Annotated in this window: 96 protein-coding genes and 1 tRNA gene (2 of these 97 cut by a window edge); 49 read left to right on the top strand and 48 right to left on the bottom strand. The window is 58.3% G+C overall.

What is annotated here, in order from left to right:
• Positions 1-452, bottom strand: the 5' portion of a protein-coding gene (gene gph, locus IG617_RS18085) for a phosphoglycolate phosphatase (RefSeq protein ID WP_254170606.1). 244 nt of this gene lie to the left of the window's left edge; only the first 452 of its 696 coding nucleotides appear in the window; the start codon lies at positions 450-452; its stop codon lies beyond the left edge, outside the window.
• Positions 449-1006 (bottom strand): thioredoxin family protein, encoded by a 558-nt coding sequence (locus IG617_RS18080; protein ID WP_192110613.1) that lies wholly within the window; start codon positions 1004-1006, stop codon positions 449-451. The genes gph and IG617_RS18080 overlap by 4 nt, the downstream gene beginning before the upstream one ends.
• A gap of 283 nt (positions 1007-1289) precedes the next feature.
• Here IG617_RS18080 and IG617_RS18075 point away from each other — a divergent pair, with 283 nt between their 5' ends.
• Genes IG617_RS18075 through IG617_RS18060 form a run of 4 tightly spaced genes read left to right on the top strand, consistent with a single transcriptional unit; the run spans position 1290 to position 5791 of the window.
• A complete protein-coding gene (locus tag IG617_RS18075) occupies positions 1290-2642 on the top strand; it encodes an aspartate aminotransferase family protein (RefSeq protein WP_192110612.1) in 1353 nt (450 codons plus the stop codon).
• A gap of 2 nt (positions 2643-2644) precedes the next feature.
• Positions 2645-3712: an anhydro-N-acetylmuramic acid kinase gene (locus IG617_RS18070; protein WP_209008578.1), complete on the top strand. Its 1068-nt coding sequence runs from the start codon at positions 2645-2647 to the stop codon at positions 3710-3712.
• A gap of 39 nt (positions 3713-3751) precedes the next feature.
• The gene (locus IG617_RS18065) at positions 3752-5113 is read left to right on the top strand and encodes an FAD-dependent oxidoreductase (RefSeq protein WP_192110611.1); all 1362 of its coding nucleotides are present in this window, start codon (positions 3752-3754) and stop codon (positions 5111-5113) included.
• A 60-nt stretch (positions 5114-5173) separates the two neighbouring features.
• On the top strand, positions 5174-5791 hold the full coding sequence (locus IG617_RS18060; protein ID WP_153770699.1) for a GntR family transcriptional regulator: 618 nt from the start codon (positions 5174-5176) through the stop codon (positions 5789-5791).
• 19 nt (positions 5792-5810) lie between these two features.
• On the opposite strand, the gene IG617_RS18055 is transcribed toward IG617_RS18060, so the two are convergent.
• From IG617_RS18055 to IG617_RS18045, 3 genes are all read right to left on the bottom strand, one after another.
• Positions 5811-6218 (bottom strand): MAPEG family protein, encoded by a 408-nt coding sequence (locus IG617_RS18055; protein ID WP_192110610.1) that lies wholly within the window; start codon positions 6216-6218, stop codon positions 5811-5813.
• A 6-nt stretch (positions 6219-6224) separates the two neighbouring features.
• Positions 6225-7619 carry an L-serine ammonia-lyase gene (locus tag IG617_RS18050; RefSeq protein ID WP_192110609.1) on the bottom strand — a complete coding sequence of 465 codons (1395 nt, stop codon included), beginning with the start codon at positions 7617-7619 and terminating at the stop codon, positions 6225-6227.
• Positions 7620-7780: 161 nt separating this feature from the next.
• Positions 7781-8509 carry a GntR family transcriptional regulator gene (locus tag IG617_RS18045; protein ID WP_192110608.1) on the bottom strand — a complete coding sequence of 243 codons (729 nt, stop codon included), beginning with the start codon at positions 8507-8509 and terminating at the stop codon, positions 7781-7783.
• 132 nt (positions 8510-8641) lie between these two features.
• Here IG617_RS18045 and kynU point away from each other — a divergent pair, with 132 nt between their 5' ends.
• The 7 genes from kynU to IG617_RS18010 all read left to right on the top strand — a co-directional run bounded on the left by kynU (position 8642) and on the right by IG617_RS18010 (position 15295).
• Positions 8642-9862 (top strand): kynureninase, encoded by a 1221-nt coding sequence (gene kynU / locus IG617_RS18040; RefSeq protein ID WP_192110607.1) that lies wholly within the window; start codon positions 8642-8644, stop codon positions 9860-9862.
• 106 nt (positions 9863-9968) lie between these two features.
• Entirely contained in the window at positions 9969-10613 is a 645-nt protein-coding gene (gene kynB / locus IG617_RS18035) for an arylformamidase (RefSeq protein WP_192110606.1), read from the top strand.
• Between the two features lie 90 nt (positions 10614-10703).
• A complete protein-coding gene (locus tag IG617_RS18030; protein WP_192110605.1) occupies positions 10704-11474 on the top strand; it encodes an ABC transporter ATP-binding protein in 771 nt (256 codons plus the stop codon).
• Positions 11471-12178, top strand: a complete 708-nt coding sequence (locus IG617_RS18025) for an ABC transporter ATP-binding protein (protein ID WP_192110604.1) — start codon at positions 11471-11473, stop codon at positions 12176-12178. Before IG617_RS18030 ends, IG617_RS18025 begins: the two co-directional genes overlap by 4 nt.
• Before the next feature lie 19 nt (positions 12179-12197).
• On the top strand, positions 12198-13070 hold the full coding sequence (locus IG617_RS18020; RefSeq protein WP_192110603.1) for a branched-chain amino acid ABC transporter permease: 873 nt from the start codon (positions 12198-12200) through the stop codon (positions 13068-13070).
• Between the two features lie 15 nt (positions 13071-13085).
• Positions 13086-14045, top strand: coding sequence for a branched-chain amino acid ABC transporter permease (locus IG617_RS18015; protein WP_192110602.1), 960 nt, complete (start codon positions 13086-13088; stop codon positions 14043-14045).
• 47 nt (positions 14046-14092) lie between these two features.
• Complete coding sequence (locus IG617_RS18010) at positions 14093-15295, top strand: ABC transporter substrate-binding protein (protein ID WP_192110601.1); 1203 nt, start codon at positions 14093-14095, stop codon at positions 15293-15295.
• 82 nt (positions 15296-15377) lie between these two features.
• Here the strand turns inward: IG617_RS18010 and IG617_RS18005 are convergent, their stop codons facing one another.
• The 9 genes from IG617_RS18005 to betI form a co-directional block, all read right to left on the bottom strand.
• On the bottom strand, positions 15378-15515 hold the full coding sequence (locus tag IG617_RS18005; protein ID WP_192110600.1) for a hypothetical protein: 138 nt from the start codon (positions 15513-15515) through the stop codon (positions 15378-15380).
• Positions 15516-15531: 16 nt separating this feature from the next.
• Entirely contained in the window at positions 15532-15732 is a 201-nt protein-coding gene (hemP, locus tag IG617_RS18000) for a hemin uptake protein HemP (RefSeq protein ID WP_153770710.1), read from the bottom strand.
• A 416-nt stretch (positions 15733-16148) separates the two neighbouring features.
• The gene (rirA, locus tag IG617_RS17995) at positions 16149-16613 is read right to left on the bottom strand and encodes an iron-responsive transcriptional regulator RirA (RefSeq protein WP_192110599.1); all 465 of its coding nucleotides are present in this window, start codon (positions 16611-16613) and stop codon (positions 16149-16151) included.
• A gap of 113 nt (positions 16614-16726) precedes the next feature.
• Entirely contained in the window at positions 16727-18337 is a 1611-nt protein-coding gene (locus IG617_RS17990) for a glycoside hydrolase family 43 protein (protein WP_192110598.1), read from the bottom strand.
• Between the two features lie 85 nt (positions 18338-18422).
• Positions 18423-19460 (bottom strand): LacI family DNA-binding transcriptional regulator, encoded by a 1038-nt coding sequence (locus tag IG617_RS17985; RefSeq protein ID WP_192110597.1) that lies wholly within the window; start codon positions 19458-19460, stop codon positions 18423-18425.
• 91 nt (positions 19461-19551) lie between these two features.
• A complete protein-coding gene (locus IG617_RS17980; protein ID WP_192110596.1) occupies positions 19552-20730 on the bottom strand; it encodes a BaiN/RdsA family NAD(P)/FAD-dependent oxidoreductase in 1179 nt (392 codons plus the stop codon).
• Between the two features lie 60 nt (positions 20731-20790).
• Positions 20791-22254, bottom strand: coding sequence for a betaine-aldehyde dehydrogenase (gene betB / locus IG617_RS17975; RefSeq protein ID WP_192110679.1), 1464 nt, complete (start codon positions 22252-22254; stop codon positions 20791-20793).
• Between the two features lie 59 nt (positions 22255-22313).
• The gene (gene betA, locus IG617_RS17970) at positions 22314-23972 is read right to left on the bottom strand and encodes a choline dehydrogenase (RefSeq protein WP_192110595.1); all 1659 of its coding nucleotides are present in this window, start codon (positions 23970-23972) and stop codon (positions 22314-22316) included.
• A complete protein-coding gene (gene betI, locus IG617_RS17965) occupies positions 23969-24598 on the bottom strand; it encodes a transcriptional regulator BetI (protein ID WP_192110594.1) in 630 nt (209 codons plus the stop codon). The genes betA and betI overlap by 4 nt, the downstream gene beginning before the upstream one ends.
• Positions 24599-24801: 203 nt before the next feature.
• On the opposite strand from betI, the gene IG617_RS17960 reads away from it, so the two are divergent.
• The 3 genes from IG617_RS17960 (at position 24802) to choV (ending at position 27713) form a co-directional block, all read left to right on the top strand.
• The gene (locus IG617_RS17960; RefSeq protein ID WP_192110593.1) at positions 24802-25746 is read left to right on the top strand and encodes a choline ABC transporter substrate-binding protein; all 945 of its coding nucleotides are present in this window, start codon (positions 24802-24804) and stop codon (positions 25744-25746) included.
• 75 nt (positions 25747-25821) lie between these two features.
• Positions 25822-26667: a choline ABC transporter permease subunit gene (choW, locus tag IG617_RS17955; RefSeq protein WP_192110592.1), complete on the top strand. Its 846-nt coding sequence runs from the start codon at positions 25822-25824 to the stop codon at positions 26665-26667.
• Complete coding sequence (choV, locus tag IG617_RS17950) at positions 26667-27713, top strand: choline ABC transporter ATP-binding protein (protein WP_192110591.1); 1047 nt, start codon at positions 26667-26669, stop codon at positions 27711-27713. Before choW ends, choV begins: the two co-directional genes overlap by 1 nt.
• Before the next feature lie 157 nt (positions 27714-27870).
• Here choV and IG617_RS17945 read toward each other — a convergent pair whose 3' ends face one another.
• The 5 genes from IG617_RS17945 to IG617_RS17930 form a co-directional block, all read right to left on the bottom strand.
• A complete protein-coding gene (locus tag IG617_RS17945; RefSeq protein ID WP_338110025.1) occupies positions 27871-28425 on the bottom strand; it encodes a GNAT family N-acetyltransferase in 555 nt (184 codons plus the stop codon).
• Positions 28426-29538: 1113 nt separating this feature from the next.
• Positions 29539-29805: a hypothetical protein gene (locus IG617_RS17940; RefSeq protein ID WP_192110590.1), complete on the bottom strand. Its 267-nt coding sequence runs from the start codon at positions 29803-29805 to the stop codon at positions 29539-29541.
• Positions 29806-29949: 144 nt separating this feature from the next.
• A complete protein-coding gene (locus tag IG617_RS21840; RefSeq protein WP_276529835.1) occupies positions 29950-30084 on the bottom strand; it encodes a hypothetical protein in 135 nt (44 codons plus the stop codon).
• Between the two features lie 121 nt (positions 30085-30205).
• Positions 30206-31354, bottom strand: coding sequence for a D-alanine--D-alanine ligase family protein (locus IG617_RS17935; protein ID WP_209008577.1), 1149 nt, complete (start codon positions 31352-31354; stop codon positions 30206-30208).
• A 1114-nt stretch (positions 31355-32468) separates the two neighbouring features.
• The gene (locus IG617_RS17930) at positions 32469-32771 is read right to left on the bottom strand and encodes a winged helix-turn-helix transcriptional regulator (protein ID WP_338110024.1); all 303 of its coding nucleotides are present in this window, start codon (positions 32769-32771) and stop codon (positions 32469-32471) included.
• Positions 32772-32929: 158 nt separating this feature from the next.
• Here IG617_RS17930 and IG617_RS17925 point away from each other — a divergent pair, with 158 nt between their 5' ends.
• A complete protein-coding gene (locus IG617_RS17925) occupies positions 32930-33679 on the top strand; it encodes an SDR family NAD(P)-dependent oxidoreductase (protein WP_192110589.1) in 750 nt (249 codons plus the stop codon).
• 85 nt (positions 33680-33764) lie between these two features.
• On the opposite strand, the gene IG617_RS17920 is transcribed toward IG617_RS17925, so the two are convergent.
• From IG617_RS17920 to IG617_RS17910, 3 genes are read right to left on the bottom strand one after another with little or no spacing between them, the layout of a single operon-like run.
• Positions 33765-35477, bottom strand: coding sequence for an adenylate/guanylate cyclase domain-containing protein (locus tag IG617_RS17920; RefSeq protein ID WP_192110588.1), 1713 nt, complete (start codon positions 35475-35477; stop codon positions 33765-33767).
• A 36-nt stretch (positions 35478-35513) separates the two neighbouring features.
• Entirely contained in the window at positions 35514-40418 is a 4905-nt protein-coding gene (locus IG617_RS17915; RefSeq protein WP_192110587.1) for a PKD domain-containing protein, read from the bottom strand.
• A gap of 17 nt (positions 40419-40435) precedes the next feature.
• Positions 40436-42634 carry a FecR domain-containing protein gene (locus tag IG617_RS17910; RefSeq protein WP_192110586.1) on the bottom strand — a complete coding sequence of 733 codons (2199 nt, stop codon included), beginning with the start codon at positions 42632-42634 and terminating at the stop codon, positions 40436-40438.
• Positions 42635-42932: 298 nt separating this feature from the next.
• Here IG617_RS17910 and IG617_RS17905 point away from each other — a divergent pair, with 298 nt between their 5' ends.
• Positions 42933-43691 carry a gamma-glutamylcyclotransferase gene (locus tag IG617_RS17905; RefSeq protein ID WP_192110585.1) on the top strand — a complete coding sequence of 253 codons (759 nt, stop codon included), beginning with the start codon at positions 42933-42935 and terminating at the stop codon, positions 43689-43691.
• A gap of 54 nt (positions 43692-43745) precedes the next feature.
• Here the strand turns inward: IG617_RS17905 and IG617_RS17900 are convergent, their stop codons facing one another.
• The 7 genes from IG617_RS17900 to IG617_RS17870 form a co-directional block, all read right to left on the bottom strand.
• Positions 43746-44909: an iron-containing alcohol dehydrogenase gene (locus IG617_RS17900; RefSeq protein ID WP_192110584.1), complete on the bottom strand. Its 1164-nt coding sequence runs from the start codon at positions 44907-44909 to the stop codon at positions 43746-43748.
• A 39-nt stretch (positions 44910-44948) separates the two neighbouring features.
• Positions 44949-46337, bottom strand: a complete 1389-nt coding sequence (locus IG617_RS17895; RefSeq protein ID WP_192110583.1) for an aldehyde dehydrogenase family protein — start codon at positions 46335-46337, stop codon at positions 44949-44951.
• A 103-nt stretch (positions 46338-46440) separates the two neighbouring features.
• Complete coding sequence (locus IG617_RS17890; protein ID WP_192110582.1) at positions 46441-47808, bottom strand: glutamine synthetase family protein; 1368 nt, start codon at positions 47806-47808, stop codon at positions 46441-46443.
• Between the two features lie 93 nt (positions 47809-47901).
• Positions 47902-48951: a TRAP transporter substrate-binding protein gene (locus tag IG617_RS17885; RefSeq protein WP_192110581.1), complete on the bottom strand. Its 1050-nt coding sequence runs from the start codon at positions 48949-48951 to the stop codon at positions 47902-47904.
• A 123-nt stretch (positions 48952-49074) separates the two neighbouring features.
• Positions 49075-50415: a TRAP transporter large permease gene (locus tag IG617_RS17880; RefSeq protein WP_192110580.1), complete on the bottom strand. Its 1341-nt coding sequence runs from the start codon at positions 50413-50415 to the stop codon at positions 49075-49077.
• A complete protein-coding gene (locus tag IG617_RS17875; RefSeq protein WP_192110579.1) occupies positions 50415-51011 on the bottom strand; it encodes a TRAP transporter small permease subunit in 597 nt (198 codons plus the stop codon). The genes IG617_RS17880 and IG617_RS17875 overlap by 1 nt, the downstream gene beginning before the upstream one ends.
• Entirely contained in the window at positions 51011-51784 is a 774-nt protein-coding gene (locus IG617_RS17870; protein WP_209008576.1) for an N-formylglutamate amidohydrolase, read from the bottom strand. Before IG617_RS17870 ends, IG617_RS17875 begins: the two co-directional genes overlap by 1 nt.
• A 175-nt stretch (positions 51785-51959) precedes the next feature.
• Here IG617_RS17870 and IG617_RS17865 point away from each other — a divergent pair, with 175 nt between their 5' ends.
• The gene (locus tag IG617_RS17865; protein WP_192110674.1) at positions 51960-52826 is read left to right on the top strand and encodes a MurR/RpiR family transcriptional regulator; all 867 of its coding nucleotides are present in this window, start codon (positions 51960-51962) and stop codon (positions 52824-52826) included.
• An 85-nt stretch (positions 52827-52911) separates the two neighbouring features.
• Here the strand turns inward: IG617_RS17865 and IG617_RS17860 are convergent, their stop codons facing one another.
• From IG617_RS17860 to IG617_RS17850, 3 genes are all read right to left on the bottom strand, one after another.
• Positions 52912-53124, bottom strand: coding sequence for a cold-shock protein (locus tag IG617_RS17860; RefSeq protein ID WP_192110578.1), 213 nt, complete (start codon positions 53122-53124; stop codon positions 52912-52914).
• A gap of 494 nt (positions 53125-53618) precedes the next feature.
• The gene (locus IG617_RS17855; protein ID WP_192110577.1) at positions 53619-54077 is read right to left on the bottom strand and encodes a YaiI/YqxD family protein; all 459 of its coding nucleotides are present in this window, start codon (positions 54075-54077) and stop codon (positions 53619-53621) included.
• Positions 54074-55300 (bottom strand): TIGR03862 family flavoprotein, encoded by a 1227-nt coding sequence (locus tag IG617_RS17850; protein WP_192110576.1) that lies wholly within the window; start codon positions 55298-55300, stop codon positions 54074-54076. Before IG617_RS17850 ends, IG617_RS17855 begins: the two co-directional genes overlap by 4 nt.
• A gap of 228 nt (positions 55301-55528) precedes the next feature.
• Between IG617_RS17850 and IG617_RS17845 the strand changes: the two genes are divergently transcribed.
• On the top strand, positions 55529-56731 hold the full coding sequence (locus tag IG617_RS17845) for an HD domain-containing phosphohydrolase (protein WP_192110575.1): 1203 nt from the start codon (positions 55529-55531) through the stop codon (positions 56729-56731).
• 24 nt (positions 56732-56755) lie between these two features.
• Here IG617_RS17845 and IG617_RS17840 read toward each other — a convergent pair whose 3' ends face one another.
• A complete protein-coding gene (locus tag IG617_RS17840) occupies positions 56756-57547 on the bottom strand; it encodes a glycosyltransferase family 2 protein (RefSeq protein WP_192110574.1) in 792 nt (263 codons plus the stop codon).
• A gap of 461 nt (positions 57548-58008) precedes the next feature.
• On the opposite strand from IG617_RS17840, the gene IG617_RS17835 reads away from it, so the two are divergent.
• From IG617_RS17835 to IG617_RS17810, 6 genes are all read left to right on the top strand, one after another.
• Positions 58009-59082, top strand: a complete 1074-nt coding sequence (locus IG617_RS17835; RefSeq protein WP_192110573.1) for a LacI family DNA-binding transcriptional regulator — start codon at positions 58009-58011, stop codon at positions 59080-59082.
• A 35-nt stretch (positions 59083-59117) separates the two neighbouring features.
• A complete protein-coding gene (locus IG617_RS17830; protein WP_192110572.1) occupies positions 59118-60467 on the top strand; it encodes an ABC transporter substrate-binding protein in 1350 nt (449 codons plus the stop codon).
• Between the two features lie 79 nt (positions 60468-60546).
• Entirely contained in the window at positions 60547-61857 is a 1311-nt protein-coding gene (locus IG617_RS17825; protein WP_216859602.1) for a carbohydrate ABC transporter permease, read from the top strand.
• Positions 61857-63083: a carbohydrate ABC transporter permease gene (locus IG617_RS17820; protein WP_192110571.1), complete on the top strand. Its 1227-nt coding sequence runs from the start codon at positions 61857-61859 to the stop codon at positions 63081-63083. Before IG617_RS17825 ends, IG617_RS17820 begins: the two co-directional genes overlap by 1 nt.
• 31 nt (positions 63084-63114) lie before the next feature.
• Positions 63115-64404 carry an MGH1-like glycoside hydrolase domain-containing protein gene (locus IG617_RS17815; protein WP_192110570.1) on the top strand — a complete coding sequence of 430 codons (1290 nt, stop codon included), beginning with the start codon at positions 63115-63117 and terminating at the stop codon, positions 64402-64404.
• A 31-nt stretch (positions 64405-64435) separates the two neighbouring features.
• Entirely contained in the window at positions 64436-65497 is a 1062-nt protein-coding gene (locus IG617_RS17810; RefSeq protein ID WP_192110569.1) for an ABC transporter ATP-binding protein, read from the top strand.
• Positions 65498-65502: 5 nt separating this feature from the next.
• Here the strand turns inward: IG617_RS17810 and IG617_RS17805 are convergent, their stop codons facing one another.
• Positions 65503-67161: an alpha-glucosidase family protein gene (locus tag IG617_RS17805; RefSeq protein WP_192110568.1), complete on the bottom strand. Its 1659-nt coding sequence runs from the start codon at positions 67159-67161 to the stop codon at positions 65503-65505.
• Between the two features lie 518 nt (positions 67162-67679).
• On the opposite strand from IG617_RS17805, the gene IG617_RS17800 reads away from it, so the two are divergent.
• Positions 67680-68846: an acetyl-CoA acetyltransferase gene (locus IG617_RS17800; protein WP_192110567.1), complete on the top strand. Its 1167-nt coding sequence runs from the start codon at positions 67680-67682 to the stop codon at positions 68844-68846.
• Between the two features lie 320 nt (positions 68847-69166).
• Positions 69167-70891 carry a methyl-accepting chemotaxis protein gene (locus IG617_RS17795; RefSeq protein WP_192110566.1) on the top strand — a complete coding sequence of 575 codons (1725 nt, stop codon included), beginning with the start codon at positions 69167-69169 and terminating at the stop codon, positions 70889-70891.
• A 70-nt stretch (positions 70892-70961) separates the two neighbouring features.
• On the opposite strand, the gene IG617_RS17790 is transcribed toward IG617_RS17795, so the two are convergent.
• Complete coding sequence (locus IG617_RS17790) at positions 70962-72035, bottom strand: hypothetical protein (RefSeq protein ID WP_192110565.1); 1074 nt, start codon at positions 72033-72035, stop codon at positions 70962-70964.
• A 265-nt stretch (positions 72036-72300) separates the two neighbouring features.
• Between IG617_RS17790 and cysG the strand changes: the two genes are divergently transcribed.
• The 5 genes from cysG to IG617_RS17765 all read left to right on the top strand — a co-directional run bounded on the left by cysG (position 72301) and on the right by IG617_RS17765 (position 77158).
• Positions 72301-73746, top strand: a complete 1446-nt coding sequence (gene cysG, locus IG617_RS17785) for a siroheme synthase CysG (RefSeq protein ID WP_192110564.1) — start codon at positions 72301-72303, stop codon at positions 73744-73746.
• A gap of 11 nt (positions 73747-73757) precedes the next feature.
• The gene (locus IG617_RS17780) at positions 73758-74057 is read left to right on the top strand and encodes a DUF2849 domain-containing protein (protein ID WP_192110563.1); all 300 of its coding nucleotides are present in this window, start codon (positions 73758-73760) and stop codon (positions 74055-74057) included.
• A gap of 66 nt (positions 74058-74123) precedes the next feature.
• Positions 74124-75782 (top strand): nitrite/sulfite reductase, encoded by a 1659-nt coding sequence (locus tag IG617_RS17775; protein ID WP_192110562.1) that lies wholly within the window; start codon positions 74124-74126, stop codon positions 75780-75782.
• The gene (locus IG617_RS17770; RefSeq protein WP_192110561.1) at positions 75769-76530 is read left to right on the top strand and encodes a phosphoadenylyl-sulfate reductase; all 762 of its coding nucleotides are present in this window, start codon (positions 75769-75771) and stop codon (positions 76528-76530) included. Before IG617_RS17775 ends, IG617_RS17770 begins: the two co-directional genes overlap by 14 nt.
• A complete protein-coding gene (locus IG617_RS17765; RefSeq protein WP_209008575.1) occupies positions 76511-77158 on the top strand; it encodes a DUF934 domain-containing protein in 648 nt (215 codons plus the stop codon). The genes IG617_RS17770 and IG617_RS17765 overlap by 20 nt, the downstream gene beginning before the upstream one ends.
• A 60-nt stretch (positions 77159-77218) precedes the next feature.
• Here the strand turns inward: IG617_RS17765 and bla are convergent, their stop codons facing one another.
• Positions 77219-78127 carry a class A beta-lactamase gene (bla, locus tag IG617_RS17760; protein WP_192110560.1) on the bottom strand — a complete coding sequence of 303 codons (909 nt, stop codon included), beginning with the start codon at positions 78125-78127 and terminating at the stop codon, positions 77219-77221.
• 165 nt (positions 78128-78292) lie between these two features.
• Between bla and IG617_RS17755 the strand changes: the two genes are divergently transcribed.
• A complete protein-coding gene (locus IG617_RS17755; RefSeq protein WP_192110559.1) occupies positions 78293-79180 on the top strand; it encodes a LysR family transcriptional regulator in 888 nt (295 codons plus the stop codon).
• Positions 79181-79227: 47 nt separating this feature from the next.
• Here the strand turns inward: IG617_RS17755 and IG617_RS17750 are convergent, their stop codons facing one another.
• The 3 genes from IG617_RS17750 to IG617_RS17740 all read right to left on the bottom strand — a co-directional run bounded on the left by IG617_RS17750 (position 79228) and on the right by IG617_RS17740 (position 82966).
• Entirely contained in the window at positions 79228-80619 is a 1392-nt protein-coding gene (locus IG617_RS17750; protein WP_192110558.1) for an aspartate aminotransferase family protein, read from the bottom strand.
• Positions 80620-80661: 42 nt separating this feature from the next.
• Positions 80662-82065 (bottom strand): glutamine synthetase family protein, encoded by a 1404-nt coding sequence (locus IG617_RS17745; protein ID WP_420826157.1) that lies wholly within the window; start codon positions 82063-82065, stop codon positions 80662-80664.
• A gap of 190 nt (positions 82066-82255) precedes the next feature.
• Positions 82256-82966 carry a GntR family transcriptional regulator gene (locus IG617_RS17740; RefSeq protein WP_192110557.1) on the bottom strand — a complete coding sequence of 237 codons (711 nt, stop codon included), beginning with the start codon at positions 82964-82966 and terminating at the stop codon, positions 82256-82258.
• A 193-nt stretch (positions 82967-83159) separates the two neighbouring features.
• Between IG617_RS17740 and IG617_RS17735 the strand changes: the two genes are divergently transcribed.
• The 5 genes from IG617_RS17735 to IG617_RS17715 all read left to right on the top strand — a co-directional run bounded on the left by IG617_RS17735 (position 83160) and on the right by IG617_RS17715 (position 88812).
• On the top strand, positions 83160-84545 hold the full coding sequence (locus IG617_RS17735) for a glutamine synthetase family protein (protein ID WP_192110556.1): 1386 nt from the start codon (positions 83160-83162) through the stop codon (positions 84543-84545).
• 166 nt (positions 84546-84711) lie between these two features.
• Positions 84712-85806 carry a polyamine ABC transporter substrate-binding protein gene (locus IG617_RS17730; RefSeq protein ID WP_209008574.1) on the top strand — a complete coding sequence of 365 codons (1095 nt, stop codon included), beginning with the start codon at positions 84712-84714 and terminating at the stop codon, positions 85804-85806.
• Positions 85807-85900: 94 nt separating this feature from the next.
• Positions 85901-87058, top strand: coding sequence for an ABC transporter ATP-binding protein (locus tag IG617_RS17725; RefSeq protein WP_192110555.1), 1158 nt, complete (start codon positions 85901-85903; stop codon positions 87056-87058).
• Between the two features lie 9 nt (positions 87059-87067).
• Entirely contained in the window at positions 87068-87994 is a 927-nt protein-coding gene (locus tag IG617_RS17720) for an ABC transporter permease subunit (RefSeq protein ID WP_192110554.1), read from the top strand.
• Positions 87991-88812 (top strand): ABC transporter permease, encoded by an 822-nt coding sequence (locus IG617_RS17715; protein ID WP_192110553.1) that lies wholly within the window; start codon positions 87991-87993, stop codon positions 88810-88812. Before IG617_RS17720 ends, IG617_RS17715 begins: the two co-directional genes overlap by 4 nt.
• 35 nt (positions 88813-88847) lie before the next feature.
• Here the strand turns inward: IG617_RS17715 and IG617_RS17710 are convergent, their stop codons facing one another.
• A complete protein-coding gene (locus IG617_RS17710) occupies positions 88848-89090 on the bottom strand; it encodes a DUF6460 domain-containing protein (protein WP_192110552.1) in 243 nt (80 codons plus the stop codon).
• 281 nt (positions 89091-89371) lie between these two features.
• Here IG617_RS17710 and IG617_RS17705 point away from each other — a divergent pair, with 281 nt between their 5' ends.
• The 3 genes from IG617_RS17705 (at position 89372) to IG617_RS17695 (ending at position 93252) form a co-directional block, all read left to right on the top strand.
• Positions 89372-90067 (top strand): CoA transferase subunit A, encoded by a 696-nt coding sequence (locus IG617_RS17705; protein WP_192110551.1) that lies wholly within the window; start codon positions 89372-89374, stop codon positions 90065-90067.
• A 20-nt stretch (positions 90068-90087) separates the two neighbouring features.
• Positions 90088-90714: a CoA transferase subunit B gene (locus tag IG617_RS17700; RefSeq protein ID WP_192110550.1), complete on the top strand. Its 627-nt coding sequence runs from the start codon at positions 90088-90090 to the stop codon at positions 90712-90714.
• Positions 90715-91068: 354 nt separating this feature from the next.
• The gene (locus tag IG617_RS17695; RefSeq protein WP_192110549.1) at positions 91069-93252 is read left to right on the top strand and encodes a putative bifunctional diguanylate cyclase/phosphodiesterase; all 2184 of its coding nucleotides are present in this window, start codon (positions 91069-91071) and stop codon (positions 93250-93252) included.
• 11 nt (positions 93253-93263) lie between these two features.
• Here IG617_RS17695 and ftsH read toward each other — a convergent pair whose 3' ends face one another.
• The 4 genes from ftsH to IG617_RS21540 all read right to left on the bottom strand — a co-directional run bounded on the left by ftsH (position 93264) and on the right by IG617_RS21540 (position 102623).
• Entirely contained in the window at positions 93264-95096 is a 1833-nt protein-coding gene (gene ftsH / locus IG617_RS17690; protein ID WP_192110548.1) for an ATP-dependent zinc metalloprotease FtsH, read from the bottom strand.
• Positions 95097-95183: 87 nt separating this feature from the next.
• The gene (locus IG617_RS17685) at positions 95184-96869 is read right to left on the bottom strand and encodes an ABC transporter permease (RefSeq protein ID WP_254170604.1); all 1686 of its coding nucleotides are present in this window, start codon (positions 96867-96869) and stop codon (positions 95184-95186) included.
• A gap of 119 nt (positions 96870-96988) precedes the next feature.
• The gene (locus IG617_RS17680; RefSeq protein WP_209008595.1) at positions 96989-98020 is read right to left on the bottom strand and encodes a Fe(3+) ABC transporter substrate-binding protein; all 1032 of its coding nucleotides are present in this window, start codon (positions 98018-98020) and stop codon (positions 96989-96991) included.
• A 343-nt stretch (positions 98021-98363) separates the two neighbouring features.
• On the bottom strand, positions 98364-102623 hold the full coding sequence (locus IG617_RS21540; protein WP_192110546.1) for a PAS domain-containing sensor histidine kinase: 4260 nt from the start codon (positions 102621-102623) through the stop codon (positions 98364-98366).
• Positions 102624-102883: 260 nt separating this feature from the next.
• On the opposite strand from IG617_RS21540, the gene IG617_RS17670 reads away from it, so the two are divergent.
• The 3 genes from IG617_RS17670 to IG617_RS17660 all read left to right on the top strand — a co-directional run bounded on the left by IG617_RS17670 (position 102884) and on the right by IG617_RS17660 (position 104384).
• Positions 102884-103270 (top strand): phasin, encoded by a 387-nt coding sequence (locus tag IG617_RS17670; RefSeq protein ID WP_153770769.1) that lies wholly within the window; start codon positions 102884-102886, stop codon positions 103268-103270.
• A 259-nt stretch (positions 103271-103529) separates the two neighbouring features.
• On the top strand, positions 103530-104042 hold the full coding sequence (locus tag IG617_RS17665) for a phasin (protein WP_153770770.1): 513 nt from the start codon (positions 103530-103532) through the stop codon (positions 104040-104042).
• A gap of 265 nt (positions 104043-104307) precedes the next feature.
• A tRNA-His gene (locus tag IG617_RS17660) sits at positions 104308-104384 on the top strand.
• Between the two features lie 27 nt (positions 104385-104411).
• Here IG617_RS17660 and IG617_RS17655 read toward each other — a convergent pair.
• The gene (locus tag IG617_RS17655; RefSeq protein ID WP_192110545.1) at positions 104412-104954 is read right to left on the bottom strand and encodes a DUF3291 domain-containing protein; all 543 of its coding nucleotides are present in this window, start codon (positions 104952-104954) and stop codon (positions 104412-104414) included.
• 198 nt (positions 104955-105152) lie between these two features.
• On the opposite strand from IG617_RS17655, the gene IG617_RS17650 reads away from it, so the two are divergent.
• The 3 genes from IG617_RS17650 (at position 105153) to IG617_RS17640 (ending at position 107192) form a co-directional block, all read left to right on the top strand.
• The gene (locus tag IG617_RS17650) at positions 105153-105980 is read left to right on the top strand and encodes a sulfite exporter TauE/SafE family protein (RefSeq protein WP_192110544.1); all 828 of its coding nucleotides are present in this window, start codon (positions 105153-105155) and stop codon (positions 105978-105980) included.
• Positions 105981-106174: 194 nt separating this feature from the next.
• Positions 106175-106879, top strand: coding sequence for an AzlC family ABC transporter permease (locus tag IG617_RS17645; RefSeq protein WP_192110543.1), 705 nt, complete (start codon positions 106175-106177; stop codon positions 106877-106879).
• The gene (locus tag IG617_RS17640) at positions 106872-107192 is read left to right on the top strand and encodes an AzlD family protein (protein ID WP_153770774.1); all 321 of its coding nucleotides are present in this window, start codon (positions 106872-106874) and stop codon (positions 107190-107192) included. Before IG617_RS17645 ends, IG617_RS17640 begins: the two co-directional genes overlap by 8 nt.
• Here the strand turns inward: IG617_RS17640 and IG617_RS17635 are convergent.
• Positions 107180-108766, bottom strand: coding sequence for a bifunctional aminoglycoside phosphotransferase/ATP-binding protein (locus IG617_RS17635; RefSeq protein ID WP_192110542.1), 1587 nt, complete (start codon positions 108764-108766; stop codon positions 107180-107182). The genes IG617_RS17640 and IG617_RS17635 overlap by 13 nt on opposite strands.
• Before the next feature lie 138 nt (positions 108767-108904).
• On the opposite strand from IG617_RS17635, the gene IG617_RS17630 reads away from it, so the two are divergent.
• The 3 genes from IG617_RS17630 (at position 108905) to IG617_RS17620 (ending at position 111891) form a co-directional block, all read left to right on the top strand.
• Positions 108905-109285: a hypothetical protein gene (locus tag IG617_RS17630; RefSeq protein WP_192110541.1), complete on the top strand. Its 381-nt coding sequence runs from the start codon at positions 108905-108907 to the stop codon at positions 109283-109285.
• A gap of 292 nt (positions 109286-109577) precedes the next feature.
• Positions 109578-110015: a peptidoglycan-binding protein LysM gene (gene lysM / locus IG617_RS17625; RefSeq protein ID WP_192110540.1), complete on the top strand. Its 438-nt coding sequence runs from the start codon at positions 109578-109580 to the stop codon at positions 110013-110015.
• 208 nt (positions 110016-110223) lie between these two features.
• Complete coding sequence (locus tag IG617_RS17620; RefSeq protein WP_192110539.1) at positions 110224-111891, top strand: thiamine pyrophosphate-binding protein; 1668 nt, start codon at positions 110224-110226, stop codon at positions 111889-111891.
• Here IG617_RS17620 and IG617_RS17615 read toward each other — a convergent pair.
• Together IG617_RS17615 and IG617_RS17610 are read right to left on the bottom strand one after the other, a co-directional pair.
• Complete coding sequence (locus IG617_RS17615) at positions 111888-114617, bottom strand: GNAT family N-acetyltransferase (protein WP_192110538.1); 2730 nt, start codon at positions 114615-114617, stop codon at positions 111888-111890. The two genes, IG617_RS17620 and IG617_RS17615, sit on opposite strands and share 4 nt — an antisense overlap.
• A gap of 126 nt (positions 114618-114743) precedes the next feature.
• Positions 114744-115343, bottom strand: the 3' portion of a protein-coding gene (locus IG617_RS17610; protein WP_192110537.1) for a universal stress protein. The gene runs 231 nt beyond the window's last position; the window shows 600 of its 831 coding nt (coding positions 232-831); its start codon lies off the right edge, out of view; its stop codon occupies positions 114744-114746.

Raw genomic sequence — 115343 nt, 5'->3', positions numbered from 1 at the left:
CCGGTGTCTCCGCCGACAACGCATTCGATCACCGCATTCAGACCGAAGTGATCGAGGATCTCACGCGAGAAACCTTCAGGCTTGTTGGTGACAACGGCAAGGTGGCATCCGGCGCCATGATAGCGGCGAAGAATGTCTTCCGTGCCGGAGAGAAGGACGGTCTGCTCCGTCAAATGGTTCTTGTAGATGTCCATCATCCTCTCGGTCATCGCAACATGGGGCGCTCCCTCCAGCGCAATGTCCCGCGCCTTGAACGCTCGCTCGACGAGTTTGGCGATGCCGTGGCCGATCATGCTCCTGACCTCATCCACCGTCAGGGGAGCGAGGCTCTCGCTGGCCAGCAAGAGATTCACCGACGTGGCAATGTCGGGAACGGAGTCGATAAGCGTTCCATCGAGATCGAAGAGAATGGCGCGGGGCCAACGATCTGCCTGTTCTATTGCGGAGGTCAATTCTTGTCTTTCCATTTGATGCTGCAGCCCATGGATGGGACCTGGTCCTTTGGTCCGTTGCCTGTCTCGGCGATCTGCACCATGGCGTTGAAAAGGTCACGAGACCCGCCCGTCGGATCCTGGCCCATGCGTGCGGCATCAAGGCGTCCACGATATTGAAGGCCAAGATCGGCATTGAAGCCGAAAAAGTCGGGTGTGCAGACAGCGCCATAGGCGCGTGCCACCGACTGGTCTTCGTCATAAAGGTAGGGAAAGGGGAAGTTCTCGGCCTCGGCCAGCGCGCGCATCTTGTCGAAGCTGTCGGCCGGGTAGGCCGTTGTATCGTTTGAGCTGATGGCGACCACCCCAACACCCTGTTTCAACAGGTCTCCGGCATCGCGAATAATGCGGTCGCGAATTCCGATCACATAGGGACAGTGATTGCAGATGAACATCACCAGCGTTCCCAGCTCGCCCTTGATGTCGGCAAGGCTCAAGGTCCGGCCATCGGTTGCCGGCAAGGTGAAGCCTGGAGCTTCCCAGCCGAAATTGCATACAGGTGGTGTGCCCGCCATGATCCCTGTCTCCCAAAATCCATGATGCCGCAAAAAACGTCATTTTACGGTCTGTCTATATCATGATCATCACACGGGACTTGTGTTTCGGGCCCTGTGGCAAATTTTCTTTGTTTTTCAGCGTGAAAAATCGAAAAAGGAAGCGTAGGCTCATTTCTGATTTGTCGATCGCCAAGCGTCAGACGTGACCCTCGCCAGGATTTCAATCGCGAGCCTCACCGGCCTTGGACCTTCTGTCATGCCCGGCGATCCTGCCGGCACATTCCTGTTTTTGAGGTGTACTATGAACCAGCTGCCGAACTCCATTGAAGCGCGCGATGTAGCCTTTCAGCTTCATTCTTACATGGATGCACGCAAGCACGAGGAAAATGGCCCGCTGGTGATCGAGAAGGGCGACGGCATCTTCGTCGAAGACAACAACGGCAAGCGCTACATCGAAGGCATGGCTGGCCTCTGGAGCGTTGCTGTCGGGTTCGGCGAAAAGCGTTTGGTGGAAGCTGCTGCTCGCCAGATGGAAAAGCTGCCTTATTATCATACGTTTACGGGAAAGACCCACGGTCCTTCGGTCGAACTGGCTGAAAAGCTGGTGGCGATGGCACCCGTGCCCATGTCCAAAGCCTATTTCACCAATTCCGGCTCCGAGGCGAATGACACGGCCATCAAGCTGATCTGGTATCGCTCCAATGCGCTGGGCAAGCCTGAGCGCAAGAAGATCATCTCCCGCGTTCGCGGCTACCATGGTGTGACCATCGCTTCAGCCAGCCTGACCGGCCTGCCTAACAACCACCGGTCCTTTGATCTGCCGATCGAAAACATCCTGCACACCTCCAGCCCGCATTATCGCTCGATGAAGAAGGATGGCGAGAGCGAGCAGGACTTCGCCAAACGCTGTGCCCAGGATCTGGAAGACATGATCCTGGCCGAGGGCCCCGAGACAATCGCAGCGTTTTTCGCTGAGCCGGTCATGGGCGCCGGCGGTGTCGTCGTCCCGCCTGAGGGCTATTGGGAAGCGGTTCAGCCAATCCTGAAGAAATACGATATTCTTTTCGTGGCCGACGAAGTCATCTGCGGCTTTGGCCGAACCGGCAACATGTTTGGCACGGAGACCTTCAAGCTTGAGCCGGACATCATGACCCTGTCCAAGGCCCTGTCCTCTTCTTACCTGCCGATGTCGGCATTGTTGGTGAATGAGAAGGTCTACGGTCCAGTGGCCGACGAAAGTCACAAGATCGGCGTCTGGGGCCACGGCTATACAGCAAGTGGGCATCCGGTTGCCGCAGCCGTCGCGCTGGAAAACCTCAAGATCATTGAGGAACGCGATCTGGTGGGTCATGTGCGTGACATCAGCCCGACGTTCCTGAAGCGCTTGCATGCGCTTTCAGAACATCCGCTGGCCGTTGAAAGCCGCGGCATCGGCCTGATCGGTGCCGTCGAGCTTCATCATGACGAGATGTCGAAAACACCGGGCGTTCTGGGTGCCCGCACGAACATGGCCTTCCACGAAGGCGGCCTGATTTCCCGCAACATGGGGGATTCCATGGCCTTCTGCCCGCCGCTGATCATCTCCGAGAAAGAGGTCAACGACATGTTTGATATCGCGGAAGCAGGCATAGAGACAATCTCGAAGGCACTCTGACCATGTGGTCTGTTGTCGGCACCATCAGCGGAACATCCGCTGATGGCATCGACATGGCCGAGATCGGGACCGACGGCCGCGCGGTCAGCCATTTCGGGCCCGCAGCAACGGTTCCCTATGCCTATGAAACCCGTGCGGCGGTGCTGGACGCCATCGCGAGGGGACCGGTAGACCGTTCCGCCTGGCCGGAAGTCGCGCGGCTGGTGACGCGGGATCATGGTGAGACCATCGGCGCATTTTGTGCAGAGCAGAAGCTGGTCCCTGATCTGGTCACCTTTCACGGGCAGACCGTCTGGCACGATCCTGAACATGGCGAAACCGTCCAGTTGGGCGATCCGCAAGCTCTGGCCACTGAGCTGGGCACTGCGGTTGTCGGTGACTTGCGTCTGGCGGATATGGCAGCCGGGGGCGAGGGTGCTCCTTTGGTGCCGGTCTATCATCAGGCTCTGTCTCTGGGCCTTCCCCACCCCCTTTGTTTTTTGAACATCGGCGGCGTTTCCAACCTGACCTATGTGGACGGTGGTGAGATCCTCGCTTTCGATATCGGGCCAGGCAACGCCCTGCTCGATGACTGGGTTCGGCAGCATCAGGCTGGAGACTTTGATCCGGGTGGCGAGATCTCTGCGAAAGGCGCGGTGAACAGCCCATGGCTTGCCAAGGCGCTGGAACATCCGTTTTTCGCCAAACCAGGTCCCAAATCACTCGACAGGAATGCGTTCGCACCTGATCTGCCAGAAGGAATTTCACTGGAAGACGGCGCAGCCAGTCTTGCGGGTTTTACCGTGGCGGCGGTCGCGCGCGCCGAAAAACTCTGCCCGATGAAGCCGCTGCTTTGGTTGGTGTGCGGCGGTGGGCGACACAATGTGACGCTTATGAAGATGTTGGCGGAGCATCTGGACGGTAAGGTCGTTCCGACGGAAGAGCATGGCTTTGACGGCGACGCACTGGAAGCACAAGCGATGGCTTTCCTGGGTGCTCGGCTCAAGGCTGGCCTGCCGACGAGTTTCCCGGAGACGACAGGTGCCTGTGCGCCGGTTGTCGGCGGCCGGCTCTATCTGCCCCTGCGCTGAGCGCATTTAAATATCATTCCTTGAAAAACGATGGCGTCCATGAAGAGCATCACTGAACCCGCCCGTCAGATTGACGTGATCCACGAGACAGATGTGCTGGTGGTTGGGTCCGGCCCCGGCGGCCTTTCGGCTGCGCTTGGTGCGGCAAGAGCTGGGGTCAATGTTACGCTTGTGGAGCGTTTCGGCTGTCTTGGCGGCAATCTGACCGCCGTCGGCGTCGAGGGCTTTGCCTGGTACCGGCATGAGAAAACCATCGATACCGAAGGAGTGGGCCGCGAGTTCGAGGATCGGGCGCGCGAGGCAGGCGCTGCAACACCCGAGCCCCAGTCCGACAGCTATGCGATCGACGCCGAAGGCTTCAAACTGGTGGCGGACAATCTGGCGGAAGAAGCCGGGATCCACTCCATGATGCACCGGGCTTTTGCCGGACCGATCATGGAAGGTGATGAAATCCGAGGGATCATCACTGAGAGCAAGGCAGGCCGCGAGGCAATCCTGGCGAAGCGGGTGATCGATGCCACTGGAGATGCGGACATCGCTTATCGGGCGGGAGCCCAGACCCACAAGACACCGGTGGAGGAGATGCAGGCGGCCTCCGTCATGTTCTCCATGAATGGTGTCGACAAACGGAAATTCATGGAGGCGGTCAAGGCCGACCCGCATACCTACAAGGATTGGGAGAGCGGCGAATGGACAGTCGAAACCACCGGCAAGGAAGACAAGATGTTCTCGCCGTTCCTGAAGAAGCCATTCAAACAGGCCATTGACGCGGGCATCATTCCAGCCCGGCTTGCGACCATTTCAGGGACGTGGGGCGCGGTCTACGACAGCGGCGATCTCACTTATTTGAATCTTGTGCACCTGCCGGAATGCGACGGCACAGATCCGGACTCCATGACGAAAAACGAGATCGAGGGTCGGCGCCAGGCAATGCTCGCGGTCGAGGCGCTGAAGCGTTTCCATCCGGGCTGCGACACAGCCAAGCTGCGCAACTTCGGCATGACCATCGGCATCCGCGACACACGCAAGATCGTCGCGGCCTATGACATGACGGAAACTGATGTGCGTGAACAAGGCAGGTTCGACGACAGTGTTGGCATCTTCCCCGAATTCATCGATGGCTACGGCATCCTCATTCTGCCCACCACGGGCCGTTATTTTCAGGTCCCTTATCGCACCATGTTGCCAAAGGGCGTCCGCAATCTCCTGGTCGCGGGGCGGGCGACGGGTGGTGACAAGGTCAGCCATGCGGCGACGCGCAACATGATGTGCTGCACGGTTACGGGGCAGGGCGCAGGCGTTGCCGCCGCGCTCTCGGTCAAACACGGTCTGGACCTGGAGCAAATGGACATCGGCCTGCTTCAGCAGGAGCTTCGCCGTCAGGGCGTGCGTCTGCACTAGGTGGCGACCCCTTGGATAAAGAGCTGATAAGTCGCTGAAAATGGGCTATGACCTTTGGCCATGAATGGTTCGGAAATCTATCAACGGCTGATCAGTCTGATCGAGGAGCGGGTGCTCAAGCCCGGCGATCGTCTTCGCGAAGCCGATCTGGCCGAAGAGTTCGGCGTCTCCCGCACGCCGATCCGCGAGGGTCTGAAGCGCCTGGAAGCGCAGGGTCTTGCCGTCCATGAGCCGAACCGCGGCATGGTCATCCCGACGCTCGACCATAGCCAGATCAACGAAGTCTATTTCATGCGTGAAGTTCTTGAGGGAACGGCTGCCGGCCTCGCAGCGAAACACGCCTCGAAGCCCGAAATCGAAATTCTGCAGGATCTCGTAGCAGCCGACCGTCAACGCATTGCCGACGAAGACAGCCTCGTGCGGTCAAACCGGGAATTTCATCGACGTTTGTGTCTTGCCTCGCATAATCGCTATCTCGTTGATCAGATCGATCATCTGCGCCTGTCGCTCATCCTCATGGCTGGCACCACACTGGACACGCCCGAGCGTCGGGAAATCGCAGTTGAGGAGCATTCTGCCATTGTCGACGCGATTGCAGCGGGCGACAGCAAGGCGGCTGACACCGCTGCAAGACAGCACATTTCCCACGCCCACAAGACCCGCCTGCAGCAGGTTTGACGGTTCTGTCTCTGCTTGATTATCCGGCGAAATCAGCCATCAGGATCGCCTGGATGATACTGGCGAGGCCGCCAATGATGAGGACCGCAAAGGTCAGCACCATGCCGATGGTGCGCAGGGTCAGGGACTCCGGCTCACGCCCGATGCCATATGCGTGCAGAACCCGGCCGACGAGCAGCATCACACCCAAGCCGTGTACGAGCCAGACTGGCGCGAGCATCAGCTCAAGGCCGATCATGAGAATGAGGCACATGGGTGCGTATTCGGAGAAGTTGCCATGCACTCTCTGGCGGCGCAAGAGCTGCTGGTTGCCCTTGTCCCCGACACTGATCCAGAGCCGTCGACGCAGCCCGATGACCCTTGCGCTCAAGAACACATAAAACAGCGCGAGGATGCCAGCGTAGATCGGCGTGATTTCAATCGGCATGAGCCTTCAACACTCCACGATATTGACCGCAAGGCCTCCCGTGGAAGTTTCCTTATATTGATCACTCATGTCGAGTCCGGTCTGGCGCATGGTTTCAATGCAGCCATCGAGGGGAACGAAATGGCTGCCGTCTCCGCGTAGTGCAAGGGAGGCGGCCGTGACCGCCTTGACCGCGCCGAGGGCGTTGCGCTCGATACAGGGTACCTGAACGAGGCCGGCAATGGGGTCGCAGGTCATACCGAGGTGATGCTCGAGGGCGATCTCCGCTGCATTCTCCACCTGCTCATTCGTGCCGCCAAGCGCAGCGCACAGGCCCGCGGCAGCCATGGCCGAGGCGGATCCGACTTCACCCTGACAGCCAACTTCAGCGCCAGAGATCGAGGCATTGGTCTTGATGATACCGCCGATGGCGGCGGCCGTGAGCAGGAAGGTGCGGATACCTTCGTCATTCGCATCAGGGCAGTGATCGAGATAGTATCGTGTAACCGCTGGAATGACGCCTGCAGCCCCATTCGTCGGCGCTGTGACAACGCGGCCGCCGCCGGCGTTTTCCTCGTTCACCGCCATGGCGTAGACGCCCAGCCAATCCATCACCGTGTGTTCGAAAGGCGGGTTGCTGCGTCCTTCGCGGATGAGCTTTTGATAAATCTCACCGGCGCGGCGCTTCACCTTCAGTCCGCCAGGCAGGATCCCGCCACCATTGATGCCGCGGTTGATGCAGGAATCCATCGCCGACCAGATGCCGTCGATCCGTGCTTCCACTTCTGCCTGGGAGAGTTCGACGCATTCATTGGCGAGCTTCATCTCGGCGATGCTGCGTTCCTCTTTCCGGCCCATTTCCAACATTTGGGTGGCAGAGGCGAACGGATAAGGCACATCTTGCGTCTTCAGTTCATCCCGCGTGTTTCGCGTGTTGCTCAGCTCTGCTTCGGTGACGACAAAGCCGCCGCCGATCGAGTAATAGACGAACTGATCGACGGCCTTTCCATCGCTGTCTTGCAGCTTGAAGGTCATTGCATTGGAGTGAAGCGGCAGCGGTGGCCCATAGTCGAAGATGACATCATTTTCCGGATCAAAAGCCATGTCCGGCAGGCCATCCGGCGAGAGAGATTTCTCCTGTCTCAACGACGTCATCATGGTGTCGACCGCATCCGGGTCTAGGGTGTCCGGACGCGCGCCCAACAACCCAAGGCAGACGGCCTGGTCGGTCGCGTGGCCCTTTCCGGTGAAGGCGAGGGAGCCATGCAGCGTGACGGAGATGCGGAGGTCTTCACGGCCACTCAATCCGGGGATGCCTTTCAGGCGATCCAGATACTTGGAGACGGCAACCATCGGTCCGACGGTATGCGAGCTTGAGGGGCCGATGCCGATTTTGAAGATATCGAAAACGCTGATGAACATTATGCTCTAACTGGCAGTTTGAACGTTTGAAGCAGCACGTGCCGTGCCATTTATCTCATCATGGCGTGGATTTGGGCTGGCGTCATCCATGCGACGTTCAATATTTCGCAAATGTCGTTTCTGAGAGCCTTGCCGTCGCAGGTTATTTCGGAATGCCGCGGCTAGATGGCTTGCCTGTGGTCGTTGTCCATCTCGGGCCAAAGCATCTCATAGACTGCGAGTGAAAAACCGACATGCTCTTCAAGGAGGGCCACTGCAGCCGAGATGTCCCGCGCAATTGCGGCGTCCATAAGCTGCGTGTGATGTGACAGGCCGAGAGTGCGGGCAAAAGTCTCCCGCAGATTCTGGCCGGAGGCGCCCTTGAAGCGCGCGACCACATCCGGTCCATTCAGCATAAATCGGTGGTGACGGTGAAGCTGGTCCATCGTCTGTCGCGCCAGGCGCTCAAGCCAGGGCGCGTCCGCTGCCGACAACAGCGCCGTGTGAAAACCCTTGTGCCGGGTTTCCCACGCAAGGCTTTCTGGTGTGACTGCACCGGCAGTTGGTGCTGCTGTATGGGCCAGGAGATGATGAGCGCCGACCAGTTCCGCTTCCCAGCTGTCGCCGCCGCGCTCAATCGACCGCACAAACAGTGCCGTCTCGACGGTCGTTCGCGCCACTTGCAAGTCCTTCAGTCCGGTGATGGTCGCGGGAGCGACGCGGTAGCCTTTGTTGGGCTCGAAACGCACAAGCTGTTCCGCTTCCAATCGTGGCAAGGCCTCGCGCAAAGGCGTCCAGCCAAGGCCAAACCGGGCCTTGAGACTGGAGATGACCAGCGGGCTGTCCGGCGCAAACTCGCAATCAAGAATGGCGCGGCGCAAGATGGCGTAGGCATCGTTTGTCTGGGACATGGCCTGTGCGCTATAAAATATCAGATTTGATAGATTATATATAATTGCTTGAGCTTCGTCACGCGCCTTGTTACCGTTTTGGTGGATGTCCCTGATAGCCTTGCGACGAAATCAAGAAAGCTGGAAAACAAGATGTCTCATCTGCACCCGCTCGATGAAAACGATCCTCTTGCGGCCAAACGTGATGCCTTTTGTCTTCCAAATGGCGTGATCTATCTCGACGGCAATTCACTCGGCGTTCTGCCGGCACATGTGCCCGAACGCATGCAGCATGTGGTCGAAAAGCAATGGGGCGAGAGCCTCATCCGGGGCTGGAACGAACATAACTGGATCGATCTTCCTCAGAAGGTGGGAAATCGCATTGGCCGACTGGTCGGTGCGGAGCAGGAAGCCGTCGTTGCCTGCGACAGCACAACGATCAACGTCTTCAAGGTCGTGTCCGCAGCGCTCGCGCTTCGGCCGGGTCGGAAGGTGATCCTGTCTGACAACGGCAACTTTCCGACAGACCTCTATATGGCCCAGGGCCTCGCTGACCTTCTGGCGAAAGATCATGAGCTTCGCATCGTGTCCCCGGAGGATGTGGCCGATGCCATCACCGACGACCTGGCCGTGCTGATGTTGACGGAGGTCGACTACAAGACCGGCCGCCGCCATGACATGAAGGCCTTGACCGAAAAGGCCCATGCCGTCGGCGCGCTCGCCATCTGGGATCTCGCCCATTCGGCAGGTGCGTTCCCGGTCGATCTGAGCGGATCGAACGCGGATTTCGCCATTGGCTGCGGCTACAAGTATTTGAACGGTGGACCAGGAGCGCCGGCATTTGTTTATGTCGCGCCCCGCCATCAGAACGATATTCGGCCCGCGCTGACCGGCTGGATGGGGCATGTCGCGCCGTTTGCATTCGATCTTGATTACCGGCCGGCGGAAGGGATCAACCGGATGCGCGTGGGAACTCCGCCCGTCCTGTCCCTGACTGCGCTTGATGCCGCCCTCGACGTCTTTGAGGACGTCGACATGGAGGTCATCCGCCAAAAATCCATCTCCCTCTGCGAGTATTTCATCGCTCAGGTTGAGGACCGTTGTCCCGAGATGGAACTGGTCAGCCCGCGAGACGCAGAGGTTCGCGGCAGTCAGGTCTCCTTCCGGTTCGCAGAAGGCTATGCGCTGATGCAGGCGCTGATCGCAAATGGTGTCATCGGCGATTTCCGCGCACCGGACACAGTGCGGTTTGGCTTCACACCGCTGTATCTTTCCCACGCCGATGTCGCGCGCGCCGTCGATGTTCTGGAGAAAATTCTGACCACACGCATGTGGGACATGGATGAATTCAGGATGCGGCGGAAAGTGACTTGAGAGAAACCGGGGTGATCCTGTCCTCGAGCCACCGCCGAGCAATCTGTTTGCGTCAGATGCCGGATGTGCTTCTCTGTCGGCGATTGTGGGACTTGAGGGATATCCATTGAGCAAGTTGATTGACATCACACCTCCGGTTCGTGCCGGCATGGCGGTGTTTCCGGGCGATGCGCCGTGCAAGGTCGAGCAGACCTTCGCCATCGGTCCCCAGTGTCCTGTAAATGTGACTGAGATTTCCATCTCCACCCATTGCGGCGCCCATGCGGACGCACCGCTGCACTATGATGCTGATGGCAAGGCGATCGATGAGTTGGATCTGGACGATTTCGTTGGTCCTGCGCGCGTGATCGATGCCCGCGGCAACGGACCTTTATGCCAGCCGGATGAGATTGCCGGCCAGATGGATGGTGTTCCTGCCCGCGTGCTTTTGCGCCTTCAGGATTGCATCGATCCGATGGTTTGGCCTGCTGGTTTCCGCACTCTGGCGCCTGAGACAATGCAGCTTCTGGCTGAGTCTGGGGTGAGGCTCGTGGGTGTCGATGTGCCGTCTGTGGATCCGGACACATCGAAGGATCTTCCCTCTCATCAGGTCGCGCGTAGCAGAGATCTGAGAATTCTGGAGAATTTGGCGCTTTCCGAGGTCGAACCTGGGGATTATGAGTTGATTGCGCTGCCGATGAAGCTAGAAGGTCTCGATGCAGCGCCGGTGCGGGCGGTGCTGAGGTCAAATCGAAATCTCGGCGAAAGCTGATACCAAAGGGAGGCTGGCTGTTGCCGGCCTTGGGGCAAAAACAAGATCGCTGCATCCGGAAACGGGGAACGTCGGCGACGAGGAGCCTAAATGCTGGAACTGGACCAGCTCGTGATGGACTTCAGCGGCTTCAGGGCCGTGAATGGATGTTCCTTCCGGGTCGACGAGGGCAGTATCACTGCGCTGATCGGGCCAAATGGCGCGGGCAAGACGACGCTCTTTAATCTGATCGCGGGCGCTCTCGTGCCCACCAGTGGCACGATCCGCTTTCTGGGCGAGGATGTCACCGGCCTGTCCAGCGACGCACTGTTTCACAAGGGCCTGGTCAGAACCTTTCAAATTCCTCACGAGTTTCACCGTCTGACCGCGCTCGAAAACCTGATGATGGTGCCACCCGCCCAGATTGGCGAAGGATTGTTTGCCAACTGGCTGTCCTGGGGCAAGGTCAGGGCAAGCGAGGCCGAGGTCGAGCAAAAGGCCTATGACACGCTTGAGTTCCTGGAACTGACCCATGTAGCGCACCAGCGCGCGGGCAATTTGTCCGGGGGGCAGAAGAAACTGCTCGAACTCGGCCGCACGATGATGACTGACGCGAAGCTGGTGCTGCTCGATGAACCCGCCGCCGGGGTCAACAGAACACTTCTCAGGAAGCTGGAGGAAAAGATCCAGATCCTCAACAAGGAGCGTGGCTACACGTTCATCCTGATTGAACACGACATGGAAATGATCGAGAAGCTCTGCGATCCGGTCATCTGCATGGCCGAAGGCGCGGTGCTGATCCAGGGGGACTTCCAGACCGTGCGGTCCGATGCGCGCGTTCTGGAGGCCTATCTCGGCGAGACTGCAGGAGAAGTGGCATGAGTGCGCTTCTGACCCTGGATGCCGTGACCGGCGGGTATGGCGATACGAATATCCTTCAAGAGGTGTCCATGCATGTGGATGCTGAGGAAATTGTCGTCATTGTCGGCCCGAACGGTGCGGGCAAATCCACGGCCATGAAGGCGGTCTTTGGGCTCTTGAACGTACGCGGCGGATCAATTGTCTTTGACGGTGACAACATCACCAAGTGGGCGCCGAACCGCATTGTTCAGCGCGGCATCTGCTATGTGCCGCAGGTCGACAATATCTTCCGGGAGATGTCGATCCAAGAAAACCTGGAAATGGGAGCCTTTTTGAAAACGGGTGACCTTTCCGCTGCCTATGACTGCGTTTATGAGCTGTTCCCGGATCTGAAGGAACGCAGAAAAACACTCGCCGGTAGTCTGTCAGGCGGACAGCGTCAGATGGTGGCCATGGGCCGGGCTCTGATGCTCGATCCCAAGCTTTTGCTTCTTGATGAGCCGACGGCTGGTTTGTCGCCGCGTTATATGGAACAGATTTTCCAGATCTGCCGGGATGTGCGCAGCACGGGCGTCGCCATCTTGCTGGTCGAGCAGCATGCAAAGCAGGCGCTGGCCTTCGCCGATCGCGGCTATGTCCTCGCATCCGGTCAGAACCGGCATGATGGTACAGGCGCAGATCTCCTTGCCGACCGCGAGGTCGCCGAGATGTTCCTCGGTGGATGAGGGCGGGTCAGGATTAGACATGGGTTTTCTTGAGCTTATCAATTTCTACGTCATTCCCGGCGTTGTCCTTGGGTCGATCTACGCGCTGGGCGCCGTCGGCATCACGCTCGTCTTTGCCATCTTGCGATACGCCCATCTCGCCCACGGGGATCTGGCCACGCTGGGCGCATTTCTGGCGCTGGCGGTCGTTACCGCGCTTGGCCTGCCGCCTTTGGTAGCGCTGCCGGTCGCGATGATCGGCACGGCCGCTGTAGCGGTTGGCATCGACAAGGCGTTCTACGAGCACCTGCGTGAACGGCCGAAAATCGTCACCGTGATGGCTTCTCTGGGCATAGCGCTGATGGTTCGTTCCGTGGTTCAGGTTGTCTGGGGCGTGGACAGCGAAAGCTATGTCCGTGGGATTGTACGACCTGAAAACTATTTTGGCCTCAGGATCAAGGATCGTGAGATCTACACGGTCGTCTTCATGATCGGCCTCGTCGGCGTGCTTCAACTCTTCCTGGTGAAATCGAAGTGGGGCAAGGCCATGCGGGCCATGTCGGACAATCCCAATCTGGCGCTTCTGTCGGGGATCGACAACAAGAAGGTGGTCATGCTCACCTGGATCATCGCAGGTGGCCTTTGTGCGGCGGCCGGCGTTTTCCTGGGCATCAACACCGAGCTCAAGTCCATGATGGGCTGGCACATGTTGCTGCCGATGTTTGCCGCGGCGATCCTTGGCGGGGTTGGGCGTGTTGAAGGCGCCGTGCTCGGTGGCCTGATCGTGGGCATTGCAGAGGAGCTATCGGTTCTGGTTCTGCCAAGCGAGTACAAAGCGGCCATGGCCTTCGTCATCCTGTTGTTCATGCTGCTTGTGCGCCCGACAGGGCTGCTACGCGGCAAAGTGCTCTGAGGGGAGGGGAGAGACATGGAACTCATCGGTCTTGCCAACTACGCCCTCTTCATGGGCATCTTTATCGGGATCTACGCGCTGCTCGCTCTCGGGCTTAACATCCAGTGGGGTTTTGCCGGTCTCTTCAATGCAGGCATTGCAGGCTTCTTTGCCGTTGGCGCCTATACTTCGGCGATCCTGACAAGCCCCTCGGCAGATGGCCGTCTGGGCGGTTTTGAGTTGCCGTTCTTTGTCGGCTGGTTCGGTGCGATGGTGGCAGCAGCTCTGATCGCCTGGCCGATCGGGAAGATCTGCCTGCGCTTCCGTTCCGACTATCTGGCCATCGCGACCATTGGTGTTGCAGAGATCATCCGTCTGGTCATCAAGTCGGAAGAGGTTTTGACCAACGGCGCGCGCGGGATCACGAACATACCGCGGCCATTTGGTGACTTGCCCTATGTACAATCCCAGCTGGCCTACCTGGCCATTGTCGCAGCGGTTCTGGTCGTGGCCTACCTTATGGTTCAGCGCCAGTTCAACGCGCCATGGGGCCGTATGATGCGTGCCATTCGCGACAATGAACTCGCGGCGCGTGCCATGGGCAAAAACGTTGAGTACCGCCGGCTGGAGGCATTCATCTTCGGTGCGGCTCTCATGGGGCTTGGTGGAGCCTTGTTCGCCCACTTCAATCGTTCAATCACACCAGAGGCCATCGATCCCATGGTCGCGACCTTCCTCGTCTGGATCATGCTGATCCTTGGCGGATCGGGAAACAATAAGGGCGCGATCCTCGGAGCTACGGTGGTCTGGATCATTTGGTCGGTTTCAGAGATTGCAACCGATCAACTTCCGCATGAATATGCGGTTAAGGCGAAGTACATCCGTCTGTTCCTGATTGGTCTGATGCTGCAGCTGGTTCTGCGGTTTCGCCCGGAAGGAATTTTGCCAGAGCCGCTGCGCGGCGACACGCGAACGGATGACAACGCCGTCAAATAAGGGGAATTGCCAGGCAAACGCCTGGTCCTACGTGGAGGTAAGTACCAATGAAGTCGAAGTTCATCGCAATCGCAGGCGGTCTTCTGGCCGCGACAGCCCTGGCTGGCGCTACTGCCAAGGCAGACGTCAAGATTGGCCTGATCGGCGGCGTTTCCGGCCCGATCGCGGCAATGGCACCGTCCATGATCTCGGCAGCTCAGCTTGCTTTCCAGCAGGTCAATGAGCAGGGCGGGATCCTTGACGGCGAGAAGCTTGTTGGCGTGGTTGGCGACAGTGCCTGTAACCCACAGGGTGGCACGGATGCGGCAACCAAGGCAGTCAACATCGAAGGCGTCTCCGCCATCGTCGGCCCGCATTGCTCCGGCGCTGTTCTGGCTGCAGCCGGTTCGGTCACCATCCCGGCCGGTATCACCGTTGTGACGCCGTCGGGCACATCCCCGGAAATCACCGGCCTTGACGATAAGGATACGGTCTTCCGCACGGTGCCGTCCGATGACTACCAGGGTCGCGCGCTTGCCCGTACGCTGAAGGAGAAGGGCTACAACAAGGTCGCAGTTGCCTACATCAACAACGACTACGGCACCGGTCTGGCAGATGCCTTCAAAGCCGAGTTTGAAGCTCAGAGCGGCGAAATCGCCGGCTTTGCGGCTCATGAAGACGGCAAGGCCTCCTACCGTTCCAATCTGGCAGAACTGGCTTCCGGCGGTGCTGATACGCTGGTCATCTTCGACTACGGCGATGGCACTGGCCTTACCATTCTGCGTCAGGCGCTTGAGAATGGCTTCTTCGAAAAGTTCGTTGGCGGCGACGGCATGAAGTCGGACGCTCCGATCAATGAACTGGGCGCAGAAAACCTGGCGACCTTTGTCGCTTCGTCTCCGGTTGGTGAAAAGTCCGACTCTCTGGACGTCTTCAACGAGGCCTACAAGGCGGCTGGTGGCGATCCTGATGCGATCTTTGTGACCACATCCTATGACGCTGCCTTCATGCTGGCTCTCGCCGTGGAAAAGGCCGGCGGCGACAAGGCGGGCGTTTCCGCAGCACTGCGCGAGATCTCAAACGGTGAAGGCGAGGCGATCTTGCCGGGTGAGTGGGAAAAGGCCAAGAAGCTGATCGCAGCAGGGACAGCCATCGACTACAAGGGCGCTGCAGGCGATCACAATTTTGATGCGGCTGGCGACGTTCCCGGCACTTACGCCCTGTTCGAAGTTGGCGCTGACGGCTTCGAAGTCATGGTTGAAATGAAGTAAGCTGCCTTTGCAGCATTGCGAGACATGCGGCGGCGGTCCTGAAAGGGGCCGCCGTTTTGCATTCAGAGCACGTTGCGACCCGTCAGCCGGCGCCGACCATCGCCGGAAAGGCAAAGGCGTAGCCACTGGCAAGGCTGAGGGCCGAGGCAACAGCCAGTCCCGGAATGTGCCGGACTGCGACGAGCATTCGGGGCTGAAGACGGATCGGGAGATGTCTCATGGCGCGCGCCTTCAAGTCACTTGGTCAGAATGAGTTTGCCAAGTTTGGTGATGGTCAGCCTGTAGGTCTCCGAGTTGTGCTGGATTTTCAGCTCACGGGCGCCTTTGAACAGGGTCTTTGTGTCGAGTTGCTGCTCCCGGCGTTCTCCGGACGGGGAGGGAGCCTTCTGCGGAGCTGCGATGGTGAGCTTGTCGCGGCGGATCTTCGAAGTGTGCATTGATACGGCCCGTGATTACAGTAGTTTAGAGGCATTATAAACTTGAGTGGTTGGCTCAAGAAAATTACTTGACACAAATACTCAAGTTTAAGTATCAAGGCAATGCCTGATCTGCAGCGGTTCGGAAATCGCGTCCTTCGAATCTCTGTGTCGGGTAGCTGAAGAGCTAGAATGTCCGGCAAGCCAACCGCCCTCTCCTCTCCCTCAGCGGTGAGCCAGCCAGATATTCCTCTCTTCGCGCATCGATGGAGGTCGATGCACAAGTCGCAGGGACATCCCTCGCGCAAGAAACAAAAAACCCGCCAGAATGGCGGGTTTTTTTATGGGCGAAAGTCAATTTGATCTTGTTCATCGGGCAGGGCTGAGGCGCCTGACAGGCCTCAGCCGGTTTGAGATGCCGAACAAGTTCGCAATGATCAGCTTGCGGCAGCGACTTTCTGATCGATTTCGTCGATCTTGAGAAGATTTCTTAGGCTCGGGCGGTCTTCCGAAAGATCGGCAATTGTTTTTGTGTCCAGCACATCCATGAAGGCTTCCAGAGCTTCGTGAAGAATGCCGTTGAAACCGCAGGAGGTGATCAGCGGGCAGTCCTTGCGGCCAGAGTCGAAGCACTCGGCCAGGAGAAAGCTCTCCTCGGCGGCGCGAACGACTTCGCCGACTGTCATGGTTTCAGGCTCACGGGCCAGCATCACGCCGCCATTGCGTCCGCGGATGGTGCGGATCAGATTGGCGTCGACGAGGACCTTCATGATCTTGAACAGATGGGTTTCGGACATGTCGAAGCTGGCTGCAATATCGGCAACCTTGCTCGGACGCTCTGGGTTCGCTGCACAGTACATCAATGCACGAACCGCATAATTGGTTTGTTGTGTCAGGCGCATGGTTATAGATATGAGGTCTAAGGTATAGGCCGTCAACGATAATAATTGAGTTTTTGTGTCGGGATTTCCGAAAGAAGCTCATGATTTCGGCATGTTGCGGCGCAAACATACCGCTAAGGCATCCCCTTGTATGTGAAAAAGTCAAAGTCGGCTGGATGACCCGTTCCGCCGCCGTCCATGGCCTGCATGCCGACAAATGCACCGGTAAAGTTGCCGTGTTCGCCCCTGCCGGCTTCATCCGACAACAGGCTGGCATCGAAAATCGGGCCGATTCGGCGCCAGCCCGATCCGCCTTCCGCGTAGAAAAATCGCAAGGCGAGGTCCTTTACCTCGATCTTCATGCTGACGGGGCCGTCCTTTTCGAGCAGCACGGGAGCGTCCAGGGGAAATGACAGATTGCCGGAAGGATAGTCGCCCGGGCAGGCCATGATCGTCAGGCAGCGTCCGAGCGTCTCGTCGTGGCAGATCGCCAGCTGAAAGAATTGGTAGCGCCCATAGTAGGCGATCAGCCCGGCACTCTGCTGTGAGGTCTTCGGCTGCAAGTCGACCGAGGTTTCAGCGACATAGTTGAAGTCGGTCTGCCGCCTTGCCACCAGCGCCTGCTCGAAATAGCTGCCGATGGATTCGCGCCCGAACAGGCGCAGATGACCGGGCTGTTCACTCAGCGAAAACAGGCGCTCGGGCCGGGGTGAGCGGAGCCATTGGAACGCCATCGGCAGATCCGGCTCATCGAAGTCGTACCGGTCCGGCTCTGGTTCAACCGGATGGGCAGGCAGGTTGGGGGCTTTCACCGTCTCTTGAGCCAGAAGCGGTTCACTCGCCAGCCGCAGCCAGCCGTCCTCCCCCCATTCACATTTCTGGATCGACGTCTCCCGTCCCATCGGGCAGCGGCTGAGACCTGGAATGGGCCGGCCCATCAGGTGAACCAGGTAGGTTTCTCCATCTTGCGTCTCGACGAAATCGCCATGGCCTGCGCGCTGGAGCGGAGCGTCGGGAAAGGTCAGGGAAGAGACAACATGCTTGTCCGGATGGAGTTCATAGGGCCCGGTGAGCCGCTTCGATCTGGCCAGCGTGACAGCATGCCGGTAGCCAGTGCCGCCTTCTGCCGTCAGCAGATAGTACCAGCCGTCCCGCTTGTAAAGATGTGGCCCCTCGACCAGCCCACGATCCGTGCCCTTGAAGATGTTCTTGATCGGGCCGACCAGCTTGCCTGCCTTTGGATCGAATTCCTGCAGAAGGATCCCTGCAAAGGGCGTCGTGTCCTTGCGGTGATCCCAGATCATGTTGACGAACCACTTGCGGCCATCGTCGTCATGAAAGAGCGAGGGGTCAAAGCCGGAGGAGTTCGCATAGACCGGATCCGACCATGGTCCCGCAATGTCAGGTGCGGTGACAATGTAATTGTGGGCGTCCTTGAAGTTGCCCTCGTTGCGCTTCACATCCGTGTAGACAAGCCAGAACTGTCCATCCGCATGGGTCAGGCAGGGTGCCCAGATACCGCAACTGTCCGGGTTGCCGCGCATGTCCAGCTGGCTTTCGCGGGACAATGGCCGGGCCACGAGCCGCCAGTGCTGCAGATCCCGCGAATGGTGGATCTGGACGCCCGGATACCACTCGAAGGTCGAGGTCGCGATATAGTAGTCGTCGCCAACCCGGCAGATCGACGGGTCCGGATTAAACCCGGGCAAGATCGGATTCTGAATTGTCTGAGGTGCGTTACTCATTTTTGATCTCCTCCCGGCGAGGGCCAGCCCTCCCAAGCCGTATACCCCTCGTCATCATGCATCTTGTGGATGTGTTGATGGAAACCTAGGCCAAATCCGGCAGGTTGTCTTTCAGGAAAATGTCGATGCCGATGCGCTCCTGGCCTTCGACAATCGGCGCACCGTCGCACAGCGCCTTGAGCACGCGGATGGCACTGCGTATTTCGTGGCCGGGGTCCTGGGCGATCAGCGCATCCATGGTGCCCGAGATCAGCGCCTCGCGGGTGTAGGGCGTCAGTTCATGGCCGATGAAGGTCAGCTGCGACCCGCGGCCGTCCTTCTCCAGTGCCGCGATCACGCCGCGGTTGCCGGCACCAATGTTGTAGAGCGCCGAAAGGTCAGGGTGTTCTTCAAGCAGCTTTGCGACGATGTCCCGGGTGCGGGCGTTGTCATCGCGCCCTTCGCGCACCTTGAGTGTTTCAAGATGCGGGAATTCTGCGGACAGAACTTCCGTAAAGCCGGCATATCGGTCCGCATGATCGCGCAGCCCGAGGGAGCCCGCAATCAGGCCGATCTTGCCAGGTTGGCCAGGGAGAAAACGGCCAAGCAGCCGGCCAGAAACCCGGCCCGCGGCGAGGTTGTCGATGCCAACGAAATGCTGGCGGGTGGAAGCAGGGTGGTCCGAGACCAGGGTCACAACATGGACGTCGCGGTCCTGCAGGCGGTCTATGGCCGCGCGCACCTCGGGAAAGGACGGTGCCACGACCGCGACACCGTCACAGACCGACTTGTCCAGGATCGCCAGTGTCCCCGTCACCCTGTGGCCGTCAAAGGCATCGATGGGCTCGATGTGAACGCTGACCCGTTCGCGTTCCAGTGTCGCGGCATGGGCGATGGCCTCACGGGTGAGGTCTTCCATGAAGGCATTGGGACCGTTTGGAATGAGGAAATGCAGACGGTAATTGCGCTTCTTGGCGAGATTGGCCGCAAAGACGTCAGGAGTGTATTTCAGCGTGCGAACCGCGTCCCGGACCTTCTCGATGGTCGCCGCGCGAACCCCCGGCCGGTTGTTCAGAACCCTGTCGACCGTCGCAAGGCTGACGCCGGCCTTTTCGGCCACATCATGAATTGTTACCCGCTGCATGCGTTCTCCCATTTGGGCGCCACTATAGCGCGGTATGAGGGGCGTGCATCAAATTATGTTGCAGGGCAGCGAAAGGTTGCGATGAGCTTGGCTAGACCGCCTGACCGCAGGCATGTCCCGATGACCAGGCCCACTGGAAATTGAAGCCGCCCAGATGACCGGTCACATCGACGACTTCGCCGATGAAATAGAGCCCCGGCACCTTGCTCGCTTCGAAGGTCTTTGAGGACAATTCCTTGGTGTTGACGCCGCCGAGCGTGACCTCGGCCGTGCGGTAGCCCTCGGTGCCCACGGGCGTCAGCTGCCAGCGGTTGATCGCCTCGCCCGCCCGGCGAAGGACCTTGTCGGAGAGGTCGGCCAACCGTCCCTTCAATCCAAATTCCTTGGACAATTCATCTGCAAGGCGGTTCGGCAAAAGTTGACCAAGAACGGTCTTCAGATCCTGCTTGGGGCTCTCCGTACGAGCGGTCCGGAACGCTTCGAACGCATCTTGCGTCGGCGACAGGTCGACGGTGATGGGCTTGCCCTCTTGCCAGTAGGACGAGATCTGTAGGATCGAGGGACCGGACAACCCGCGATGGGTGAACAGCAGTCCCTCGCGAAAGGAGGTCTTTCCGAAGGAGACCAGTGCGTCGACCGAAACCCCGGCAAGTCGTTTGCAGAGGTCCTTGTTGGTGTCCGAGAAGGTCAGGGGCACAAGCGCTGCGCGAGGCGGGACAATGTCCAGGCCGAACTGGCGCGCAACGTCATAGCCAAAGCCGCTCGCCCCCATCTTCGGAATGGAAGGGCCACCGGTCGCGATAACGACGGCCTTTGCGCGGAGCTGCTCATGGTTGGTTTTGACCTGAAATCCGCTATCGGCTTTCTCCAGTGCAGAAACAGATGTCTCCAGCTGCAGCTTGCCGCCTGCTTTGGACAATTCATCAAGCAGCATGTCGATGATGTTCTGGGCGCTGTCATCGCAGAACAGCTGGCCGAGTGTTTTCTCGTGCCAGGGAATGCGATGCCGTTCCACCATCTGCAGGAAGTCCTGCTGCGTGTAGCGCTTCAGGGCAGACACGCAAAAGCGAGGGTTCTGCGACAGGTAGTTCGCCGGCGTACAATGCAGGTTGGTGAAGTTGCAGCGGCCACCGCCGGAAATACGGATCTTCTCCGCCGCCTTGCGCGCATGGTCAATCACCAGCACGCGCCGTCCGCGCTTGGCCGCTTCAATGGCGCACATCAACCCGGCGGCACCGGCACCAACAATCAGAACATCAAGATCACGCATGGGCGACGCTTATAAACGACGGTGCCGCCCACGCGAGCTTTTTATAGAACGGGCAGGAGATCAGAATGCCGCTTCGACGTCGCCCATTTCCACGTAAACACTCTTGATCTGGCTGTAATACTCGATCGCCGCGTGACCGTTTTCACGGCCGATGCCGGATTTCTTGTAGCCACCGAAAGGCATTTCGATGGGCGTCAGATTGTAGGTGTTGATCCAGCATGTGCCCGCTTCAAGCTGGTCGATGACCCGATGTGCGCGCTGAATGTCCTTGGTGAAGACGCCGGCGGCGAGGCCGAACACCGTGTCATTGGCGCGCGCAACGACATCGTCTTCGTCGTCAAAGTCCAGAACGCACATGACTGGCCCGAAGATCTCCTCGCAGGCGATGCGCATGCCATCCTTGACGTCCGCAAAAACCGTGGGCTGAACGAAGAAACCGTCCGGGAGAGCAGCAACGTCGGCACTGCCGCCACCGCAGACAAGCCGCGCGCCTTCCTTCTTTCCGATCTCCATGTAGCTGAGCACCTTGTCGAGCTGCGGTTTTGAGACGAGCGGGCCGATGCTTGTTGCTTCATCCATCGGATCGCCGAGCACTGCATTGACGGTGCGCTCTGCCAGCCGGTCCAGGAACTGTTCCTTGATAGCCGTGTGCACGAAGACGCGTGTTCCGTTCGAACAGATCTGTCCCGTGGAATAGAAGTTGGCGTTGATCGCGGCCGAGACGGCATTGTCGACGTCGGCGTCGTCAAAGACAATCAGGGGCGACTTTCCGCCCAGTTCCAGCGTTGCCTTTTTCAGGTGCTCGCCGGCAAGCGAGGCAACCTTCGCGCCCGTCGGCACGGAACCTGTCAGAGAGACCTTGGCGACCTGCGGATGGGCAATGAGTTGCGCGCCAACTTCGCCAAAGCCTTGGACCACGTTGAAGACGCCGTCCGGAAGACCTGCTTCCGTCAGGATCTCGGCAAACTGAAGAGCGCTGAGCGGGGTCACTTCGGATGGCTTGAATACCATGGCGTTGCCACAGACGAGGGCAGGGGCAGCCTTCCAGCAGGCGATCTGGATCGGGTAGTTCCAGGCACCGATACCGACACAGACACCCAGTGGTTCGCGCTTGGTAAAGGCAAAAGAGCCGCCGAGATCGATGTGCTCGCCGGTCAGCGTTGCAGCCAGTCCGCCATAGTATTCAAGGCAGTCGGCGCCAGAGGCCGCATCGGCCACAAGCGTTTCCTGCAAGGGCTTGCCCGTGTCGAGCGTTTCCAGTTCGGACAGCGCGCGGTTGCGTTCGCGCAGGATGCCAGCCGCCTTGCGCAGAACGCGACCGCGCTCGGCCGGCGGTGTTGCCGCCCAGATCTTCTGTCCCTCAACAGCTGCGGCCACTGCAGCCTCGACGGTCTTCTCATCGGCGCTGTTCAACGAGGCAATTGCTTCGCCGGTCGCCGGGTAGATGGACGGGAACGGATGTCCTTCCGGGCTCTCCACATAGCGGCCGCCGATATAGTGTGAGGCTTTGGGTTGCGCGCGCATCGTGTGTCTTTCGTTCTGACGTCGTCTGTAGGAAACCGGAACATCTGTTCCGGCCATCATTATCTCTGGCTGTTTTCCCAATCGGGATGGATCCAGGGCTGCTGGTTCGACGCAGGAAGAGGATCCTTGCCCAGGAGGTGGTCTGCGGCCTTCTCACCGACCAGGATCGACGGTGCGTTGAGATTTCCGTTTGTGATTTGCGGGAAAATCGAACTGTCCGCAACCCTCAGACCTTCAACGCCAATGACCCGGCAGTGTGGATCGACCACTGCCATTGTGTCGTCGGCTGCCCCCATGCGGCAAGTGCCGCTCGGGTGATAGGCACTTTCCGCGTGCTCACGAATGAAATCGTTCAACTCGTCGTCACTCTGGACGGCATCGCCGGGCTGGATTTCCTTGCCGCGATAGGGGGCGAAAGCCTCCTGGCCAAAGATTTCCCGTGTCAGGCGGATAGCGGTTCTGAAGTCCGCCCAGTCGTCTTCGTGGGACATGTAGTTGAAGAGGATCGACGGCTTGGCCCTGGGGTCTGCGGAGGTAAGCGAAACCCGGCCGCGTGATTTCGACCGCATCGGTCCCACGTGGGCCTGGAAGCCGTGGCCTTCCGCCGCCGCCTTGCCGTCATATCGAACCGCAAATGGCAGGAAGTGATACTGGATGTCCGGATATTTGATCCCGGCCTTTGAGCGGATGAAAGCCGATGCCTCGAAGTGGTTGGAGGCGCCGAGGCCCTTGCCCTGAAGCAGCCATTGCAGGCCGATCATGGCCTTGGAGAAGATGTTCCAGTGCTTGTAGAGCGTGATCGGCTGGATGCAGGCCTGCTGGATATAGAGTTCCAGATGGTCCTGGAGGTTCGCGCCGACCCCGGAACGGTCCGCTATGACCTCGATGCCGTGTTCCGCTAGATGGCTGGCCGCGCCGACGCCTGACTGCATCAGGATCTTGGGAGAGTTGATCGAAGAGGCGGCCAGAACGACTTCGCGCCGGGCCTTGGCGGTCAAAATCTCGCCGCCGATCTCGAATTCCACTCCGGTTGCGCGCTTGCCTTCGAAGAGTACTCTGCGCACCAACGCGCCTTTGATGAGTTCGACGTTGCCGCGCTTCAGCGCAGGCTTGAGGTAGGCATTGGCGGCTGACCAGCGTCGACCCTTGTGGACGGTCATTTCCATGTCGGAAAAACCTTCCTGCCGCTCGCCGTTGTAGTCTGGCGTCACGCCATAGCCGGCCTGTTCGCCGGCAGACTTGAACGCGTCATAGAGCGGGTTCCACTTGGTGCCGCGCGTGACATGCAAGGGACCTGAAGTGCCGCGCCAGCCGGCCTGGCCGCCATGGCTTGTCTCAAGGCGCTGATAGTAGGGCAGGACATGGCGATAGCCCCAGCCTGCCGCGCCCATGTCTTCCCAGGTGTCGAAGTCGCACGCGTGACCGCGCACATAGACCATGCCGTTGATCGACGAGGAACCGCCGATCACTTTGCCGCGCGGGGTGGCGAGGCGGCGGCCACCAAGATGCGGCTCGGGCTCGCTTTCGTAGCCCCAGTCGTAGCGGGACATGTTCATGGGATAGGACAGTGCCGCCGGCATCTGGATGAAGGGGCCGGCATCCGTGCCGCCGAACTCGAGCACGAGAACCCGTGTGTCGGGATTTTCAGACAGGCGGTAAGCCAGCGCGCAGCCAGCCGATCCTGCTCCCACGATGATGAAGTCGAATTCTGGGGTCATTGCAGGGCATTCATTCTTGCGACTTTGCGCAGGGCGCTCATGTCGTGGTGGTACTTGATCTGTGTCTCGACATAGGCTTCGACCATGCCGACGGCCGAAGCGGCATCGCTTGGGCCGTCGCGCAGGGCCTGCCGGATCCACACGCCGTCAATCATGGAGGCAGTGCCTTCGGCGACCTGCCTGGCGTCTTCCCGCGGCATGAAGTGACGCAGGTTGTAGGTCAGGTTTGAGGCCAGACGCCCGGAATAGATTTGCAGCAGCCGCTTGTTGTTCTGGGTGGTGCGCGACTGGACGTAGAAAGCGAGCCAGGCGGCAATCACCGCCTCGCGAAACTGTCCGGGCGCAAAATTGCCTTCGATGATCGCTGAGATTCGCTCACGCGGGTTGCCGGCGTTCGCCAGCCGCTCGCGGATGCCGTCTCCAAGATCCTTGAGAAGATGCCGCATGGTCGCGGCCAGAAGCTGATCCTTGCTGCCGAAATAGTGTAGCGCAAGGCCGCTTGAGACGCCGGCGCGCTTGGCAATCTGGGCCACCGTCACGTCTGAAAAGCCTTTCTCATGGATCGCGTCTACCGTGGCTGCGATCAGCGTTCTGCGGCGCTCGGCTTCCATTCCGATCTTCGGCATTTGCATCTCCAATTCTTATCCTTTTTATTTTTAATTGAACGTTCAATCAATGAAAACTTGCAAAAGTAAATGCATAATGTTTCTTTTGGTCGCATAGGGGATTTTCAGTAGGTGTCATCGAGCGACAATTCAGCCGCAGAACTGTTGTGTCGCGCCGGTTGCCTGCTAATCATGTTGCGAAGTCAATAACGGAGGACATTTCCATGAACCTTTTTGCCAAGCTCGCTGGCGGTGTTGCCATGTCTGTCATGCTGACAGGCGCTGCCGCTGCAGCCGAGCCCGACAGCTGCAAGACGGTCCGCTTCTCGGATGTCGGTTGGACAGACATCACGGCCACCACTGCCGCCACGACGACCGTGCTCGAGGCGCTGGGCTATGAGACCGAAACCAAGATCCTGTCCGTTCCGGTGACCTATGCGTCGCTGAAGAACAAGGACATCGACGTGTTTCTCGGCAACTGGATGCCGACCATGGAAGGCGACATCGCCGCTTACCGTGAAGACGGCTCCGTGGAGACGGTCCGGACCAATCTGGAAGGCGCGAAATACACGCTCGCCGTGCCGAAATACACCTACGACAAGGGCCTCAAGAGCTTCGCCGACATCGCAAAGTTCAAGGACGAACTCGACGGCAAGATCTACGGCATTGAAGCTGGCAACGACGGCAACCGCCTGATCATCGACATGATCGACGCCAACGCCTTCGGCCTCGAGGGTTTTGAAGTTGTGGAATCCTCCGAGCAGGGCATGCTCGCCCAGGTCGCCCGCTCCGAAAAGCGTGACCAGGACGTGGTCTTCCTCGGCTGGGAGCCGCATCCGATGAACGCCAACTTCGAGATGGCCTATCTCGATGGCGGCGATGACTTCTTCGGCCCGAACTACGGCGGTGCCACCGTGCACACCAACGTCCGCGCCGGTTATGTTACCGAATGCCCGAACGTTGGCAAGTTCCTGGAAAACCTTGAGTTCTCACTGGCCATGGAAAACGAGATCATGGGCGCGATCCTCAACGACGGCGAAGAGCCGACGGATGCGGCCAAGGCCTGGCTCAAGACCCATCCGGCCACCTTCGAAGGTTGGCTGAAAGGCGTCAAGACCATCGATGGCGGCGACTCCTTCGCAGCCGTCAAGGGCGCGCTGGGCCTCTAATCACCGACAACATGTTGCGCCGGGGTCCGTCCCCGGCGCAGCTGTATCAGGACCAAACTAAAACGGGGGCTGAATTTGGACTGGCTGACTGACAACAAGATCCCGATCGGAAAATTCGCCAAGACGCTGGTCGACTGGCTCACCGACAATGCCTATTGGCTGTTCGACGGCATATCCCTTGCCCTCGAAACCATGATCGACGGCATTCTCTGGATCCTGCTGGCACCGCACCCCCTGGTCGTTGTGGCCGTTGTCGCCGCTCTCGCCTACGCCGTCCGACGCTCGTTCTCCTTTCCCGTTTTCGTCGCCGTCAGCCTGCTCTTCATTATCAACCAGGGCTACTGGGAAGAGACGATGGAAACGCTGGCCCTGGTCGTGGCCGCCACCTTCGTCTGCGTGGTCATTGGTGTGCCCGTCGGCGTGGCCGCAGCTCACCGCCCCAAGCTTTATCTCTTCATGCGTCCGATCTTGGACATGATGCAGACGATCCCGACCTTCGTGTACCTGATCCCGGCGCTGATCCTCTTCGGTCTCGGCATGGTGCCCGGCCTTGTGGCAACGGTTATCTTCGCCGTTCCAGCGCCGATCCGCTTGACCCAATTGGGCGTGTCCTCGACACCAACCCATCTGCTGGAAGCCGGCCATGCCTTTGGCGCCACCAAGTCGCAGATCCTGTGGAAGATAGAGCTGCCCTATGCCCTGCCGCAGATCATGGCGGGCCTGACCCAGACCATCATGTTGTCCCTGTCGATGGTGGTGATTGCCGGCATGGTCGGCGCGCCGGGTCTTGGCACCGAGATCGTCCGGGCCCTGGGCCGGGCGGACATCGCCAAGGGCTTTGAAGTTGGCGTCGCCATCGTTCTGATCGCCATTATTCTCGACCGCTTCTTCCAGACGCACGATGGCCAGGGGGCAAAGTGATGACGCAGACCAACGTGACCCCCAATCCGATTGTCTCCTTCAAGGACGTCGATATCGTTTTCGGCGACAATCCGGAAAGCGCCCTGCCGCTGATCGATCAGGGCAGGAGCCGCGAAGACATCCAGTCCGAAACCGGCCAGATCCTCGGCGTCGCCGGCGCCACTTTCGACATCAACGAGGGCGAGGTGATCGTTCTCATGGGCCTGTCCGGCTCGGGCAAGTCCACGCTCCTGCGCGCCGTCAATGGCCTCAACCCGGTGATCCGGGGATCTGTCGAGGTGGACGACGGCGACATGATGTGCAATCCGGAAAGCTGTACGCCGGAGGAACTGCGTCAGCTGCGCCGCTCGCGCATCGCCATGGTGTTCCAGCAATTTGCCCTTCTGCCCTGGCGCACGGTGGCTGAAAACGTCGGCTTTGGCCTAGAGCTCTCCGGCGTCACGCCCAGGGAACGCCGCGACCGGGTCAACGATCAGCTCAAGCTTGTCGGCCTCGATGGCTGGGGCGAAAAATTCGTTCATGAACTGTCCGGCGGCATGCAGCAGCGCGTTGGCCTGGCCCGGGCCTTTGCGACGGAAGCGCCGATCCTCCTGATGGACGAGCCGTTCTCCGCCCTCGATCCGCTCATTCGCGACCGGCTTCAGGACGAACTGCTCGACCTGCAAAAGAGCCTCAACCGCACCATCATCTTCGTCAGCCATGACCTCGACGAGGCCGCCAAGATCGGCTCACGCATCGCCATCATGGAAGGCGGCCGCGTCATCCAGCTCGGCACACCGCAGCAGATCGTGCGCAAGCCGGCAACGCCCTATGTGGCGGATTTCGTCGGCCACATGAACCCGCTCAATGTCCTGCGCGCCCGTGACGTCATGGTCGAGCTGAATGGAGAGGTTCCGCCGGCCGGTGCGCCCTCCTGCGCCCCGGGAACGCCCCTGCGCGAGGTCATCCGCATGAAACAGGAAGCCTCCGGCCCGGTCCTCGTCGCCGACGGCAAGGACCCCGTCGGCCTGATCTCCGAGGCCGAACTTCTGGGCTGTCTCGTCTGACAATCTGACGCGCGGCGGGCCGGGAACACAAACGCCCGCCTCTCACCCACGCCGGTCATCCCCGCCTTGTGCGGGGATCCAGTCCACGTTGCGGCAGCGGCCAGAGGGGTGCGGGTCGCACTGCCGACCCCGTAGCTTGCCTCCCGGAAATCGTCCGCTACATCAGCGCGATTTTGAACTCGATCGTCTCATGTCCGCCAAGAGCTTTGTCCGCAGTATAGCGTCGGACAAACGTGCCGCCCGCCTTTTCGATGACACGTACGGATGCCGGATTGTCAGGGCTGGTCGTGATGTCAACGTACTTCAATCCAACCGACTTTGCTTCCGGCAAAACGGCGACGAGCGCAGCGGACGCCAACCCTTCTCCTCTTCGCCAGGGCACGACAGCATAACCGATGTGGCCAGAACACGTAGGCGGCAAGTCTTCGGTCCCTGGCTTCCATCGTAAACTTATGTGGCCGCAAAACTCTTCATCCCATATCCACCTGCGGATACTCGGCAATCGAGGCACTTTCGAGCCGTCTGGCAAGGTAATGGGACCACCCTTTGCATTCGGGTTATCGAGATTTGACACGAACGAAGCAGCATCCTTCGATATGATCGCGACTTGCTCTTGTGCAGCTTCAGGACGCAAGTTGTCTGGAGACCAGCCTCTTCGAAGCGCCGAGACATATGCGGGGAGGTGATCAATATTTGGCGTCAGCAATTTCATCAGCTCGCTCTCACGGCAATAAGTCTCAAGGTCCGACAGTCGTGCGCCGCACGGCAACGGTCAAGTAGGGCTCGAAGCAGTCATCTACCGCGTCATGCACCAACGGCCGCAACGGGCGTGAGGCAAAGCGATCGCCTCCGTCATTGCAGGGCCTGACCCTGCAATCCATGCCGTGACCGAGCCACTCGGGGAGCCCATCCTTTGTCGGAAACGTATCGGCATGGTGTCCCCGAGGTCGAAAGTGATCAAGTCATGGGATGACGGCGGAGGAGAGGCGAGGGGGTGCCACACCCTCGGCGGTCATCCCCGCCTTGTGCGGGGATCCAATCCACCGCATGGCAGCGGCCAGAGGGGCGGTGCGAGGGGGCTGGAGATCGCCGTTCCTTCGCTGCCTTGACCTATATGCTTCGGGTATCAATAGATCCCCGCACAAGACGGGGATGACAGCAGTGGGTGTGGTGGCCTTGCCACAAACACCATGCCTTCCCGGACGAGCGGAGCGAAGATCCGGGACCCAGCACGCCGGAACCACACGGCTCTTGCAGACGTGCCTACGATTACTGGATCCCTGCCTGCGCAGGGAAGGCAGCAGGAGGAAAAGTCGCGAAATCTTTCGACCACCTCGTGATGAATCCAGGGCCAAGGCAAAGCCTCATGCTGCTGAAAACACACTCTCCTCCGTCATTGCAGGGCCTGACCCATTCGGGAAAGCCCTCCATTGGGGAGGTGGAACGGCATGGATCCCATGGTCGAGCCATGGGATGACGGCAGAGGGGAGGCGAAGCGGTTGCCACAATCTCAGCTGTCATCCCCGCCTTGTGCGGGGATCCAATCCACCTTACGGCAGCGGTCAGAGGGGTGCGGGTCGCACTGCGAAACCCCGTAGCTTACTTCACGGAAATCGACCGCTTTGCGCCTCCAAATCGGTTGTTCGACGAGTTGAGACCGCATTCCGAGAGCAGACACTCATTCGAAATGCAGCGAATTCACCGGATGGGCGGAGAGCAGTCATTCGTTGGAGTTTGTTTGTAGGGTCCACTTAGCCAACCAACGGGTCGTTGTGTGGATCGAAATCGATGCCTGCTCTATCCGGAGGTCTGTTGAAAGCACAACTCATAGATCCAAAGGCGGCACGTCCCCGAGACGGACAATGAAGGTTGGGTCACTGTAGTCGCCGAGTTCGACATCAACTTCGATCATGAATGCATCGGCACCAGCATATGAGCCACCGTCAAACATCCGTTGCGCGCGCCTCTCCGCTTCGGCCGAAGACTTGCACTCGATCGCAGATGCTTGGACAAGCACCAGCTGCTTCGCCACCCCTTTGCCACGTTCGACATGTCGGTATGTCTGACATATGTAGCGTTTACTGGGCGTCATCAAGCGATAGCTCCCCTCATTGCCCGCTCGGCAAAGCGTCTCTACCAGGGCATTCACATCGGCTGATGACGACATCAACTACCCCCAAGATCAGCGCGTTTGGTGCTACAAAGCGCCAATCCTGAAGAGCTAGGTCTCGTTGGTTTACTTGGCCTTCTTTTCGCCGAGAACCGGCACCCTCTTACCTTTATTGAAGTCTGCGGTTGCCAGCACCTTTGCCTTGACTTTCTTGGGTTTTTTGGTCTCGCGGTTTCCGCGTGTCTTATCGCCTTTGGACATCCAATTTCCTCTCTGGTGAACCAGTTCGCTCGTCGGCCGTCGGGCGGCAGGATTGTGCAGCCCACTTCGGTTGTTTATCTGAAATTCGCCGGCCAGAGCGGGCCGTCGACGGCATTGACGTTCATCCGATCAGTGTTTGTCCAACCAAATCGCGCTCAGTGTGGTCAGGAGTTTCGCTTCTTGTTGCGAGGCCATTGTCAGCAATTGCCAAAATCATTGCCTCGTAAGTCATGTCGAGGTTAAGCAGACAGGAGCGATAGAAATAACCTCTGCGCAGGCCGGGCATCAGGTTCGCTTCTATGAAATTCGGCACATTTGCGTGGCTCATCTTGATGTCGATACGTCCCAAGGACTTGCCGCCCAGGGCCCGGAATGCCTCCTTGGCAATGGTGCCAAGCTTCAGGCGCGTCGCCGCGTCTGTCACTGGCGCGACGGCTTCGGAATCTTGCTTCTTGACATCATAGTCGAGAATACGGTCCCCGTTGCTGTTCGGCGCGGCGATGATTTCTACAGGCATCGCGCGCAGTTCACCGTTGGAGGCGTCCTCGAGTATGCCGACACTGTATTCCCGGCCAGACAGATAGGTCTCGACCAAAGCCTGGGACATTTGGTTTTCATGGATACCAGACACTTTGCGCCGGAAACTGTCAAAGTCGTGGACAACAGACTTGGCGTCAACGCCTCGGCTGTCTCCACCGGTTACGGGCTTTACAAAGAGTGGAAAGGGAAGAGGGAGGGTGCCGGCGGTCGGGTGTTCGCCCGGTGCAGTGAGGAAAAACTCAGCCGTGGCGACATTGGCAGCGCGAACCAAACTCTTGGCACGAGCCTTGTCGTGTTCGTTGTCCAGTGCAGACCTGTCCGATGCGATATAGGCGATCCCGTGCACTTCGAGAAAGTCGTTCAGCCAAAGGTCTTCACCATCAAAAGTGAAGTATTTCACCCCCGAGAATACGAGGTCGGGCCGCCGGATCGCCAGCCGTTCGAGATCGCGGCGTGTCCGGATCTGGGTGATGGTGACGAGTTGATAACGGTCGGAAAGGATCTTTTGAACCAGCGCTTCGTCGATCTCGATCCCGACATTCCGTCGATGCGCTGCTATGCCGGCGGGCTGGGGTGCGATGACGATTTCGATCGTCTCGTCGCGTTTGCTTGCGAACGCGGACCTTTCGTCGGGAGCAAGAGGCAAGCCACCCAGGCGGTGCCGCGCGTGCTCGGTCCGCGTATGCGCACCGTTCAGCATATCAGTTACGTCCACAATCGAATTTCTCACTGCCGCTCCTTCATGCGCCCATAGGCACTGCAGCCCAGGAGCCGCAAAGAGCTCCGAGGCCAGCTTGTGGTGATCAGTTCGTTTAGAAGATTCGAATTGGCAACGTTGAATTTGAATTCAACTCTAACCAGAACCCTACTGGTACCACACTCGATGAATGATAGATACGACTATCGTCGATGACAGAGATCATGAGTATTCTGCGACCCTCAGCAGATGCCGCACTTGATCTCCAAGACGGCGCAGTCGGTTTAAAGTGTCGGGATGTCATGGGAAGCAATCGGTGTTTGTCACGCCTGAACCAAGGCAATAAAAGAATGTGCCACCGACCGACTTCGGTCACTTTCTGTCTGACAATTTTAGCTTTAAAGCGCGTTGCCACACACCATGCAAATTGTGGCATTCGGTAAAAGTGGCACGTAGTGGACCTTTGCCGTAATCGGGACAATTGTCCGCTCTGGGCCGAATCCGGTCGCGAATCTGATCTGTGCGAATGTGCGCTACAATGACTTTGCGGACGAACCCGCCTGTCCGCTTTCGGCCCCCATCCTCCATCCTTCCGCAAAATAACTTATCCCCACCCCCATGACCCTGTCGTATACTTCAGGTGTGCTCGCTCAACGGGCCCCTGGCGGACCGTCCGCCGGGGAGGGGCGAGCCGGGCGGGGCTGGGAGGCGCAGGTAACGCATGCGTCTTGGCAGGTCCGGTGGAAGTCATCCTCGGGGTCCCGCAGGGTCCGGGGGGAGTGGTTCGGTCCCGGAGGGCGCCTTGCGGTGACTTGAAAAGGTCATAGTGCCTGTTCGACGAGCGGATCCGTAGCTTTCATGATAGAAAGCCCGGGCGAGGCGTGACAGCTTTTGCCGAAGAAACATTTTGAACACGGCTGCGCAGGCAAAGCCTGACGCGCCTCGCCACTTCCGTGCCTGAATGGCCCGGAGCGACGGGCCTGAGGGTCCAGGACCTTGCCAAAACGCCGGGGAGAAATCCTGCGGCGGATTTTGTGCTGGTGCCTTTGAAGTTGCCCTTCTGGTGGACAGTGCATCTCGAGGGAGAGACGGCGGATGAACGCCGTGGCCGAGCCCCCGGGATGGCGTGGGTGCCGCGTCGGGACGTCTACGCCTTGCCGGTCTCGTCAAGGGCCTCGGCGATGGTCTCGGTGTTGGCTTCGCCCCACATGCACAGCGGTCTCAACGCGCCGACCAGGCTTTCGCCAAAGGGCGTCAGGGCATAGTCCACTCTGGGCGGGATCTCCTGATGATCCGTACGCAAGACGATATGGTGCGCTTCAAGCTCCTTGAGTTGCTGGATCAGCATCTTGTCGCTGACGCCGCGAACACAGCGCTTCAAGGCGCCATAGCGTTTGGGCCCGTCGCCGAGAAAGAAAAGAATGAGCGGTTTCCATTTTCCCCCTACCACGCGCAGGGCAGCGTCGAGGCCGCAGATGAAGGGTGTTTCCTGGGGGGGCTGTCTCTGTCTCTGTTGAGGTCATTCTGCCTACTTACCAAAAGGTGCATACTTGTCAAAAATAGAGCATCTCTTAGCTTGGGTATAGCTCAAGCACAGGAGATTGACCAATGGGCAAACTTGAAGGCAAGACAGCAGTCATCACAGGTGGGGCAAGCGGAATTGGACTGGCCACGGCGAAGCGGTTCGTCGACGAGGGCGCGTCCGTCTATATCTTCGGTCGGAGGCAGGAGGCACTCGATGCAGCCTTGGCGGAGCTTGGTTCCAGCGCGCGGGCCGTTCGCGGCGACACCACGCAGATCAAGGATCTCGAGCGCCTGTTCGAAAATGTCAAAATCGAGAAGGGGCGCATCGACATTCTCTTCGCCAATGCCGGCGTGGGCGACTTTTCGCCCCTGGGCAGCATCACGCCTGAACACCTGGACTGGACCTTCGACATCAACGTCAAGGGCACATTGTTCACGGTTCAGCAGGCTTTGCCGCTGTTGGCCAAGGGCAGCTCGATCATCCTGACCGGTTCGACGGTTGGCATCACGGGGACGCCGGCCATGAGCGTTTACAGCGCTTCCAAGGCGGCGGTGCGAAATTTCGTCAGGAGCTGGGCGCTTGATCTCAAGGGCACGGGCATTCGGGTCAATGTCCTTTCGCCTGGCGCAACGGAAACCCAGAAGGTCATGGACCTCTTTGCCCAGACGGGGGCCCAGGAGGCAATCCTCTCGGACTTTGCCGACAAGACGCCCTTGGGCCGGATCGGCGATCCAAGCGAGACAGCGGCGGTCGCGGCCTTTCTGGCCTCCGACGACAGCAGTTTCATGACGGGCAGCGAAGTCTTCGTCGACGGTGGCTACGCCCAGATCTAGACCTGTATGCCATAAACAGGACAACGAGCCGCAGGGACGCAACCGGACCTGCGGCTCGTTGCCTGGCGTCTGATGCGAAGCTCATTCAGCTCCGCTCCGCGCCATAGACCTTGATCTCCGAGGCCTTGCCCTTGACGCGGATCGGCTCCAGCGGCGGGAAGGCGAAACCGGGCAGATGCCGCGTCTCTTCGTAAACCGCGTCCGAGATCATGGTCTGTTTGGGGGCGGCGGCAGAACAGAGACGGGCGGACAGGTTCACATGGTCGCCGAGCACCGTGTAGTCCATGCGCTCCGGACTGCCCATGGCGCCGACCACCACATCGCCCACATCGATGCCGATGCCGATGTCGAGCTGCCAGTCCGGGTGCTCGGCGGCCGAGCGCTCCATGATATCCTGGATCTCGGCCGCGCATTTCAGGGCGTCAGCGCTCATCTCGGGGCCCTGGAAGATCGCCATCAGCTGATCGCCGACGAACTTGTCGATATCGCCGTTGTTGCGCGAGACCGCCTCTCCCTGATTGGCGAAATAGTGATTGAGAACCTCGACCACCACCTCCGGTTCGCGGCTTTCCGAAAAGGCGGTGTAGCCGCGAATGTCGGCAAAGAGGATGGCGACCCTCTTGCGCGAACCACCAAGGCGCACGCCCGCCTGATCCGAGCCCTTGATGGCGTCGATGGTGCCGTGAGAGACGAATTTCGCCAGCTGGAAGCGTTCGTTGATCTGAACGATCATGTCATTGATCCGGGTGGCGAGATCGCCGATTTCATCCCGGCTTTTGACGCCGTCGACCCGGGCCTGAAAGTTGCCCTGGCCGACCTCAATGACCGCCTGCCCGATTTTCAGGATCGGGCGGGAGATGCCGAGGGAAAAGAGAACCGCGCCAAGGCCTGCCACGGCAAGGCCCGCGCCGACCCAGATCAGCAGGTTGCGCACCATGACGTCGATGGTGAAATAGGCCGCAGCCTCGCTCTGCTCCGCGATCACCGCCCAGTCGAAGGGCCGGGGAAACGCAAAGGCGCCGAGCATGACTTCGCCATTGGGACGGGCATAGGGGGTGACCGAGGTGACACCGGCCTGAAGCGCCAGCAGGTCTGTCGCCTCGCGGACGATGTCAAAGGTGGACAGATCCTGGGCTCCACTGCCCAGCACTTCGTTGCCCTGGCCATCGACGATCGTGATCGTGCCCGTTCGGGTGAAGGCGTGAGACAGCACATAGCCTTTCAGGCGGCTGAGATCGACCCGGGCCGAGAGGGTTGCAGGGCGGCCGTTGAGGGGCTTTTTCAGCGGCAGGATCAAGGTCGCGAGCCAGACGCCGGACCCTTCCGGGTGGATCGCCTGCCGGTCGATTGCATGCTTGCCGGTCAGATAGTCGGCGATGGTCTCGGGTGGTACGCGCAGGATGTCGTTGGCATCGAGGCCTGCCTCCTGCAAGGTCTCGCTGAACCCTTCCCGGGTGACCAGAAGCGGTCGTTCGCTGCCCTCGACGGTGATCTGCAAGGCGACGATATCGGGCAGATCAGCAATGCCCAAGGTCAGCATGGCGATCTTAGCATCGATGCCAAGACTGTCATCATCGATGGCATTGGCAATCAGGGAGAGAGGTGACAGCCAGGCATCGCGGTAGATGTTGTCGATGGTCTCGCTGACCTGCCGGACGGTGGCCGTCAGCTGGTCATTGGCCGAGCTCTTGAGTTCGTCCCTTGCGATGCGGATCAAGGTCTCCCCGGCGATCAGCAGAGGCAATACCGCAATGGCGACGGAGAAGAGCAGCAGCTTCTTGCGCAGCGTCAGTTTCATGTTGTGGAGCCCCCGCCCGGCAGGGCGCGAGATCGATCAATATGCCTCGCGAGCCTGTACCTTGACGCGCATCGTATCAGATGCGGTGCCGCAGGAAAGCCCTGTGCCATCGGAGACGGTGAGTTTGACCTCATAGTCTCCCGGCGCACTGAAACTCTGGGAAACCCGCTCGCCGCGGCGCTGACCGTCAGGGCCGAAATCCCAGACGTGATCCAGGTCGGTGCCGTCTGGATCATACGAACGCCAGGCGCTGAAGATCTCCGCGTCGTTTGCACCGCCAACGAAGACCTGCCGGTCCGGCCCGGCGTCTGCAGCAGGCGGGGCGTTCACGGTGACGGTCAACGTGTCTTCGCGGATGTTGCAGGCCGATCCAGAGCTGTCTGTGACCTTCAGCGTGACTTCATAGGTGCCCGGCCGGTCAAAGCTGTGCTCCGGCGCTGTGCCGCTTGCGCTGGTGCCATCGCCAAAGTCCCAGGCATAGGATGCGATCTGGCCATCCGGGTCGCTGGACGCGGAGGCATCGAAGCGCACCGGGACGCCGGGGCAGACGAGACGGTTCTGACCAGCGACGGCAATCGGCGGTCGATTGACCAGAATGATCTTCGAGGCTTCGCGTTGGCTGGATGCGCGGCCCATGCCGTCGTCGACAAGGACGGTGACATTGTACTTGCCCGGCGATACAAACCGCTTTGTAACGCTTTCGGAGCTGGACTTGGTGCCATCGCCGAAGGACCAGTCGAAGCCTGTGATCGGGGCTTCCGGACTTGTGGAGCGTGCAGCCGACAGGGTGACCTCTTCGCCGACGCAGACCGCATCCGGCGCATCGAGCACGGCCGCAACACCGTCATGAACGATCACGGTCAGCGTGTCACGAGCCGTCGAGTTGGCAAGCCCCGACGTGTCGCTGACCGTCAGCTCGACCTCGTAACGGCCCGGCTTCCGGAAGCGGTGGCGAATAGATACGCCCTTGAGGATCGTGCCATCGCCAAGCGTCCAGGAATAATCTGCCAAGGCACCGTCAGGGTCGTTGGACCCCGAGCCGTCGAGCACCAGCTCCTCGTTGACGCCGACGATGATGTCCTCGCCTGCCTCTGCGATCGGTGCTGCATTGACGGTGATCAGATGATAGCCAGAGATCTGGCGGCACTCATTGGAAGCAGCCGTGCTGTCGACTGTCAGCGCAACGCGATATTCGCCCGGCTCGTTGAAAACATGCTTCTGCAGAGCACCTTCCGCCGCGCTGGTGCCATCACCGAAGTCCCAGGTCCAGCCTGTGACAGCGCCGTCATCGAGATAGGAGGTCGACCCGTCGAAGGAGACGGGAACGCCGACTGGAACTGCCGAGAGCGCCTCGATCCGTGGCACGGGCGCCGCCGTGACTTCAACGGTGAGCTCGTCGGTCGCACGGATATCGCACTGGCCGACCTGATCGCCTTCGATGGTGAGCTGCGCTCTATAGGTCCCCGCGCGCCGATAGATGTGCTTGGGTTTGTCACCGCCGGAAGACCCGCCGTCGCCAAAGTCCCAGAGGTAGCGATTGACGACGCCATCTGCGTCCCAGGATTTGGAGCCGTCAAAGAGGACTTCCGTATTGGCGCAAACCTTGAGGTCAGGACCAGCGTCCGCCACCGGGGCCTGATCCACCGTCACGGCAATGCTGTTGACGGCGCTGTTGTTGGCCAGGCCCGAGCTGTCCGTGACCTTCAAGGTCACCGGATAGACACCGCCGCGGCGGTAGGTCTTCGTTGGGTTGACGATGTCGGATTGCTCGCCGTCACCGAAGTCCCATGCGAATTTCAGGACGCCGCCGTCCGGGTCGCGGGATTTGCTGCCATCAAGAACGAGAATGTCGCCGGTGCAGATCCGGGCATTTTCGCCGGCAACCGCGATCGGAGCGTTGTTGATCGTCACGCTCATGGCATCGCGATCAGAACCATTGGAAAGTCCTGTGCCGTCGCTGACGGTCAGGATTACAGGATAGTTGCCGCCGGCCGCATAGGTGTGCGCTACCTGGGCTCCGGTCGCGCTTTTGCCGTCACCGAAGTCCCAGGTGTATGTCAGGCCATCACCGTCGGCGTCGACGGATGCACCGCCATCAAACAGAACCAGGCTGTCCGCAGTGAAGACGTTGTCTCCCGCATCGGCCACAGGTGCATGGTTCACGCGGATGGTGACCTCATCTTCGGCAAGGCTGTTCTCGGCGCCGCTGTCGTCGGAAATCGTGAGGACCGCCGTGTAGGTTCCCGGTTCATCGAGGCTCAGCTCAAGCTGTTCCGAATAGAACGGCTCATCGATCCCGGTGATGTCCCAGCGGAAGTCGGTTACCGTACCGTCAACATCACTTGAGCGCCCTGCATCGAGAGTGAAGCGCTGGCCTGGTGCGACCCGGATGTCCTCGCCAGCGTCTGCGAGCGGCGATGCGTTGATGAAGACCACGGTCTCATCATAGTCGACAGCCTTCGCATGGCCGGTGTTGTCGGTGACTTTCAGACGAACGAAGTATCGGCCTGGTTCAGTGAAAGTATGGGCAGTGACCTCGCCATTGCCGAGATTGCCGTCCTTGAAATCCCATTCGTAGGACGCAATTTCTCCATCGGGATCGACGGATCGGTTGGCCTGGAAAATCAACTCTTCACCGGGCGAACCGACGAGATCCGGACCTGCATCGGCGATAGGCGGCGTGTTGATAGTGATCGTGACCGTATCGCTGGCGCTGTTGCGAAGGGTGCCAGAGGCGTCCGTTACGGTCAGGCGCGCAATGAACTCACCCGGTCTTGCATAGACATGTGCCGGACTTGGACCCTCGCCGGTTGTGCCGTCGCCGAAATCCCAGTGGTATGTCGCAATTTTGTCGTCGGTGTCAGATGATGCGGTTCCGTCGAAGCGGATAGAACTGGCCGTGACGATCTGGTCCGGGCCCGCGTTGGCGATTGGAGCTGCGTTGACCCGAACCTGCAGCGTGTCTGTGGCAATGCGTGTCTTTGTGCCGGAATTGTCCTCAACTGTCAGACGCACCTCGTAAATGCCCGGTGTCCCGTAGGCGTAGTCGACGTGCTCGCCGGTGCCGCTGACACCGTCCCCGAAGTCCCATGTGTGGGAAATAAGCTGTCCGTCTGTGTCGGAGGAACTTGAGCCGTCGAAATGGATGACTTCGCCCACCGCGATATTTCCGTCAGAGCCGGCGACTGCGACAGGAGGCGCGTTGACGAAGACCTCAATTCGATCCGAGGTCGTGCTGTTCGAAACGTTCGCATCATCCGTAACGCGAAGCTCGACTTCATAGGTGCCCGGCTGTTCAAAGGCATGTTCGACGGTCGCGCCCGTGAGACGGGTCCCATCGCCGAGATCCCAAACGTGAGCCGTGATCTGCCCGTCGATGTCATGGCTGGAGCTTCCAGCGAAGCGCAGCAGGGTCCCCACTTCCGTCCGCCGGTTCGCGCCGGCTTCCGCAACAGGGGCAGCATTGGCGCGGATGGTGGTCGTCAAACGCGCGGTATCACAAGCGTGGCCCGAACTGTCGGTGATGCTGAGCGTTGCCTGATAGATGCCCGGCGTCTCGAAAACACGCGCGACCTGAGGACCATGAGCGGTGAGGCCGTCGCTGAAACGCCAGTCGAAGCTGTCAATCTCTGCCCCGGCAGAAGAGGAACCGCTGCCGTCCAGGGTGACGCTTTCACCCGTGGCTACAACACCGGGAACGGAAATTTGCGGCAGAGGGGCATTTCGGATCAAGACATCGAGCTCTTGAGCTTTGCCATTGCCGATCTGTCCCGAAGAATCTGTGACTTCCAGGCGTTCTATGAAGGTGCCAAGCATCTCGTAGGGTTTGACGACGACGGGGCCGCTTAAAGTGCTGCCATCCGAAAAACGCCATAGAAAGGAGAGCCGGTCACCATCTGGGTCTGTGGTGCCGCTGGCATCAAAGGCGACTGCGCGGCAGCCATCGAGAACCGTTGCAGATGCCTCGATTTCAGGCCTGCGATTAGGAATCCAGTTGAACGGGGGCAGGTCCAGCGGCAGCAGCCGGTCTGCGCGAACTGTGATGAAGAACGTCGCATCATTAGGGATCTCAAGGCCACCCGAGAGGGTGATGGCAGCCGGTTTGCCGAGTTCATCAGATGCGAGCTCCACGTCGTCCATGCGCCACTGATCCTGACCAGATGGCGTCAGATCAACGGATCTGAAGGCCGTAGTGAGGGAGACCTTGCCATGGGCAGCGTCGAAGTTGTCAATTGCGAGACTGGTCGCGCCCTCCGGCGCGGTGAACCGAAGTTCGGTCAGCGTTTTGGTGTCAGGCACGCGGATGGTTGGAGCATAGGATGTCAGCTTTGATCCGGGAACATCAACTTGCTGCCGGTCGCGGAGACTGACGGCAACGCCATAAAGGTTCCCATCGTTGCCGGTGGCACCATCGACCACGAGGCGGAAAATCCGTTTGCCGTCACGCTCTTCGCCCTGATCCGCAGAAATGAAAGCGAAATTCGTCCACTGATTGTCGAAACGCGTTTCATCGGCGTAGGACTTTTCAGTCAGAAGCGTACCGCTGCTGAGTTCTTCTTCCGAAACGTCGCGACCCGTCGCGGTGTCACCGGCGAAAGCGCCGTCGCCGCCAAAAAGCATGAAGTTTGTTGTGGTGTCGGCCTGGCTGTAGACAAGGTCGTGGTCTCCGCCGGTGTCCGGATCGAACAGGCGAATGTAGACCCTTTCATTCAGATCAGCAGGAACTTCAATGTAGAGCACCTGGCGATGCGTCGGGTCGCCTTCTCGGGTCGGAGCTTCCATGCCGTAGGTGACAAGAAGCGGTACGTCGATAGGCTTGGCCGTCTGCGCGTTGAGCGGGGTTGCGCAGAGCGATGCGAGGAAAGCCAACCCGGTTGCGAGCGGACGTCTGCGCCAAAGGGCGTGTCTAGCTTTTCCAAGGTGCGCTTTGACAAGATACATACCAGCGACCATCCCCATCATTTCAATCGAACCCTCGCTCGGTTTCCCGCATCGTCCTGCAGTTCGATCCCGTCGAGGCGGATCGCCTGGGCATCTGCCACAGTCGCCACGCCCCTGTAACTTCTGCTGAGCTTGTTGTAGCGTAAGAAACCGTTAACTTCTTCGCCGTTTGCCAAAAGGGTAAACGGCGCGGCCTTTGCCAGGCCATTGGCATCTTCCGCTGTTACTTCGATGTTTATTCGTCCGCCCGAGGCTGGTTTCAGCTCGTGGCTGACATAGGTTGGCGGGGCCTGATCGAGCGTGATCGTCCAGCTCTCGACCTTGATGTTTCCTGCCAGGTCCTGTGCGGACATCTCGATGCTGTTGCGACCATCCGTCAACGTGATGACCTCATCGAACCGGCCTTCGGTCAGCGGAATGTCCCGTCCATTGAGAGTTACCCGCTCCGCTCCGGAGATCTGACCGCGCAGAGCAAGCCATTCAACCGAGGTCAGGCGGGGCAGTGGGGCATCCAGCGTGATCCGGGGAGGTTCCTGATCACGCGTAACTTCAAAACTGTCGGCCGTCTGAAAGCCTGAGCTGCTTGTGATCCGGAGTGTGAAAATCTCGGTGGGCGCGTTGAGTGGCAGCGTGAAAGCAAAGGCGCCGGACCCGTCGCTTCGTGTTTCTGTCCGCATGGAGCCGTCTTCGCCGAGTATCTGCATCAAGGCTGAAGATTCGCTTTGGCCTGACAGCGAAATCTCTGCATCCTTGGCGAGGAAATGGCGGGCCGAGAGCTGAGGGGTCGACGGGTCAAAGCTCACCTCGGCCTTGGCATCGGGCATGTGCACAATCTCGCGGGTAAGGTCCGTTTCATTGCCGGCAGCATCCCTCGAGACGATATCCAGAAGGTTCTGGCCCGTCTTCAAGCTGAGATCAAAACGATAGCTTCCATCCTCGGCAACATCGGCAAGAGAGCCATTTATGCGAACTGTTGCTCCGGGCTCCGTCTCGCCCGTCAGCTCGACCTGCGCTTCCCGGTAAATGATGTCAGATCGCGGCGTTTCCAGCCGTAGAAATGGCGGTGCACGGTCGATCCGCATGGTGAAGCGGTAGGGAAGGCTCCAACGGCCGGGAAGGCCGAATTGATCGAGCGCCGCAACTCGCCAGTAATAGGTGCCGATCTCAAGTTCATTGAGTGCAAAGCGAGGCTCCACCAATCCGGATGCGGAATCCACCATCTGGTTGAAGTTGGCATCCTGGGCGACCTCGACCCAATAGCCGGCGGCTCCATCCGTGTCCTGCCAGGAGAGATTCGCCGAAGCATTGAAGACCAGTCCGTCGTCGCCGGGAGTTTGCAGGACCGGTGCCGTCAGAACGTCGATCTTCGCCCTGGGGTTTTCGCCCGCGCGAATAACGACGCCTTCATTGCGCCCAAGGGAAACCTGCTCGCCCCTTGCGGAAATCTCGACCATCTCGTCATCGTAGTTGGTGAACTTGGCGCCGCTCACGTCCTGCCGAACCCAAAAGTCGCCGGAATCGATCTTGGCGCTAACGTCAGGAACATCGACTTCCAGGCTCTTGCGGTTCGAATTGCCGCCGAGAAGAGCGTAAAAATCCCCTTCGACAAGGCTGACCTTGGCGTCCTCACGCTTCTTCAACGGGTCAACGCGCATGCGCTGAATGACAGCGTGAGAGTTGGCGTTGAGACGCAGGCGGCCTGAATCGCGGAAGGTGATCTGGGCGGTGGAGCGGGAAAGGGTGCGAACCTTCTCCTCCTCGACCAGGATTGCGTTCAGTTCGCGATCGTCCCACCCAAGATCCTCCGGTCGCTGTCCTTCCACCCACCCCTGCCGGTCGCTCAATCGGGCTTCGGCAGCCTTGTCCCGGTTTTCTTCTGCAAGTAGATAGGCTTCACCGGCCGCGCTGTCCGCATCAACTGCGAGTGCAAGTGTTTCCCGCCATTTGCTCTGTTTTTCCGCGTCGAGAGCGGAATCATGTAGTGATATGGCCTCGGTGATCGTCTCGTAAGCAAAGACCTGGGCACCAATGGCATTGGCTTCCTGGATCCGGGCAAGAGAACCTGAAAGGGCCGAGCGTGCCGCCGAGACCTCGTCGGTTGGCACCGTGAGCATCTGTCCGGGATCAAGGTCACTGAGGGTCTCAAGGCCACTGGCTTTCAGGATCGCAGGCCAGAGATCGGCGTCGCCAAGGTATGTCTCGGCGATGCGGCGCAAGTCACTGTCGTCTTCAAAAGGTATTGTAACCGCGGCCAGGCCAGCCTGCGGCAACTGCAGCAGGACAACAAAAGAAACAAAAAGCCAGCGCCTCGTCCTCCTTGTTAAGGATGACAAGTGACTTAAATGTCTTTCTAGATATCCCGTGCCTCTAGTCATGAAAATCCGACATATATTAAGGATTTTTACGAAGCCATCATACCAGAGAGCATTCCCTGGCGTCAGGTGGCGGTCTGTAAAATTAAGAATAGGTTAATCTTGTTGGGGCCGACCTTAAGGTTCCGTGGATGAACCGGCGATGAACACTTTTTGCAACCGAGGTACTATGCCGGACAAGGGCGACCCTTACAGACATCACCCGCGCTTGCGCGGCAAGATCATCTCGCCGGAGAATTCGCGCTTCAGGTCGTTGGACTTGAGCGACATAGACGCACAGATGAGGGCGCAGGGTCTTCCCGACGATTGGCGTCGGACCGATGCGGAGCGCGACGCTTGCCGCAAGAACACGCTGCAGGCGCATTGGGGCGGTGACATCTGGATCTTCGCCTACGGATCCTTGATGTGGGATCCTGCGTTTCACTTCTCGGAAGTCAGACGGGCGCATTTGTCAGGCTATCACCGCCGATTTTGCCTGCGCTCCGAGGTGGCGCGGGGCACACCGGACTGTCCTGGGCTTATGGCTGGTCTCGATCTTGGCGGCACCTGCAATGGACTCGTGTTCCGGGTTGATGCCGACAAGCTGGAAACCGAAAGCCGGTTTATCTGGCGCCGGGAAATGTTGCTGGGGTCCTATGTACCGGAATTCCTGACGCTGACGACCAAGCAGGGACCGGTTGAGGCAATGGCCTTTGTGGTCAACCGCGACAATCCCATGTTGCTGCCGTCGCTGAGCCTGGAAGAAACCGCGCGCAGAATTGCTCAGGCCGAAGGGTATCTTGGGCCGAACATCGACTATCTGGAAAACCTCGCAGCCTCGTTTGAACTTCTGGAGCTGGAGGATGAGGAGTTGTTTCGTCTCCGGGACCTGGCGCGCCGGTTTCGTGCTGCCAGAACGTAAAAACCCCACGCCAGAAGACGCGGGGTTTCTTTGATCGAGGCGCAGATCGAAAGATCAGACTTCGCCAGAGAGAGCCTTGTCGAAGATCTCCAGTGCGCCTTCCTTGGTCAGCTTGACCGGATTGCCGCCAGCGGTCGGGTCGACGATGGCCATCTCGGCGATCAGATCACGCTTTTCGTCGCCAACATTCAGTCCGGCGAGCGTATGCGGGACGTCCAGATCAGCGCGCAGCTTGAGGATCGTATCGAGGATGCCCTGATAACCGCCTTCGATGCCAAGGAACCCGGCCAGGCGGCCGAACTTGTCTTCGATGGCTGCTTTGTTGAACTGCAGCACATAGGGCATGAAGACCGCATTGGTCATGCCGTGATGGGTGTCATACAGCGCGCCGACCGGGTGGGACAGGGAGTGAATGGCGCCCAAGCCCTTCTGGAAGGCGACCGCGCCCATGGCGGCCGCACTCATCATATGCCCGCGCGCTTCCAGGTCGTTGCCGTCGGCAGCAACCTTCGGCAGATTTTCCAGGGACAGACGGATGCCTTCCACTGCAATGCCTTCCGACATCGGGTGATAGAAAGGCGAGGAATAGGCTTCCAGGCAGTGGGCCAGTGCATCCATGCCCGTGCCGATGGTGATCATGCGCGGCATGCCGGCAGTCAGTTCGGGATCGCATATCACGGTTTCCGGCAGCATCTTCGGGTGGAAGATGACCTTCTTCGTGTGCGTTTCGGAGTTGGTGACAACGCCGGCGCGGCCAACTTCCGAGCCGGTGCCCGCGGTGGTCGGCACGGCAACGATCGGTGCGATACCGTTTTCGTCTGCCCGGGTCCACCAATCACCGATGTCTTCGAAATCCCAGATCGGGCGGCTCTGACCGGACATGAAGGCAATCAGCTTGCCGGCATCAAGACCGGAGCCGCCGCCGAATGCGATGACGCCGTCATGGCCGCCAGCCTTATAGGCCGCAACACCAGCCTCGATGTTCTTGTCGATCGGGTTCGGTTTGACCTCGGAAAAGACTGCGGCCTTGAGACCAGCGCTCTTGAGGTCGGCAATCACGTCCGCGACCATCGGCAGACCCGCAAGGCCCGGATCGGTAACGAGCAGAGGATTGGACATGCCGGCAGCCTTGACGGCGTCGGCCAGTTCCTTGATGCGGCCAACACCGAAACGCACGGCAGTCGGGTAGGACCAGTTCATGTTTGGAAGTGTGCTCATGGCTAAAACACTCGATTGAGAAGCTGATACGGGCCGCGCTTAATGCTCGACCTTGAAGTGATAGGCTTTTGGGCGTGTGAGATTGTGGAACCCGATTTCGGACATGGCCGCGCCCTTGCCGGTGTCTTTGACACCGGTCCAGACAAGGCCCGGATCCACGTAGTCGCAACGGTTCATGAAGACCATGCCGGTTTCGATCTTGTCGCCGATCTCGGCAGCGGCCCCGGTGTCTTCGGTCCAGATCGAAGCGGTCAGGCCATAAGGACTGTCGTTCATGAACTGAAGCGCTTCCTCGTCATCCTTCACCTTCATGATGCCGACGACCGGGCCAAAGCTTTCCTCCCGCATGACTGACATCTGATGGTTGACGTCGGTCAGCACCTGGGGCGCAAGGTAGGGCGTACCTTCCTTGTTCATGTCGAACTTCGATGTATCGATATTGGCCTTCGCGCCCTTGCGCAGGGCTTCGTCGGTCTGTTCACGCACCCAGGCCGCAAATCGTGCCTGAGCCATGGGGCCGAGTGTCGTGGCTTCATCACGCGGATCGCCCAGCTTGTACTGGCTGGTCAGATCAACAAACCCATCGACAAAGGCGTCGTATTTGCTCTCATGCACATAGATGCGCTCAATGCCGCAGCAGCACTGACCGGCGTTGAAGAAAGCGCCGTCGACGAGATTTTCGATAGAATACTCGATATCTGCATCCGCACGCACATACGCCGGGTCCTTGCCGCCCAGCTCAAGGCCGAGAGACGCAAAGGTGCCGGCCAGCGCTTTCTCAATGGCGCGGCCGCCTGCGACGGAACCGGTAAAATTGACGTGGTTGATGACGCCGGAGCCCAGAAGCTTTTCCGTGCCAGCATGTGTCAGGACGATGTTCTGGAACACATCCTTGGGAAGGCCCGCCATCTCGAAGGCCTTGGCGAGACGCTCACCGACCAGAAGTGTCTGGGCAGCGTGCTTCAGGATCACCACGTTACCTGCCATCAGCGCTGGCATGATGGTGTTGATCGCGGTCATGAACGGATAGTTCCAGGGAGCGATGACCATGACGATGCCAAGCGGCACGCGCTTCAGATAGCGCTTGAAGCCCGGGCGCTCGTTGCGCTCGATATCCTTGAGAGCATCTGCTGCGATGCCGGCCATGTAGCGGGTGCGCTCATCAACACCGCCATACTCTCCGCCGAAGCGGACCGGGCGGCCCATCTGCCATGCGATTTCCGGAACGATCTCGTCGTTCATGGACTTCATGGCATCAAGCGCCTTGAGGCAGTAGCTGATACGTTCATCGAGCGGCACATTGGCCCATTCGACCTGAGCGGAACGAGCGGCAGACACCGCCTTGGCGACAGCGGCTTCGTCCAGGGCAGGACGTTCCGCGTAAACCGATCCATCGATCGGTGAAACGAGTTTGATCGTTTCAGTCATGATGCACCTCTAAAGGCCGCGCCACAGGCGCGGGGTTGCTCAGTTGGGTTGTCATATGGCCGGAAGCCCGGCCGGTCTTCTGTGTCCAGGGGCAGACGGAAAATCAGGCCCGTTCAAATCCCCGGGCAATTTCATAGTCTGTGACAGCGCGATCGAATTCCTCGATCTCCCAGTCGGCTGCGCGCACGTAGTGATCCACGACAGCGTCACCAAGAGCTTCCCGCAGGAATGCAGACCCATTCATAAGATGGCGTGCTTCGCGCAGGCTATGCGGCACTTCGCCCGCACTGCTGGCTTCGTAGATATCGCCGGAAGCCGCGGGCGCCAGTTCCAGCTTCTCCTCCAGGCCCTTGAGACCCGCAGCGATTTGAACCGCAAGCGCCAGATAGGGGTTCAGATCGGAACCGCCGATGCGGCATTCGACCCGCAGCGCCTTTGTGCCTTCGCCGCAAAGGCGGAAGCCAGCGGTGCGATTGTCAACGGACCAGACGGTTTTGGTCGGCGCAAAGGTGCCCTTCTGAAACCGTTTGTAGCTGTTGATGTAGGGCGCAAGGAAGAACGTGTACTCCGGCGCGTATTTGATCAGGCCGGCCATGTAGCTGCGCATCGTCGCGGACATGCCGTGTTCGCCGTTCTGATCGCAGAAGACATTCTCGCCGTCATCATTCCAGAGAGATTGGTGAACATGCGAGGAGCTACCAACCCGGCCCTTGTCCCATTTCGCAAGGAAGCTCGCGGAGCGGCCTTTCGCCCAGGCGATCTCTTTCACCGCGTGCTTGGAAATCGTATGGAAGTCCGCGCAGTTGAGAGCGGGTGAATACTTGATGTTCAGCTCTTCCTGACCGGCCTCGGCTTCACCCTTGGTGTTTTCAACGGGGATGCCGGCGTGGAAAAGGTGATTGCGCACCGGGCGCATGACATCCTCTTCCTTGGTGGTCTGGAGGATGTGGTAATCTTCATTGTAGCCGGAGATCGGCTGGAGATCGCGGTAGCCAGACTTGCGCATCTCCTCGAAGCTCTGCTCGAACAGGAAGAACTCCAGTTCGGTCGCCATCATGGGCGACAGGCCCTTCTCCGCAAGGCGCGCAATCTGCTTCTTCAGCATGGCGCGCGGAGAGTGTGGAACGTCCTGGTGAGTGTGGTGATCCAGCACATCACACAGCACCATCGCTGTGCCTTCCAGCCAGGGCACATAGCGCAAGGTGGAGAGGTCAGGCTTCATCACATAGTCGCCATAGCCGCTCTGCCAACTGGTCGAGGCGTAACCTTCGACCGTGTACATCTCAAGATCGGTCGCAAGCAGATAGTTGCAGCAATGGGTTTCTTCCCAGGCACTGTCGAGGAAGTGCTGCGCATGAAAGCGCTTGCCCATGAGGCGGCCCTGCATGTCGACAATACAGGTCAATACAGTGTCGATTTCGCCGCCGGAGACTGCTGCTTTCAGGGCGTCGATTGTCAGGTTGCCAGCCATTTGGGACCTAATCCGTTGTTCGTGACGATATGAAACTTTACGAACTCAGTCCGGGAACAAGGTCCCCGGACTGATCATGCTTGAAGTCAGGGCTTAGCCGTAGCGATACGGACGGCCAGCCTTCTGCATGTCGGCGTTGTACTTCTTGAAGATCTCGACGACCTTCGCCTTGGTCTCGGACTCAGCGGCGATTTCGTCCCAGAACTTGATGGCCGCTTCCTCGACGGTTGCCCACTCTTCATCCGGAATCGTGGTCAGTTCCATCTTGGTGCCTTCAACGCGAAGGCTGGCTTCACCGCCCCAGTACCACCACTGGCGATAGTAGTGCGAGCTGTCCATTGCGAGCTGCAGGAGCGTTTTCAGGTGATCTGGAAGCTCGTTCCAGCGTTCCTGGTTGGCGAAGAAGGAACCTGCCCATGCACCGGAGATGTTGTTGGTCAGGAAGTAGTTGGTCACATCTGCCCAACCAACTGTGTAATCCTCGGTGATGCCCGACCAGGCAATGCCGTCGAGTTCGCCGGTCTGAACGGCGACTTCAATGTCTTCCCAAGGCAGGGTGACGGGAACGACGCCGAACTGGCTCATGAAACGGCCAGCGGTCGGGAACGTGAAGACGCGCTTGCCTTTCAGGTCTGCCAGCGAGCGGATCGGGTCCTTGGTGGCGAAGTGGCACGGATCCCAGGAGCCGGCGGAAAGGTGCTTCACACCAACCTTGGAGTATTCCGCATCCCAGATCTCGTTCAGGCCATACTGGTTGAAGAGAACCGGCACATCCAGGGAATAGCGGGATGCAAACGGGAAGTAGCCACCGAAGACGGTGACTTCGGTCGGAGATGCCATGGAGTCGTCATCGGACTGAACCGCATCGATGGTGCCGCTCTGCATTGCGCGGAACAACTCACCGGTCGGGACCAGCTGGTCGGCGGTGTAGAGTTCGATCACCATTTCGCCGTTGGCGGCCTTGTTGAAGGCGTCAATGGCAGGTTTTACCACGTGTTCGGCCAGAGCCGGACCGGCATAGGTCTGCATGCGCCACTTGATTGGAGCCTGGCCCATGACAGCCGGAGCTGCGAGAGTGGTGGCACCAGCGGCGGCAACAGTGCCGACACCAGCCTTCTTTAGAAAGTCACGTCTGTTGGTCATGTCTAATACTCCCCTTTAGAGTGATTACAGTCCGTGGTGTTCCATGCCTTTTTGCCGTTTTTGTTAGAACACCAAATTCCAACCCTGCTGTCTCCCGGTTAGTCGTTTCCGCAATTGGTCCCCTTACCGTCCGTAGACGTAGTCAGGAAGCCACAGGGCGATTTGCGGAAACGTCATGACGATCGCCAGGGCGGTCACCATCACCAGCACGAACGGAGTGATCGAGGCATAGATGTCGCGCATGGTGATTTCCTTCGGCGCCATCGCGCGCATCAGGAAGAGGTTGTAGCCGAAAGGCGGCGTCATATAGGCGATCTGCGTCGTGATCGTGTAGAGCACGCCGTACCAGATCAAGACTTCATTTCGCGGCATGCCGAGATCCAGCGTGCCGACCAGCGGAACGTAGAGTGGCGCCACGATGACGAGCATGGCCGTGTCATCCAGGAAGGTCCCCATCACAAGAAAAGAGATCTGCATCAGGATCAGGATCATCCAGGGACTCAGGCCCAATTGCTCGGTAAAGAGGCTCTCGATTGCCTTGACCGCACCAAGACCGTCGAACACCGCCCCAAATCCGAGGGCGGCAAGAATGATCCACATGAACATGCAGGAGATACCAAGCGTCTGCTTCAGACAGGTCACCAGGATCGGAAGTGTCATGCGGCGCTTGACGATGGAGGCAACCAGTGCGGTCAGCGCGCCGATGGCGGAGCTTTCCACAAGGCTCGTCTTGCCCATGACAAACGGCACCATCATCGCTGCGAAAATCGCGACAGGCAGAATGCCGGAAAGCAGCAAGCGGTATTTCTCCGCCGCGTCGACCTGGCGTTCTTCCTTGGGCAGAGCTGGGCCCAGATGCGGCTGGAATTTGCAGCGGACAGCAATGTAGATGACGAAGAAGGCCGCCATCATCAGACCGGGAATGATGCCTGCGAGCCAAAGCTGGCCGACCGGAGCGCGGGCGATCATCGCATAGAGCACGAGAACGACCGAGGGGGGCACCAGAATGCCAAGGGATGACCCTGCCTGAATGACACCTGTCACCATGCGCTTGTCATAGCCGCGCTTCAAAAGCTCCGGCAGGGCGATGGTTGCGCCGATAGCCATGCCGGCAACCGACAGCCCGTTCATCGCAGAGACGAGCACCATCAGGAAGATCGTGCCAATGGCAAGTCCACCGTTCAGCGGTCCCATCCAGACATGGAACATCTTGTAGAGGTCGTCGGCGATTTTCGTTTCCGACAGGATGTAGCCCATGAAGATGAACATCGGCAGCGTCAGAAGCGGATACCACTTCATCAGCTTCATAGCGGCCGAGAACGGAATGTCGCCGCCGCCGGTGCCCCAAAGGGCGATAGCCGCAATGGCTGCAATACCGCCGATGGCGCCGAAGACACGCTGACCCGTCAGCAGCATCAACATCATCGACGAGAACATGAGAAGGGCGATCATCTCATAAGACATCAGATCGTCTCTCCCTGGATGCGAGCGATGTCTTTGAAAAGCTCGGAAACGGCCTGCAGAAGCATGAGGAAAAATCCGAGGAGCATGACGACCTTGACCGGCCAGAGGTAGGGCCGCCAGGCGGTGGGGCTGCGTTCAATGTAGCCCATCACTTCAGTCGCCGCGCTCGGACCACCGGTGACGAACGCCATAATCAGATCCCAATAAAAGACGAGCGGCTCCTTGCCGAAATAGCCGAGCGAATAGGCGGTCGAGTTCAGGGCACCGTGCAGGAGCACTCCGATGTAGAACATCAAGAGCAGAACCGTGAATGCATCGAACCAGGCTTTTTTCTTCGGTGGCCAGTCTGCGTAGAACAGGTCCATCCGCACATTGGCCCCCATCTGGATCGAGTAGGGACCGCCCAGAACGTAATAGGCGACCATCGCGAACTGAGCGATTTCCAGAGTCCAGAGGGACGGGTTGAAGAAGGTCTTGGAAATGGAGGACCAGAGCAGAATGCCGGCCATCACGAAGATGCCCCACATCATGATCCGGCCGAGCCCACCGTTGAAGGCATCGACGTATTTCACATAGAGGCAGGCCGCCTTGCGCATCATTTGCCTCCCGCCTGTGCCAGCGCGTCCTTCAGGATCGGCGCCAGGGTCGCGGCCCATGCGGCCTCCGCATCCGGCGTCGCGATCTCGTCGTTGCGGATCTCGATCATCAGCGGAACCAATCCGCGCGCCTCGCCGTGGCGTTGCAGGGTGTAATAGACACCGTCCGCCGGCGAATAGGGCTCGTTGTCGCCAACAGTGTAGGAGGTGCGGTTTTTCAGAAGCTGCAGCGCAGGTTTTGCCAAGCTGGCGTCATCGCCATAAATCAGGCCGATTTCCCAGGGGCGTGTTTCGCCCTTGTAGATGGGCGTGTAGCTGTGGACCGACACAAGTGCGCTCGAAGCACCCTTTGACTGGCGCGCGTCGATGAGCCGGTCGATGGTGTCGTGAAAGGGTTTGTGAGAGAGCGCAATTCGCCGCTCGCGCTCATCTGCGTCAAGGTCCGCATTGCCGGGGATGTCCGTCAACTCACTGCGGCACGGAATAAGATCCGGGGCCACTGTTTCACGATTGCAGTCGATGATGAGGCGCGAGACATTCGAATAGATGAGTGGTGCGTCCAGAAGTTTGGATAGCTGCAATGAGACTCCAAGCGCGCCCGGATCCCAGGAAATATGTGCCTGAAGGGCTTCAGACGACAAGCCGAGGTGGCCGTAGCATTCCGGCATAAAATTGCTCGCGTGGTCGCAAACCAACACAAATGGCCCGCTCCCCTCTTCATTCACAATCGTAACCGGCTCGAACGTTTCATTTGCCGGCATGCCGATGGTCATCAGCCTGTCCCCTTGCGCTGGTGCGCCGCCGTTAACGTTTGTATTTTTTATTACAGAATTGCGCTAACGATCAGATTTTGTATGATTTGATACATTTTGAGTGATCAAGTCAAACACAAATCGTGGTGCCGGATGGGTAAATTCTGAGCGGACCCGCATGCAGAAAGGGCAAATCATGGAACGGCCGCTTCTGGAGGAAATACACGACCGGCTTGACGAATTCACCGCCACCGAGCGCAAGGCAGCCCATGCGCTCTTGGCGAATTATCCCATGCAAGGGCTGGGAACCGTGGCCCAGTTTGCTGATGCTGCTGGCGTAAGCTCGCCGACGATCCTGCGGTTCGTAGGGCGGCTTGGATTTCCAGGGTTTGCGGACTTTCAAAAGCGTTTGCGGCAGGAGCTCGAGAACCAGCTGAACACGCCCTTGGCGCGCAGCTCAGCAATGGAGTCAGGTCCTGCCCAGAGTGACGATCCACTGGTTGAGCAGCTCGTTGAAAACGTCCGCGAGACTTTCGAGCATCTTCCAAAGGGAGAACTGGCTGGCATGATCAAGCTGCTGGCCGATGAGAAAAAGACCCTGCACATGATTGGCGGGCGATTTACCGATGCCCTTGCCCGTTACATGGCGGCGCACCTTCGGATCGTCCGGCCCAACGTCAATCATGTCGCCGGGCAGCAAGGCAACTGGCTGGACCAGCTCATCGGCATCGGGCCGAAGGATGTGATTGTCGTCTTTGATATCCGGCGTTACCAAAACGAGATCATCCGCTTTGCGGAGGCGGCGGCCAAACAGGGCGCAACGGTGACGCTGATCACCGACAGCTGGATGTCACCGATCGGAAAAATCGCAAGCTTTGTGCTGCCAGCTCGCGTTGCCGTTCCTTCGCCCTGGGACTCCAGCGCGGCGCTCATGGCGATCGCGGAGGTGTTGATCGCTGGCGTGACTCGTGAAAACGCCGAACGCAGTCAGCAGCGCATGCAGGCTCTGGAAGATCTGCGCAACGCTCATGATCCGGAAAATGATGGCGAGCACCGCTTGTAGCGTCGGTCGGCGGCTCAAACAAAAAACGCCGACGAAATCGCCGGCGTTTCCATAAACTCTTTAAGCAGAGTTCAGCGAATGGCCATTAGGCCATTTCGAGCTGTGCAGCCTGCTTGCCACGACCACGACGGTCGTCTTCAGCAACGAAAGTGACTTTCGCGCCTTCTTCCGGAGCCGGGATGCCAGCCTGTTCGAAAGCAGTGATGTGGACGAACACGTCCTTGCCACCGTCTTCCGGAGTGATAAAGCCGAAGCCACGGTCGTAGTTAAAGAATTTGATGGTGCCGTTCTCGCGCATGGAGAAACCTTTCCGTAAGTTGTGCGCACCCTTGGGACATTGCTCAGGGAGTGCGCTGAAACGAGCAGTCAGTTAGAAACGGAAAAGCTTCGAAATTCAGAGCACACGCCATGAGCCGTGTACCGAAACCAAATTCTTCGCCAGGTCTATTTCATGTCCCGTTCGGCAAAACGCTTGCCGATGCGCGAAACGTAGGGTCTTGCGTTGGGGAATACAAGCGATAGTTTCGCCGATTGATGCGTCTGGAAATGCTTGGAAACCATTTCGAGTATTCTGCTGTTTCTCAAGAAAATTAATAAAAACAGACATTTACCCAAGGTGTGGAAGACGTCAGACTACAGGCTTGGCGTGTCTCACATAGAATTGATGCTTTGCCGCCTCTTACCAAGGTTGCTTGAATTGAAGACTGGATTTTATGGGTTTCTTGAGACTTGATTCAGATGAAACCAGTCCTCAGGGAGACAGTCCGGACTCCATATGAGCAATCGAAGGGCCTAACCTTGGGACTGTCGCTTGGCGGCGCGCATCAGTGTCTCGAGTTGGTTAAGGAAGCGGGAGCGGTCTGCCTTGGTGAAGCCGGGCCCGCTCTCCCGGATCTCTCCGACTTCACGCAGATGCGTGTTCAGGTTTCGCATCGCCAGTCGCATGCCCATGGCATCTTCGCGGAACGGCTTGCCATTGGGAGAAATCACCAGAGCGCCGGTGTTGACGCAACGCGAGGCAAGCGGGACGTCCGCTGTAATAACCACATCGCCGGTGGTTGCTCGCTCGGCGATCCAGTCGTCGGCGACGTCCGGTCCTTCGGGAACAACCACTCTCTCCACCAGATCGCTTTCCGGCAGCCGCATCCAGCTGTTGGAGACGATCTTGATCTCGACGCGGTGCCGCTCACCAACCTTGATGGCTTCGTCTTTGACCGGACAGGCATCTGCATCGACGTAGAGAATGGTCATGAAGGTTGCTCTCGGTCGTTGGTCTCATTGAGATAGTTCGCAATGCCCTCTGCGGCCGCAACTCCGGTCGCAAAGCAGGCCTGCAGGAGATATCCGCCGGTTGGAGCCTCCCAGTCCACCATCTCGCCAGCGACAAAGACACCCGACAGCTTCTTGAGCATCAGCTGGTCATCAATTTCAGTCAGAGCAATTCCTCCCGCCGATGAAATCGCCCGGTCGATGGGATAGGGCGCTGTCGCCGTCAACGGCGTTTGCTTGATCCTTTCGGCCAACGCTTGGGGTGTCTCTGGCAGCGGGCCCACCTCGCGCAGGAGAGATATCTGGACCGGTGACAGGCCGCCGGCCTTGCGCAGAAAGGTGCTGACAGATTGCTTGCCGCGATTTGCGCTCAGCCGGCTGGTGAGCTTTTCGATCGCGATGTCAGGTCGCAGGTCGAGCAGGAGGGTCGCCTTGCCAGATAGTTCGATTTCGCGCCGGACCGATGAAGAGAGCGCATAGATGGCACCGCCCTCAAGGCCTCTTTCGGAAAGAATTGCTTCACCCCTTGTACGCTCCGTCCCCGACGTGACTGTGAGGGGTTTCAGCGGCGTTCCGGCAAACCGTTTCTTCAGCAAGTCACTCCAGGCAATCTCAAAGCCGCAGTTCGCTGGACGCAAGGCGTTGACCTCCACACCCTGGTGATGGAGGTTCGACACCCAGCTGCCATCAGAACCAAGTCTTGGCCAACTTGCGCCGCCAAGAGCCAGGAGGCTCGCCCGCGCCTTGAGTTTGACCTCTCTCCCATCCGGATCCTCGAAGGTGAGCGTGTCTTCCTCGCCAAATCCCGTCCAGGTCAACCTGGTCTGAAGTGTGATGCCACGCTCAGCGAGGCGCGACAGCAGCGCGCGCAAGAGCGGCGAGGCTTTCATTGCCTTGGGGAAGATACGCCCGCTTGATCCTTTAAATGTCTCCTGACCGAGATCAAGGCACCACTGCCGCAAGTTCTCAGGTGTGAACTTGTTGATGAGTGGGGCGAGAAACGGTTCAGCCTCGCGGTACCGCGTCAGAAAAGCCGACTGCTCTTCGCTATGGGTCAGGTTAAGTCCCCCGCGGCCTGCCATCAGGAACTTGCGGGCAGGCGAGGGCATGCGGTCGACCACCGCTACATTCAGGCCTGACGAGGACAACCGGTCGGCGGCGATCAGCCCGGCAGGGCCTGCGCCGACAATCAAAACATCATGCATGGAGGTCTTATAAGCAAATTTGTGCGGATGAAAAGCGGTGCGGCGATGTGAATTCGTATCGTAAATATTACCGAGAATAAGTAAACTGCATCAATGAGATGTGGTGAATTGTTAGGGATTTTCTGTTCAATTTTATGTTGCTGGGGGAGTTGTATGCATCGTCGAAGTGTTTTGGTTGAGTGAGTTCTCAGTTGATACTTGGAGATACTGCGGGAATTGGAGGCAGTGATGGTGGCAAACGTAAATCAGATTGTAGTGGCTGATGGCGACCTGAAGGTTCTGGACGCCTTCGAACGTTTGTTTGCTGGCCAGTACAGGGTGAAGACCTTTGATGAATCCGAAGAAGCCCTGAAGTGGATCAAGGAAAATCATGGCGTCTCCGTCATCGTTTCCTGCGCCAATCTTCCAGGGCGCGGCGGTTCCGGCTTTCTCAAGGCCTCAGAGACCTATGTGCCCCTGGCGACGCGCGTCATGTTGACGGCGCAGAACTCGGTCGAAGTGTTCAAGCAGGCTGTGAACGAGGCAGGCGTTTTCATGTTCCTGTCCAAGCCCTGTTCGCCACAGGAGCTGTCTTCTGCAATTGAAGCAAGTGTCGCGCACCATTCGCGGATGGTCTTTGAGCGCACGCTGCTTGAAAAAACCCTTTCCGGCTCGGTCAAACTTCTGATCGACATGCTGTCGCTGTTTCATTCCGAGGCGTTTCGCCGGACCTCTGTCATGCGGCCTCAGGCTCTCAAGCTGGCAAAGGTGCTTGAGATGAAAAAGACCTGGGAACTCGAGATGGCGATCATGTTTTCGCCCCTTGGGGAAGCCTTGCTTCCGAAGGAGATCTTGTCTCGGTACCGCGCTGCCAAGACGCTGACGGAGTCCCAGCGGGAAATTCTGGCGGGTGCTCCGGCCCAGACGCGAGATCTCTTGAAGAACATTCCGCAGTTGGAGAAAGTGGCCGAAGTTCTCTACCTTTCCGGCCGTGGTTATGACGGATCAGGTTTCCCGGAAGACGGTCCGACTGGCAAGGACATTCCGCTGACCGCCAGGATCCTGAAGCTGCTGACCGACTTGTGGTATGCGAGCCCTGAAAACGGGGTCGACGCTGCCGCGTTCGAGGCGCTTGGTATCAACCATCGTCAGTACGACCCCGATCTTCTCAAGGTCGCGCGGGCCTGCCTGTTGAGCGAAGCCCTAGGTGTAGATGAGCGCGAGATTACGCTCTGCTACATCAGGGCTCTGAAGCCCGGCGACGAGTTGGTCGACGACATTCTGACTGAAGGCACGCACGAACTGGTGCTCTCAAGAGGACACCAGTTGACCGGAACAACCATCCGGCGCCTCGATCAGTACAATCATGTTGCAGGTATTCGTCAGCCGATACGGGTCCATAGGCCTGCGCCGGTCGATACCAGCCAGGCCCCGGAAAAGGCAACGGCATAGAGGTTCTGTCTGCGCGAGCCTCGGCTATGGTTGTGGCTCGTCCTTGTTGAGCAACTCCGCCTCATAAGCTTTTGCCACGCGTAGAAAACGTGCATGGGCATAGTTGATCGAAAGGATCAGGCCCCACCAGCCATAACGCCTGTAGCGGCGGATGAAGTAGGCCTTCAAAAATGCCGCGGGGAATTCCGTTAGAAGCCGCCGTTTCGGCAGTTTTCTGCCACGGGCCTGCAGGTCGGCAACCTGCATGTTGGAATACCGATTGTATTTGCCGACCTGAAAATCCAGAGAACGTATTGAGCGGTGCGAGATGATACACTTCATCGACTTGATGACAGCGTCAGGCTCGGGGCGGACCGTGTCATGCACGGTTGAGGTCGAGAAACGTCCCTTGCGGCGGTCGTAGAGCCGGATCTGGTCGTAGCCGTATGCCCAGGGCGCTGGGCGATCCTCATGTGCATAGATATCGCGGATCATGATCCGCCAGCCGTCGGCGGACAGATAGCTGCCGTCTGCAAACATGCGGTGAAGTTCATCGGCGAGCTCTGAGGTCACTTCCTCGTCCGCATCGAGATTCAAAAGCCAGTCATTCCGGCATTGGTCTTCCCCAAAACGCTTTTGGGGGCCGTAACCGGGCCAGGCATTCTCGAGAACCCGCGCGCCTAGTTGCTCCGCGACAGGCACCGTTCCATCGCTGGAGCCGCTGTCGATGACGATAACCTCATCGACCCAATCCCGGACGCTCTTGATTGTTCGTCCGATCCGGTCGGCTTCGTCCTTGGCAATGATAAATACCGAGATCGGCAGGTGTCTTGTCATGGGAGAGGCTCGGCAATTGGGGCGGGCGAAGAACTGGCGGCGACGTTTCTTGAAACTGCCTTCTATCAGGTTTGGTTTTCTATTTTTAGATGTTTGTCGGCATTCAGCGGGGCACAGATTTTCTGGCTTACGGAAAGGACCGCTGGTCTTTCTGCCGAACCGGCGTGCCTGCCGACCAGTCAGGATCAAGCTGCGAGGATTTGAGATGCCATTGCTTTGCGATCGTCTAACGTTACGGTAATCAGAAATTCTGGAAATGGAGTGCGATGCAAAAGATGCGTTTGTGCAGCGCCAAAACCGATTTTGTTGACAACCAAAACCGTTTTTGTCACGTTTTGGTCAAGAAAGACAAAGCTCCCGGGTCGGCAAAGATGCCGCCAGGATGCTGTTTGGTCGGCTGCAAGGGTTCCGCAAGGAACTCTCGATCAAGCGGTGCGAACGGGAGTGAATTGGGAGATGAGATGACCGGTTCCCGGGGATCCGTAACGATTGAGGATGTGGCGCGTCATGTGGGTGTCGCCAAGGGCACGGTCTCGCGTGTTCTCAACAATTACACGGACATCTCCAGTGAAACGCGCGAGCGCATCCTTAAGGCGGTCAAGGACCTTGGCTATCAGCCGTCGTCAACGGCCAGGAGCCTGAAGCGGGGCCGGCTGGATACCCTCGGAATCGTCATGCCGGTTGGCCGGGGTCGTGGTGCCGACCCGTTTCTCTCCGAGTTTATCGACGGTATCGCCCGGGCGCTCGATGACCTGGATCGAGATCTTCTTGTCACCACCGCACACTCCGGCCGCCATATGCTGGAAACCCACGAAAGACTGATTGCTAGGCGCAAGGTCGACGGGTTCATCCTCACCCGGACCGAGGTGAATGATCCACGGATCGAATTTCTGCAGGCAAGACGCTTTCCTTTTGTTGCCCACGGCAGGACATCCGACCCGCGTACCTTTGCCTGGTACGACATCGACAACGAGGACACCTTTGTGTCCGGTGTCAAGCATATCGCGGCCCTCGGTCATCGGCGCATCGGTCTTGTCGGCGGTCCTCGCGACCTGAATTTCGCTTGTCAACGCCGTGCGGGTTATCGGCGTGGTCTTGAGCTGTGCGGGCTCGAGGTAGATCCGGCGCTTGAGGTGGAAGAGCCCCTCACTGAAGTGGGCGGCGTTGAAGGCGCAAGGCGCCTTCTTGGCCTGCACATGCCGCCAACCGCTTTGTTCTGTGTAACCGACGCACTGGCGATTGGCGCCATGCGCCTGTGCCGGGACCTTGGACTGCGGGTCGGTGAAGACGTGACCATCATTGGCTACGACGGCCTGCCGGTCGGCGCTTATGTGGATCCCCCACTGACGACATTTTCCCAGTCGGCTCAATCTGCAGGCGGCCAAATCGCGCGCATGTTGATCGATCTGATCGAGGGAACGGAACCTGCCCAGCGGCAGAAACTGGCTCAGGCCGAATTGATCCGACGGGCGTCGGATGGTCCGCCTGCGAAAACGCCGGAAGAACTTGCCCAAGTTCTCCGGCGCTCTGTGTGACTTTGACGAGTGTTCGTACACAAAAGGAGAGTACGATGTTTGGGAGGAAGTTTCTTTTAGCCACGACTTTGGCTGGCGTTTTCGCCGCCGGTGTGGCGGGTGCCAATGCCGAAGGCCTGCGTTTCTGGACGACAGAAGAGCAGCCCGAGCGCCTGGCGAAACAGGAAGAAATGGCTGCGGCCTTCAAGGCCAAGACCGGTATCGAAGTGACCGTCATTCCAGTGACGGAAAAGGATCTGGGAACCCGTGCAACCGCGGCTTTCGCGGCTGGTGACCTGCCTGACGTGATCTATCATCCGCTGCAGTATGCTCTGCCCTGGGCGGAGGCCGGCATCCTGGATACGGAAACGGCAACTGAGGTTGTCGATGCTCTCGATGCAGAAACATTCGCATCCGGCGCTCTCGGCATGGCGTCCTACGAAGACGGATATGCTTCGGTGCCTGTAGATGGCTGGACCCAGATGGTCGTCTACCGCAAGGACCTCTTTGAGGCGAACGGTCTGGAAGCTCCGACCACCTATGATGCGATCCTGAAAGCAGTCGAGAAGCTCCACAATCCGCCTGAAATGTTCGGTTTTGTCGCAGCGACGAAAATCGACGAGAACTTCATGAGCCAGGTTCTGGAGCATGTTCTTCTTGCAAACGGCGTGACCCCTGTCGACGACAATGGCTTCAAGGCTCTTGATGAGAAAAAGACCATTGAAGCGCTGGAGTTCTACAAGGCCATCTCAAAGGCATCGCCGGCTGGTGATCTGTACTGGAAGCAGTCCCGCGAACTTTATTTTGCCGGCAAGGCTGCGATGATCATCTGGTCGCCGTTCATTCTCGATGAGCTGGCTGGCCTGCGCGACAGTGCCCCGCCGACCATCAACGATGATCCGACTTCGAAAGCGCTTGCGTCCATGACCGGCATCGTGACGACCCTGTCCGGCCCGTCCAATCCGGATGGCGCGGCCTGGGGCGATGTTCGGTACTTCGGCATCACCAACGACGCGGACACGGATGCGGCGATTGAGTTCGTCAAGTTCTCCATGGACGAAGGTTACCTGTCGACCCTCTCCATTGCGCCGGAAGGCAAGTTCCCAATCCGTCGTGGCGATGGAGAAAACCCCGAAAAGTTCACCATGGGCTGGGCGAAACTGCCGGTTGGCGTCGACCGCAAGGCACCGCTGACCGAACTCTACGACGAAGCCACAATTGAGCGCATCGTCGGCGGTCTCGACACGGCAAGCCGTTGGGGTGTGACGGAAGGTCAGCTCTCGCTGGCGTCCAAGATCATCAACAGCCAGGTGATCAACCGCTATGTACGCGAGTTCATCGATGATGAGCGCGATGCTGCAGAAACGGTGGCCAAGATGAACGCCGAGCTGGCCAAGGTCCAGTAACGCGTCAGAGACGATCCAAACCGGAAGGCGGCAACCTTGCCTTCCGGTCCCTCACTAAATTCGAGCCCAGGTGCCGGATATGACTGCCGTGGAAAATATGGCTGAAGGCCGATCTGCTGTTCCGCCGAAAGGTATTGGGCCGATGCAGAGGCGGGAGGCGAGGCTTGCCTTCCTGATGTTGGCGCCGACCTTCCTGATCATCCTTTTGATCGTGATGGGGCCGCTGCTTGCCAACTTCTGGATCAGCGTCAAGCCGGTTGGTCTTGCGGACCTGCGGCCACCCTCTGTCCTGGTGAATGAGCGTGTCCGCGGAAAACCGCAGGCAGCTGGCGATGCCGTCACCCTTGAATACCGGCTTCGCAATTCTTCCCAGGACAAGGAAATTCGGAACGTTGTTCTGAAGGACAGTTTGCCGGACGGATTTACGCTTGGTTCAACTCCCGAAGCCTGCACGATCAATGGCCGGCAGCTGACCTGCGCTTTTGGCGATGTGCCGGCCAAGTGGCGCGAAAGGTTAAGGCTCGAAGGCACAGCTGATGCACCGTTCCTGGCGCTTGAGCGTCCTGGAAGAGAGACCGAGCCGGAGGTCGCCGGAGACGCCGACAATATCCTGACGAACTTCGAGTTCACCTTCGAGAACTTCCGCAAGGTGTTTGATGGAGACGAGTTCTGGGGCGTCCTGCGCGTCACCTTCTACTACACCATCTTCGGTACAGTCGGCGCATTGGTGCTCGGATTGTTCGCAGCCCAGCTGCTGAACACGTCCTTCAAGGGGCGCGGCTTTTTACGCGGACTGTTTCTCTTTCCTTACGTATCGCCTGTGATTGCGGTGGCCTTCACTTGGGTGGTTCTCTTCGATCCATTCTCTGGCACATTGAATGCGCTTCTGACCAAGATGGGTGTCGTCGATGCCCCGATTAATTTCTTTGGTCAGCGGGCAATCGAATTCTCTGTCTTTGGGCTGCCGCTAGAGTTTCCGCTGGCGCTGACAACCGTCATTGCGTTTGAGGCCTGGCGGTATTTCCCGCTGTCTTTCATGTTTATTCTTGCACGCATGCAGTCGATCAACACCGATATGTATGAGGCGGCCGAGATGGACGGCGCCACGCCAATGCAGCAGTTCTGGTATATCTCGCTGCCGCAGCTCTTGGGCATTCTGTCTGTCCTGTTCCTGTTGCGCTTCATCTGGACCTTCAACAAGTTCGACGACATCTTCCTGCTCACAGGCGGGAATGCCGGAACCCGTACCCTGACGGTCGATGTCTATGAGCAGGGCTTTGCGCTATCGAACCTTGGTGCCGGTGCTGCGGTCGCTGTTGTTGTCTTTGTCGTTCTCGTGACATTCGCCACGCTGTTCCTGCATTTCTCGCCGAAAGAGGAGGGGCTGTGATGGCCTACACCGGTTCTCTCATCGCGCTTGTCTGCGGGGCCATCTGGGGCACTGTCGTCATGTTGGTCACTGGAGTGACCCTGACGCTTGTGACCGGCGAGGTTGCCGTGCCTCAAGTTGGCGCCGCCGCGCTCGCCGGCGCACTGCATGGCTTTGTTCTGGTCTGGCGCGGCAGTGCCCGACGCGATCTGAACGCCCATGTCGGAGCGGCATTGATTGCCTTTGTCGTGGTCACGGCCTTCAGTCTCGCAGCGCCTTTCGCCCTGCCTCTTGATGTCGTGCCGCTTTGGCAAGGGGTTGGGATATTCGTCTTCCTGGGCGCGCTTGGCTTTGCCAACGCCATTTGCCTCAAAGGCGTTCCACTCAAGGCCATGTCACGGTATGACCGTGAGGTCGTTTATATTCGCGTGCTCAAGGGACTTGGGTTCGTCGTCTTCACGATCCTCGTCGCCCTGCCGTTCTACGTCATGGTGATGACCTCTCTGAAGAGCCAGCAGCAGCTGCTCGCCAACCCGCTGGATCTCTCGATCGATCTCTCGCAGGGCGTGACCTCGCTGTTCAGGTCCTATGTGGAGCTCTTCACCAAGTACAATTTCGGCACCTACCTGATGGTCTCGGCAGTTGTGTCTGTCGCCACCGTCATCCTGACCTTGCTGTTCTCGGTTCCGGGCGCCTATGCAGTCTCGCGTCTTCGTTTTCCAGGCCGGGCCCTGCTGTCGCGCTCGGTGCTTCTGATTTACATGGTGCCGGCGATCGTGCTTGTAATCCCGCTCTATGCGGTGTTCTCGCAGCTGGGCCTGCGCAACAGTCTGACCGGACTGCTGATCGTCTATCCCGCCACCACCATCCCTGTGGCGCTCTATATGCTCCAGGGCTACTTCCGAGGCCTGCCCGCCGAGCTTGAAGAGGCGGGCCTGATGGATGGCCTAAGCCGCATCGGCGTGATCTTGAAAATCACCTTACCGCTCTCGTTGCCGGCCCTCGCGTCTGTATCCCTCTACGTTTTCATGATCGCCTGGAACGAGTTCCTGTTCGCGTTCATGTTCCTCGATGACCCCGACATCTTCACCTTGTCGCGCGGTGTCGTTGCGCTCAATTCCTCCGAAGTACCGCGCCAGCATCTGATGGCCGGCGCAGTGATCGCAACGGTGCCCGTGCTTGGCATCTTCCTCTGGTTCGAGCGTTTTCTCGTTCAAGGGCTGACGGCTGGCAGCGTCAAGGGCTGACAAGAACAACATACTTTTGGGAGACTATCTCATGGGTGCCGATCTCGACGCACTTGCACACACGATCCTCAAGGACAACGACCTTGGCGGTTACACCATTCCGACCAAGGGCCTTTACCCATACCAGTGGAACTGGGACTCGGTTTTCGTAGCAATTGGCTTCGCGACCTTCGACCTTAACCGCGCCTGGCAGGAAATAGAAAACCTGTTCGAGGGACAGTGGGATGACGGCATGGTGCCGCACATACTCTTCCGGAAAAACGATCCAAGCTACTTCCCGGGCCCAAGTGTCTGGGGCACCAAGTCAGAGCCCTTTCCGACATCCGGTCACTCCCAGCCGCCAGTTGCGGCAACTGCGGTGCGTGATCTCTTCGAGCAGTCGTCTGCCCCCGAAAACGCTGACCGTGCCAAGGCGCTCTTTCCGAAATTGATGGCTTGGCACCGCTGGTGGGCGACGTGCCGGGATCCAAAAGGACATGGTACCGTTGCCATCGTTCATCCTTGGGAATCTGGCCGGGACAACCTGCCGGACTGGGATGAACCTCTGTCGAACGTCGACACCACAGGCGTGCCGGAATACACGCGCAAGGACACTTCGCACGTTGATCCAGACATGCGTCCGCTCAAGAAAGACTATGATCGCTACATGGCGATCCTTGCGATCGGAAAGGCTTGCGGTTGGGACGCCGCCGAGGTGGTGGAGAAGACCCCGTTCCTGGTCGCCGATCCGGCGATCACCATGATCCTGTTGCGTGCGAACCGGGATCTTCTGGTTTTGGCCGATAAACTGGGCTTCCAGAACGACAAGGCGGAAATCGAGGGTTGGATTGCGAAGCAGGAACGCGGCATGGACAGTCTCTGGAATCCGGAGATCAAGGCCTATGTCACACGCAATCTGCGGACCGACGTCCTGGGAACAGGCGTATCAAGCGCGTCCTTCCTGGCGTCCTACGCCGGTCTCTCCGATCCAAAGGTGATTGAACCGCTGAATGCTCATTTCGACCGGATTGCGGGGAAAGTCGATTTCATGCTGCCGTCCTATGATCCGGACCATGCCGGCTTTGAGCACAAGCGCTATTGGCGCGGACCGATCTGGGCCGTGGTCAATTATCTTGCTGCACGCGGCATGACGGAAGCGGGCGAAGTGGCGCGTGCCGAGAAAATCCGGCAAGACACCGTCAGGCTGGTCGAGCGGAGCGGATTTGCCGAGTACTTCAGCCCTGTGGATGGGTCAGGCGCAGGGGGCAATTCGTTCTCCTGGACAGCTGCGGTGTGGCTTGCCTGGGCGACGCCAAGCCTTGCGGTGAACAAGGCGGCTTAAGCCGCCGTAGTGGGTGATCAGGGGAAGAACAATGGGTGCAATACGGCTCGACCGCGTAGAAAAATGGTTTGGTGACCTTCAAGTCATCAAGGGCATTGACCTTGAAATCCAAGACGGCGAGTTCGTGATCTTCGTCGGGCCGTCCGGCTGCGGAAAATCCACCTTGCTGCGTTTGATTTCGGGGCTTGAGGAGACCAGCCGGGGTGCCATCGAAATCGATGGCAAGGATGTCACTGCGGAGCCGCCCTCCGGCCGTGGCCTGTCCATGGTGTTCCAGTCCTATGCGCTCTATCCGCATATGACCGTGCGCGAAAACGTTGGCTTTGGCCTCAAGACAGCCGGCGAACCCAAGGCCGAGATTGAGCGGAAGGTATCGGCGGCAGCTGACGTGCTGAAGCTGGATGACTATCTGGACCGGCGCCCCAAGGCGCTGTCAGGTGGACAGCGTCAGCGGGTGGCCATCGGCAGGGCTATTGTTCGCGAACCGTCGGCCTTCCTGTTCGACGAACCATTGTCCAATCTGGACGCTGCTTTGCGTGTTGAAATGCGGTTCGAGATCGCGCGGCTTCACAAGGCGCTCGGCACGACGATGATCTATGTGACCCATGACCAGGTCGAGGCCATGACTTTGGCCGACAAGATTGTCGTGCTCCAGGGCGGTGTAATCGAGCAGGTTGGAAGCCCGCGAGAGCTTTACGAACGTCCTGACAATCTCTTCGTCGCGCAGTTCATCGGGTCTCCCAAGATGAATGTTCTGCCCTGTTCGGTCTCCGGAGAGAGGTTTGATCTCGATGGCCACGGCGGCGGGCACTACCCTCAGGCCGCCGCGAGTGCGGATCCGGTGAAACTCGGGATCCGCCCGGAGCACATCAAGGTCGTGCCCGAAGGCCAAGGCCACGCGCAGGGGACCGTAGAGGTGGCTGAGTATCTCGGCGCTGACACCTATCTTTACGTTTCGATCGACGGTCTTGATACCATCCTCGTACGCACCGATGGCGCCGATGAAATTGCCGAGGGCTCTCGCGTTGGCTTGAACTTCGATGAAGATCGGCTTCACTTCTTTGCGGCGGATGGCAAGACCATCCGCGCCTGAGCCGCCTAGACGATCAGTGCAAACAAGGCGTCGAGGCCGGGGAGCGAGAGCTTTCCGGCCTCTGCCGTTCCTGAAAAACCTGACCCGCGCAAGACTTCAAGAGCGCTGCCAGACCAGTCGAGGTCTATGGCTTCATCGGCGAGGTTGAAGGCGCACAGGATGGCCTCGTTGTCCTGGCGCCGAATGAAAACGAGGGTTTCTCCAGCGCTGTCCAGAAAACGGATGTCACCCTTTAGAAGAGGCATTTGCTCGCGTCGCCAGGAGAGGAAGGTTTTGACCTTCGACAGCACTGAGCCGTCATGGGCCTGCTGCGCGTCGACGGATCTCGAAAGATGCTCGGCCGGCAAGGGGAGCCACGGCGAGCCGGTGGTAAAGCCGCCGCCCGCATCCCCTGACCACGGCATGGGGGTTCGGCAGCCGTCGCGCCCCTTGAACTTCGGCCAGAACCTTATGCCGTAGGGATCCTGAAGTTTCTCGAACGGCACCTCGGCCTCCGTGAGACCCAACTCCTCGCCCTGATAGAGGCAGGGCGTGCCGCGCAAGCTTGTCACGAGAGCTGTGGCGAGAACTGAAAACCGGTCAAGCTCCGCACCTTCGCCCCACCTGGTGGCAACACGAACAACATCGTGGTTTGACAGGGCCCAGCTCGGCCAGCCGCTTCCGATACCCGCTTCCATATTCTCGACCGTCTCGCGGATGTAGGCCGCGGAGCGCTTGGGCGTGAGAAGATCAAAACTGTAGGCCATATGGATGCGCTTGCCGGCGACGGTGTAAGCTGCCGTTGTTCCGATCACATCACGGTCGGCGCCAATTTCTCCAACCGACGTTGCGCCTGGAAACTTATCCAGCAGAGCGCGCAGGCGCTCGAGAAAGGCCAGGTTTTCGGGCTGGGTCTTGTCATAAAGGTGGTGCTGAAAACCATAGGGATTGGTCGGATCAACACCGGTCAGGCTTGCACCTGCCGGCAAGGGCGGATTGTCACGTAGATTGGCGTCGTGAAAGTAAAAATTGACCGTGTCTAGCCGGAACCCGTCGACACCACGCTCCAGCCAAAAGCGGGCGGCAGACAGCACCGCGTCCTGAACATCCTGATTGTGGAAGTTGAGATCCGGTTGGCTCGCGAGGAAGTTGTGCAGGTAGTACTGGCAACGGACGCTGTCCCACTCCCAGGCTGGTCCGCCAAATATCGACAGCCAGTTGTTGGGCGGCGACCCTTCCGGCTTCGCGTCCGCCCAGACGTACCAGTCAGCCTTTTCATTGTCCCGAGAAGTCCGGCTCGCCCTGAACCAGGCGTGTTGGTCAGAGGTGTGGGAGATCACCAGATCGATCATCACCTTAAGCCCGAGATCGTGCGCCTTGGCGACCATGGTGTCGAAATCGGCCAGCGTCCCGAACATGGGATCGACATTTTCATAGTCCGACACGTCATAGCCAAAGTCGGCCATGGGGGAGGTGAAGAAGGGCGAGAGCCAAATCGCGTCGACGCCGAGGCTCGCGATGTAGTCAAGACGCTGCGTGACACCGGTCAGATCGCCGATGCCGTCGCCGTTGCTGTCTTGAAAGGATCGCGGATAGATCTGATAGATCACCGCGCCGCGCCACCAGTCCCCTGCAGGAGTGATCGAGCTTTTGGACCGGTCGTCATTTGAGCGGTTGGCGGTCATGCGGTCCTCCGGGAGATTGCTTCGTCCCAAAACGTGATTTTAGTGTCTGTTCGCGTTGGGAAATGAAAGTCCCCAAAGCGCTTTGAATCCCTAGCCCTTCAATCTGGCACGGTCAAATGCTTTCATGGCAATTCGGGATTGGGCAAAGCAAAAGGCCAGCCTTCGGAAAGGCTGGCCTGGAAAATCTGAAAAGGATCGAAAAAAGGTTTTGTCCGGAACGCGGTCATTTAGCTGCCCTTGCGTGACATCTTCATGAAGGAAACGTTAACAGGACCAATATCCGGGGTCTCCGGGCGCAGATATCAATTGGAAGTCACGTTCGAGGCGGAAATTTATTTCAGGATAAAATATTGAAATTATGAAGCAAAATGGAATACAATGACGTAATAGTCAATTTTAACTTGTGTTCGTCACGGGAAGCTGGGAATTTCTCATCAACGGTGCAGCAATTGCGACTGCACGCCGGGTTGATCCGGCAAGCCGAGACCGTTCGGTTCCGTGGTGCGAGGGAGGTTTTCATGACTGCAGCAATGGTCGGTTGGGCACATTTGCCTTTTGGAAAGCATGCCGACGAGACCGTCGAGACGCTTATCGTCAAAGCAGCAAGCCAGGCCATCCACGATGCGGGTATTTCCCCCGAGGACGTGGACGAGATTTTGCTGGGCCATTTCAACGCGGGATTCTCGGAGCAGGACTTCACCGCCGCTCTGGTGCTGCAGGCTGATCCTGCCTTGCGCTTCAAGCCTGCGACCCGTGTCGAAAATGCCTGTGCCACCGGATCTGCCGCAGTTCAGCAGGGCGTGCGGGCGATCGCTTCTGGCGATGCGCGTATTGTGCTGGTCGTTGGTGTTGAGCAAATGACCACAACGCCGGGGCCGCAGATCGGCAAAAACCTGCTGCGCGCCTCCTATTTGGAAGAGGATGGCGACATACCTGCCGGCTTCGCCGGCGTGTTCGGTCAGATCGCCGACGCCTATTTCCAGAAGTATGGCGACCAATCTGACGCTCTTGCGCGGATCGCGGCGAAAAATCACAAGAACGGCACCGGAAATCCCTATGCGCAGATGCGCAAGGATCTGGGCTATGAGTTCTGCCGCGCGGAAAGTGAAAAGAACCCCTTCGTCGCTGGGCCTCTCAAGCGCACGGATTGCTCGCTGGTCTCAGATGGCGCGGCGGCAATCGTTCTGACCGATACGGCAACGGCGCTTGGCATGAAAAAGGCGGTGGCCTTCCGGTCGACCGCGCATGTTCAGGATTTTCTGCCCATGTCCAAGCGCGACATTCTTCAATTCGAAGGGTGCTCGAAAGCCTGGGGTCAGGCCCTCGGCGATGCGGGGCTGACGCTCGAAGACCTTTCCTTTGTCGAAACCCATGACTGTTTCACGATTGCCGAACTGATCGAATATGAAGCCATGGGGCTGACCAAGGAGGGGGAGGGCTCACGTGCGATCCTCGAAGGCTGGACCGAAATGGACGGCAAACTTCCGGTGAATCCTTCCGGGGGCCTTAAGGCAAAAGGACATCCCATTGGCGCGACCGGCGTTTCGATGCATGTCCTGACTGCCATGCAGCTTCTCGGAGAGGCTGGCGACATTCAAGTCAAAGACGCTGAGCTCGGCGGCATCTTCAACATGGGCGGGGCGGCTGTCGCCAACTATGTCTCTGTTCTGCAGGCGATAAAGTAGGGAAACGCTAGTCCCTTGATGCATTGGCCGACGGAGACACTCCGTCGGCTTTTTTGTTTTTCGCCTGAAAATTGTATTCCTGAAGAATTCGCCTCAATAAAACATTGAAATAAATGACAATGATAATTTGAAGGTGAAGGTCTCATCTACGTAATAACGCTATTATACTAAATAAATCATCGGTTTACTCCAAAATTTACGAAGAGTGAGCAATTGCAGCATAAATGTGCTTTTGCCCGCGCATCACGTTTCAAGCCTTGTTTGTGACCGAGATGCCTCGAGCTCGTTCTGTATCGGTTTGGTTTTATCGAGGAAGTACAATGAATTTTCACAGTCTTCGGTCCAAGGTGACGGCCGCGATTGCGTTCCTGTTCGTCACGATTTCGCTTCTCAATTTCGGCTCGCTGTTCTTCTTGAGGGAGCTGGAGCACAATGCTGAGATGATGGAGCATGATGCTCTTCGGTTTTCTGGTGAGGTTCTTGACCTGACCGTCGCGCTGAAGGAAGTGCGCTTCGATATCGTCCAGGTCCAGCAATGGCTGACCGATATTTCCGCCACGCGCGGTCAGGATGGTCTCAACGATGGCTTTGACGTGGCGGCTGAATTCGCAGCCAAATTCAACACAGACATCGATGCGGCATACTCGCTGGCGAACGGGGCTGGATATGCAAAGCTAACAGCGCAAATCCAGAAGGTCCGTCAGCTGTTCCCGGCCTATCATGAAGTCGGCAAGACCATGGCAGACGCCTACATCGCAGGTGGTCCCGAGAGCGGCAACAAGCTGATGGCCGAATTCGACGGTGCCGCTGAGGCCCTGAACGATGCTGTCGGTGTGGCGTTTGAAATTCACTTCGAGCGTCTGACCGAAGAGCGTGAGAATCTAAAGCACGAAGCTGGGGCCTATGAGGCTGCCGCACACAACACCGACATCATGATCTACTCTGCGACCGGCTTTATCGCGTTGGCGCTTTTGCTTGGCGGATTGGCCATCTTGCGATTCCTCATCAAGCCCATGACCGCCCTTTCGGATGCTGTGACCAATATCACCAATGGTGACTACAGCGTGGTCCTGAAGGAGGCTGATCGCTCAGACGAAATTGGTGAAATCGGCAAGGCGGTTCACATCCTGCGCGACACAGCTGTTGAACGTGAGCGCATTGCAGCTCACCAGGCGGACGAAGATGAGCAACGTCGTATCCGCATCGAACGCCGCGAGCGGCTTGTTCAGGAGTTCCGTTCGTCCGTGTCCGGCCTGATGTCCAACGTCAATGCGACCATGACACAGCTCGACTCGACCGCGTCCTCATTGATGGCTGTTGCAGAAAACACTGCAAGCGAAGCGGAGGGGGCGTCGAGCGCCACCAGCGACGCCATGTCCAACGTCGAGACGGTTGCTGCGGCTTCCGAAGAGTTGTCAGCGTCCATTGATGAGATCAACCGCCGCGTTAACTCGACCCTAGGCGTCGTCACGACGGCAGCAGAAACCACCGACGACACGACCAAGAAGGTGGAGACGCTGGCAACGGCAGCCCAGGAAATTGGCGAAGTGGTCCAGTTGATTTCGAACATCGCAGACCAGACGAACCTCCTCGCCCTCAACGCGACCATCGAGGCGGCCCGTGCAGGTGAATCCGGTAAGGGGTTTGCCGTCGTTGCTAACGAGGTGAAAGCGTTGGCCAATCAGACGGCCAAGGCGACCGAGAGCATTACGCAGCAGATCGCGTCGATCCAGACGGCAACCACTGATGCGTCGCACTCGATCAATAAGATCGCCGAGATCATGCACGATGTGTCAGGTGAAACCGAGGCGATTGCAGCGGCTGTCACCGAACAGAGCGCAGCCACCAGTGAAATCGCTCGCGGAGTGAACTCTGCCGCCGATGGCACTCAGGCGGCAACCCGGAACGTGGAAGTCGTGGCGGAAAATGCGCGCAAGTCGACGGCCTCGGCGAATGAGGTGGATCAGGCGGTTCGGACAGTTGCACGAAACACGGATGACCTGAGAAGCAAGATCGAAGAATTCATTGAGGAATTCGCCGCTTAAGGCATGCCCAGGACAAAGATGCAAAACCGGCGGTCTCAGGATCGCCGGTTTTTCGTTGTGTACGCGGAAGTCAGTCGGCAGCGGATGCAGCTGCATGGTGCCAGTCCGGATCCGTCAATTCCGTTGGAGCCCCCGGCGCCCCCACGCCTTCGCCGATATAGGTGTCTACCACGCCATAGACATAAACCCCGCCAGCGCTGCGCGGAACGATTGCGGCTCGCTCGACCTTTTCATAGTCACCTGCCACGCAGCGAGAATAGCTGGTAGGGAAGGTTTTGCCAGCTTCGGTGATTGTCTCTGAGCCCGAACTGAAACTGCCTTCGCAGGACTTGGCAGCATCGGAGATGATGGTTGCCACAAGGTCCTGCGTCGACGTGTAACCTCCAGCCTCGAAAATGTGAGCGATGACAGAACGTGCCTCATTGGAAGCAACGGCATGTAGGCCTTTGAGATCCGTGTCGCGCTTGTCGTCCGGAGTTAGTTTGAGAGCGGAAAGTCCCGCACTCCCCATCAGATTGAAAAGCGCCTGTGTTGCCTCGACGGCGAGCTGAGGATTGTTGGCCGCAGCCGCTGGCGCCGTTGGCTGTGATGCGCCAAGTCCAGCACCGGGCGTAGCGCCAAACCGGGCTGAGTTTACTTCCACGCATTTGGCCATGCGTGCCATCAGCCGAGAGGTCCCGGTTAGGCGGAAATCATAATTGTAGGCCCCGTCATAGACATAAAGGGTACGCCCCCGTCGAAAACGGGTGATGATATAGCCGCCTTCCGGCATCTGCATGCGGAATAGATCCTTTGCGGTAGCCGTGGCCGTTCCTTGCTGCCAGGCACCTCGGTCGATCCGATATTGGAGGGTGACTTCCTTGCCGATCTCGCTGTTCCAGTGCGGCGCGGAAAAGCCGATGGCCCACCTGTAACCTGAATCGACCTGAACCAGGAGTGTCATGCCGTTTCGGTAGGTGGCGGCCGCGACACAGGTGTCGAAGGTTCCAGTGGAGTCATCCGTATAAGCATTGCCGTTCCAGCCGCCGACCCGAAAACTTTCGATGGTCCCGGCATGGCTCGGGGTGGCTCCCGCACCAAGGAAATAAACCGCTATTCCCATGACCAGCAGGATGGTTGCTACTGCATTCTTGATAAGCTTCATATTGCCCCCCGGCAGCACAGCAGTTGTCATTTTCAAACACGCTTGGCGAACTTTAGTTGGCCTGTTTACTCAGCGCAATAAACCGGAAATACGGATGTAATCATCAGGCGCATGTTGGCGGTATCCCGGTCTCTTTGCTGAGAGTCCCCGGAATGCGAAATCCTTTTCTCCCTGCACCGAAGCATTTGAAATGCGGTGCCCGAAGTTCTGGCGATCGAACGACTAGATTTAGGTTCATGGATGCGATTGTCCGGGAGAACCGCCAATGCCAAGGCAGCGAGTAGATAAGTCTGAGCGACGTCTCGACGTGTTTCCGACCTTTTTCAAGGTGGCGGGAAAGCGCGTTTGCGTGGTCGGTCATGGCGATGAGGCTGCTGCGAAGGTGCGTCTTCTGGGGGAGACCAATGCCTCGGTTGAGGTCATATCCAAAGAAATAGAACCTGCGCTCGCCGAGGCCATTGTCGCGGTCGGTGGCAAGCATGTGGCCGAGGAATTCCGTCCGGCCCTGCTGAATGGTGCCGCACTTGTGTTCAGCGCCAGGGAAGACGAAGCGCTCGACGGCGCTGTTGTGCAGGCGGCGCGCATTTTCGGCGTGCCGGTCAACGCTGTCGACAAGCCGCATCTCTGTGACTTTTACACCGGAGCGCTCGTCAATCGTGCGCCCATAGCGGTTGCGATTACCTCGACCGGTGTGGGGCCTGTTCTCGCCCGCCATATCCGCGCCCGCATTGAGGCCATGCTGCCGCGCAGCACGGGTGATCTTGTCCGCCTAGCGGAGAGCTTTCGCGACGTCGCCGTCAAGATGATCCCGGATGGCGCGTCGCGTCGGCGGTTTTGGGCAAGGTTTTTTTATGGAAGCGTCGCGACCAGCGTCCATGCCGGCAACCTGGATAAGGCCCGTCAGGAGGCGCAGCGCCTTTTGAATGGCCCGACTGGCGAGCCCGGGTTCGTCTGGCTGGTGGGCGCTGGACCTGGTGCTGAAGATCTTCTGACCCTCAGGGCACAGCGGCTGCTTCAGGAAGCCGATGTTATTGTTCATGACGCGCTCGTACCTTCGCCAGTTGTCGCCATGGGGCGCCGGGATGCAGAGCGTATTTCGGTCGGCAAGCGCAAGGGCGCACATTCGGTCGCTCAAAAGGATATCTGCCAGCTTTTGGTCGACCTTGGCCGTGAAGGTCGGAAAGTCGTTCGCCTGAAGGCAGGCGATCCGATGATTTTCGGCCGGGCAGCGGAAGAGATGGACGCCCTTCGTGAGGCAGGCCTTGGTTTTGAAGTCGTCCCGGGTGTAACGGCCGCATTCGCTGCTGCAGCTTCGGCTCAATTGCCTCTGACTCTGCGCGGCGTTGCGTCGACCCTAGTTTTCGCGACCGGCCACAATGCCAAGTCCGAAACCTTGCCTGAGTGGGCAGGTCTCGCGCTGAAGGGATCCACAGTTGCTGTTTACATGGGGCGCACGGTCGCCGCGGCCGTCGCCGACAAGCTGATTGCCGCCGGCATGGGACGCGAAACGCCTGTGGCGATCATAGAAAACGCAGCCCATCCAGAAGAGCGCCAGTTCGCCGGCACGCTCTCTGATCTCTGCGTGCTTGAGGGCCGGGGCGACATCGACGGGCCCGTGCTGATTGTCATTGGCGAGGCGGTTGGACATGCCGCTCTCGAAAAAGCTGAACCGATTGCGGCCATGCCGCTGAAACAAGAATTTGCTGCCTAAGGAGAGAGGCAATGAAAGTCGTTACCGCAAATCGTTTGCTTGACGGAGAAGTTGTCTGGCAGGGCGCAGATGGTGCCTGGGTCGAGCTTCTTTCGCTGGCCCATGTTCTGGAAGGCAAAGACGAGGTGGCAAAAGCGCTGGAGCTGGCCGCGCAGTCCATCGCGGACCGCGAAGTCGTCGAGGCCTACGCAATGGATGTCACTCAGGACGAAGGACGGATCGTCCCCGTTCGTCTGCGCGAGATGATCCGGGCAGCCGGTCCGACCACACACCCTGAACTTGGCAAACAGGCGCGCGTTTCTGCCGTCTGATCGCCGAACGACTGACTGAGGAGGGGCTGCGCCTGAAAGACTGGCTGCGCCCTGATGGAGAGAGACATGTACCGCTACGATGAATTTGACCATGGGTTCGTCACCCAGCGCACGGAACAGTTCAAGGATCAGGTTCGCCGCCGTCTGGCCGGTGAATTGACTGAAGAAGAGTTCAAACCACTCCGGCTGATGAATGGCCTTTATCTGCAGCTCCACGCTTATATGCTGAGGGTGGCAATCCCCTATGGCACGTTGAACGGTCGGCAGATGCGCAAACTGGCGCACATCGCGCGCACCTACGATCGTGGCTATGGGCACTTCACCACCCGGCAGAACATTCAGTTCAACTGGCCGAAGCTGGAAGACACTCCTGCCATTCTCGAAGAGCTGGCGGAAGTCGAGATGCACGCCATCCAGACCTCAGGCAACTGCATCCGCAATGTGACCGCGGATCATTTCGCAGGAGCTGCTGCAGACGAGATCGCCGATCCGCGGCCCTATGCAGAAATTTTGCGCCAGTGGTCGTCTCTTCACCCGGAATTTTCGTTCCTGCCGCGCAAGTTCAAGATCGCTATCACCGGGGCACCGCATGACCGCGCGGCTGTTCAGGTGCATGACATCGGCCTTCAGCTGGCGCGTGGGGAAGACGGCAACATCGGTTTCGTCGTGTTCGTCGGAGGCGGCCTGGGGCGTACGCCGATGATCGGCCGCAAGGTGCGCGATTTCCTGCCGGAGGAGGATCTCCTCGCCTATTCCGAAGCGATCTTGCGCGTCTACAATCGGTACGGCCGGCGCGATAACAAATATAAGGCACGCATCAAGATTCTGGTTCATGAAACCGGACTGGAAGAGCTGAAGGCTGACATCGAAGCCGAGTTTGAAAAGATCCGCTATGGCGTCTTGCGCTTGCCCGACGAGGAAGTCCGGCGCATTGAGGCCTATTTCGCACCGCCTCCTTTGGAAGTGTTGGCCGTCGATGACGCGGCTGTAGAGGCCCGCAAGGCAAGCGATCCCGCATTTGCCCAGTTCGTGGCGCATAATTTGAACGCGCACCGCGTACCAGGCCACACCAGCGTGACAATCTCCATGAAGCCAATTGGTGGCATTCCTGGCGATGCTTCTGATGCACAGATGGACGTCATGGCGGATCTGGCCGAGCGCTATGCTCACGATGAGATCCGCATCAGCCATGAGCAGAATGTCATCCTGCCGCACGTGAAGATCGCCGATCTGCCAGCGTTGTTCGATGACTTGGTCGTAAATGGCATGGCAGAGGGCAATTCCGGCCTGATCACTGACATCATTGCGTGTCCTGGCATGGACTACTGTGCGCTCGCGACAGCGCGCTCCATCCCCGTTGCGCAACGGATTTCCGAACGCTTCGGCGGTCCGGACAGGCAGGCCGAGATCGGCGAGCTGAAGATCAAGATCTCAGGCTGTATCAATGCCTGCGGCCATCATCACGTTGGTCACATCGGTATTCTCGGCCTGGAGAAGAAGGGCGAGGAATTCTATCAGATCACACTCGGTGGTTCCGCCAACGAGAACTCGTCCATCGGAGAGATCGTCGGAAGGGGTTTCTCGTCTGAAGAGGTCGTCGATGCGATTGAGAAACTCGTCGACACCTATCTTGGTCTGCGGACGGCCAAGGAAGAAACCTTCCTGGAGGCATATCGCCGGATCGGGGAGGCGCCTTTCAAGGAGGCCCTCTATGGCACTGCATGAGACATTTAGCATAGGCGTTGATCCCGAACTGGGTCTTCAGGCCGAAGTGGCAGCCTTGAACGGGCAGTTTGCAGACTCCAACGCACAGGAGATGCTGCGAGCGGCTATCAGGCACCAGTTCATTGGTGACATCGCCATGGTCTCCAGCTTCGGCGCTGACTCCGCGGTGCTGCTGCACATGGTTGCCGAGGTTGATCCCTCGACGCCTGTGATCATGGTTGATACCGGCAAGCTGTTTCCCGACACGCGGCGCTATCGTGACGAGCTCGTGGAAAGTCTGGGTCTGACAAATGTAATCTCCCAGACGCCGGAAACGAGCGACCTGAGTGAAGTCGATCCAGGCGGAATGCTCTGGATGAGCGACACGGATGCCTGTTGCCACGTCCGAAAGGTGCTGCCGCTGGCGCAGGCGTTGAAAGGCTATGGCGCCTGGATCTCGGGCCGAAAGCGGTTTCAGAGTTCTACCCGCGCGAGCCTGCCATTTTTTGAGGTGGAAGATGGCCGTGTGAAGATCAACCCGCTGGCTGAGTGGGACGCTGCCGATATTCTGGCCTATGCTAGGGCGCATGACCTGCCACCGCATCCACTCGTGGCCAAGGGCTATCCGTCCATCGGATGCCTGCCGTGTACGAGCAAAGTGAAGCCGGGCGAGGACGCACGTGCCGGGCGCTGGCGTGGACAGGAAAAGATCGAGTGTGGCATTCACCTGCCGAGCCACGGAAGAGAACTTGACGGCAGCGGAATTTGAGGTTGGTTCCGGTGAACTTTATGTCACCGGAATGCAGGGGATGACGCGAACCCCGGACCAAAGTGATCCGGGAATTGAAGGACGCGAAACGGACATGACGAAGATCTTTTCCAACGGCCAGTTTTTTGATGAGGACTGGCGTACGCTCGAGGCCGAGGATGTTAAGCCGAATGAAGGCAACCTCCTGGTGCCTTTTGAGCGCTTTCTATCGGACGCAGAGACGTTTGCGAGCGCAGGTGGTCGGATCGCTGTTCTGGTTGGAGCTGGTGACGAGGTCGAGAAGCTGAAAGACCATCTCGGTAGTCTTGCGCATATTGCCGTCGAGTTTCCCAAGTTCACCGATGGCCGCGGATTTTCGGCGGCACGTATTCTGCGCGAGCAAATGGGCTACACCGGTGATATCCGCGCGATCGGCGACTACATCCTGGATCAGGTGCCATTGATGCGGCGCTGCGGCGTTTCGAGCTTCCAGATCACCAAGCCGGAAGTCCTGAAGGCACTGGCTGACGGAGAATGGCCGGAGGTTACCAAATATCTGCAGCCGGTCGGGACCGTCGAGGAAGTGCCCGCCGGCACCCGGCCCTGGGCGCGCCAGTCATTGCGTGAAGTATCCCAGGCCGCTGAGTGACATAATTTGCCGAAAAGAAGATATTGGAGAGCCGAGGGGATGCCCCTCGGCTTTTTGTATTTATGGCGCCAAGGCTTTCGTGAGCGCCCGGCCGATTTCCGCGATGGCGGCATTGCGACTGCTCATTTCGACATGGGCCTCATCAAGGTATACCGCGACAAAGACGGCACGATCCGGTCGAGGCCAGATAACGGCGATATCTCCTCGCGACTTTTTGGCATCCGCACCGGTCTTGTCGCCAATTTTCCAGCGTTGGGGTAGTCCAGCACGTAACAGCGTATCTCCGACCTTGTTCGCGACCAGCCAGTCCGTGAGCTGCTTGCGGGAGTTGGCGGAGAGCGGGCCACCAAGCAGCAGTGTTTTCAGCGTCGTTGCGGCAGCAAGTGGCGTCGTTGTGTCGCGAAGCTCACCGGCGGGGACGTTGTTTAGCTCGGGCTCCCATCGATCCAGGCGGGTTTCCGTATCGCCAAGTTTCCTCAAGAAGGCGCTCAGGCCGGCGGGCCCACCGATCTCTTTCAGGATGTAATTGGCGGCGGTGTTGTCGCTGATCGTGACGGCTGCATTGCAGAGACCCAGGTAGGTCATCGTTTTGCCGATCTGCTTTTTGGTCACGGGTGAATAGGGTGCAATGTCAGCGCGTTTGATTTGGACGCTTTTGTTTGGATCCGTTGTGCCATCGTCGACTTGAGCGAGAAGAGCTGCGCAAGCAAAAGCTTTGAACGTGCTGTTAAGCGGGAAACGAACATCGCCTTTGTAGCTCCAGGCGGTTCCGGTTTCGTCATCCAGAACGGCGATACCAATCCGGGCGTCGTGACGCTTCTCGATTTCGATAGCCTGTTGAATGATCGGTTGCGGATCAAACCCGGCCGCATCTGAGGAAACTGGGAGAAGAGTCGATGTTGCGATCGACAAGGTTGCGGCTAGGGGCAGAGCAAACTGCGTAAAAGTCATCTGTTTCAGGGGGCGCATGTCACGTTCCATTGAGCTGATAATGCGTTGAAGACGTGGACCTTGTCCTCGAAGAACGGTCCGTATCCTCCGAGGCAGGCGGACGATGCCGTGAAACGACCCCATGGACAAGAGATAGTTTTTGGGGTTAGCCATGAAAAAAACTTGGTCAAAAAGGTGTGCCTCATGGAGATCTCACGGCTTCCTCTCAATGCCCTCAGGGCCTTCGAGGCGTCAGCGCGACTTGGCAGTTTCACTAAGGCCGGGCTGGAGCTGCGCGTTTCGCAAACAGCGGTCAGTCATCAGGTCAAAGCGCTGGAAGCGCTGCTTGGCATCTCCCTGTTTGAGCGTCTTCCTCGCGGTGTGGCTCTCACCGATGAGGGGCAAACCTTGTTGCCGGTCCTCAGCGATGCCTTCCGCCGGTTGAGCGCCACCTTAAGCCGATTTGAAGATGGCAACTTCAAGGAGGTGCTGACTGTCGGAACCGTCTCGACATTCGCAAACGGCTGGCTGATCCGACGTCTGGACGACTTTGCTGAGCGACATCCCGGAGTGGATTTGCGGCTGAAGACCAATAACAACAGGGCCGATCTGATGGAAGATGGTCTGGACTACTTCATCCGTTTCGGCGATGGCGCGTGGCACGGAACCAATGCCGTACATCTTATGGCGGCGCCGTTCTCGCCGGTTTGCGCGCCGCAGATCGCGGATCGTCTGGCGCGACCGGCAGACCTTCTCAATGAAACGCTGCTGAGATCCTACAGGGTCAACGAGTGGAACCAATGGTTCCTGGCGGCCGGCGTGCCTCTGCCCCCTGTTCGCGGATGGATGTTCGACTCGTCAATCGCCATGGCCGGTGCCGCTGCTCAAGGTGCCGGAGTCGGGCTTGTCCCGGTATCCATGTTTGAAAGTGAGCTGGAGTCCGGGCAGATCGCGCGGCCATTTCCGCAAGACGTGACTTTGGGGAGCTATTGGCTCACCTGGCTGAAATCGCGACAAGAAACGCCACTCATGCATGTGTTTCGAAACTGGCTGCAGCGAAATCTCGAAGAAAATGGCGAGACGTCTGATTGAAGCAGAAAGAGCGGGACTGGCCCGCTCTTTCGTTGGGTTCAGATGCTTTAGAGCGTCCCGATGCGCTTCAGCTCTGTATAGGTTTCATCCAGGGTCTTGCGGGCAATGGTCACCAACTGATCAGCTTCTTCATGAGAAAGCACAAGTGGAGGCGAGATGATCATGCTGTCGCCGACAGCGCGCATGACCATGCCGTTCTGGAAGGAAATGTCGCGGCAAAGCGTGCCGACAGATCCCTTGTCCGCGAAGGCTTTTTGGCGATTACCTTTTTCAGGAACGAGTTCCATCGCACCCATCAGTCCAGTCATGCGGGCTTCGCCAACCAGCGGATGATCCCCCAGCGCCGTCCAGCTCTTTTGCAGGTACGGCCCGATGTCATCGCGGACGCGTTCAACGAGTTTCTCTCGTTGGATGATTTCCAGGTTGGCAAGGGCTGCGGCAGCGCAGGCGGGGTGCCCGGAGTAGGTGTAGCCGTGATAGAATTCTCCGCCCTTGTTGATCAGACCTTCGGCAACCCGGTCCGAGACCATGACGCCGCCCATCGGCAGATAACCTGAGGTGAGCCCTTTGGCGATCGGCATGAGATCGGGCTCAAGGCCATAGTAGTCTGAGCCGAACCAGGTGCCGAGGCGACCAAAGCCACAGATCACTTCATCGGCGACGAACAGAATGTTGCGCTCCGAGAGAATGCGCTTTACTTCCGGCCAGTAGGTTTCCGGCGGGATGATGACGCCGCCAGCTCCCTGGATTGGCTCTGCGATGAAGGCTGCGACCTTGTCTTCGCCTATTTCATCGATGGCTTTTTCGAGTGTGCGTGCCACATGGATCCCGAAGTCTTCCGGGCTCATGTCTCCACCTTCGCCATACCAATAGGGCTGGTCAATGTGGCGCACGCCGGGGACCGGAAGGTCACCTTGTTCGTGCATGCCCTTCATGCCGCCTAGGCTGGTTCCAGCAAGCGTCGAGCCGTGATAGCCGTTCCAACGACCGATGATGACCTTCTTGTCCGGTTGTCCCATCTGGTCCCAATAGTGGCGGACCATCCGGAAGACGGTGTCATTGGCTTCAGAGCCTGAGGAACAGTAAAACACCCGGTTCATATGTGCGGGTGCGAGTTCTGCCAGTTTCTCCGAAAGGGCAATCACAGGCGGGTGCGAGGTTTTGAAAAACGTATTGTAGTAGCTGAGTTCGCTCATCTGCTTGTGCACGGCATCAGCTATTTCTTGCCGGCCATGACCGACTTGCACACACCAAAGCCCCGCCATGCCGTCCAGGATCCGGTTGCCGTTGGAATCGGTCAGCCAGACGCCGTCTGCGTGAGTGATGATCCGCGTGCCTTCCTCATTCAATGCCTTTGTGTCGGTGAAAGGATGAATGTGGTGGGCAGCGTCCACAGCCTGAAGGGCTGCGGTCGGATAGATGTTGGATACGGCCGACATTGGGGTACTCCGGTAGGCGACAGACTGGCGCGAAGGCGCGCTTTAAACGTTGAGCAGCAGATATTCCCGTTCCCAAGGGCTAATCACGGACATGAAGGTCTCGAACTCTTCCTGCTTGATCGCGCGGTAGGTCGCGACAAAGGTTTCGCCGAAGATCTCGATGATTTCTTCGCTGTTTTCAAACAGGTTGACGGCTTCCGTCAGGCCCCGCGGCAGGGACTTTAGAAGATCGCTGCAATCCACAGATTGGGGGGCATCCGGCTTGAGGCCCTTCATCATGCCAAGGTATCCGCAGGCGAGAGACGCGGCGATTGCCAGGTAGGGATTGGCATCCGAACCAGGCACGCGGTTCTCCAGCCGTCGGGCCTGAGGCGATGAATACGGTACGCGTAAGCCGACAGTGCGATTGTCATAGCCCCAATAGACATTCACCGGCGACGTCGAGTTCCGGGCAAAGCGCCTGTAGGAGTTCACGAAAGGAGCCATGACGCAGGTGACGTAAGGCAGGTAGGCTTGATGACCGGCGATGAAGGACAGGAACTCCGGCGTCTCCTCGCCGTCTGGCCCGGAAAAAATGTTCTGCCCAGTTTCGCTATCGACCACGGATTGGTGAATATGCATGGCGGAACCAGGCTGGTTTGACATGGGTTTGGACATGAATGTGGCATACATGTCGTGGCGCAGCGCGGCTTCCCGGATGGTCCGCTTGAACAGGAAAACCTGATCGGCAAGCTCCAGAGGCGCACCGTGACGCAGGTTGATCTCCATCTGCGCGGCACCCTCTTCGTGAATGAGGGTGTCGATCTCCAGTCCTTGCTGTTCAGACAGGTCGTAGATGTCATCGATCAGGTCATCGAACTCGTTCAGCGCGGAAATGGAGTAGGATTGACGACCAACTTCGGGGCGACCCGAGCGGCCTGTCGGCGGCTCCAACGGATCATCAGGATCTGTGTTAGGGCGCACGAGATAGAATTCGATTTCCGGCGCAACGACCGGCTCCCAGCCCTTGTCCTGATAGAGCTTCAAGATGCGCTTGAGAACGTTACGCGGGGCGGTCTCGACCGGGGTGCCATCGCGTGTCTGCGCGTCATGAATAAGCTGTGCCGTCGGGTCGGATTCCCAGGGAACAGCGGTCAACGTGCCATAGTCAGCCTTGAAATAGAGATCGCCATCCGTCGCGTTGTGCTGGAAGCGCTCATCATCTTCAGGGTAGCTGCCGGAGATGGTCTGGGCAAAGATCGAAGCCGGCATGGTCATGACCGGACCGGAGAAGAATTTCTCGGTGGGCATCATCTTGCCGCGTGCGACGCCGGCGAGGTCGGGCACGATGCACTCGATATCCTGGATGTTGCGTTCCCGAAGCCAGGCACGGGCCGCTTCCATGTCTTTCACGCCACGCAAACTGATGCTTTCTTTGTTTTCGGCGTCAGGTATCTCGTTGCTCACTTTAGGCTCCAGTGTTGGCGCGTGGGACTATCTCAGGTTGGATCACAGACTAGTCCAAACTCCCCACCCATGCCGTCTCAAACTCGTGACTCTCAGACAGGGTGATGCAGGGCATCTACACGCCGACTAATTTTGTGATCACAAAATAGCCAAGTCAATGGTGTTCGGGCAAGAGAAAAAGACAGCTCGGTCAGATTTCGGGGAGGCTTTCGCGGCCAAGTATGCCCATGCCGTCTCGGATGTCGGCCGCGATGGCGGCATTCAGTGCGGTTGGATCGTCGTTGCGAATGGCCCTGATGGCTTCCTTGTGCCAGTCGACGAGGTTGGCCGTTCCGACGCGTCCGTAAACAGTGCGCATGAAGGGAGCAAACTGAAGCCATAGGCTCTCAACCAGCGGCATGAGGATTTCGGAATTGGATGAGGCGTAGATCTTGAAATGAAATGCATGGTTCAGTCGCAAGTAAGATTCTGCGTTGCCGCAACTGATGCTTTCATCGATCTCCAGATCAATGTCCTCGAGCACTTTTGCGTCTGCATGGTCCAGTTGGGGAAGCGCCATTTCGGCCAGTTCGGGCTCGAGTAGAAGGCGCGCTTTCAAGATCTCATCGAACCTTGAAGGGCTCATTTCCGGCACTTGAACCCGGCCATTTGGTTTGACGTTAAGTGCGTTTTCTGCGGCCAGTCTCTGGATGACCTCGCGAACCGGCATCGGACTCACACCAAGTTCCTGCGCAAGGCCCCGAAGGGTGACGGCTTTTCCCGGAATGAAGCGGCCCGTCAGAAGCGCTGAACGAACAGCAGTGTCGACTTGGGCGCGGGCGGTGCCTCTATTTGTCGGAGTTGATCCGTCTTCTCCGTCCGGGCGAGGCGCCTGTGCATTGCCGGTTGAGGTCTTGTTCAACTTTGGAGATCTCCCCGGGCATTCCGAGATTGGCGAATTTGTCGGCGACGCTGCCTGTTTCTCGATCTTGACACGCTATTGGGAACGTGATCACATTTTGACGGCGGGCGCAATGCATTGGCCGTCATTTTCATGTGCCGTCGTCAGTCCTGCTGTCTGGCCGTGAGACAAGAGTAAGGAACCGAGTGCCTAAATGGTGGATCTGCCACATCAGACGTTGGAACATCCTGCAGAACCTGGATGGAAAAAGGACGTCGAAGCGTTCCTCACCGAACATCCGGACTTAGATACAGTTGAAGTGGTTCTACCCGACACGAATGGCGTTTTGCGAGGCAAGTGGCTGCCGGGCGGCGCGGTCGAAACGGTCTTCGCAGGTGGCGTGGCGCTACCCTATTCGCTCTTCGGCCTGGATGTTTGGGGGCGCGAGGTCGAAAGCACCGGCATGCACATTGAGACCGGGGATAAGGATGGCGTCTGCTGGCCGATCCCGGAAACCTTGAAGCTGGTGCCGTGGGCTGAGCGCAAGACAGCACAGGTTCTCCTCTCGATGTATGACCGTGACGGCGTGCCGTGCCTTGAAGACCCGCGGCATGTTCTCAAGCGCATGGTTGACAAGCTGGCCGCATATGGCGTCACCGCGACCTGCGCCTTCGAGTTGGAATTTTACCTGCTCGAAGAAAGCGACGGGGACTGGACCGAGCAGCCCAAGCCGCTTTTCACCACCCATCGTGGACCGGCACGTCAGAACATGTATGCTCTTTCGGACCTCGAAGCCCTGCTGCCTGTTGTTGACGACTTGCGCCGCGCGGCTGAGATGCAGGGGATTCCGGCTGACGCCGCGGTCTCGGAAGCAGCGCCTGGACAATTCGAACTCAACCTTCATCACCGCAAGGATCCACTGCTGGCAGCTGATGATGCGGTGTTGCTTCGGCGCCTGGTTCAGGGCGTGGCGCGAAAGCACAATCTGAAGGCGTCTTTTATGGCCAAGCCCTTCGTGGAATGGCCAGGCAATGGCATGCACGTGCATGTGTCGATGGAAGATGAGAATGGCAATATTTTCGCATGCCCCGACGAGGGCGCCAAACGCCTTGGTCACGCGATAAGTGGCTTGCTGGATACAATGCCGGAGGCGCTGCTGCTTTTCACGTCGACCTTTAATGGCTTCCGGCGCATGCAGCCTGGGTCGTATGCCCCGACCTCTATCTGTTGGGGGTTCGACAATCGCTCTGTCGCTCTTCGGGTTCCCGCCAGCTCGCCTCAGGCGGCGCGTATCGAACATCGCATCGCGGGTGCGGACGCCAATCCTTATTTTGTTCTCGTCGGAGTTCTGGCCGGCATGTTGCTCGGGCTTCAAGACCGGAAAGATCCGCCGCCGCCTGTCGTCGGCAATGCCTATGAGAAGAAACACAAGCGTTTGACGCCCTGGATGGATGAAGCGATTGATGCCTTCGAAGCATCCGATAGGATGAAGGAAGCTGTTGGGCCGGACATGCACAAGGTTCTGACTGAGATTAAAAAGGAAGAGCTCAACGAATTCGGCCGGGAGATCTCAAGCCTGGAGCGACAAACGTATCTTTAGGAACACCCCGCCTTGCGGGGGATTAGCGGTCAGGGGATGGTGCGCATGGAAGGCGCATGGACCATCCCAGGCTCAAACCAAATCGCGGCGTTGGAGCCGTGGAATGAACTCGTTGATAAGCCGATGAAATGGCAGTGTAGTTCAATTTTCTGGAGTGGAGTTTAGCATGATGATCAAGGGTATTCTGACAGGGGTGGCTGCTCTCGGCCTGATGGCCGGTTCGGCGCTAGCGCAGGACCGCGTAGTCAACGTTTACAACTGGTCCGACTACATCGATGAATCGATCCTCGAGGAATTCACCAAGGAAACGGGCATCAAGGTCGTTTATGACGTCTTTGACAGCAACGAGATCCTTGAAACCAAGCTTCTGGCAGGCGGCACCGGCTACGATGTTGTCGTGCCAACCGGATCCTTCCTCTCCCGCCAGATCAAGGCCGGAGCCTTCTCCGAACTGGATAAATCCCAGCTTTCAAACCTTTCCAACATGTGGAAGGACATCGAGGCGCGGGTCGACAAGTACGATCCCGGCAATGCGCATTCGATCAACTACATGTGGGGCACGACCGGCGTTGGCTATAATGTCGAGAAGGTCAAGGCAGCTCTTGGCGAAGATGCTCCTGTTGACAGCTGGGACCTTGTCTTCGACGAAGCCAACATCTCCAAGCTGAAAGACTGTGGCGTTTTTCTCCTCGACGCCCCGACGGAAATGATCCCTGCGGCCCTCAACTACCTTGGCCTGGATCCTGACAGCAAGGATCGCGGCGACATCGAGAAGGCCGGAGAACTGCTCACCAAGATCCGTCCCTACGTGCAGAAGTTCCATTCTTCCGAGTACATCAACGCGCTGGCCAATGGCGACATCTGCATGGCGGTGGGCTGGTCAGGTGACGTGCTTCAGGCCCGTGATCGTGCTGCTGAAGCCGACAACGGCGTGACCGTCGAATACGCCATTCCCAAGGAAGGCGCGTTGATGTGGTTTGACCAGATGGCCATCCCTGCCGACGCACCGCACAAGGCAGAAGCTCATGAGTTCTTGAACTATATCATGCGCCCGGATGTCATGGCGAAAGCCTCCAACTACGTCTATTACGCCAATGGTAACAAGGCATCCCAGGAGCTTCTCAATGACGATGTGATCGGCGATCCGGCGATCTATCCGACCGAGGAAGCTGTCAAGAACCTCTACACGGTTACGGCATACGATCCGAAGATCAACCGTATCGTCACCCGCATCTGGACCGCAGTGAAGAGCGGCCAGTAAGCGGCGCCTGAGCATGTGAAATCGCCGGACCCGTTCGACATGGGTCCGGCACGTCTCGGGCTCCGGGGGAGCCGTCACTTGGGGAACTGGAACCTTGGCCAAGAAAACGCTCGGGCCGGTGCGGCGCGAATTCACGCCGTGGGAAGATACGGCTGCGGAACCGTTTATCGAGTTCCGAAATGTCACCAAACGCTTCGGTGATTTCGTCGCCGTCGACAACCTCAGTCTGAAGATCTACGAGCGTGAATTTTTTGCGCTACTCGGCGGATCCGGCTGCGGCAAGACGACGATGATGCGCATGCTGGCCGGTTTTGAAACGCCAACCTCGGGGCAAATCTTTCTGGACGGGCAGGATCTCGCTGGCATTCCGGCATTTCGGCGGCCGTCGAACATGATGTTCCAGTCCTATGCCTTGTTCCCGCACATGAGCGTGGAAAACAATATTGCCTTCGGCTTGAAGCAGGACAAATTGCCGAAGTCGGAAATTGATGACCGGGTCGCGGAGATGCTCCGTCTGACCAAGCTGGAACAATTCGCCAAACGCAAACCTCATCAGCTTTCCGGTGGCCAGCGGCAGCGGGTCGCGCTGGCCCGCTCACTGGCAAAACGTCCAAAGGTCCTGCTTCTGGATGAGCCGCTCGGTGCGCTCGACCGGAAACTGCGTGAAGAGACGCAGTTTGAGCTGATGGCCTTGCAGGAAGATCTCAAGATGACCTTCCTGATTGTCACCCATGACCAGGAAGAGGCCATGACGGTGGCAGATCGCATCGCGGTCATGGACCAGGGGCAGTTGGTTCAGGTGGCAACGCCTGCAGAGATTTATGAAACGCCAAACAGCAAGTTTGTCGCCAACTTCATCGGCGATGTGAACCTTATTGAGACCAAGGTTGTCGAGGCATCTCCCAGCCAGACGCGCCTGGAAGCCATGATGGGCGGTTTTCTGATTGAGACGGATCAAACAACTTCGGCTCGACCGGGGGATACGGTCTGGTATGCAATCCGGCCTGAGAAGGTGCGCGTCGCCAAGGGCAAGGCCGAACCGGGCAGCGTCAACGCAGTGAATGGCCCTGTCTGGGATATCGCATACCTCGGAGACGTCTCGATCATTCACGCCAAGATCGGGGAAGGCGATTTCGACACACTCAAGTCAACCTTCGCCAATGTGACGCGGGTCGTGGAAGACCCGATCACCTGGTATGACGATGTTGTTCTGACCTTTGACCGGAACGCCGGCGTGATCCTGGATCGATAGGAGGTGCGGATGAGCCAGAAGAAGTCACAGGCACCGAAACGTTCCCTTGGAAGCAAGGCCCTGATTGCTGTGCCATTTCTGTGGCTGGTGATCTTCTTTCTCGCGCCGTTTTTTATCGTCTTCAAGATTTCGCTGTCTGAGGTTGCGGTTGCCATACCTCCTTATCTGCCGACGTTTGATTTGGCGGAAGGGTGGACCGGCTTTGTCGAGGCGCTCTCCGGGTTCTCTTTCGAGAATTACATCTGGCTGATCGAGGACGACCTATACTGGAAATCCTATCTTTCCAGCGCGCAGATCGCCCTTATTTCGACGCTCATAACGTTGGTGGTTGGCTATCCCATTGCCTATGGCATGGCGCGCAGTCCAAAGGAATGGCGTCCGACGCTGCTGATGCTTGTCATCCTGCCGTTCTGGACCAGTTTTCTGATCCGGGTCTACGCGTGGATCGGTATCCTGAAGAACGAGGGCTTGCTGAACCAGCTGCTTCTGGCGCTGGGCGTGATCAATGAGCCCCTGGTGATCATGAACACCGACCTCGCCGTCTATATCGGCATCGTCTATTCCTATCTGCCGTTCCTGGTCCTGCCGCTCTATGCCAGCCTCGAAAAGCTGGACATAAGCCTTTTGGAAGCGGCCGAAGATCTGGGCTGTCCACCCTGGAAGGCCTTTTGGAAGATTACGTTGCCGCTCTCCATCCCCGGCGTCGTCGCGGGGTGTTTCCTCGTCTTCATTCCGGCCGTCGGTGAATTCGTCATTCCGGATCTACTGGGTGGCTCCAACACGTTGATGATCGGGAAGACGCTCTGGGTCGAGTTCTTTTCGAACCGTGATTGGCCGGTGTCCTCGGCGGTGGCTGTGATCCTGCTGCTTATCCTGGTCGTCCCGATTGTCCTGTTTCAGAACCACCAGCAGAAATTGGCGGAGATGCAGTCATGAGATCCGGCCCAACCTGGTTCAATGTTACGTCGCTGGTGCTTGGCTTCACGTTTCTCTATTTGCCGATCGTGATCCTCGTCATCTTCTCTTTCAACGAGTCCCGGCTGGTAACCGTATGGGGTGGCTTTTCGACGAAATGGTACGTCGAGCTGTTCAAGAACAAGCAGCTTCTTGATGCGGCCTGGGTCACCTTGAAGGTCGCTTTTCTTTCCGCAAGCATCGCAACGGTTCTGGGAACGATGGCGGCGCTGGTTCTGGTCCGGTCGGGTCGCTTCGTCGGCCGATCGTTGTTCTCTGGCATGATCTTCGCCCCTCTTGTGATGCCTGAAGTCATCCTCGGATTGTCGTTGTTGCTGCTTTTTGTGGCTATGGATCAGGCCAGAGGCTTCTGGACCGTCATGATCGCGCATACGACCTTTGCGATGTGCTATGTCGCGGTCGTTGTCCAGTCGCGCCTGGTCGGTTTCGACAAGAGCATTGAAGAGGCAGCGGAGGATCTCGGCTGTCCACCGGTCCGCAGTTTCTTCCTGATCACGCTGCCAATTATCTTTCCAGGTGTCCTTGCTGGCTGGATGCTGGCTTTCACGCTGTCTCTGGATGATCTGGTCATCGCCAGCTTCACCACGGGGCCGGGCGCCACCACACTGCCGATGAAAATCTATTCCCAGGTGCGCCTTGGCGTGACCCCCGAGATCAACGCAATCTGTACCATTTTGGTGGTGTTGGTGACCTTCGGCGTCATAGCTGCGTCGCTTGCAAGCAAACGGCAGGAGCTGCAGCGCGCACATGATGAGCGAGCCGCCTTCGGCGCCAACTAGCTTTCAGTCCAGTAAACTTGCGGTGTGAGCTTTTTCTAGGCTCTGGGCGGTCGGAAGAGGTAGATGATGATCCATACCGGCACGACGATCAGCGAACCCAGTATGATGTTCGGGATCGCCCAGGCGACGCCGGTCTGAATATGCTGCCAAAGGCTTTCGGGTGTCAGACCTATCTTGCTGAGCAGATCAGCAGCGGTGATATCAATTGCGGAGAGCACAACGCCGACGATCAACGAGGTCACCGCGATCTTGAAGATGGTCGACAGAAATTGATACACCGGCTCGTTTTCTCCACACCACGACCGGGAACACTCCCAAAGCCTTGGTGGTCATACGTAAATACTGATCTTAATAAAATACATACCATAATGCCGCCCACTCGAAACATGGCTTCAGCTGATCTTGCCGCAAGAGCATGAAAATTCGAGATCAGGGTAAATGACCGGCTCTGTTCACGCTCGAGAGCAGCTCTTGTGCGGCGTAATTCGGCCTTGACGGATATGACGCACTGCGGTCAAGTTGCCCGCAACCGGCTAGGTAAATCTTCTGGGAGAGTACAATGAACAAGATATATCCGGACGCGGCGGCTGCGCTCGACGGTCTGGTGTTTGACGGCATGACCATCATGGCAGGCGGCTTCGGCCTCTGCGGCATTCCCGAGAACCTGATCACGTCTTTGCGGGACGCGGGCACCAAGGACATCACTGCGATTTCCAACAATGCCGGTATCGATGATTTCGGCCTGGGCCTGCTGCTGCAGACGCGCCAGATCAAGAAGATGGTTTCATCCTATGTCGGTGAAAACGCCACCTTCGAAAAGCAGTATCTGAACGGCGAGCTGGAGCTGGAGTTCAATCCTCAGGGTACCCTGGCCGAGCGTATCCGCGCGGGCGGGGCCGGCATCCCAGGTTTCTACACCAAGACCGGTGTTGGGACGCTGATTGCGGAGGGCAAAGAGCACAAGGATTTCAATGGCGAGACCTATATCCTTGAAACGGGTCTGATTGCTGACGTGTCTCTGGTAAAGGCCTGGAAGGCGGACAAGGAAGGCAGCCTTATCTACCGCAAGACCGCGCGCAACTTTAACCCGATGATGGCGACAGCCGGCAAGGTGACGGTGGTTGAGGTCGAAGAGATCGTTGAGACCGGATCCTTCGACCCTGACCATATCCATACGCCTGGAATTTTCGTTGACCGCATTGTTGCCGGTTCATTCGAAAAGCGCATTGAAAAGCGCACCACGCGCGACGCCTGAGGGAAGTGAGGAGCATCAATATGGCCTGGACACGTGACGATATGGCCAAGCGGGCGGCGCAGGAGCTGCAGGACGGTTTTTACGTCAATCTGGGGATTGGCATCCCGACGCTTGTTTCGAACTACATTCCAGACGGCGTGCACGTAACGCTTCAGTCGGAAAATGGCATGCTAGGCATGGGCCCGTTCCCGACGGATGACGAGGTTGACGCCGATCTGATCAATGCCGGTAAGCAGACCATCACCGAGTTGCCGCAGACGAGTTTCTTCTCCTCGGCAGACAGCTTCGGCATGGTTCGCGGCGGTCACATTGACCTGTCGATCCTGGGTGCGATGGAAGTCTCTGAAAAGGGTGACCTCGCCAACTGGATGATCCCGGGCAAAATGGTCAAGGGCATGGGCGGTGCGATGGATCTCGTAGCCGGCGTGAAGCGCGTTGTCGTCCTGATGGATCATACGTCGAAGGGGGGTGACACTAAGCTGCTCAAGGAGTGCTCGCTGCCATTGACCGGCGTGCACTGCGTCGATCGCATCATCACGAATTTGGGTGTCTTCGATGTCACTCCTCACGGACTGTCTATCGTTGAACTCGCGCCCGACGTGACGCTGGATGAGGTCAAGGCCAAGACGGAAGCGCAGATCGTCTGACAAACGCTGCCGCCATGGCGAATTAGACGGGCCCGGCCTCTTTCGAGGGCGGGCCCTTTTTGTAAGCAGATGTAAAGTGCGTGTCTCATATTGGAACAGACAGGTCCTTGAGCGTCTTCCGCGACCGGCGAAATAGTTAACGCGTCCTAAGCTTTTAGGAGCTGGTACTGTTTTGCTGGGCGGCGTTTAACGCTGCGGAACAAAGGCTAGATCATTAGCCGCATAATTTCAGGTAAATGCTTTATCTAACTGCGTAAATTTGATCCTGAGTGTAAATCAGGATTCAACATTGCCTAGGCATTATTACGAAGTAATGTCCTGGAGGGCGGCGTGCAGGTATCGATAAGAACGCGGATGAGCGCTTTGGCGCGATCTGTCTGGGAATGGGTTCCCGGACTGCGGACCCGCTTTGTCCTGCTCGTCAGCGGTTTGTTTCTGGTCCTGACAGCCGTGATGATCGTGGTGGTGAGTTATCTCGACCTGCGCGATGAAGAAAATCGGATTGTCGAGCATGTGAGGTCGGTCGGTGCAACGGTAAGCCGCCTTGCGGTGCCCCATCTCGTGAACCATCATTACCTTATTCTTGAGCAGGAGCTGCAAAGCATCGCGGGAAGCGGAATTGTCGATGTCGCTCAGGTCTATGATCCCGGCCGCGAAATCACCGTCGATTCCGATCCGGCGACCAGCTATTTTGATGACATCGAGATCGACACGCTCATCAGCGAGGCTCTGTCGACAGGCGCGGAAACCAGCCGTGTCACCCAAACCCTTGTCACCATGGCATTCCCGGTGCGAAGGGTCGACGGCACAGACCTCCTCGGCGCGGTTCTGGTCTCGGCACCTCGGCCGGAAGCCGCGGGCGTCATCTGGACGATCTGGCAGCGCAACGCGATCACGGCGCTTGTGCTGTTGGGCTTTTGTATGCCGGTCGCGTTTCATTTCGGCAGTGGCTTTCTGCGCCCGATCAAAAGCCTGACCCGAACAGCTCATTCGGTAAGCGCAGGTGATTTTGATGCGCCTTTTCCAGTCGATCGGCGGGACGAGATTGGTGTTCTCGCGCGTGCTTACCGAGACATGATCGCGCGGATCCGTGAAAATCTGGATCAGATCCATCGACTTGCCTATGTCGACACCGTTACGGGGCTTCCGAACAGGGAGTTTTTTCGCCAGCATTGTTTGAAGAAAATGGAGCTGGCCGCACAGCGTAAGCAGCGCCTGGCCGTCCTGTTTATCGATCTTGATCGCTTCAAGAGGGTCAACGACAGCTATGGCCATGACAGCGGCGATCGTCTGTTGAAGGAAATCGGCGAGCGTTTCAGGACCGCGGCCGGTGCGGCGGATAACTATACCGAACAGGCTTTTTCAGGCCAGGACAGGACTGATGGCGCAGATGAGAGCGCCATCTTGCCGACAGTTGCCCGCCTGGGCGGTGACGAGTTCGCCGTCATGTACCCGGTGACGGACCCGCGCCGCGATGTCGCTACTGTCGCGAGCCGTTTGATCGAAGCTGCTGAAAGGCCATGCGAGGTCAACGGTCTTGCGCTGACTGTTGGCGCCAGTCTTGGCGTTTCCGTCTTTCCGGATGATGGCACTGACTATACGGCGATCCTGAAGAACGCGGACATCGCCATGTATGCGGCCAAGAAGGTGGGCGGCAACGCTCTGCGTTTTTATGCAGATGTAGAAAACACGATGCATGCGCGCGAGCGTCTGCAGATTGAGGCAGACCTTCGCCGTGCACTCCTGGAAGATCAGATCACGGTCTTTTACCAGCCGAAAGTTGACTGCAACTCCGGTTCGGTTGTTGGGGCCGAGGCTTTGGCGCGATGGAACCATCCCACGCGTGGTTTGCTCAGCCCAGGGTACTTCATCGATGTGGCTGAAGAAACAGGCCTGATTATTGGCTTGGGGGAAATCGTTCTGCGAATGGCTTGTCGGCAGGGAAAGACGTGGCTTGATGAGGGGCGCGGAATGCCGCTGGCCGTGAACGTCTCGGTCCGTCAGCTTGATCAGCCGGGTTTCACAGACCAGGTATTGCAGATTTTGAAGGAAACCGGCTTCCCTGCTGATCAGCTGGAACTCGAGGTCACCGAGACGGTTGCCATGGCAAATCCTGAAATCACACAGAGCACGACACAGCCACTGCGTGAGGCTGGCGTTCGTTTTGCGATCGATGATTTCGGAACCGGATATTCAAGCCTCGCATACTTGCAGAAACTGCCGTTCGACACATTCAAGATCGATCGCAGCTTCATCTGGGGGCTAGGCAGTGAAGACAGCAATCGGCTTATTGTGCAAACAATCCTCGCCATGGCGCAAAGCCTCAACTTTGACGTGGTTGCGGAAGGCGTTGAAACGGTCGAACAGCAACAGTTCCTGCGAGACAACGGTTGTGCCACGGCTCAGGGTTATCTCTTCAGTGCTCCCATGGCTGCAGACGTTTTTGCAAAGTGGCGAGACGATTTCAGCTGCAGCCACTGCGTCCCGGGAACGTGTGGCCCGGCAGCCAAAGGCAACAACTCAACGCAAGCCGCGTAGACCTTTGTTTCTCACTCCGCGGCGTCTGGCCGTTTGTCTTGCCGCAAGGCAACGGGGCTGATCGCCGGGAAATCTGCTTCGGTCAATGTCTCCCGCTCAAGCAGAAGCGCCGCGCCGGCTTCAAGATCCTTGCGGTGCGCTGTGAGAATGTCTTTTGCGCGGGTGAATGCTGTCTCGACCTTCTCACGCACAGCAAGATCGATCTCGCGAGCAGTTTCCTGTGACACGTCGCTTTCATCGCCAAAGTTTTGGCCGAGAAAGCTCTGGCGCGGGACTGAGTAGACCCGGTTCCCAAGCGCCTCATCCATGCCGTATCGCGAGACCATCTCCCGCGCGACTTCCGTCACACGTTGAAGGTCATCTGAGGCACCGGTGGAGATCTCGTCGAATACGACGGCCTCAGCTGCCCGGCCACCCATCAAGACAGTCATTCGGTTCTCAAGGTCCCTGGTGGAGAGCAAGAACCTGTCCTCGGTTGGTCTTTGCATGGTGTAGCCAAGTGCGCCGATGCCGCGCGGGATGATCGAAACCTTGTGGACCGGGTCGACGCCTTCCAGGTTTGCCGCAACCAGCGCATGCCCCATCTCGTGATAGGCAACGGTTTTACGTTCCTTGTCGGAGAGCACACGGCTGCGTTTTTCAAGACCGGCCACCACCCGCTCAATTGCCTCTGTAAAATGGCTGAGGCGAACGGCGTCAGCGTTCGCACGCGTTGCAAGCAACGCCGCCTCATTGACCAACGTGGCGAGATCTGCGCCCGTGAAGCCCGCTGTCATCTGTGCCACCTGGTCGAGATCTGTATCTGGAGCAAGCAGGATTTTCTTGGAGTGGACATCAAGGATCGCACGCCGTCCAATCTTGTCCGGCCGGTCAACGAGTACCTGTCGATCAAAACGGCCTGCACGCAAAAGCGCTTGGTCCAGTATCTCGGGTCGGTTGGTCGCCGCCAACAGGATCGTGCCGCCCGAAGGGTCAAATCCATCGAGCTCGGTGAGCAGCTGATTGAGAGTTTGCTCTTTCTCGTCGTTGGCCTGAAACGGCGTTCCGCCACGGGCACGGCCAAGGGCATCGAGTTCATCGATGAATATGATCGATGGGGCGGCCTTGCGCGCCTGCTCAAAGAGGTCCCTGACACGCGCTGCTCCCACACCAACGAACATCTCGACAAACTCGGATCCGGAGATGGAAAAGAACGGGACATTGGCCTCTCCAGCAACAGCACGGGCGAGAAGTGTCTTGCCGGTGCCCGGAGGCCCGACCAGCAAAATGCCCTTTGGGACGTGCGCGCCGAGGCGTCCATAGCTTTTTGGATCGCGCAGGAAGTCCACGACCTCCTGGAGTTCTCTTTTGGCCTCATCGACGCCGGCAACATCGTCAAATGTGGTTTCGATGCCGGTCTCCACGTAGACCTTTGCCTTCGACTTGCCCACGGTCATCATACCGCCGAGGCCCTGTTTCTCGGCAATGCGGCGGATGACAAACATCCAAAGGCCGAAGAGAACCAGCATCGGCAGCACCCAGGACATCAGGTCCCGCAGGAGTGTGGACTGGATAACGCCGGTAAATTTCACATCGTATTTCTGCAGCATCTCGGCAAGAGGCATGTCGACCCTTGTCGTGGTGAAATACTGCTTGCCGTCGGCCAGAGGGTTCCGGAATTTGCCCTCAATGGTGTTCTCCTTGACCGCAATCTCCTCGATGTTTCCCGCTTCGAGATATTGCTCGAACTCGGAATAGGGGATGGTCTCGACGGTCTTGTAGGTGACCCACCAACTTTGGAACAGTAGCAGGAGGAAAAACGCGCCAGCGGCGTACCAGATGTTGATTTGATGCTTTTTGTCCATTGGGAAAGAGATCCCTTCGTTCAATCTGAGCCGATTGAGCGCTGTCACAGAAGATCTGTCAATCGGTCAAAGGGTCCGAAAGAATGCCTATGCCGCAAGGGATCGTTTGCGGGAAGAACGCTTGGTTCTGAACGATTCGGCGCTGGTGCGGGCCAGATAGACGACCGGCAGAAGGCCGACGATTACAATCGCAAGAGAGGGCAGGGCTGCCTCCTCAAAAGCCTCGCGTGAAGCCGCTTCGAAGACTGTCGTCGCAAGTGTTTCAAAGTTGAAGGGCCGCAGAAGGATCGTCGCCGGCAGCTCCTTCATGCAGTCCACGAACGTCAGAAGCAGTGCCGAAAGCAGGACGGGGCGCAGCAGCGGCAGGTGGATCTGGCCGAGCGTTTGCGACGCATCTCGGCCAAGAGTGCGTGAGGCCATATCGAGGTGCGTTGAAATCTTCCCGAAACCGCCCTCGACCTGACCATAGGAAACCGCAAGGAAACGGACCATATAAGCATAGACGAGGCCGACGCCGCTTCCCAGCAACAGCAATCCGGTACCGAAGCCAAAAGCCGCTTTCATCTGTGCGTCGATGAAATTGTCAAATGCGGCCATCGGCACGAGGATGCCTACCGCAAGAACGGTCCCGGGGATCGCATAACCGACGGAGGCAAGCCTCACGCCCAGCATCAAGACGGGCGTTTTGTTGAGGCGTAGTGCATACGCCAGTGACAGGCTGAGCAGCACCGTCAAGACGGCGGCAATGGTCGCCAAAGAGAGTGAGTTCCAGATGGCTCCGGCCAGCGGTCCGGCCCAGAGGTCATCCAGACGTCGGCTTGCACGGTCCGCGAGCAAAGAGGCGGGTATCAGGAAACCGAGCGCGATCGGGAGAAGGCACAAAACGAATGCGCCGCCAGCTCTCCATCCGGTCAGGGTAAAGCGCGCGGGATGGCGCTGCTTTGCATTGCCGTTGTCGAAGCGCTGTTTGCGGCGTCCAAACCGCTCCAGCCAAAGCAACAGGAACACCATCAACAGCATCGCCAGAGCGAGTTGGGCTGCGCCGCTCAGGCTCGATCGGTTCAGCCAAGTGTCATAGACCGAGAACGTCAGCGTCTTGACGCCGAAGAAGGTAACTGCCCCAATGTCATTCAGGCACTCCATGAGGGCGAGCGACACACCGACCGCTGCTGCGGGGCGTGAGAGCGGCAAGGCGATCCTGAGGAAGACACGCCACGGGGACGCGCCGAGTGTCCGCGATACATCAAGAACCGAGGCGGACTGCACCAGAAAGCTGGCCCGGGTCGTCAGGTAGACATAGGGATAGAGAACGGCGCTCATCACGAATATGGCTCCGCCCAGAGATCGTATTTCCGGAAACCAATAGTCTCGTGACGTCTTGAAGCCGAAGAGCGCGCGCAAGCCGGACTGAACGGGTCCCGTATAGTCCAGGACCTCTACATAGGCGAAAGCGATGATGTAGGTCGGTACGGCAAGTGGAATGAGCAGTGCCCAGTCGAAAATCCGTTGTCCTGGGAAGCGGCACATGGTGGTCAGCCAGGCGGTTCCGACACCAACAACCGTAGTGAAAAACCCAACGCCGGCCATGAGCAGGAGTGTCGTGCGCAGGGAACGCGGGAGAACCGTATTGATCAGGTGTTCCCAGACGTCGCCCGTGGGGCTCATTGCAATCCATAAGATCGCCAGCAGCGGGAAAAGGACAAGCACCGCAATCAGGATCGCGCCCGACTGCCAAAAGCGTTCGGCGTTGGTCATATGCAAGGGGCGCGGCAATGCGGATGTCTCACAAGGGGCAGAATGACGTTGAGTGCTGTAGTTAGCCTGCCCGGAGTATAAATGCAAAAAGGCGCTGCAATCTGCAGCGCCTTTTCTTATCAGCTAATAGGCTTGGCTTAGGAAGCAGGTCCATCGTCAAAGCCGACCTTGTCGACCAACTCACTTGCGGTCTTGCGATTTTCGGCAATGTCGGAGAGCGACAGGCTGTCGGGCTTCAACTCGCCCCATGACTGAACCCGTTCAGAGACGGCAACGCCAGGCGTAACCGGGTATTCGAAGTTGGTTTCAGCGTAGATTTCCTGGGCCTTGGCAGAGGTCAGGAACTCAATGAGCTTGACCGCATTGTCCTTGTTGGGCGCATGTTTGGTCAGCACGATGCCTGCTAGGTTGACGTGGCTGCCGCGGTCGTCAGAGTTCGGAAACAGGATGCGGACGGACTTTGCCCATTCCTTCTGCTCCGGCTCTTTGTCGTTGGTTTCCATCTTGCCCATGTAATAGGTGTTGCCGAGGGAGATATCGCACTCTCCAGCATAGATGGCCTTTACCTGTGCGCGGTCGTTGCCAGCAGGCTTGCGCGCAAGATTGTCGCGGACACCTGCGAGCCACTCTTCGGTTTCTTCAGCGCCGTGATGGGCGACCATCGAGGCAATGAGGCCAATGGTGTAGACATGCTGGCCCGAGCGCGTGCAAAGACGGCCCTTCCACTTCGGATCCGAAAGTTCTTCGTAAGTGATGCTGTCTTGATCGACGCGGTCACGCGACGCATAGATCACGCGAGCGCGGTTCGTCAGGCCGACCCAGTGCCCTTCGGGGTCGCGGAACTGGGACGGGATGTTTTCGGTCACCACGTCGGAGTTGACGGGCTGGGTCACGCCAAGCTGTTTTGCGCCATCCAGACGTCCAATGTCGACCGTGAGGAGCACGTCCGCCGGGGAGTTTTCGCCCTCTGCGGCGATCCGCTCACCAAGGCCCTTGGATGCGAATACGACATTGGTCTTCACGCCGGTTTCAGCTGTGAAGGCGTCCAGCAGCGGCTGAATCAGGAATGGCTGGCGATAGGAGTAGATGTTCACTTCATCTGCCGCAAAGGCAGGTGCGCTTGTCGAAGCGATACCCGCAAGTGTTGCAGCGCTCAAAATGGCACGCATGGTGTAGCGCATAGCTTAAGGCTCCCGTTGTTGGGGCGATGCCCCTGTTCTTCTGATTAATTGTTGAGCGAAATATGTATAATTGAGGAACTCAAGTCAATAAGTTAAATAAGATCAATAGTTTAGAATTATTCAAAACTAACTGGAGTTCAATACTCCGGATTTTTACCGATTTTCTTTTGTTGATCAGAGAGTTCTCGGAGCGGAACGGCCAGGTCTGGGAAAGGATGAGCGTCGAGCAGGAAAGCAATCACGGGAATGTGAGCTTTGCGCACGCGTCGGCTATTTCAGGATTCGCGGCAGCTTTGATCGTGAAGGCATTCGCCCGCACGATTCTTCAAGCTCACTCAGCCAGGACACGCTGGGACGGAAAACGGATTTCGACCAGCGTTCCCTGTTCAGGTGTCGAATCGATCTGAAAGCCTGCGCGGTTCGCCTCAACCAGTGCTTTGGTGAGTGGCAGGCCAAGCCCTGTGCCGCCACCGTGCCGGGCGGTATGAACCTGGCGGAAAGGCTCCAGCGCAGCCGAAAGGTCTTTCGCGCTCATTCCTGTGCCTGTATCCCGGACGCGCAGAACGACTTCACCGTTGTCCTCAAGCGACGTCGACACGATGACCTGCCCACCGGACTTGTTGAACTTGATCGCGTTCGACAAGAGGTTCAGCACGATTTGGCGCAGCGAGCGCTGGTCGGCGACCACACTGGGCACTGAATCGGGCAGGCTCGCCCGGATGATAACGCGATCCCGGTTCGCCTGCGGCTGCATCAGGGCAACGCATTCGTTGATTACGTCATTGGCGGACACTGCGGAAAAGCGCAGTTCCATTTTTCCGGCCTCGATTTTGGACAGATCAAGAAGGTCGTTGATCAGGCTCATGATCAGTGAGCCGGACGTCCTGATGTCTTTCAGATATTCCTTGTAACGCTCGTTTCCGATAGGACCGAAGCGCTCCTCCATCATGACTTCGGAAAAGCCAATGATGGCATTCAGCGGTGTCCGGATCTCGTGGCTGATCTTGGCAAGGAAATCTGACTTCTGGGAACTGGCATTTTCGGCCTGACGCTTCGCCTGGGTCAGCTCTTCTTCAGCGGTCTTCCATTGTGTGATGTCTCTCAGAACAGCACAGAACTTCGGTTCATCCCCCGATGCAGTTACGCGGCCAATCGTCATGAACAGGGGAATGAGGCCACCAGCCGAAACCCGGCCCAACACTTCCCGGCCGTCGTTCAAGATGCTGGCCACGCCATTGCGCGCGAGGCCATCCAGGTAGTCCGCCGCAGCCCGGTGGCTCTCGGGTGCAAGATAGTCCGTCAGTGGCGCCCCTTCCATATCGGAGCGGCTGGCACCGAAGAGGGCTTCTGCCGAACGGTTCACCTTGGTGATGGTGCCGTGGCGGTCGAGAACAAGGACACCATCGGTCGCGGTCTCAAGGATCGTGTCGAGTTCCGAAATGCGGTCTTCTGCATCCTGGAGCGCGCCGGAAGGTGCCGGGGTCACCACAGGGGCAATTTGCGGCGCTTCGGATGTCGCGGGCGTTCGCTCGGTGAAAGAAATCATGAGACCTCGACCACCGTTCCAGGGCACGGAATGCATGCGCGCATCGACAGGTCTGACGCCGCCGTCGGCCAAGCGGACCTTCAAAGTGCCGTCGACGGTGCCTTCCATGCCCTCAGCGTCAGGAAGTGCGTCGTCATCATCATCTTCGACAAAAACCGCTTCGAGCCCTCCAGCCTCGGTGAGGCCCTTCAAGTCGGAGTAGCCGAGCAGGTCTAGAAGCGTGTCATTGGCATAAAGCACATCGCGGTCCCGGGCGATGGCAATTCCAATCGGCAGGCGGTCGAGCAGACGGGGATCGATCGGTCCGGCGCGCGGCGGTTCAATCGCCTTGGCGAGCTCGTTTTGAGTTTCCTCATCGAAATTGTCATTCTCGTCGCCGTCCATATCCCCTTCCAGGCGGGCGCCCAGAGCCTCGGCGATTTTCCGGAAGGCCGCTTTTTCGGGTTTTGACAGGCGTGATGTATCGACCGGGACCAGCTGTGGTTTGCGCGTGATCGACACGACCTTGCCGTCATCTTCCGGTGCGTTTGTACCAGCCTTTGGGCCGTTATCATTTTCGCCGGAAATCAGGCTGATATGTGCAGCCCCGAACCCAGCGTCTTCCGGCAGGGTTAGGTCACCTTCATCGGTCGCAGAGATCCCGTTGTCCGGTTCTTCCTCGTCGCGAAACGCTGCCGTCTCCTCGAAGAAATCCAGCTCTTCATCAATCGGCTCGGATTGCCCAGGGACGCGGGCATCATTTTCGTCCAAGGAGACGCTCGAAGCGTCCGCCTTTTGCTCGTCGGCCGAGGCATCCTTGGAGGTGGTGATCTCCGAGAGCGGATTGAGCGGCAATTCTTCCTGATTTTTTCGGCCATAGTCTTTGGCGAGCGTCTTTACCGCTGTCTCGATTTCTCGAGGACGCAAGGGCGCGGTGCCCGAGATGCCGCTGAGATCGCTTTCCTCAGTGGTCTTTTCTTCGGCAACGGCCTGGTTCTCAGGCTCGCGCGAAACCGGCGCGGCGTCGGTTGCCGCGTCTTCAGAAGGAACGTCGTCGGCACTATCGCCGGATTCTTCGGCTTCGGTAAGCTCAGAGGCTTCTTCTCGATCATCACCAGAAAGAAGACCTGGGTCTTCAGGTTCTGCCGGTTCTTGTTCCTCGAGGAACTCTGATGTCGAGGAACTTTCAGACTGGCCCTGAACATTGATGTTGTCCAGCCAGGCGGCAGCGCTCGCACCTAAAAGCGTGCCGCCCTCAAGCGGAGAGGCGGGCTTTTCACGAAGGTCTTGCTCCGGATCTTCCACTTGGGTTTCGTCGCCAAGGGTGACCTCTACCTCATCGGATGCATCAGTCGCGTCAACTTCACTTAGGAGGTCTCCACCATTGTCCGATGGGGTCTCCGGCAATGCATCTTTGGAGGCGAGGGGGACTGAAGGTGCCGGACCTTCGATCTCCAGGTCGTCGTCCGAAGGAACCGCATCCACCTCAGCTTCAAGCACCGTTTCGGTCGTATCCATAGCGTCGGAAGGCGTGTCGTCGTTCTCGGAGATGTCTGTAGCCTCATCTTCAGCCGCTACCGAGTTTTCTTCGACCTCATCATTTTCTGGAACCGTGAGGTCTGCGTCGTCTTCGGTGGTCAAAAGTGGCGCGAGTGGGTCGACGATGGCATCCGCCGTCCGGCAAACGCCAAAGCCCCGATATCCTTCGAATTCGCGGTCGCGATCAAAGGCGGGAAGGGCTGCCATGTCCACGGGCACGCGAAGCGCAGCGCCGGTGACAGGCCACTCGATGGTCTTGCCGCTCCATGTGTCGCGGCGGTCAAGCGCACGGGCGATGCTGCCGGTGACGTCCAGATCAAACTGGTCTGAGACGTCACTCCAGGTCATGCCGACAATGTTCGCGGCTCGTGGCCCGAGCGTCTCGCCAAACTCTTCGGAGATGAAGGTGAAGCGCTGGTCGATGTCCATCTTCCAGGCAAATCTTATGGGGCGTCTTCTTGGAGCAAATTGGAAGCCGGCGGGTTGTGCGTCTTCGTCTTGTGCGCGCGCCAGAGGCGGCATGCTGACGTTGCTGGTCTCTGGCATCAGACCGTCGCCGGTGTCGGCGCTGACCTGTTGAAGAAGGACGCCCTCGCTGCGGAACACTGGTTCGGTGCCTTCGTCTTCGGCAATGTCTTGAGCGCGAGACCAGGCGCCCGCGGTATCTTCGTCAGCTGAGCCGAGAAGATCATCTGATTGGGAAGCGTCTTCATCCTCTGGCGCTACGTCTTTAGGGGCTTCTTCCACAATTGCATCGTCTGAAATCGTGATGAGATCGTCGGCGGTGTCGCTCTCGGGGGCTGGAAGATCGAGGCTCACAGGGGCTGCAACTACGCCTCCAGTTGAAGCCGGCTCATCTTCGCGCGCATGGTCGACGGCTTCGTCTTCATCCCCGGAAGGGTCAAGCGGCGCGTTTTCGAGGAGCACCAGTTGCCGGGTGTCATCGATCAATGCGATGGCACCATCATGCAAGCGATCCTGCATTGCGAGCGGGCCAGACAAGTTGCGCTGATCCTCTGGCAGTTCGAGGGTTTCCGGATGGCCAGTCAGCGCACCTGCACGCAGGACGACATTGTCTCCCTCCATGACAAATGAGCTGTGGTCGGCGTCGGCCAGCAAGGCCAGAAACGCCGGCAGGGGAGCATCCGTTGTGGAAACGCCCTTGTCGCCGCAGACGATAAGGGCGGCGTCATGACCGTCGGCAAGCGTCAGCCTGCGGCATTGGCACGTCAGGAGCATCACGCGAAGTCCACGGTAAAACCGCAGACGGTCAATGCTCAAGCGATCTGTGGAACCGGACGTCGCAATGCGTGCAATATGAGGTCTGGCGGGGGACCGGGTCAGTCCCGAAAGACGGCTGAAGCCGCGGACATCCCGAACCGAAAAAAAGGCGGCGCCGGCCGCGTTCGCCCACAGGATCCTTGAGCCGTCAGCTGACCAGACCCACGCGGCGCGTGGGTCTTCACAGAGCCCGGCCAACTCTGGAGCGGCGCTGAGTTCCATGAATGTTTGTAGCTGGTTGTCCATGGCTCAACTCCGAAAGCGACTGCGACGCAATTCCGATTGTCTTCGGGAACGAGGTCGGAACTGGTAAACACCTTGTTAATACCGTTTCCTTAGCCGAGCGTCCACGCAAAGCCGGGGTCCTAAAGGTCTTCCATGAAGGCGTGGTTAATTGTGCTTGTCAGATTTGCCGTAACCCTGAGGGCATGGTAGGAAATCTCACACGCCCTGAGCGTCCCGCTTGGATGGGTTAGATGTGGCACGAGAGTTGAGGAACTGGATCCATGGCCAGCGATAACGATGGTTTCGAAATTCCCGATCAAATGCGTGACTTTGCCGAAAAGAGCGTAGATCAGGCTCGCAAGGCCTTCGATGACTTCATGAATGTGACCCAGAAGGCCGTCGAGAACGTGGAAGATTCCACATCCGTCGCCAAGAGCGGTGCAAGCGATGTCAATCGCAAGACGCTTTCCTTCGCCGAAGAACACATGGACGCGGCCTTCAAGTTTGCACAGCAGCTGGTCCGTGCGAAGGACGTCGAGGAAATGATGGGTCTTCAGCAGACCTATCTGCGCAGCCAGATGGAGGCTCTTGGTGAGCAGGCGCGTGACCTGTCCAGCACGGCCACCAAGGCGGCCCAGGATGTTGCCAAGGCCGCGAAGAAAAGCTGATCGAAGTTTATTTGGAACTCGCGAACCGGCGTCGGCTTATGCCCTCGCCGGTTTTTTATTGCTCGCATCGCATGGGGCGAGTTTGCAATTAACGCAGCGTCTGATTGAAAAAAATTAATTGTGCAGTGCAAAATAATATTGCAATGCAGCAGAGGTTTCCCTATATTGCGTTTGCGGATGACGAGAGGCCTGACACGATGAAGTTTGTCAGACCGAACAGTTCAATGATGATCGCATCCGAAATTATGGAGATGACATCATGACAGAGACAACGACCACAGCGAAAGCTGCTCCCAAGGCACGTGCAACCAAATCCACCAAGGCGGCTCCGGCCACCCCGTTTGGCGACTTCGAGGCATTTTCTATGCCGAAGATGGAAGTCCCTGCTGCATTCCGTGAAGCCACGGAAAAAGGCATCGAGCAGGCTCGCGACGCATATGCCAAGGTGAAGACGGCCGCTGAAGATGCGACCGACGTAATGGAAGATACCTTTGAGACTTCCCGTCAGGGCGCGGTTGAGTTCAACCACAAGGCTGTTGATGCGGCCAAGGCGAACACCGACGCTGCTTTCACGTTCATCAAGGACGTAATGGCTGCAAAGACTTTGGCTGAAGCGATCGAACTTCAGTCCACTTTCGCACGCCAGCAGTTCGATGCCCTGTCCTCTCAGGCAAAGGACATGCAGGAATTCGCAACCAAGCTGAGCTCGGATGTGTCGGCGCCTGTTAAGGACGCTTTTGAAAAGTCCTTCAAGGACATGAAAGCCGCCTAAGGTTCTGGCCATATCGCCAGCCATTTGTCGGCATTGAATTCAAACCCCGGAACCAGTCATGGTTCCGGGGTTTTTCATTGTCGCTAGAAGGGCTCTGGGGCTTCGTCAGCACTTTTGCACAGGCTCTTGAGAGGTGAGATCAAAGCCGTAAATTGCTCCAATTTCACCCTTGTGGACAGTTGGAAAGAGCGATAGAAGACCCCTTGCAAACGGGGGCCATCACTCATATGGTCCGCGCCACTTCGATACGAACGTATCGCGACATGCAGACGTAGCTCAGTTGGTTAGAGCGTCGGATTGTGGCTCCGAAGGTCGGTGGTTCGAATCCACTCGTCTGTACCATTTCTCAAAAACATCAAATTTTCTGAATTATGCGCGTGGCAGACTGGCCAGTCGCTTGACCTCGGTCGCATCCAGCTGCGCCACCTGTCCATGTGGATCAAATGGTCGCTTGAAGGTGAAGGCTCTCGGGCCATCGCCATGATCGGCCAGATACTCATGCCGTTCGACAGCTTCAGCCCAATCCGGCTGATGTCCTGCCTTGACCCACCAGAGTGCGTATCCGGTCCAGCCGTTTGGCAGAACGTTCCACTCGCGACCGCGTCGATAGGCGGCTCCGTGCTCACCGTGGTAGGTCGCCGCGGCAATAGCTTCGACGCTGCTCCAGAGTGAGAGGGTAGATGGCGCCCAGCCATCACCGTTGTCTTCCCAGAACCGCGGAAAAACCTGGACGCCCCAACTCGCAGGGCCCGTGTCGCTGTCATATCCCGAGCGCGATAAAAAGCCCGGTGCTTTTTCAAGGGCGGTCAAAACCGAGGGTTCTATCTCGAAGAAGCTAGCGATTTTGGGAGAGTCTGCCCTGTCGAGAAATTGGCCGAATGTATAGACGGCAAGGTGAAATTGGGCGGTCATTGCAGAAGCGAAATTGTCGACATTTGATGGCCTTGCTTTAAAAATTGTATGCAATTAAGAAGATCTTGGCAGTCTGGATCCGGCAGCGATCATCCTAAGGATGGTTGCTGGTGGCCGGTAGGGGGAAAGTGCTTCCACTTGCAAAAGGGGCGGCGAGTGTTGCCGAAATTACATAGCAACTGATGGGGGAACGTCCGCATGGAAGACATAAGCCTGGTTTCATTAGCGCTCCTGGCGGGCGCATTGCTGGCAACAGGCGTTGTGGCTGGAATTATTGCGGGCCTGCTCGGCGTCGGCGGCGGCATCGTGATCGTGCCGGTGCTCTATTACATGTTCTCCGGCCTCGGCATTGATCAAGACGTGCTCATGCACTTGGCGGTCGGCACCTCGCTCGCGACGATCCTGGCGACCGGAACATCCTCCGCACGTGCCCATTGGAAGCGCGGCAGCGTCGATGTGGATTTGCTGAAAAGCTGGTGGTGGGCGATCGCGCTCGGTGTCATTGGCGGCGCGACGCTCGCCGGCAACCTTTCCGGCGGTGCATTGACGCTGATATTTGGCGTCGTGGCGCTTGTGGTGTCTGCAAACATGCTCTTGCGCAAAGAAGGTTCTGCCATCGCCGAAAAGCTGCCGGGTTCCCCCTTCAAGGAGCTCATGGGTCTTTTGATTGGTGGCATTTCGGTGATGATGGGCATCGGCGGAGGAACGCTCGGCGTTCCCACTCTGACGCTGTTTTCCTATCCAATCCGCAAGGCGGTTGGAACAGCAGCAGCCATTGGTCTGATCATCGCGGTGCCTGGCACGCTCATGTCGATTTACTTCGGTTGGGAGGCGGAGGGACGCCCGCCGTTCTCGCTGGGTTATGTCAATCTCATCGGCTTCTTCTTGATCATTCCGGCATCGACCTACGCTGCGCCACTTGGGGCAAAAATTGCGCATACAATCGCCCCCTCGAAGCTCAAGCTGATCTTTGCGCTCTTCCTCGGCTTTACCGGTTTGCGCATGATTTACGACGTGATGATGTAGGCGTCTTTGCGGGCCTTTGGCGTCGATCCATTTCTTGAATGATCTGATCAACGAATATCATTGGTTCTTGAGGTGGTTATCGGCCATTGTAACAATCAGCACACTGAGCTGGTTTCATAAACAGCTTGAGTCTTTTGGAAAACGATTGTCGTAGAACCCGCGAGGCGCCAAGGCCAGCGCGGGAGTAGGCCGTAATGACTGCAAGCCCTCCAGTTACGATCACCTCCGCAGGCTGCCTGCGAGGCGCGCAGTTCTGTATACCGGCTCTTCCGGGGACCGTCGCGTTCGGCGCTGTCTTTGGAACAGTCGCTGCGCAGAAAGGGCTGACGTTCGCTGAGACGCTGATGTTCAATTCATTCGTCTTTGCCGGGGCCTCTCAGTTCGTAGCCATGGAGGTCTACACGGCCCCGATGACCTGGGGCGTGATCTTTGCGATGGTTGGTGTCGTGGCTGCGGTCAACATGCGCATGCTCTTGATTGGCGCGAGCCTGCGCCCCTGGCTGGGGCAAGTGCCGTCATCGCGAACCTATCCGGCCCTTTTCTTTCTGACCGACATCAATTGGCTGATCGCGCTTCGCGAGTATGACAAGGGCGAACGCGACTGGGGTATTTTCCTCGGCAGCGGCCTTTTCATGTGGTGCATCTGGTCGCTGTCAGTGGTGCCCGGGTATTTCTTCGGCAGTCTGGTCAGCGATCCGAAAGCCTGGGGGCTCGATGTCGTGATGCCAGCCTTCTTCATCGCCCTGCTTATTCCGCTCTGGAAAGGCAAGCGTCAGACAATAAGCTGGGCAATCGCCGGTGGTGTCGCTGTTCTGACCTGGTATGAGCTGGGCGGCTATTGGGGCATTCTGACCGGTGCCATTTCCGGGGCGCTGGCGGGAGCTTTCCTGGATGATTGAGACAAGCGTTGGCGCCGATGGCTTGTTTGTTGCCGCCGTCCTGATGATGACGGCTGTGACCTACATGATGCGCGCAGGTGGTTATTGGGTGATGGGCCGGATACCGCTCACAACGCGTGTTCGAAAGGCGCTGGAGTCTCTGCCGGGTGCGATCATCGTCTCTACGATCTTGCCCATCGCGTTCAAGGGCGGAGTGCCAGTCGTTCTTTGCATCATCGTTTCTGGAACGGCCATGGCGCTCTTGAGGAAAGACATCATCGCGGTGGTATGCGCCGTTGCCGCCGCTGCTGCCGCTCGCGCCTATGGATTTTGAGGCAAAATCCCGCCGATCACCTCTTTCGCGTTTTTCAGCGTGACAGTCGGTTCATGTCCTGCGTCGATGACAGTCCAGGTCATGTCCCCGAGGTCATAGCTCAGCTGCAGGTCAACCACCTCCGTTGTGGCGTCTGACGCATCTCCCTGCCGCGTCGAAACGCGTGCCATCAAAGTCTCGGCCGGCGCGTCCAGCCACAGGCCGCAGAACCTTGCTTCTACCGCCTTTGCGAGTTGTTCGATCCGTGCACGTTCTTTCTCGTCAGCAAATACGGCATCGAACAGTGCTGAGTGTCCGCTCGCGAGCGTCGTTTGCAGAGCCTTGTCGAGAGCGTCGTAAACCGCTTCAGTCGCCGCCCGCGTATAGGCCTCGGCGGGCGCTTTTTGTGTTTCGGACAGACCAAGCCGTTTCTTGCGCTCGATGTCTGTGCGCAGAACGCGGGCCCCGGGTGCGCGGCCGATGTCCGGTGCGAGAGCGTAGGCAAGAGTGGTCTTGCCGGTGCCGGAAAACCCGCCGATTGCAACGAGATCAGGCTCGACAGGATCCAGGAAGGCTATGGCCTGGCTGAAATAGGACACGGCTTGTTCTTCTTTCGCGCGCCTGTCCGTTTCATTGTGCTGGGTTTTTGCCGCGCTGGCTGCGATTTTGGCGCGAATTGCAGCGCGCATCATCAAGTAGAAAGGGAGGGCGGCAAGGCCTTGCAATTTGCTTGCGCCATCGTGCGTGTCGAATGGAAGCTTGTCGAAATAGCGGTTAAAGACCAGGTTTGCCGCCGGGCGCTGATCGTTCTCCCATAGGTCCATAAGGAGAAAGGCAAGGTCATAGAGGGTATCCGTTGTCGCCATCGCATCAGAAAACTCGATTGCGTCGAACAGAACCGGTTTTCCGTCCAGCACAACGATGTTGCGCATGTGCGCGTCACCATGGCAGAGGCGGATATGGCCATCCGCGCCGCGTTTCATCAGCAGTGGCTCTATCCGCTCCAGCCAGAGGCGTGATTGACGTGTGAGGTGTTCGGCGGCTTGCGGCGGGAAAAGGTCCGGATGTTCGGCAAACGCGACCTCATTCTGATCGACATAGCTCGCCAGTTCTTTGAAGAAGCCCTGTGCCGCCTCCGGTTTTTTCGGTGCAGCCGCGTGGGCGCTCACAAGCATGTCCGCCAGATCATCGCAAAGGCCTTTGGACAGTGGTCCGTCATTCGCAACATGATCGAGCTGCCTGTCCTGCTCGAAGCGGTTCATGACCACGACCCACTCGATTGTCTCCCCCGGACCGTCGATGGCAAGGTGTCCGTCTGCGTCGCAGGTAATCGGCAGGGCCTCAATGTAGATCTGAGCAGCATTTCGGATGTTGTGGCTGATCTCGCGTTGGCATGCCTCAGCGCGTTTGGCCAGCGTGGAGTAGTCCAAAAAGGGGAATTTTACCGAGCGCTTGACCTTGTAAGCCTTTGAGCCGGCCAGAAAGACAACATTGGCGTGGGTGTCGATCCTCGTGATGCCTGCTTGCTCCTTTTCATTGACTGGCATGGCCATCAAAAACGCGAAGACTGCTTCCTGTGAATCGGCATTGGCCATTTGGATCTTTCCCGAACGATGGTCGTTGATGACCTGATCAAAGTGCATCGCAGGTTACTTGCAGCCTTTGATCTTTCTCAATGAGAGAATTGCTCATTGTGCCAATGTCTCCTCGAAAGTCGCACCAAGGAGAAAAACATGAGCGATTACCCGGCTCTAAAAAAGATCAGGTTGAACCTGGCGCGAACCAAAGACCATCCGAATGGGTCAGCCCAGCACGGCTACGAATTTACAGCGCCGCTTGATGACAGCGGGCACATTGACGCTGGTCTTTGGAAAAAGGAGCGGGACCATTGCCGTGTCCGGCGTTTTTGGGGTGGCGAAGAAGAGGAAATCGGTCATCTGGTCCACCGCCCGGGCGGATCCTGGGCGTTTCACTACGACATCGAGGGTGAAGATGACGATGAAGCAGGCTACCGCTTCGGGTCACATGCTTTCCAACCAGGGGAGTATGTCTCGATCAAGGATGAGGACGGTGATTTGTTCACCTTCCAGGTCGTGACGGTTTCGCCTGTTTGAGTGGACCCGGTTTGAAATGAAACAGCTCTTCTTTAATGCCTGACCAGGTGAGACTAGGGAGAAACGTCCGCAGGGGGACGGCGAGGGGGCGTGCGACTTTGTCGGCGCCCCCTTTTTATGCTTTGAGCCGCGGAATGGCCAAATGGGGCATCTGACCGGTGAATTTGTCTGCAGCCGATGACGAATGCTCTTTCAATGCCTTGCTTTCTGCCACTGCGCTTGGATAACTGTCTAACGCATGCAGTCCAGTGCGGCCAGCGGGGTGCAGCAGGATGGCAAGAGGAAAACAAGCATGGGTTTTTTTGATTTCGTAAAAGATGCCGGGAAGAAACTGTTCGGCGACGATGAAGCTGAAACGTCTGGTCCTGAGGCGATTGCTGCTGAAGTGGCCGAGCTCGGCCTTGATGGTGATGTGAAGGTCGAAGTTGAAGGCGATACGGTCAAGGTCGCGGGCGCTGCGCCAACGCAGGCTGCACGCGAGAAACTGATCCTGGCGGTTGGTAACGTCCTGGGGATCTCGAAAGTTGAAGAAGAGATCACGGTCGCTGAAGCCGAACCGGAAGCCAAGTTCCATACCGTGCAAAAGGGCGATACGCTCTGGAAGGTATCTGAAGACGCTTACGGTGATGGCTCCAAGTATCAGACGATCTTTGAAGCCAACAAGCCGATGCTGTCCCATCCGGACAAGATCTACCCGGGTCAGGTTCTGCGCATTCCGCCGCTCGACTAAGAGCGCGCCTGTTTTTTGCTCAGTCTTGGTTTGGCAACGGCCGCGGTGATCCGCGGCCGTTTGCGTTTCTGGTGTAGTTGAGTCCGTTTTGGAATGATGTCATTGCCAAATAATGTGGCGTCTCCCTCTGCCGGGCCCCGGTCACATCGAGTATACAACAAGCGTTGAAACGTACGACACTTGGACATCATGAAGGCAGGGAATAGGAATGAGCCAGAAGACCGGTGGACAGCTTCTCGTCGAGGCCCTGGAACTACATGGCGCGGAGCGGGTGTTCTGTGTGCCTGGGGAAAGCTACCTGGCCGTTTTGGACGCCCTTCATGATGCCTCTATTCCTGTAACCATCTGCCGCCAGGAAGGTGGCGCGGCCATGATGGCCGACGCCCATGGCAAGCTTACCGGCAAGCCCGGCATTTGCATGGTTACGCGCGGGCCTGGCGCGACGAACGCTGCTGCAGGTGTTCACGTCGCCATGCAGGATTCGACACCGATGATCCTCTTTATCGGCCAGATCGAACGCGGCATGCGTGAGCGCGAGGCCTTTCAAGAGGTCGATTACCGCCAGATGTTTGGCGGTATGGCGAAGTGGGTGGCGGAGATCGACCAAGCTGATCGGGTTCCCGAATTCATTTCCCGTGCCTATCACGTCGCGACATCAGGTCGACCGGGGCCGGTGGTCTTGGCCCTGCCGGAAGACATGCTTGTCGAGATGGCAGACGTTACACAGCCATCGCCATGGCAACAGGTCGAAACCCATCCTGGTTTGACGCAAATGGCGGACTTGCAAAAGCGTCTCTGGGCCGCGGAACGTCCGATCGCCATTCTGGGCGGCAGCCGTTGGAGCGAGGATGCCGTGGCCGCCTTTACCCGCTTCGCCGAACGTTTCGATCTGCCTGTTGCTTGCTCGTTCCGCCGGCAGGCTTTGTTCGACAATCTGCATCCCAATTATGCGGGCGATGTTGGCATCGGCATCAATCCGAAATTGCTTGAGCGCATAAAGACGTCCGACCTTATCTTGCTGGTCGGTGGTCGCCTGTCCGAAATGCCAAGCCAGTCATACACCTTGCTCGACATTCCCCAGCCTGCGCAGCCCTTGGTGCATGTGCACCCCGATGCGGAAGAACTCGGCCGCGTCTACCGGCCTTCGCTCGCGGTCCACGCGAGCCCGACAGGGTTCTGCAAGGCAGTTGAGGGATTGCAGCCTCCCACGGAAGCCAGGAACAAGAGTCAGGCAGAGGAAGCTCATGCAGACTATCTGGCATGGTCAGGCGCTCGGCCGCAGGTTCCGGGCGCTTTGCAAATGTCCGATGTGATGGAATGGATCGAGGCGAACGTTGCCGATGACGCCATTTTCACAAATGGCGCGGGAAATTTTGCGACCTGGGTGCATCGCTTTCACCGATTCCGCAAGTTTGCGACCCAAGCGGCGCCGACGTCCGGTTCGATGGGCTATGGCCTGCCTGCCGCCGTTTCGGCAAAGCTCACCTTTCCAGAACGGGAGACGATCTGTTTCGCCGGCGATGGCTGTTTTCAGATGACCATGCAGGAGTTTGGCACGGCCTGTCAGGAGGGCGCGGCGATCATCGTGGTTCTGGTCGACAATGGGATGTACGGCACGATTCGGATGCATCAGGAGCGCCACTATCCCGGCCGGCCATCGGCAACGAAATTGGTCAATCCGGATTTCGCGGCGCTTGCGTCTTCCTATGGGGCTCACGCCGAGACGGTTCATACTTCAGATGACTTTGGACCGGCGTTCGAGCGTGCACGTGCAACCGGAAAACCGGCATTGCTTCACCTCGTGCTCGATCCGGAAGCGATCACGCCTGCTGCCTCGCTCAGCCAAATTCGCGAAGCCGCGCAAGCGAAGAGCTAGCCAACGTCGTCAGCCAGGTCCAGGTCGGTCACTTGCAGGCTGACGTGGGCGACCCCGGGGTCGTCCGCCGAGGTTTCGACATGAAATCCGAGGGCCTGGCACATGCTGAGCATGCTCGTGTTTTCTTTCAGAACTTCGCCCTGGATCGTTTCGATGCCGTCGGCACGCGCGTAGCGGATGATAAGCTTCATCAGGGCCCAGCCCAGACCAACGCCTTTCAGGTTTGAGCGAACCATGATTGCATACTCGCCGCTTTTATGATCCGGGTCGGCGTGCAGTCGGACAACACCAAGCAGGTCGCCGGTCTCCGGGTCAATCGCGGAAAATGCCATGGCACGTGAATAATCAAGTTGTGTCAGCCGTGCCAGGAAACGATGGCTGAAGTCCCGTACTGGCGCGAAGAAGCGTAGCCGCAGGTCCTCCGCGGAGACTGTCTCAAAGAAGCTCTTGAAGAGGTCTTCGTCCTCTGGCCGAACAGGGCGAACGAAGACTTTTCTTCCGTCTTTAAGCGAGAGCGTGTCTTCCCACTCTTCCGGATAGGGCGCGATGGCGAGACGGGACTTTCCATCCCGGCCTGGGTGCCGTGCCGGTTCGCCGAGTGTCATGCGCGCATCAAGCGCGACAAGACCATCCTCCAGCGCCACGAGCGGATTGATGTCGAGCTCGAGTATTTCTGGAATGTCGATTGCGATCTGCGAGACTTTCATCAACGCAAGTGCCAGGGCCTCGCGATCGAGGGCTGGTCGTGTGCTGGTGCCGTCAATAAGCTTCGCAATTCTGGTGCGATTGATCATGGCATGCGCCAGATTGAGGTCGAGCGGCGGCAGCTCGATCGAGATATCCCGGCTATCTTCCACCGATGTCCCGCCATGGCCAAAGACCAGCACCGGCCCGAAAGTAGGTGTATCTGCCAGACCAACAAACAACTCGATCCCATGGCGATCTTCGAGCATTGGGTGCACACTGACACCTGCAATTCTTGCGTCCGGAAACAACTGACTGGTCTGCTGGATAAGCTCGCGGGCAGCCCGCTCGACGCTTTCGGGCGTTTCCAGTCCGAGGCGCACGCCGTCTATCCTAGATTTGAAAGGCAGGTCCTGCGAGATCAGCTTGACGACACAATGGTTGGCCTTCTTGAAGAACTCCGCCGCGTGGTCGGCTGCTTCTTCCGGCGTCTTGCACAGCCGCGTCGGCATGACAGGCAGCTGATAGGCTTCCAGTATCTTTGAAACCTCCTGGGGAAACAGCCAGGTTCGGTTCTCTTTCATCGCGTCATCAACGATCTTGCGCGCGGTGTCGGCATCGGGGATGAAGTCCTGAGGAACACTTGCCGGCGCTGCCATCAGAAAGTCACGTGACTGCGCATCATGAGCAAGGTGCATGATCGAGCGGACGACTTCCGCCGGGCTGGCGTAACAGGGCACACCGGCCTCATCCAGATGACCTCGGGCACTGCCGTCATCGCCAATCAGACCTGCGACGATCGCCTTGCGCCGTCCGGTCCGTCGCCGGTTCTCCTTAGCAGCCTCCGCAATGGCACGTCCTATGTCAGCCAGATCTGTGAATGCGCTTGGGGCCTGAAGAACCAGTACGCCGTCGGTGGTCTTGTCTCTGAGGACGGAGCTAATTGCCGCTTTGAGATCAGCTGGATCGAGTTCCTCGCGCAAGATGATGGGATCGGAGCTCGACCCGGTCTTTTGGCTTGTTCGACGATAGGCACCAAGAGCGTTGAGGGTGTCTTCGGAAAGTTCGGCAAGCTTGCCCCCCAGGTCGGTCAGACGATCCGTGGCCAGGCTGGCGAGGCTCCTGCCGTTCGACAGGATCGTCAGTGCGTCAAATTGAGGAACGCGCACACGCGCAAGGGTTTCGACGGCCTCAAACATTTCGTCGAGGTCGCTGACGCGCATGATGCCGGCGCGGCGGAAGGCAGCATCATAGACAAGGTCCGGATCAGCCAGGCGACCTGCATGGGTCAGGCCGCTGCCACTGGTGTCATGGCTGCGTCCCGACCGGATCATGATCACGGGCTTGCTGCGCGCCGCCGCTCTGGCCGCCGACAGAAACTTGCGCGGACTGGAGATCGCTTCCGCGTGAAGAAGAATCGCCCGTGTCCGGTAATCTTGCGCGAAATAGTCGACGAGGTCGCCGATATCGGCATCCATGCGCTCACCAAGTGAGACAACTGCAGAAAAGCCGGTCTTGTGAGCGCTGGCCCAAGAAAGGGTTGCATTCAAAACGGCACCAGAGCGCGCGATGAAGGCAATGTCGCCCGGTACCGGCGACTTGGCGCTGAGAAGGCAGTTCAGGCCCAAAGCCGGAACGGCAAGTCCAAGACTGCCGGGGCCGATCATGCGAAGCCGTGTGCTGCGTGCAGCTTCCCGGCAGGCCTGAACCAACTCCTCCGGCCAGGTTTCGTATCCAGGAGACAAGAGGACGACAGCTTTTGTTCCGCGCCGTGCCAGTTCAGCGATCAGCTCCGGCGTCGTTTCTGCCGCACTCAGACAGATCGCAAGATCTGGAGCTGTTGGCAGGTTCTCGAGCTCGACGTGCTTGCCTGCGAGAGCTGTGTCCAGGTCAGGCAATCCAACAAGATAGAGAGATTGTTTCCAGCCTGATGCCAGGAGGGTCCTGGAAAGGTGCTCCAGAACCTTTCCACCATGTCGCGATGGTCCGATCAGGGCCAGTGAGCCGGGGGCAAAGAAACCGTCGAGGTTTTTGATGGTCACGCCGTCATTCTCCGTGGGAGCTCCACAAAGCCTGACACGGAAAGAGCGAAATTTGAATGAAGGTGAGAGGGAAAATGCTCAGCCTCCAAAGCGCGGCGATCGCGCCCTGAAGGCTGGCTATCTGGATTAGTGAGCCATCAAAACCGGAACGGTCATGGCCTTCAGGATTTCCCGTGTGGCACCGCCAAAGAGAAACTCCCGCATCCGGCTGTGGCCGTAGCCACCCATGACCACCAGGTCGTTGCCGTTGTCTGAGACATAGTTGAGCAACGTATCAGCGATCCCAGTCTGAGGATTGGTGATGACGTCAATCGTCACATCAAGATCGTGCCGCGCCAGATAGGTTGCGATCTCGGCGCCTGGCTGGCTATCTTCATTGACGTTCTTTTCGACCACAAGCACGGTGATCTTCTCTGCCTTGTCCAGCAGCGGAAGTGCAGCGTGGATCGCACGTGTCGCTGTGGAGCTGCCGTCCCAGCCAATCACGACATTCTTGGCTTCGGACTGCGCGACGCCGATGTATGGGACGATCAGAACCGGCACACCGCTTTCGAACAGGACTGTTTCAATCAGAAGCTCGCGCATGGGCTCAAGGGCGTCGGGGTTTTCCTGCCCAATGACAACAAGATCCGTTGTGCGGCAATGCCGAAGCAGTCCTTCGAGGGGACCTCCAGTCAAAACATCTGCAACACGGCTTTCAGTCTTCACAGCTGCGACGCGGGCAAG

This window comes from Roseibium polysiphoniae (genome assembly GCF_014842925.1).
Classification (GTDB): Bacteria; Pseudomonadota; Alphaproteobacteria; order Rhizobiales; family Stappiaceae; genus Roseibium; species Roseibium polysiphoniae.
The sequence above is the reverse complement of the archived record's forward strand: the minus strand, read 5'-3'. Positions and strand labels throughout refer to the sequence as shown.

Coding starts and splice junctions, on each gene's coding strand:
- IG617_RS17820 (WP_192110571.1), top strand. CDS start 61,857: ATGGCCTACACCGGTTCTCTCATCGCGCTTGTCTGCGGGGCCATCTGG.
- IG617_RS18015 (WP_192110602.1), top strand. CDS start 13,086: ATGGAACTCATCGGTCTTGCCAACTACGCCCTCTTCATGGGCATCTTT.
- IG617_RS17795 (WP_192110566.1), top strand. CDS start 69,167: ATGAATTTTCACAGTCTTCGGTCCAAGGTGACGGCCGCGATTGCGTTC.
- IG617_RS17900 (WP_192110584.1), bottom strand. CDS start 44,909: ATGAGCACACTTCCAAACATGAACTGGTCCTACCCGACTGCCGTGCGT.
- IG617_RS17895 (WP_192110583.1), bottom strand. CDS start 46,337: ATGACTGAAACGATCAAACTCGTTTCACCGATCGATGGATCGGTTTAC.
- IG617_RS18080 (WP_192110613.1), bottom strand. CDS start 1,006: ATGGCGGGCACACCACCTGTATGCAATTTCGGCTGGGAAGCTCCAGGC.
- IG617_RS17750 (WP_192110558.1), bottom strand. CDS start 80,619: ATGTCGGCCGTATCCAACATCTATCCGACCGCAGCCCTTCAGGCTGTG.
- IG617_RS17885 (WP_192110581.1), bottom strand. CDS start 48,951: ATGACCAACAGACGTGACTTTCTAAAGAAGGCTGGTGTCGGCACTGTT.
- choV (WP_192110591.1), top strand. CDS start 26,667: ATGACGCAGACCAACGTGACCCCCAATCCGATTGTCTCCTTCAAGGAC.
- IG617_RS17990 (WP_192110598.1), bottom strand. CDS start 18,337: ATGAGTAACGCACCTCAGACAATTCAGAATCCGATCTTGCCCGGGTTT.
- IG617_RS17770 (WP_192110561.1), top strand. CDS start 75,769: ATGGCACTGCATGAGACATTTAGCATAGGCGTTGATCCCGAACTGGGT.
- IG617_RS17845 (WP_192110575.1), top strand. CDS start 55,529: ATGGTGGCAAACGTAAATCAGATTGTAGTGGCTGATGGCGACCTGAAG.
- lysM (WP_192110540.1), top strand. CDS start 109,578: ATGGGTTTTTTTGATTTCGTAAAAGATGCCGGGAAGAAACTGTTCGGC.
- kynU (WP_192110607.1), top strand. CDS start 8,642: ATGTCTCATCTGCACCCGCTCGATGAAAACGATCCTCTTGCGGCCAAA.
- IG617_RS18030 (WP_192110605.1), top strand. CDS start 10,704: ATGCTGGAACTGGACCAGCTCGTGATGGACTTCAGCGGCTTCAGGGCC.
- IG617_RS17800 (WP_192110567.1), top strand. CDS start 67,680: ATGACTGCAGCAATGGTCGGTTGGGCACATTTGCCTTTTGGAAAGCAT.
- IG617_RS17755 (WP_192110559.1), top strand. CDS start 78,293: ATGGAGATCTCACGGCTTCCTCTCAATGCCCTCAGGGCCTTCGAGGCG.
- IG617_RS17960 (WP_192110593.1), top strand. CDS start 24,802: ATGAACCTTTTTGCCAAGCTCGCTGGCGGTGTTGCCATGTCTGTCATG.
- bla (WP_192110560.1), bottom strand. CDS start 78,127: ATGCGCCCCCTGAAACAGATGACTTTTACGCAGTTTGCTCTGCCCCTA.
- IG617_RS17835 (WP_192110573.1), top strand. CDS start 58,009: ATGACCGGTTCCCGGGGATCCGTAACGATTGAGGATGTGGCGCGTCAT.
- IG617_RS17645 (WP_192110543.1), top strand. CDS start 106,175: ATGACTGCAAGCCCTCCAGTTACGATCACCTCCGCAGGCTGCCTGCGA.
- IG617_RS17790 (WP_192110565.1), bottom strand. CDS start 72,035: ATGAAGCTTATCAAGAATGCAGTAGCAACCATCCTGCTGGTCATGGGA.
- IG617_RS17680 (WP_209008595.1), bottom strand. CDS start 98,020: ATGCGTGCCATTTTGAGCGCTGCAACACTTGCGGGTATCGCTTCGACA.
- IG617_RS17805 (WP_192110568.1), bottom strand. CDS start 67,161: ATGACCGCCAACCGCTCAAATGACGACCGGTCCAAAAGCTCGATCACT.
- IG617_RS21840 (WP_276529835.1), bottom strand. CDS start 30,084: ATGTCCAAAGGCGATAAGACACGCGGAAACCGCGAGACCAAAAAACCC.
- IG617_RS17630 (WP_192110541.1), top strand. CDS start 108,905: ATGAGCGATTACCCGGCTCTAAAAAAGATCAGGTTGAACCTGGCGCGA.
- IG617_RS18010 (WP_192110601.1), top strand. CDS start 14,093: ATGAAGTCGAAGTTCATCGCAATCGCAGGCGGTCTTCTGGCCGCGACA.
- IG617_RS17620 (WP_192110539.1), top strand. CDS start 110,224: ATGAGCCAGAAGACCGGTGGACAGCTTCTCGTCGAGGCCCTGGAACTA.
- IG617_RS17915 (WP_192110587.1), bottom strand. CDS start 40,418: ATGTATCTTGTCAAAGCGCACCTTGGAAAAGCTAGACACGCCCTTTGG.
- IG617_RS17875 (WP_192110579.1), bottom strand. CDS start 51,011: ATGCGCAAGGCGGCCTGCCTCTATGTGAAATACGTCGATGCCTTCAAC.
- IG617_RS17700 (WP_192110550.1), top strand. CDS start 90,088: ATGGCCTGGACACGTGACGATATGGCCAAGCGGGCGGCGCAGGAGCTG.
- IG617_RS17720 (WP_192110554.1), top strand. CDS start 87,068: ATGAGCCAGAAGAAGTCACAGGCACCGAAACGTTCCCTTGGAAGCAAG.
- IG617_RS17825 (WP_216859602.1), top strand. CDS start 60,547: ATGACTGCCGTGGAAAATATGGCTGAAGGCCGATCTGCTGTTCCGCCG.
- cysG (WP_192110564.1), top strand. CDS start 72,301: ATGCCAAGGCAGCGAGTAGATAAGTCTGAGCGACGTCTCGACGTGTTT.
- IG617_RS17650 (WP_192110544.1), top strand. CDS start 105,153: ATGGAAGACATAAGCCTGGTTTCATTAGCGCTCCTGGCGGGCGCATTG.
- IG617_RS18065 (WP_192110611.1), top strand. CDS start 3,752: ATGAAGAGCATCACTGAACCCGCCCGTCAGATTGACGTGATCCACGAG.
- IG617_RS17925 (WP_192110589.1), top strand. CDS start 32,930: ATGGGCAAACTTGAAGGCAAGACAGCAGTCATCACAGGTGGGGCAAGC.
- IG617_RS18045 (WP_192110608.1), bottom strand. CDS start 8,509: ATGTCCCAGACAAACGATGCCTACGCCATCTTGCGCCGCGCCATTCTT.
- IG617_RS17775 (WP_192110562.1), top strand. CDS start 74,124: ATGTACCGCTACGATGAATTTGACCATGGGTTCGTCACCCAGCGCACG.
- IG617_RS17840 (WP_192110574.1), bottom strand. CDS start 57,547: ATGACAAGACACCTGCCGATCTCGGTATTTATCATTGCCAAGGACGAA.
- IG617_RS17980 (WP_192110596.1), bottom strand. CDS start 20,730: ATGCGTGATCTTGATGTTCTGATTGTTGGTGCCGGTGCCGCCGGGTTG.
- IG617_RS17695 (WP_192110549.1), top strand. CDS start 91,069: ATGAGCGCTTTGGCGCGATCTGTCTGGGAATGGGTTCCCGGACTGCGG.
- IG617_RS17870 (WP_209008576.1), bottom strand. CDS start 51,784: ATGACCATCGGCATGCCGGCAAATGAAACGTTCGAGCCGGTTACGATT.
- IG617_RS17865 (WP_192110674.1), top strand. CDS start 51,960: ATGGAACGGCCGCTTCTGGAGGAAATACACGACCGGCTTGACGAATTC.
- IG617_RS17635 (WP_192110542.1), bottom strand. CDS start 108,766: ATGGCCAATGCCGATTCACAGGAAGCAGTCTTCGCGTTTTTGATGGCC.
- IG617_RS17670 (WP_153770769.1), top strand. CDS start 102,884: ATGGCCAGCGATAACGATGGTTTCGAAATTCCCGATCAAATGCGTGAC.
- IG617_RS17780 (WP_192110563.1), top strand. CDS start 73,758: ATGAAAGTCGTTACCGCAAATCGTTTGCTTGACGGAGAAGTTGTCTGG.
- IG617_RS17890 (WP_192110582.1), bottom strand. CDS start 47,808: ATGGCTGGCAACCTGACAATCGACGCCCTGAAAGCAGCAGTCTCCGGC.
- IG617_RS17715 (WP_192110553.1), top strand. CDS start 87,991: ATGAGATCCGGCCCAACCTGGTTCAATGTTACGTCGCTGGTGCTTGGC.
- IG617_RS17985 (WP_192110597.1), bottom strand. CDS start 19,460: ATGCAGCGGGTAACAATTCATGATGTGGCCGAAAAGGCCGGCGTCAGC.
- IG617_RS17940 (WP_192110590.1), bottom strand. CDS start 29,805: ATGACGCCCAGTAAACGCTACATATGTCAGACATACCGACATGTCGAA.
- IG617_RS18070 (WP_209008578.1), top strand. CDS start 2,645: ATGTGGTCTGTTGTCGGCACCATCAGCGGAACATCCGCTGATGGCATC.
- rirA (WP_192110599.1), bottom strand. CDS start 16,613: ATGCGCCTGACACAACAAACCAATTATGCGGTTCGTGCATTGATGTAC.
- IG617_RS21540 (WP_192110546.1), bottom strand. CDS start 102,623: ATGGACAACCAGCTACAAACATTCATGGAACTCAGCGCCGCTCCAGAG.
- IG617_RS18005 (WP_192110600.1), bottom strand. CDS start 15,515: ATGAGACATCTCCCGATCCGTCTTCAGCCCCGAATGCTCGTCGCAGTC.
- IG617_RS17850 (WP_192110576.1), bottom strand. CDS start 55,300: ATGCATGATGTTTTGATTGTCGGCGCAGGCCCTGCCGGGCTGATCGCC.
- IG617_RS17905 (WP_192110585.1), top strand. CDS start 42,933: ATGAACACTTTTTGCAACCGAGGTACTATGCCGGACAAGGGCGACCCT.
- IG617_RS17735 (WP_192110556.1), top strand. CDS start 83,160: ATGGTGGATCTGCCACATCAGACGTTGGAACATCCTGCAGAACCTGGA.
- IG617_RS17860 (WP_192110578.1), bottom strand. CDS start 53,124: ATGCGCGAGAACGGCACCATCAAATTCTTTAACTACGACCGTGGCTTC.
- ftsH (WP_192110548.1), bottom strand. CDS start 95,096: ATGGACAAAAAGCATCAAATCAACATCTGGTACGCCGCTGGCGCGTTT.
- IG617_RS17730 (WP_209008574.1), top strand. CDS start 84,712: ATGATGATCAAGGGTATTCTGACAGGGGTGGCTGCTCTCGGCCTGATG.
- IG617_RS17655 (WP_192110545.1), bottom strand. CDS start 104,954: ATGACCGCCCAATTTCACCTTGCCGTCTATACATTCGGCCAATTTCTC.
- IG617_RS18075 (WP_192110612.1), top strand. CDS start 1,290: ATGAACCAGCTGCCGAACTCCATTGAAGCGCGCGATGTAGCCTTTCAG.
- IG617_RS18060 (WP_153770699.1), top strand. CDS start 5,174: ATGAATGGTTCGGAAATCTATCAACGGCTGATCAGTCTGATCGAGGAG.
- IG617_RS18025 (WP_192110604.1), top strand. CDS start 11,471: ATGAGTGCGCTTCTGACCCTGGATGCCGTGACCGGCGGGTATGGCGAT.
- IG617_RS18050 (WP_192110609.1), bottom strand. CDS start 7,619: ATGTTCATCAGCGTTTTCGATATCTTCAAAATCGGCATCGGCCCCTCA.
- IG617_RS17945 (WP_338110025.1), bottom strand. CDS start 28,425: ATGAAATTGCTGACGCCAAATATTGATCACCTCCCCGCATATGTCTCG.
- IG617_RS17815 (WP_192110570.1), top strand. CDS start 63,115: ATGGGTGCCGATCTCGACGCACTTGCACACACGATCCTCAAGGACAAC.
- IG617_RS17880 (WP_192110580.1), bottom strand. CDS start 50,415: ATGTCTTATGAGATGATCGCCCTTCTCATGTTCTCGTCGATGATGTTG.
- hemP (WP_153770710.1), bottom strand. CDS start 15,732: ATGCACACTTCGAAGATCCGCCGCGACAAGCTCACCATCGCAGCTCCG.
- IG617_RS17810 (WP_192110569.1), top strand. CDS start 64,436: ATGGGTGCAATACGGCTCGACCGCGTAGAAAAATGGTTTGGTGACCTT.
- IG617_RS17920 (WP_192110588.1), bottom strand. CDS start 35,477: ATGAAACTGACGCTGCGCAAGAAGCTGCTGCTCTTCTCCGTCGCCATT.
- betI (WP_192110594.1), bottom strand. CDS start 24,598: ATGCCGAAGATCGGAATGGAAGCCGAGCGCCGCAGAACGCTGATCGCA.
- betA (WP_192110595.1), bottom strand. CDS start 23,972: ATGACCCCAGAATTCGACTTCATCATCGTGGGAGCAGGATCGGCTGGC.
- IG617_RS17830 (WP_192110572.1), top strand. CDS start 59,118: ATGTTTGGGAGGAAGTTTCTTTTAGCCACGACTTTGGCTGGCGTTTTC.
- IG617_RS17665 (WP_153770770.1), top strand. CDS start 103,530: ATGACAGAGACAACGACCACAGCGAAAGCTGCTCCCAAGGCACGTGCA.
- betB (WP_192110679.1), bottom strand. CDS start 22,254: ATGCGCGCGCAACCCAAAGCCTCACACTATATCGGCGGCCGCTATGTG.
- IG617_RS18020 (WP_192110603.1), top strand. CDS start 12,198: ATGGGTTTTCTTGAGCTTATCAATTTCTACGTCATTCCCGGCGTTGTC.
- IG617_RS17640 (WP_153770774.1), top strand. CDS start 106,872: ATGATTGAGACAAGCGTTGGCGCCGATGGCTTGTTTGTTGCCGCCGTC.
- IG617_RS18055 (WP_192110610.1), bottom strand. CDS start 6,218: ATGCCGATTGAAATCACGCCGATCTACGCTGGCATCCTCGCGCTGTTT.
- IG617_RS17705 (WP_192110551.1), top strand. CDS start 89,372: ATGAACAAGATATATCCGGACGCGGCGGCTGCGCTCGACGGTCTGGTG.
- IG617_RS17855 (WP_192110577.1), bottom strand. CDS start 54,077: ATGACCATTCTCTACGTCGATGCAGATGCCTGTCCGGTCAAAGACGAA.